The organism is Paenibacillus jiangxiensis (genome assembly GCF_046098255.1).
Taxonomy (GTDB): domain Bacteria; phylum Bacillota; class Bacilli; order Paenibacillales; family Paenibacillaceae; genus Paenibacillus; species Paenibacillus jiagnxiensis.
Genome location: NZ_JBJURI010000025.1, coordinates 1 through 115,343 on the forward strand (window position 1 = coordinate 1; position 115,343 = coordinate 115,343).

Annotated in this window: 110 protein-coding genes, 2 tRNA genes, 1 other RNA gene, 1 pseudogene and 1 other annotated feature (1 of these 115 running past the window's edge); of the genes and pseudogenes, 12 read left to right on the forward strand and 102 right to left on the reverse strand. The window is 52.1% G+C overall.

Annotation, left to right across the window (positions count from 1 at the left end; genetic code table 11):
- Window positions 1-290: 290 nt before the first annotated feature.
- Genes ACI1P2_RS21790 through ACI1P2_RS21800 form a run of 3 tightly spaced genes read right to left on the reverse strand, consistent with a single transcriptional unit; the run spans window position 291 to window position 3,280 of the window.
- A complete protein-coding gene (locus ACI1P2_RS21790; protein WP_355322585.1) occupies window positions 291-1,235 on the reverse strand; it encodes an ABC transporter substrate-binding protein in 945 nt (314 codons plus the stop codon).
- Between the two features lie 20 nt (window positions 1,236-1,255).
- On the reverse strand, window positions 1,256-2,275 hold the full coding sequence (locus ACI1P2_RS21795) for a FecCD family ABC transporter permease (protein WP_355322587.1): 1,020 nt from the start codon (window positions 2,273-2,275) through the stop codon (window positions 1,256-1,258).
- Window positions 2,276-3,280: a FecCD family ABC transporter permease gene (locus ACI1P2_RS21800; protein WP_355322589.1), complete on the reverse strand. Its 1,005-nt coding sequence runs from the start codon at window positions 3,278-3,280 to the stop codon at window positions 2,276-2,278.
- 209 nt (window positions 3,281-3,489) lie between these two features.
- On the opposite strand from ACI1P2_RS21800, the gene ACI1P2_RS21805 reads away from it, so the two are divergent.
- The gene (locus ACI1P2_RS21805; protein WP_355322591.1) at window positions 3,490-3,678 is read left to right on the forward strand and encodes a hypothetical protein; all 189 of its coding nucleotides are present in this window, start codon (window positions 3,490-3,492) and stop codon (window positions 3,676-3,678) included.
- Between the two features lie 576 nt (window positions 3,679-4,254).
- A complete protein-coding gene (locus ACI1P2_RS21810) occupies window positions 4,255-4,557 on the forward strand; it encodes a hypothetical protein (RefSeq protein ID WP_355322593.1) in 303 nt (100 codons plus the stop codon).
- Between the two features lie 74 nt (window positions 4,558-4,631).
- Here the strand turns inward: ACI1P2_RS21810 and ACI1P2_RS21815 are convergent, their stop codons facing one another.
- The 4 genes from ACI1P2_RS21815 to ACI1P2_RS21830 all read right to left on the reverse strand — a co-directional run bounded on the left by ACI1P2_RS21815 (window position 4,632) and on the right by ACI1P2_RS21830 (window position 7,943).
- Window positions 4,632-6,518 (reverse strand): Ig-like domain-containing protein, encoded by a 1,887-nt coding sequence (locus tag ACI1P2_RS21815; protein ID WP_355322595.1) that lies wholly within the window; start codon window positions 6,516-6,518, stop codon window positions 4,632-4,634.
- 139 nt (window positions 6,519-6,657) lie between these two features.
- Entirely contained in the window at window positions 6,658-7,068 is a 411-nt protein-coding gene (locus ACI1P2_RS21820; protein ID WP_355322597.1) for a hypothetical protein, read from the reverse strand.
- A 17-nt stretch (window positions 7,069-7,085) separates the two neighbouring features.
- Complete coding sequence (locus ACI1P2_RS21825) at window positions 7,086-7,754, reverse strand: uracil-DNA glycosylase (protein ID WP_355322599.1); 669 nt, start codon at window positions 7,752-7,754, stop codon at window positions 7,086-7,088.
- Between the two features lie 103 nt (window positions 7,755-7,857).
- Window positions 7,858-7,943 (reverse strand) — tRNA-Leu (locus ACI1P2_RS21830).
- Window positions 7,944-8,225: 282 nt separating this feature from the next.
- On the opposite strand from ACI1P2_RS21830, the gene ACI1P2_RS21835 reads away from it, so the two are divergent.
- Window positions 8,226-8,384, forward strand: coding sequence for an asparagine synthase (locus tag ACI1P2_RS21835; RefSeq protein ID WP_355322601.1), 159 nt, complete (start codon window positions 8,226-8,228; stop codon window positions 8,382-8,384).
- 135 nt (window positions 8,385-8,519) lie between these two features.
- Window positions 8,520-8,729: a hypothetical protein gene (locus tag ACI1P2_RS21840; RefSeq protein WP_355322603.1), complete on the forward strand. Its 210-nt coding sequence runs from the start codon at window positions 8,520-8,522 to the stop codon at window positions 8,727-8,729.
- Between the two features lie 217 nt (window positions 8,730-8,946).
- Here ACI1P2_RS21840 and ACI1P2_RS21845 read toward each other — a convergent pair whose 3' ends face one another.
- Together ACI1P2_RS21845 and ACI1P2_RS21850 are read right to left on the reverse strand one after the other, a co-directional pair.
- Window positions 8,947-9,099, reverse strand: coding sequence for a hypothetical protein (locus tag ACI1P2_RS21845; RefSeq protein ID WP_355322605.1), 153 nt, complete (start codon window positions 9,097-9,099; stop codon window positions 8,947-8,949).
- Between the two features lie 73 nt (window positions 9,100-9,172).
- Complete coding sequence (locus ACI1P2_RS21850) at window positions 9,173-9,496, reverse strand: YnfA family protein (protein WP_355322607.1); 324 nt, start codon at window positions 9,494-9,496, stop codon at window positions 9,173-9,175.
- A gap of 179 nt (window positions 9,497-9,675) precedes the next feature.
- Here ACI1P2_RS21850 and ACI1P2_RS21855 point away from each other — a divergent pair.
- A tRNA-Ile gene (locus ACI1P2_RS21855) sits at window positions 9,676-9,749 on the forward strand.
- A 194-nt stretch (window positions 9,750-9,943) separates the two neighbouring features.
- Here the strand turns inward: ACI1P2_RS21855 and ACI1P2_RS21860 are convergent.
- From ACI1P2_RS21860 to lspA, 10 genes are all read right to left on the reverse strand, one after another.
- On the reverse strand, window positions 9,944-10,108 hold the full coding sequence (locus tag ACI1P2_RS21860; RefSeq protein WP_408976300.1) for a hypothetical protein: 165 nt from the start codon (window positions 10,106-10,108) through the stop codon (window positions 9,944-9,946).
- 132 nt (window positions 10,109-10,240) lie between these two features.
- A complete protein-coding gene (gene pyrE / locus ACI1P2_RS21865) occupies window positions 10,241-10,885 on the reverse strand; it encodes an orotate phosphoribosyltransferase (protein WP_355322608.1) in 645 nt (214 codons plus the stop codon).
- Window positions 10,882-11,598, reverse strand: a complete 717-nt coding sequence (gene pyrF / locus ACI1P2_RS21870) for an orotidine-5'-phosphate decarboxylase (RefSeq protein WP_355322797.1) — start codon at window positions 11,596-11,598, stop codon at window positions 10,882-10,884. Before pyrF ends, pyrE begins: the two co-directional genes overlap by 4 nt.
- 112 nt (window positions 11,599-11,710) lie before the next feature.
- The gene (carB, locus tag ACI1P2_RS21875; protein WP_355322610.1) at window positions 11,711-14,929 is read right to left on the reverse strand and encodes a carbamoyl-phosphate synthase large subunit; all 3,219 of its coding nucleotides are present in this window, start codon (window positions 14,927-14,929) and stop codon (window positions 11,711-11,713) included.
- A 1-nt stretch (window position 14,930) separates the two neighbouring features.
- Window positions 14,931-16,067, reverse strand: coding sequence for a glutamine-hydrolyzing carbamoyl-phosphate synthase small subunit (gene carA, locus ACI1P2_RS21880; protein WP_355322612.1), 1,137 nt, complete (start codon window positions 16,065-16,067; stop codon window positions 14,931-14,933).
- Window positions 16,068-16,114: 47 nt separating this feature from the next.
- Complete coding sequence (locus ACI1P2_RS21885) at window positions 16,115-17,434, reverse strand: dihydroorotase (protein WP_355322614.1); 1,320 nt, start codon at window positions 17,432-17,434, stop codon at window positions 16,115-16,117.
- Between the two features lie 50 nt (window positions 17,435-17,484).
- A complete protein-coding gene (locus ACI1P2_RS21890; RefSeq protein ID WP_355322616.1) occupies window positions 17,485-18,402 on the reverse strand; it encodes an aspartate carbamoyltransferase catalytic subunit in 918 nt (305 codons plus the stop codon).
- A complete protein-coding gene (pyrR, locus tag ACI1P2_RS21895) occupies window positions 18,399-18,965 on the reverse strand; it encodes a bifunctional pyr operon transcriptional regulator/uracil phosphoribosyltransferase PyrR (protein ID WP_355322618.1) in 567 nt (188 codons plus the stop codon). Before pyrR ends, ACI1P2_RS21890 begins: the two co-directional genes overlap by 4 nt.
- Before the next feature lie 468 nt (window positions 18,966-19,433).
- The gene (locus tag ACI1P2_RS21900; RefSeq protein ID WP_355322620.1) at window positions 19,434-20,399 is read right to left on the reverse strand and encodes an RluA family pseudouridine synthase; all 966 of its coding nucleotides are present in this window, start codon (window positions 20,397-20,399) and stop codon (window positions 19,434-19,436) included.
- Window positions 20,392-20,886 carry a signal peptidase II gene (gene lspA, locus ACI1P2_RS21905; protein WP_355322622.1) on the reverse strand — a complete coding sequence of 165 codons (495 nt, stop codon included), beginning with the start codon at window positions 20,884-20,886 and terminating at the stop codon, window positions 20,392-20,394. The genes ACI1P2_RS21900 and lspA overlap by 8 nt, the downstream gene beginning before the upstream one ends.
- A gap of 195 nt (window positions 20,887-21,081) precedes the next feature.
- On the opposite strand from lspA, the gene ACI1P2_RS21910 reads away from it, so the two are divergent.
- A complete protein-coding gene (locus tag ACI1P2_RS21910) occupies window positions 21,082-21,813 on the forward strand; it encodes a TraR/DksA C4-type zinc finger protein (RefSeq protein WP_355322624.1) in 732 nt (243 codons plus the stop codon).
- An 8-nt stretch (window positions 21,814-21,821) separates the two neighbouring features.
- Here the strand turns inward: ACI1P2_RS21910 and ACI1P2_RS21915 are convergent, their stop codons facing one another.
- From ACI1P2_RS21915 to ACI1P2_RS22125, 43 genes and pseudogenes are all read right to left on the reverse strand, one after another.
- Window positions 21,822-22,208 (reverse strand): DUF5665 domain-containing protein, encoded by a 387-nt coding sequence (locus tag ACI1P2_RS21915; protein ID WP_355322626.1) that lies wholly within the window; start codon window positions 22,206-22,208, stop codon window positions 21,822-21,824.
- Between the two features lie 142 nt (window positions 22,209-22,350).
- Window positions 22,351-25,440 carry an isoleucine--tRNA ligase gene (gene ileS, locus ACI1P2_RS21920; protein ID WP_355322628.1) on the reverse strand — a complete coding sequence of 1,030 codons (3,090 nt, stop codon included), beginning with the start codon at window positions 25,438-25,440 and terminating at the stop codon, window positions 22,351-22,353.
- Between the two features lie 75 nt (window positions 25,441-25,515).
- Window positions 25,516-25,790: a binding site (T-box leader), on the reverse strand.
- An 85-nt stretch (window positions 25,791-25,875) separates the two neighbouring features.
- Window positions 25,876-26,385, reverse strand: a complete 510-nt coding sequence (locus tag ACI1P2_RS21925; protein WP_355322630.1) for a DivIVA domain-containing protein — start codon at window positions 26,383-26,385, stop codon at window positions 25,876-25,878.
- Between the two features lie 120 nt (window positions 26,386-26,505).
- Window positions 26,506-27,288 (reverse strand): YlmH family RNA-binding protein, encoded by a 783-nt coding sequence (locus tag ACI1P2_RS21930; RefSeq protein ID WP_355322632.1) that lies wholly within the window; start codon window positions 27,286-27,288, stop codon window positions 26,506-26,508.
- 9 nt (window positions 27,289-27,297) lie between these two features.
- Complete coding sequence (locus ACI1P2_RS21935) at window positions 27,298-27,561, reverse strand: YggT family protein (RefSeq protein ID WP_355322634.1); 264 nt, start codon at window positions 27,559-27,561, stop codon at window positions 27,298-27,300.
- 5 nt (window positions 27,562-27,566) lie between these two features.
- Window positions 27,567-28,028, reverse strand: coding sequence for a cell division protein SepF (locus ACI1P2_RS21940; RefSeq protein ID WP_355322636.1), 462 nt, complete (start codon window positions 28,026-28,028; stop codon window positions 27,567-27,569).
- A complete protein-coding gene (locus ACI1P2_RS21945) occupies window positions 28,019-28,720 on the reverse strand; it encodes a YggS family pyridoxal phosphate-dependent enzyme (RefSeq protein WP_355322799.1) in 702 nt (233 codons plus the stop codon). Before ACI1P2_RS21945 ends, ACI1P2_RS21940 begins: the two co-directional genes overlap by 10 nt.
- 8 nt (window positions 28,721-28,728) lie before the next feature.
- Complete coding sequence (gene pgeF / locus ACI1P2_RS21950; protein WP_408976303.1) at window positions 28,729-29,577, reverse strand: peptidoglycan editing factor PgeF; 849 nt, start codon at window positions 29,575-29,577, stop codon at window positions 28,729-28,731.
- Between the two features lie 65 nt (window positions 29,578-29,642).
- Complete coding sequence (locus ACI1P2_RS21955; protein WP_355322640.1) at window positions 29,643-29,990, reverse strand: YlmC/YmxH family sporulation protein; 348 nt, start codon at window positions 29,988-29,990, stop codon at window positions 29,643-29,645.
- A 125-nt stretch (window positions 29,991-30,115) separates the two neighbouring features.
- A complete protein-coding gene (gene sigG, locus ACI1P2_RS21960) occupies window positions 30,116-30,898 on the reverse strand; it encodes an RNA polymerase sporulation sigma factor SigG (protein ID WP_355322642.1) in 783 nt (260 codons plus the stop codon).
- Between the two features lie 102 nt (window positions 30,899-31,000).
- Window positions 31,001-31,723: an RNA polymerase sporulation sigma factor SigE gene (sigE, locus tag ACI1P2_RS21965; RefSeq protein WP_355322644.1), complete on the reverse strand. Its 723-nt coding sequence runs from the start codon at window positions 31,721-31,723 to the stop codon at window positions 31,001-31,003.
- Window positions 31,724-31,763: 40 nt separating this feature from the next.
- Complete coding sequence (gene spoIIGA / locus ACI1P2_RS21970; RefSeq protein ID WP_355322646.1) at window positions 31,764-32,699, reverse strand: sigma-E processing peptidase SpoIIGA; 936 nt, start codon at window positions 32,697-32,699, stop codon at window positions 31,764-31,766.
- 217 nt (window positions 32,700-32,916) lie between these two features.
- Complete coding sequence (locus tag ACI1P2_RS21975; protein WP_355322648.1) at window positions 32,917-33,237, reverse strand: PTS sugar transporter subunit IIB; 321 nt, start codon at window positions 33,235-33,237, stop codon at window positions 32,917-32,919.
- 35 nt (window positions 33,238-33,272) lie between these two features.
- The gene (locus tag ACI1P2_RS21980; protein WP_355322650.1) at window positions 33,273-34,709 is read right to left on the reverse strand and encodes a glycoside hydrolase family 1 protein; all 1,437 of its coding nucleotides are present in this window, start codon (window positions 34,707-34,709) and stop codon (window positions 33,273-33,275) included.
- A 35-nt stretch (window positions 34,710-34,744) separates the two neighbouring features.
- The gene (locus ACI1P2_RS21985; RefSeq protein WP_355322652.1) at window positions 34,745-36,040 is read right to left on the reverse strand and encodes a PTS sugar transporter subunit IIC; all 1,296 of its coding nucleotides are present in this window, start codon (window positions 36,038-36,040) and stop codon (window positions 34,745-34,747) included.
- Between the two features lie 15 nt (window positions 36,041-36,055).
- Complete coding sequence (locus tag ACI1P2_RS21990; protein ID WP_355322801.1) at window positions 36,056-36,382, reverse strand: PTS lactose/cellobiose transporter subunit IIA; 327 nt, start codon at window positions 36,380-36,382, stop codon at window positions 36,056-36,058.
- A 260-nt stretch (window positions 36,383-36,642) separates the two neighbouring features.
- Window positions 36,643-38,568 carry a BglG family transcription antiterminator gene (locus ACI1P2_RS21995; RefSeq protein WP_355322654.1) on the reverse strand — a complete coding sequence of 642 codons (1,926 nt, stop codon included), beginning with the start codon at window positions 38,566-38,568 and terminating at the stop codon, window positions 36,643-36,645.
- Between the two features lie 102 nt (window positions 38,569-38,670).
- On the reverse strand, window positions 38,671-39,783 hold the full coding sequence (ftsZ, locus tag ACI1P2_RS22000) for a cell division protein FtsZ (RefSeq protein WP_355322656.1): 1,113 nt from the start codon (window positions 39,781-39,783) through the stop codon (window positions 38,671-38,673).
- A gap of 68 nt (window positions 39,784-39,851) precedes the next feature.
- Window positions 39,852-41,117 carry a cell division protein FtsA gene (gene ftsA, locus ACI1P2_RS22005; protein WP_355322803.1) on the reverse strand — a complete coding sequence of 422 codons (1,266 nt, stop codon included), beginning with the start codon at window positions 41,115-41,117 and terminating at the stop codon, window positions 39,852-39,854.
- Between the two features lie 198 nt (window positions 41,118-41,315).
- Window positions 41,316-42,080 carry a cell division protein FtsQ/DivIB gene (locus ACI1P2_RS22010; RefSeq protein ID WP_355322658.1) on the reverse strand — a complete coding sequence of 255 codons (765 nt, stop codon included), beginning with the start codon at window positions 42,078-42,080 and terminating at the stop codon, window positions 41,316-41,318.
- Window positions 42,081-42,139: 59 nt separating this feature from the next.
- Window positions 42,140-43,450, reverse strand: a complete 1,311-nt coding sequence (gene murA, locus ACI1P2_RS22015; protein WP_355322660.1) for a UDP-N-acetylglucosamine 1-carboxyvinyltransferase — start codon at window positions 43,448-43,450, stop codon at window positions 42,140-42,142.
- Window positions 43,440-43,520, reverse strand: a complete 81-nt coding sequence (locus ACI1P2_RS22020) for a hypothetical protein (protein ID WP_408976304.1) — start codon at window positions 43,518-43,520, stop codon at window positions 43,440-43,442. Before ACI1P2_RS22020 ends, murA begins: the two co-directional genes overlap by 11 nt.
- A 35-nt stretch (window positions 43,521-43,555) precedes the next feature.
- Window positions 43,556-43,865: pseudogene (locus ACI1P2_RS22025) on the reverse strand (FAD-binding protein); the annotation flags it as partial.
- Window positions 43,866-44,101: 236 nt separating this feature from the next.
- Window positions 44,102-45,211, reverse strand: a complete 1,110-nt coding sequence (gene murG, locus ACI1P2_RS22030) for an undecaprenyldiphospho-muramoylpentapeptide beta-N-acetylglucosaminyltransferase (protein ID WP_355322662.1) — start codon at window positions 45,209-45,211, stop codon at window positions 44,102-44,104.
- A 4-nt stretch (window positions 45,212-45,215) separates the two neighbouring features.
- On the reverse strand, window positions 45,216-46,316 hold the full coding sequence (gene spoVE / locus ACI1P2_RS22035) for a stage V sporulation protein E (protein ID WP_355322664.1): 1,101 nt from the start codon (window positions 46,314-46,316) through the stop codon (window positions 45,216-45,218).
- A gap of 45 nt (window positions 46,317-46,361) precedes the next feature.
- Window positions 46,362-47,786, reverse strand: coding sequence for a UDP-N-acetylmuramoyl-L-alanine--D-glutamate ligase (gene murD, locus ACI1P2_RS22040; protein WP_355322666.1), 1,425 nt, complete (start codon window positions 47,784-47,786; stop codon window positions 46,362-46,364).
- Window positions 47,787-47,789: 3 nt separating this feature from the next.
- On the reverse strand, window positions 47,790-48,755 hold the full coding sequence (gene mraY / locus ACI1P2_RS22045; RefSeq protein WP_355322668.1) for a phospho-N-acetylmuramoyl-pentapeptide-transferase: 966 nt from the start codon (window positions 48,753-48,755) through the stop codon (window positions 47,790-47,792).
- A gap of 19 nt (window positions 48,756-48,774) precedes the next feature.
- Window positions 48,775-50,178 carry a UDP-N-acetylmuramoyl-tripeptide--D-alanyl-D-alanine ligase gene (locus ACI1P2_RS22050; RefSeq protein WP_355322805.1) on the reverse strand — a complete coding sequence of 468 codons (1,404 nt, stop codon included), beginning with the start codon at window positions 50,176-50,178 and terminating at the stop codon, window positions 48,775-48,777.
- Complete coding sequence (locus ACI1P2_RS22055) at window positions 50,178-51,665, reverse strand: UDP-N-acetylmuramoyl-L-alanyl-D-glutamate--2,6-diaminopimelate ligase (protein WP_355322670.1); 1,488 nt, start codon at window positions 51,663-51,665, stop codon at window positions 50,178-50,180. The genes ACI1P2_RS22050 and ACI1P2_RS22055 overlap by 1 nt, the downstream gene beginning before the upstream one ends.
- Window positions 51,666-51,991: 326 nt before the next feature.
- The gene (locus ACI1P2_RS22060; protein WP_355322672.1) at window positions 51,992-53,941 is read right to left on the reverse strand and encodes a stage V sporulation protein D; all 1,950 of its coding nucleotides are present in this window, start codon (window positions 53,939-53,941) and stop codon (window positions 51,992-51,994) included.
- Between the two features lie 85 nt (window positions 53,942-54,026).
- Window positions 54,027-56,336 carry a penicillin-binding protein gene (locus tag ACI1P2_RS22065; protein WP_355322674.1) on the reverse strand — a complete coding sequence of 770 codons (2,310 nt, stop codon included), beginning with the start codon at window positions 56,334-56,336 and terminating at the stop codon, window positions 54,027-54,029.
- 51 nt (window positions 56,337-56,387) lie between these two features.
- The gene (locus ACI1P2_RS22070; protein WP_355322676.1) at window positions 56,388-56,795 is read right to left on the reverse strand and encodes a hypothetical protein; all 408 of its coding nucleotides are present in this window, start codon (window positions 56,793-56,795) and stop codon (window positions 56,388-56,390) included.
- Window positions 56,796-56,860: 65 nt separating this feature from the next.
- Window positions 56,861-57,811: a 16S rRNA (cytosine(1402)-N(4))-methyltransferase RsmH gene (rsmH, locus tag ACI1P2_RS22075; RefSeq protein ID WP_355322678.1), complete on the reverse strand. Its 951-nt coding sequence runs from the start codon at window positions 57,809-57,811 to the stop codon at window positions 56,861-56,863.
- Between the two features lie 17 nt (window positions 57,812-57,828).
- Window positions 57,829-58,266 (reverse strand): division/cell wall cluster transcriptional repressor MraZ, encoded by a 438-nt coding sequence (gene mraZ, locus ACI1P2_RS22080; protein ID WP_355322807.1) that lies wholly within the window; start codon window positions 58,264-58,266, stop codon window positions 57,829-57,831.
- A gap of 216 nt (window positions 58,267-58,482) precedes the next feature.
- Window positions 58,483-59,748 carry an adenosylhomocysteinase gene (locus tag ACI1P2_RS22085; protein WP_355322680.1) on the reverse strand — a complete coding sequence of 422 codons (1,266 nt, stop codon included), beginning with the start codon at window positions 59,746-59,748 and terminating at the stop codon, window positions 58,483-58,485.
- 137 nt (window positions 59,749-59,885) lie between these two features.
- Complete coding sequence (gene bshC / locus ACI1P2_RS22090; protein WP_355322682.1) at window positions 59,886-61,517, reverse strand: bacillithiol biosynthesis cysteine-adding enzyme BshC; 1,632 nt, start codon at window positions 61,515-61,517, stop codon at window positions 59,886-59,888.
- A 162-nt stretch (window positions 61,518-61,679) separates the two neighbouring features.
- Complete coding sequence (locus ACI1P2_RS22095) at window positions 61,680-62,615, reverse strand: ABC transporter ATP-binding protein (protein ID WP_355322684.1); 936 nt, start codon at window positions 62,613-62,615, stop codon at window positions 61,680-61,682.
- A gap of 14 nt (window positions 62,616-62,629) precedes the next feature.
- Window positions 62,630-63,571, reverse strand: a complete 942-nt coding sequence (locus ACI1P2_RS22100) for an ABC transporter permease (RefSeq protein WP_355322686.1) — start codon at window positions 63,569-63,571, stop codon at window positions 62,630-62,632.
- A gap of 3 nt (window positions 63,572-63,574) precedes the next feature.
- Window positions 63,575-64,507: an ABC transporter permease gene (locus ACI1P2_RS22105; protein WP_355322689.1), complete on the reverse strand. Its 933-nt coding sequence runs from the start codon at window positions 64,505-64,507 to the stop codon at window positions 63,575-63,577.
- Window positions 64,508-64,705: 198 nt separating this feature from the next.
- The gene (locus tag ACI1P2_RS22110; RefSeq protein ID WP_355322691.1) at window positions 64,706-66,403 is read right to left on the reverse strand and encodes a peptide ABC transporter substrate-binding protein; all 1,698 of its coding nucleotides are present in this window, start codon (window positions 66,401-66,403) and stop codon (window positions 64,706-64,708) included.
- 151 nt (window positions 66,404-66,554) lie between these two features.
- Complete coding sequence (locus ACI1P2_RS22115) at window positions 66,555-66,944, reverse strand: DUF3397 domain-containing protein (RefSeq protein WP_355322693.1); 390 nt, start codon at window positions 66,942-66,944, stop codon at window positions 66,555-66,557.
- Complete coding sequence (locus ACI1P2_RS22120) at window positions 66,941-67,906, reverse strand: ketopantoate reductase family protein (protein ID WP_355322695.1); 966 nt, start codon at window positions 67,904-67,906, stop codon at window positions 66,941-66,943. Before ACI1P2_RS22120 ends, ACI1P2_RS22115 begins: the two co-directional genes overlap by 4 nt.
- Window positions 67,907-68,004: 98 nt before the next feature.
- Window positions 68,005-68,655: an RsfA family transcriptional regulator gene (locus tag ACI1P2_RS22125; protein ID WP_355322697.1), complete on the reverse strand. Its 651-nt coding sequence runs from the start codon at window positions 68,653-68,655 to the stop codon at window positions 68,005-68,007.
- A gap of 312 nt (window positions 68,656-68,967) precedes the next feature.
- Here ACI1P2_RS22125 and ACI1P2_RS22130 point away from each other — a divergent pair, with 312 nt between their 5' ends.
- The gene (locus ACI1P2_RS22130; protein WP_355322699.1) at window positions 68,968-70,047 is read left to right on the forward strand and encodes a coiled-coil domain-containing protein; all 1,080 of its coding nucleotides are present in this window, start codon (window positions 68,968-68,970) and stop codon (window positions 70,045-70,047) included.
- Window positions 70,048-70,131: 84 nt separating this feature from the next.
- Here the strand turns inward: ACI1P2_RS22130 and ACI1P2_RS22135 are convergent, their stop codons facing one another.
- From ACI1P2_RS22135 to ACI1P2_RS22145, 3 genes are all read right to left on the reverse strand, one after another.
- Complete coding sequence (locus ACI1P2_RS22135; protein ID WP_408976301.1) at window positions 70,132-70,914, reverse strand: SDR family NAD(P)-dependent oxidoreductase; 783 nt, start codon at window positions 70,912-70,914, stop codon at window positions 70,132-70,134.
- 27 nt (window positions 70,915-70,941) lie between these two features.
- Window positions 70,942-71,277 (reverse strand): ArsR/SmtB family transcription factor, encoded by a 336-nt coding sequence (locus tag ACI1P2_RS22140; protein ID WP_355322703.1) that lies wholly within the window; start codon window positions 71,275-71,277, stop codon window positions 70,942-70,944.
- A gap of 256 nt (window positions 71,278-71,533) precedes the next feature.
- Complete coding sequence (locus ACI1P2_RS22145) at window positions 71,534-72,865, reverse strand: PhoH family protein (RefSeq protein WP_355322705.1); 1,332 nt, start codon at window positions 72,863-72,865, stop codon at window positions 71,534-71,536.
- 223 nt (window positions 72,866-73,088) lie between these two features.
- On the opposite strand from ACI1P2_RS22145, the gene ACI1P2_RS22150 reads away from it, so the two are divergent.
- The gene (locus ACI1P2_RS22150; protein ID WP_355322707.1) at window positions 73,089-73,676 is read left to right on the forward strand and encodes a YhcN/YlaJ family sporulation lipoprotein; all 588 of its coding nucleotides are present in this window, start codon (window positions 73,089-73,091) and stop codon (window positions 73,674-73,676) included.
- Between the two features lie 7 nt (window positions 73,677-73,683).
- Here ACI1P2_RS22150 and ACI1P2_RS22155 read toward each other — a convergent pair whose 3' ends face one another.
- Window positions 73,684-73,836: a hypothetical protein gene (locus ACI1P2_RS22155; protein ID WP_355322709.1), complete on the reverse strand. Its 153-nt coding sequence runs from the start codon at window positions 73,834-73,836 to the stop codon at window positions 73,684-73,686.
- 81 nt (window positions 73,837-73,917) lie between these two features.
- Window positions 73,918-75,000, reverse strand: coding sequence for an LCP family protein (locus tag ACI1P2_RS22160; RefSeq protein WP_355322711.1), 1,083 nt, complete (start codon window positions 74,998-75,000; stop codon window positions 73,918-73,920).
- Between the two features lie 85 nt (window positions 75,001-75,085).
- Between ACI1P2_RS22160 and ACI1P2_RS22165 the strand changes: the two genes are divergently transcribed.
- Window positions 75,086-75,208: a hypothetical protein gene (locus ACI1P2_RS22165; protein WP_355322713.1), complete on the forward strand. Its 123-nt coding sequence runs from the start codon at window positions 75,086-75,088 to the stop codon at window positions 75,206-75,208.
- On the opposite strand, the gene typA is transcribed toward ACI1P2_RS22165, so the two are convergent.
- Together typA and ACI1P2_RS22175 are read right to left on the reverse strand one after the other, a co-directional pair.
- A complete protein-coding gene (gene typA, locus ACI1P2_RS22170; protein ID WP_355322715.1) occupies window positions 75,198-77,039 on the reverse strand; it encodes a translational GTPase TypA in 1,842 nt (613 codons plus the stop codon). The two genes, ACI1P2_RS22165 and typA, sit on opposite strands and share 11 nt — an antisense overlap.
- 158 nt (window positions 77,040-77,197) lie before the next feature.
- Window positions 77,198-77,863, reverse strand: a complete 666-nt coding sequence (locus ACI1P2_RS22175; protein ID WP_355322717.1) for a TerC family protein — start codon at window positions 77,861-77,863, stop codon at window positions 77,198-77,200.
- Between the two features lie 133 nt (window positions 77,864-77,996).
- Here ACI1P2_RS22175 and ACI1P2_RS22180 point away from each other — a divergent pair, with 133 nt between their 5' ends.
- Entirely contained in the window at window positions 77,997-78,698 is a 702-nt protein-coding gene (locus tag ACI1P2_RS22180) for a TerC family protein (RefSeq protein WP_408976302.1), read from the forward strand.
- A 267-nt stretch (window positions 78,699-78,965) separates the two neighbouring features.
- Here the strand turns inward: ACI1P2_RS22180 and thiI are convergent, their stop codons facing one another.
- The 6 genes from thiI to ACI1P2_RS22210 all read right to left on the reverse strand — a co-directional run bounded on the left by thiI (window position 78,966) and on the right by ACI1P2_RS22210 (window position 83,641).
- Window positions 78,966-80,192: a tRNA uracil 4-sulfurtransferase ThiI gene (thiI, locus tag ACI1P2_RS22185; RefSeq protein ID WP_355322721.1), complete on the reverse strand. Its 1,227-nt coding sequence runs from the start codon at window positions 80,190-80,192 to the stop codon at window positions 78,966-78,968.
- Entirely contained in the window at window positions 80,193-81,341 is a 1,149-nt protein-coding gene (locus ACI1P2_RS22190; protein ID WP_355322723.1) for a cysteine desulfurase family protein, read from the reverse strand.
- A 127-nt stretch (window positions 81,342-81,468) separates the two neighbouring features.
- Window positions 81,469-82,149 (reverse strand): lytic transglycosylase domain-containing protein, encoded by a 681-nt coding sequence (locus ACI1P2_RS22195; protein WP_355322725.1) that lies wholly within the window; start codon window positions 82,147-82,149, stop codon window positions 81,469-81,471.
- Window positions 82,150-82,331: 182 nt separating this feature from the next.
- Window positions 82,332-82,703 carry a hypothetical protein gene (locus ACI1P2_RS22200; RefSeq protein ID WP_355322727.1) on the reverse strand — a complete coding sequence of 124 codons (372 nt, stop codon included), beginning with the start codon at window positions 82,701-82,703 and terminating at the stop codon, window positions 82,332-82,334.
- Between the two features lie 50 nt (window positions 82,704-82,753).
- The gene (locus ACI1P2_RS22205; RefSeq protein ID WP_355322809.1) at window positions 82,754-82,984 is read right to left on the reverse strand and encodes a DUF1540 domain-containing protein; all 231 of its coding nucleotides are present in this window, start codon (window positions 82,982-82,984) and stop codon (window positions 82,754-82,756) included.
- A 150-nt stretch (window positions 82,985-83,134) separates the two neighbouring features.
- The gene (locus ACI1P2_RS22210) at window positions 83,135-83,641 is read right to left on the reverse strand and encodes a YpuI family protein (RefSeq protein ID WP_355322729.1); all 507 of its coding nucleotides are present in this window, start codon (window positions 83,639-83,641) and stop codon (window positions 83,135-83,137) included.
- Between the two features lie 183 nt (window positions 83,642-83,824).
- Here ACI1P2_RS22210 and ACI1P2_RS22215 point away from each other — a divergent pair, with 183 nt between their 5' ends.
- On the forward strand, window positions 83,825-85,729 hold the full coding sequence (locus tag ACI1P2_RS22215) for a S8 family peptidase (protein ID WP_355322731.1): 1,905 nt from the start codon (window positions 83,825-83,827) through the stop codon (window positions 85,727-85,729).
- A 48-nt stretch (window positions 85,730-85,777) separates the two neighbouring features.
- Here the strand turns inward: ACI1P2_RS22215 and pdxR are convergent, their stop codons facing one another.
- A complete protein-coding gene (gene pdxR / locus ACI1P2_RS22220; RefSeq protein ID WP_355322733.1) occupies window positions 85,778-87,247 on the reverse strand; it encodes a MocR-like pyridoxine biosynthesis transcription factor PdxR in 1,470 nt (489 codons plus the stop codon).
- 205 nt (window positions 87,248-87,452) lie between these two features.
- Here pdxR and ACI1P2_RS22225 point away from each other — a divergent pair, with 205 nt between their 5' ends.
- On the forward strand, window positions 87,453-88,661 hold the full coding sequence (locus ACI1P2_RS22225) for an aminotransferase-like domain-containing protein (protein WP_355322735.1): 1,209 nt from the start codon (window positions 87,453-87,455) through the stop codon (window positions 88,659-88,661).
- Window positions 88,662-88,766: 105 nt separating this feature from the next.
- On the opposite strand, the gene rnpB is transcribed toward ACI1P2_RS22225, so the two are convergent.
- The 26 genes from rnpB to ACI1P2_RS22355 all read right to left on the reverse strand — a co-directional run.
- Window positions 88,767-89,166: RNase P RNA component class A (gene rnpB / locus ACI1P2_RS22230), an RNA gene on the reverse strand.
- Window positions 89,167-89,255: 89 nt separating this feature from the next.
- A complete protein-coding gene (locus ACI1P2_RS22235) occupies window positions 89,256-90,371 on the reverse strand; it encodes a Nif3-like dinuclear metal center hexameric protein (RefSeq protein WP_355322737.1) in 1,116 nt (371 codons plus the stop codon).
- Complete coding sequence (locus ACI1P2_RS22240) at window positions 90,347-91,105, reverse strand: tRNA (adenine(22)-N(1))-methyltransferase (protein ID WP_355322739.1); 759 nt, start codon at window positions 91,103-91,105, stop codon at window positions 90,347-90,349. The genes ACI1P2_RS22235 and ACI1P2_RS22240 overlap by 25 nt, the downstream gene beginning before the upstream one ends.
- A 230-nt stretch (window positions 91,106-91,335) precedes the next feature.
- Complete coding sequence (rpoD, locus tag ACI1P2_RS22245; RefSeq protein WP_355322741.1) at window positions 91,336-92,472, reverse strand: RNA polymerase sigma factor RpoD; 1,137 nt, start codon at window positions 92,470-92,472, stop codon at window positions 91,336-91,338.
- 40 nt (window positions 92,473-92,512) lie between these two features.
- The gene (dnaG, locus tag ACI1P2_RS22250; RefSeq protein ID WP_355322743.1) at window positions 92,513-94,333 is read right to left on the reverse strand and encodes a DNA primase; all 1,821 of its coding nucleotides are present in this window, start codon (window positions 94,331-94,333) and stop codon (window positions 92,513-92,515) included.
- A gap of 39 nt (window positions 94,334-94,372) precedes the next feature.
- Window positions 94,373-94,843: a YaiI/YqxD family protein gene (locus ACI1P2_RS22255; RefSeq protein ID WP_355322745.1), complete on the reverse strand. Its 471-nt coding sequence runs from the start codon at window positions 94,841-94,843 to the stop codon at window positions 94,373-94,375.
- A gap of 166 nt (window positions 94,844-95,009) precedes the next feature.
- Entirely contained in the window at window positions 95,010-97,085 is a 2,076-nt protein-coding gene (gene glyS, locus ACI1P2_RS22260) for a glycine--tRNA ligase subunit beta (RefSeq protein ID WP_355322747.1), read from the reverse strand.
- Window positions 97,078-97,965, reverse strand: coding sequence for a glycine--tRNA ligase subunit alpha (gene glyQ, locus ACI1P2_RS22265; RefSeq protein WP_355322749.1), 888 nt, complete (start codon window positions 97,963-97,965; stop codon window positions 97,078-97,080). Before glyQ ends, glyS begins: the two co-directional genes overlap by 8 nt.
- A 352-nt stretch (window positions 97,966-98,317) precedes the next feature.
- Window positions 98,318-99,079, reverse strand: coding sequence for a DNA repair protein RecO (gene recO, locus ACI1P2_RS22270; RefSeq protein WP_355322751.1), 762 nt, complete (start codon window positions 99,077-99,079; stop codon window positions 98,318-98,320).
- Between the two features lie 55 nt (window positions 99,080-99,134).
- Window positions 99,135-99,272 carry a YqzL family protein gene (locus ACI1P2_RS22275; protein WP_355322753.1) on the reverse strand — a complete coding sequence of 46 codons (138 nt, stop codon included), beginning with the start codon at window positions 99,270-99,272 and terminating at the stop codon, window positions 99,135-99,137.
- A 95-nt stretch (window positions 99,273-99,367) separates the two neighbouring features.
- On the reverse strand, window positions 99,368-100,270 hold the full coding sequence (gene era, locus ACI1P2_RS22280) for a GTPase Era (RefSeq protein WP_355322755.1): 903 nt from the start codon (window positions 100,268-100,270) through the stop codon (window positions 99,368-99,370).
- 59 nt (window positions 100,271-100,329) lie between these two features.
- Window positions 100,330-100,743: a cytidine deaminase gene (locus tag ACI1P2_RS22285; RefSeq protein WP_355322757.1), complete on the reverse strand. Its 414-nt coding sequence runs from the start codon at window positions 100,741-100,743 to the stop codon at window positions 100,330-100,332.
- 50 nt (window positions 100,744-100,793) lie between these two features.
- On the reverse strand, window positions 100,794-101,174 hold the full coding sequence (locus ACI1P2_RS22290) for a diacylglycerol kinase family protein (protein ID WP_408976305.1): 381 nt from the start codon (window positions 101,172-101,174) through the stop codon (window positions 100,794-100,796).
- A complete protein-coding gene (ybeY, locus tag ACI1P2_RS22295; RefSeq protein WP_355322761.1) occupies window positions 101,171-101,668 on the reverse strand; it encodes an rRNA maturation RNase YbeY in 498 nt (165 codons plus the stop codon). The genes ACI1P2_RS22290 and ybeY overlap by 4 nt, the downstream gene beginning before the upstream one ends.
- Before the next feature lie 36 nt (window positions 101,669-101,704).
- A complete protein-coding gene (locus ACI1P2_RS22300) occupies window positions 101,705-103,948 on the reverse strand; it encodes an HD family phosphohydrolase (protein WP_355322763.1) in 2,244 nt (747 codons plus the stop codon).
- A gap of 15 nt (window positions 103,949-103,963) precedes the next feature.
- Window positions 103,964-104,935: a PhoH family protein gene (locus tag ACI1P2_RS22305; RefSeq protein ID WP_355322765.1), complete on the reverse strand. Its 972-nt coding sequence runs from the start codon at window positions 104,933-104,935 to the stop codon at window positions 103,964-103,966.
- A gap of 6 nt (window positions 104,936-104,941) precedes the next feature.
- Window positions 104,942-106,135, reverse strand: coding sequence for a sporulation protein YqfD (gene yqfD / locus ACI1P2_RS22310; RefSeq protein WP_355322767.1), 1,194 nt, complete (start codon window positions 106,133-106,135; stop codon window positions 104,942-104,944).
- Window positions 106,132-106,425, reverse strand: a complete 294-nt coding sequence (yqfC, locus tag ACI1P2_RS22315; RefSeq protein WP_355322769.1) for a sporulation protein YqfC — start codon at window positions 106,423-106,425, stop codon at window positions 106,132-106,134. Before yqfC ends, yqfD begins: the two co-directional genes overlap by 4 nt.
- A gap of 554 nt (window positions 106,426-106,979) precedes the next feature.
- A complete protein-coding gene (locus ACI1P2_RS22320) occupies window positions 106,980-107,525 on the reverse strand; it encodes a hypothetical protein (protein WP_355322771.1) in 546 nt (181 codons plus the stop codon).
- 33 nt (window positions 107,526-107,558) lie between these two features.
- The gene (gene floA / locus ACI1P2_RS22325) at window positions 107,559-108,563 is read right to left on the reverse strand and encodes a flotillin-like protein FloA (RefSeq protein WP_355322773.1); all 1,005 of its coding nucleotides are present in this window, start codon (window positions 108,561-108,563) and stop codon (window positions 107,559-107,561) included.
- 29 nt (window positions 108,564-108,592) lie between these two features.
- Window positions 108,593-109,951: an NfeD family protein gene (locus tag ACI1P2_RS22330; RefSeq protein WP_355322775.1), complete on the reverse strand. Its 1,359-nt coding sequence runs from the start codon at window positions 109,949-109,951 to the stop codon at window positions 108,593-108,595.
- A 204-nt stretch (window positions 109,952-110,155) separates the two neighbouring features.
- Window positions 110,156-110,599 (reverse strand): GatB/YqeY domain-containing protein, encoded by a 444-nt coding sequence (locus ACI1P2_RS22335; RefSeq protein ID WP_355322777.1) that lies wholly within the window; start codon window positions 110,597-110,599, stop codon window positions 110,156-110,158.
- Window positions 110,600-110,615: 16 nt separating this feature from the next.
- Window positions 110,616-110,789, reverse strand: a complete 174-nt coding sequence (gene rpsU, locus ACI1P2_RS22340; RefSeq protein WP_005547957.1) for a 30S ribosomal protein S21 — start codon at window positions 110,787-110,789, stop codon at window positions 110,616-110,618.
- A 109-nt stretch (window positions 110,790-110,898) separates the two neighbouring features.
- Window positions 110,899-111,264, reverse strand: a complete 366-nt coding sequence (locus tag ACI1P2_RS22345; RefSeq protein ID WP_355322789.1) for a histidine triad nucleotide-binding protein — start codon at window positions 111,262-111,264, stop codon at window positions 110,899-110,901.
- 114 nt (window positions 111,265-111,378) lie between these two features.
- Complete coding sequence (locus ACI1P2_RS22350) at window positions 111,379-111,897, reverse strand: hypothetical protein (RefSeq protein ID WP_355322791.1); 519 nt, start codon at window positions 111,895-111,897, stop codon at window positions 111,379-111,381.
- A 293-nt stretch (window positions 111,898-112,190) separates the two neighbouring features.
- Window positions 112,191-115,343, reverse strand: partial view of an SMC family ATPase gene (locus tag ACI1P2_RS22355; protein ID WP_355322793.1) — the 3' portion only. It continues 270 nt past the right edge of the window; only the last 3,153 of its 3,423 coding nucleotides appear in the window; its start codon lies beyond the right edge, outside the window; the stop codon is at window positions 112,191-112,193.

Below are 115,343 nucleotides of genomic sequence, written 5' to 3' on the forward strand. Positions count from 1 at the left end.
GGTCTCCGCTCATCTCTTCGCTTTTCAAGGCAGTAAAATCCTGCGAATGAGTGAGCATTCGTGAGAAAACACCTTAAATACGAGGGACGTTTGCCGGCGAGCCTATTTCCCGCTTTTCGGCGTTCAAGGAACAATTTCGACCAAATAAGCGCGCCAACAACCATTAAAAATGAAACCTTCACTTTTTCGCCCTAATAAGCTCGGTGATAACCGTTAACCTAGAAAATGTTCAGATCGATTAGTCATTCGAGGCCTACCCGTTAGTCAAACACCGATTTTTGGGTTGAGCCTTATTTCGTGAACAGCTTTTCGGCGTCATCCAGCGCCATGCGATGGCCGAGCGAGGAATAATCAAGCCATTTTTGTCCGTCCAGGATGTAGACATGATTATTTTTGACCGCCTTGAGCGTTTTCCACACCGGGTTTTTCTCAAGCTCTGCAAATTTTGTTTTCGCTTCTTCACCCTTGCTGATGATGACAAAAATGGCGTCAGCATCATAATCTGGCAGCACTTCCTGCGAAATTACCTGGTAAGGCTCGTCCGTGATTTGTTTTACTTGATCCGGAGGAGTCAATTTAAGATCGTCATACATAATAGGGCCTACCGGACGCTTCATACCCATGACGCGCAGTTCCTTCGGTGTCATCCGGATCGCCATCACCTTGGCGTTTGCCCCAAGCTCGCTGTGGATCAGCTGGCTTACCTCTTGCGCTTTCTTGTCATACTCCTCGATAAAAGCCTTCGCTTCCGCTTCCTTGCCCACAATCTTCGCAATCCGGTTCAGATGGTCGCGCCATGTGCCCGAGTCCATATCAATGCTGATGGTAGGAGCGATTTTTTCATAATCGGCCAGATCCTTGCCACCAAATTCTTTATCCACATAGATGACGTCAGGCTTAAGCGCCAGCACGGACTCCATATCAGGATCTGAAGCGACTCCCAGCTTGGCGGTGCCCTGCAGCATGTCCGCCACATGCGGCAAGAAATCCTTCACATCTCCGCCTACGACAGAGCCGGCTGGCTTAATGCCGAGCGCAAGCAGATTATTCGTAACATGGATGGAAAGAGAAGCAATAACGGCGTCTGCAGAATGGGTTTCCGTCTCCGTTCCGGCAGCGGCGCTTGAGCCTGCAGCATCACCATTGCTGGAATTTTGCAACTGTCCTGATTGGCCGCACGCGGACAGCAGCAGGATTAAAGTTAGACCGAGAAAGGTCAGCAGCATTTTTTTCATATCTTTGAGTTCCTCCGGTATTATGATTTGGTCTTAAGAAGTAAGTATAAGAAATAAGGTCCACCGATGGCGGCTACAACGACTCCGGCCGGAACGGCGTTTGGCGTGAAGATGGAACGACCCACCGTATCGGCGGTAACCAGAATAACAAGCCCTGTCAAGGCGGAAGCCGGAAGGAAATTGGCATGCCGCGGTCCGGCGAGCCGTCTGGCGATGTGGGGGGCGATCAGCCCAATAAAGCCGATGCTTCCCGTCATGGCCACGCTGGCGCAGGAAACGGCAACCGCCATCATCAGCAGCACGATACGGCTTCGATTGACACGGCTGCCTATTCCTGATGCCATTTCATCCCCCAGTGTGAACAGATCAAGCGTTCGCGACCGGGCATAACAGAGTGGCACCAGAATTGCGATCCAGGGAAGCAAGGCCAAGACATGAACCCAATCTCTCCCCCATACACTGCCAGCCAGCCAACGCGCAGTGAAAGAATAGGTATCCTCGTCCAGTCTTAACGACAGGAACAAGGTGAGGGCGCTGATACCAGCCTCGATGGCTATCCCTACAAGGAGCAAGCGTATCGGGACCAGGCCCTTGAACCGGTCGTAGGCCAGCAGCATGATCACCACGGCTGTAAGCATGCCGGTAGCAAAGGTGAAGATCGGAATGAGCAGGGCGACTGGGCCTTCCATCGTTCTGAAGAAGGAAACAAACACAATCAGGCCGAATGCAGCTCCCGCATTTAGACCCAGAATGCCCGGGTCTGCCAGAGAGTTGCGCGAGATCCCTTGCAGCACTGCTCCAGCCGTGCCCAGCCCGATCCCGGCCAGCATCGTAACGAGAATGCGCGGCAGCCTGTACTCGAACAGCACCAGCTGATCTGTCTCCGTCCCTCCGCCAAACAGCACATGAAACACTTCCATGGGGGCAATCCGGATCGTCCCTGTGTTCAAGCTGATGATGATGACAATCAAAGCGACCAGCAGGAGGATAAGGCACACAACCACCGCCCTAATGGTTCTTCTTTTTTCCACCCGCCTCATCTACAGCTCCCTCCTTTCCTGCCGGGCCAGATACAGGAAGAAAGGAACTCCGACAACGGCGACCATGGCGCCAATGGCAAATTCTCTAGGCGGATTGACCATTCGTGACGCAAAATCGGCCCAGATGAGCAGAATCGCCCCCCATAAGCCTGACATTGGCACCAGCAGCCGATAATCTACACCGACAAACCGGCGCACCATATGAGGCACGACAAGCCCAATGAAGCTGATAGAGCCTACGACAGATACAGAAGCCCCTGCCAGAACAATAACCGCCGCCAAGGCCATAAACCTCACCCTGCCGATTTTGACGCCTAAATTGGCAGCTGTCTCCTCGCCCAGCGACAAAAAGTTGACCTGCCTGCTGATCACACAGGAAAACAGCAGAGTTAGAGCAACTAGCGGAACAAGTATGCGGAGATGCTCCCATCTGACACCTGCGACTCCTCCTGCATACCAGAAGGCCAAATCCTGACTCAGATCAAAGTAGATCGCAATACCGGTACTCAAGGAATGCAGCATTGCGGCGACGACAGAGCCCGCAATCGTCAGCCTCAGAGACGTAAGCCCGCCCTTCGTTGATAAAGCGAGCAGCATAATCAACAGCGTGCTGAGCGCTGCTCCTACAAAGGATATACTCATCAGCATGGAGTAAGAGATACCCGGAACCAGCGCAAAGCTGAGCGCAACGGCACAGGCCGCGCCCGCATTTATGCCCAGTACCCCCGTGTCTGCCAGCGGATTCCGTGTCACTCCCTGCATCAGCGCACCGGCAGTGGCAAAAGCCGCGCCCGTGATTGCTGCCCCGAGGACGCGCGGGAGCCGCAGATCATGAATAACAGTATGAAGCGTTATCGACGGATCATAAAAAAACACAGCCGACCACACCGCAGCCAAATCCGCTTCCTTGGCTCCGAATGACACGGCGGCCAGTATGGTTATCGCCAATACTGCGCAGGAAAATAAAAACCATAAGAGGGTTATGTAAAATTTGCTCCGGATCATTGGTTATGCAAGCCAGCCCTCCTATTAATATTGATAATCATTATCATTTGACGATTATAAATATTACACTATATTAAACAACTTAACAATCATTTTTTTGCAAATTAATAAGGTAGGAGCAATTTTAAATTTTAATTTTTTAGGCATATACCTATAAACTATTAGGAGCAAGCCGACGAAAAATAGAATATAAGGAGGATTCAAATTTTATGAATGATGAAATAAAAAAAGCCTTGGAGAAACCGCAAGCTGTCATCGTCAAACTGCTTGACGGAAGCATCCTGCTGGGATGGCCCAAGCTTCTGCCGGACGCCTCAGCCTTCAATCTGTATGATGATAAAAGCGTGCATACCGTATCCGTAAGAGATGTCGAGAAAGTCACAAGAGTGATTGTCTAGAGGTGTTCCGGGAATGTCCGTTAATGCTGAAGCCACCAAATCAGCCCGATAAGGGCGCACCAAAGCACCAGGCTAATGCATATCCCCCAGAACAAACCTTTAAACAGCTTCATGTCACCAGGCAACCTTTCCTAAGCTTTCCGTTATTATAACATGCATCTTTCCCCAAAATGCCATTAGCCCATAACAATAAATAAAACAGCACATATCATTACGGAATGCTTGGCCAATTGTAAGCTTGATGCTTTTGGAACACAGAGCGGGCGGTATCGTTTCTCGCTCCCGCAGACTATTTTCATCATTATACCGCTCTGCTGAAGCTATTGTTGTATGCTGCGGGCATCCTGTTCAGGAATGCCCTTATCCAACCTTCCGCGCTTTGCAGCACCAAGATTTTTCACCTTTTCTATTCCCATCCCTTTTTACAGCGAAACAAGCAGAGATGCAAGGCTTAAGATCCGTCATACTTTCCAGCTGGAAATGAAAAACATCACAAAAATCAATTTTAGTGATGAAAAATTCTCGAAAACGATGTATAATTATTTACATAACAATTCGGCTGGAAGGTGAAGAATGATGACAAACATTATAAAAGTGCAGGAATTAAAATCTTTGCTTCCCTGTGAACATCAAAGCATTTCTCATTATGTCGAGCATGCGTTGGAATCCATTGATCAATTTGTTGAGCAGCACCGCCTGTTCGTAGCTTCCCAGGCACTGTACGGAGAAAAAATCAACGGCCAGGAAGAGGCACTGTTCCGCGAGACGATCAACGATATTAAAAAACAGCTTGTGTTGACATTGGAAAAAACAGTCGAAGATTTTATGCATAAAGGCGACAAGCACTGGAACAACCATTTCAAGGATGGTGTAGAATAATATAAAAGAAAAAGCCCTGGCCATATACGCCATGGGCTTTATTTTTTTACCTTAAAACAGTATGCTTATCATTTCTACTTGGCCGCACTGACTTTAACAGGAGCGGTTACATACTTCCCGCTGTAGGAAGCTTTTACCGTGGAGCTGCCCTTGGCAACCGCTTGAACATTACCGCCGCTTACCGTAGCGACGCCCGTTTTGCTTGAAGTCCAAGTGGCCGCATCGGTTACATTTTTGCTGCTCCCATTATCATACTTCGCCGTCACCGTCAGCCTCTGGCTTGCTCCAGGAGCAAGATTCACTTGTTTACTACTGATGACCAGCTTCTCCAGCTTGGTGGACACGGTCACCTGAATCTGCACACTCTTGTCCTGGTATGTCCCCGTCAGCGTGGCGGTACCGAAGCCGACAGCCTTGATCGTGGAGCCTTTTATAGTCGCTACCCCTGCGTTGGACGTCGTCCACTTCATGCTTTTGGTCAGATTGGCTGATGAGCCGTCTGTAAATACGCCGGTCACTTTAATTCCCTTGCTCTTCTTCAGATTCAGCTCCACATTGGCCGTACTGGACGAGAGGCTCTGAATGACAGGCTCCACTTTTACAGAAGCCTTCACGTATTTCCCCATATACATCGCCTTGACCGTTGCAGTCCCCTTGCTGACCGCTTTGATCTTGCCATTTTGAACGGTTACTTTTGCGTTGGAAGCGACCCACGATACTTCATCGCTGATATCCTTGGAGGACCCGTTGGCAAGCTGGGCCTTGACGGTCGGCAGAGAAGTTTCCTGCCCTGCAGTCAGCGTATATTTGGCCTGTGAAACCGTAAGCTTGGTCACTTTATACTGAACGGTCACCGGGATTTGCACCTGCTTCCCGCTGGCGAAGGCCGTCAGATTCGTTGTTCCCGGAGCAGCAGCGACCAGCTTGCCGTTCTCCAGCTTGGCCACAGCTGTGTTGCCGACTGACCAGGTAACGTCAGAAGTCACACTCCGTTTGGAGCCATCCACCAAATAAGCGGAGACACTTGGAAGGGTCGTTTTGCTGCCCATAATGATCGGCAAGCTCGTTTTGCTCGCTACAAGACGGTCAATGGTTGGCAGCACGGTTACCTTAACACTTTTGCTGTATCCATTGTAGGATACCTTTACCGTTGACTTACCGGCTGCCTTTGGGGTGATAACCCCTTCATCTACTGACAGTACAAGCGGGTCGGAGCTGCTCCATTCCGCCTTATTCGTTACATCCGTTTTCGCTCCGGTAAGGGAGACGTCCGTCGCTTTCAGTTTTTGCGAGGATCCGCCCAGGAACAGGGATAGGCTTCCCGTTTCACTTAATAAAAGCGCCTGTGATGACGAACGTACGTACACCGTAATCCGGGTGCTGAGCCCGTCTGCACGAGCTGCTATGTATGCCACACCTTTTGCAACAGGCTTGACCAGACCGTTCTCCACCGTTGCCACCGATGTATCGGATGAGCTCCAGCTTACTCCTGAAGGAGTCTCCGTCTTGCCTGATGCCAGCAAGCCTGTCACCTTCAATTGTTCCCCTTGACCCCCAGTCAGCAGATCAATTTTACTGGAAGGCTCCAATGTCAGCTTTGTATAGCGGGCTTTGACCTTAATGTTGAGCGCCAGCGTTTCGCTGTTCCAGTAAACGGTGATTCTGGCCGTTCCTTCGGAGAGTGGTGTAATCAGCCCATTCTCCACCTTGGCAACCCCGTTATTGCTGGACGTCCATTCAGCCTCGGCCGTAACATCCGTCTTGTTAGCCGAATTGTCGACAGCCGCAATTTTTAACTGGACCGCCTCTCCCCCTGCAATCCATTCATCCGGCACCTGACTGCTCCACTCCAATGCCGCCGAATCCGTTCCCGCCGCGCGGATAACCCCCGCCGGATAGACGGTCAGAAACAGCAGCAGTGCAGCGAGTAAATAGGCACATCGCCTGCCTGCAGCTTCCATGCACTTCTCTCCTTTTCATCTTTCACTGAATTAGGATAAAAATCCCAACATTTATTATCGGAAGGAAGCATGCTTTTTTGAAGACTTTTATAAAAATTAGGTTTAAATTACCATTAAAAATTCATAAATGAGCATATTTTCAACAACCGCGTAAAGAGCGGACTACAAATGTATAGTCTTTCTTGCTTAATTTTTGTCCGTCAGCGATTATGACAAAATCCCGGTCATGGCTCCGGACGCTCGAATGATAGGCAATGAGCCGTTCTCCCTGCCAGACCGTGACGGCGGATTGAAAATATACGGCATTGTCAAACTGCAGCATGTCTGACATGATGTAGCCTACGGAATGCAGCTTCGTGCGGGAACGGTTCCTGCTGTCTGTATGTAAAGGCTGAATGATACTGATCCTGTCGAAAGGAATCGTCTGCATTCCGGGGCCGAGGATCAGGCTTTTGTCCGTATAATTCATTCGTTCCACGGTTCCCCGCACCTGCATCATTCCATCATTCTCATAGTGCACAATGACCTGACGTCCAATCCATTGTCGCATGCCGTCACCTCCGGATGTCAGTGATTCGGTATGGCCCAATCAATCGGCTGCATACCATGTTCTGTCAAAAACGCATTCGTGCGTGAAAAAGGTCTGCTTCCAAAAAAGCCTCTGTGTGCGGCAAAAGGGCTGGGATGGCTCGATTCGATCACCAGATGCTTATTTTTGTCGATAAATGCGCCTTTCTTCTGCGCATGGCTTCCCCACAGTATAAAAACAGCAGGCTGAGACCGTTGGTTAAGCTCCTCAACGACCGTATCCGTAAACCGCTCCCATCCGATCCCCTGATGGGATTGCGGCTGGCCGCGCCGTACTGTCAGCACGTTATTCAGCATCAGCACCCCTTCTTCCGCCCAATGCACCAAATAACCGTGATTAGGAACAGACACTCCGAGATCACTGTGCAGCTCTTTATAAATATTTTGCAAAGACGGCGGCACTCTTACCCCCGGTCTGACGGAAAAGCTTAATCCGTGGGCTTGTCCAGGCCCGTGGTACGGGTCCTGCCCGAGAATGACGGCTTTCGTCCCGCTGTACGAAGTCAGCTTGAGCGCCGAGAACAGATCCTCCTTGGGTGGATAGACCTCGTACTGTTTATATTCCCTCGCAAGCTTGTATCTTAAATCATTAAAATAAGCTTTCTCCAGCTCCTCCTTGAGCGCTTCATCCCAGTCGTTGCCAAACACCCGTTTCCCCTCCCAGATGAAAAAATCTCCAACTTCTCCAAAGATGAAAATAGGCCGACTCCTTGATCCGGAGCCAGCCTATTTCTGTTAATTACTGTGTTAATGCCGAGGACCGGGCTCGAACCGGTACGGTAGTCACCTACCGCAGGATTTTAAGTCCTGTGCGTCTGCCAATTCCGCCACCCCGGCTTATCAACCGCTTTTTTCAGCGTTTTATTATTCGCAACATTCCGAGGATCTAAGCATTCGTTAGATCGAAATTCGCCTCGTGCGATGAAAAACCCGTTCGTTAGGGTCACTTGGATATATTACGCTTTTTTTCGCGATTTGTAAAGTATAATTTACAAAAAAAATTTAACCGAAAGAATTATGGCGCAGGCGCCAAAAAATTTATCTGTTTACCGGATGGAGCCCTTAAAGTATGCGTACACTAAAAACGTCTTTCAAACTATACCACAAGGGGTGTTACGAATGCGTGAAGGGTTGGTACCTGCCGTACTTGGAACTGTCGTTACAGCTTCAGGAGCAGCTTTGCTGGGAAGCAGATACAAACTGGCCGCCAGCGGCATCCTGGGATTCGGACTTGCCCATATGGTGCTCGGCACCATCGATTTGTTCGAACATCGGTAAACGTTTGAAAACATCCGGAGGATGACTCCGTCCTCCGGCACTAATGATTCATCATTCAGCGGATGGTTCAGAAAAAGAAGAGCCAGGTTTTACGCTCTTACATGTAAAACCCTTTATATAAATGAGGTGAACAGAATGACTGCGAACAAGCCGAAAGGAGCATCCCAATCCAAATATGATCTGGAGAAGACCGAGCCGGGCTTTGACTGTCTGCCGGACATGGATCCACAAAGACCCGCGGCTACCGATATGATTGATGAAGCGGTAGGTAAAGCTCTGGACAAGCTCAGAGACGATTTTACCGGCATAAACAGCGGCAAAGACGGAGAAGAACAGCAGCGCTGATTCCGCGAGCTCCGTTATGGACGTACTTTCAGAGGAAAACAGATTATGCTTAGAAAACAGATTGAACTTTTACGTTTAGAGGAAGTTTTACTTGCGATTAAGAAAATCTTCTTGCAATTAACGAAGAAGCTTATAATTCAAAAAAGCCGCTCAGCTTTTTAGCTCAGCGGCTCTTTCCCTGATGGATATTCAGTTTATGTATAGGCGGACTGACGGTTTATTTGAAAATGATCATAATCCAGCCGATAATCGAAATCCAGAGTATAATGCTAATGAGTGTTCCCCAAAGAATGCCGGTCGCAAATCTGCCCTCTCCTTGAGGGCGCGCCTCCTTCAGCTTTGCCAACAGCTTCAGTTCATTCCAGTTCATCAGAACCCCTCCTTATGATCTATGTCGACATTTAAGGGGTAATTATGTAGAGCCAAAGTCACATTTTGAAAAATTATGTTCTCGGGACAAGCATCACTGCAACTCCCACAAGGCATATCAAGGCTCCCCACAGATCATAAGAATCCGGGACTTTTTTATCAACAAGCCACGCCCAGCCTATAGATAGCACAATGAATACGCCGCCATATGCCGCATATACTCTTCCAAAGGAAGAAAACACCTGAAACGTGGCAACGATGCCATAGAGTACAAGAGCAATGCCTCCGGCCAGTCCCAAATACCATGCCCGGCCTTCGCGGAGCCATTTCCAAATCAGATAGCCTCCGCCAATTTCAGCAATTCCGGCCAGCAGAAATATAAATATGGCTTTTATCATATGTCCCCTCCTTTGAAGACAAGTGTACCGCAAAAAAGGGGGACATGTACACCGGCCCAAAAAACACGCTTTACGAATTTTACATTCCCAAAAAAAATCACTTGACGGAGTAATAGACAATATTGTATATTAATCAATGTCGCTGTTTACTTTATTCTGTAGTCGGTAAGTCATACTTGGGGCCCTTAGCTCAGTTGGTTAGAGCGGTCGGCTCATAACCGATTGGTCGGGGGTTCGAGTCCCTCAGGGCCCATATTTAGAGAAAAATCTTTGCATGTTATGCAGAGGTTTTTCTTTTTTTGCAAGAAAAACGTCCATCGATGTACTTTCACAGAAGACAGACCGCATTTAGTTGTTTTTCTTGCGATTTCAGGAAGGTTATGCCGGGAGGTTTTACCCGGAACCCCTGCAGCAGGGATTCCGGCTGCACATTGCACTTCTTAAACCCTATAAAATGAATTTTACACCATAACGCCCTTTTCTCGATTGATACACTTCAACAGCTCTTGGATCATGATAGCCGTAAATCCAGCCGTCTTCCTCAAGCCGTTTGGCGAGGCATCCCGCCTGAAATTTGGTTGTATACAATTTTCCGAAATACACCCACCTCATGGCTCTCCCTCTTTCCAAGTCAGTTTCGTGCTTTTAGTGTACCCTTTTCCTGCGCAATTAGTACATGGGTATCCCCAGGCAGTAGAAACAGCCCGGCGGCCGCCGGGCTGGAATAATGACCAGTATATTTTTTTATTGGCCAAAGGAAGCGGGATCCTGTCTCCAGGAACGGAGCAGTTCAAGCTCGCTTTCCTGGATGGCACCCTCGCGAAGGGCGACGTCCATAAGAGATGAATAATTGGACAGGCTCTCCAGCTTGACGCCAGCCTCGGCGAAGGCCTGGGTCGCCTTATCCAGCTGGTAGCTGAAAATGGCCAGCACGGCCAGCGGAGTTGCGCCTGCCTGCTCTACCGCTTTTGCCGCCTTGATAGAGCTGCCTCCTGTGGAGATCAAGTCCTCAATGACGATGACCTTCTGTCCTTCCCGGATCAGTCCTTCAATCTGGTTCTCTTTGCCGTGTCCCTTCGCTTTATCACGCACGTAAGCCATGGGAAGATTCAGCTTTTGCGCTACCCAGGCCGCATGCGGAATACCGGCTGTAGCCGTCCCGGCAATGACCTCTGCCTCCGGATAGCGCTCACGGATCACCGCAGCGAAAGCATCCGCAATAAGCTCACGCACCTCCGGGTAGCTCATTGTAAGCCGATTGTCGCAGTAAATCGGCGATTTGATGCCCGATGTCCAGGTAAAAGGCTGCTGCGGCCGCAAGGCCACCGCCTTGATGCGCAGCAGATGTGTTGCAATTTGCTCAGGGATTTGTGCCAATGATATTGTCATGCCTTCATCATCTCCTCAATAATTTGCTCGGCGGCCGTTCTCGGGTCCGCTGCTTCCGTAATCGGGCGTCCTACTACAATATAACTGCTGCCGCCTGCAATAGCTTGTCCTGGCGTCAAAATACGCGCCTGATCCCCGACAGAGCTGCCGGCCGGGCGAATACCCGGCGTGACTGTCCGGAAATCCGGTCCGCAGGCGGCCCCGATGGCCTGCACTTCAAGCGGAGAAGCGACGACACCGTGCAGCCCCGCTTCCTGTGCCAGCCGGGCATATCTTACAACCGTGTCCTCCACAGCACCCGCGATGCCAATTTCTTCATTCATCGTACGCTGATCCGTGCTTGTCAATTGGGTCACGGCAATGATCTGCGGCAGCAGCAAGGATGAACTTGCTTCCACGGCCTCTTGTGCTCCTTCTCTGGCCGCGCGCATCATGGCGGAACCTCCGGCTGCGTGAACGTTGAACATGTCAACACCTAGCCGCGTAATGCTGCCGGCTCCACCACGCACTGTATTTGGAATATCGTGCATTTTCAGGTCAAGGAAAACGGAATAGCCTTTATCCTTAAGCTCGCGTACAAAATCAGGACCCGCTGCGTAAAAAAGCTGCATGCCCACCTTCATATAGCAGGGAATGCCCTGCAGGCTTTTCACCAGCTTACGCGCCTTGTCCGCATCCGGAAAATCCAATGCAATCATCAGGCGCTCAGCCATACTCTGCGGTAATGTCGTCACTGCCTCACATCTCCCGTCCGTGATAAAGGACATCCTTCAGCCTTGAGCTGTCAGATGTCCTTTCCAAAATTTTTGATGATGCTGCCGAAGGTTAGCGGCTCAGTGCCGGCATGGCTTCGGAGGAGAAGTTCAGCGTCTCCAACATGCCCAGCAGCGCACGAACCGTATCCAGGGACGTCATGCACACCACTCCGTTCTCTACCGCTTCACGGCGGATACGGAAGCCGTCCCGCTCAGGGGTCTTGCCTTTGGTCAGTGTATTGAATACGAAGTTGGCTTCGCCTGTGCGAATCAGATCCAGAATGTTTGGCGTACCTTCGCTCAGCTTGTTCACAATCGTTACTGGAATGCCGGCCTGCTCAAGTGCCGTCGCAGTACCTCCAGTAGCAATGATTTTGTAACCCAGCTTGTAAAATCCGCGCAGCAGCTCTACCGCTTCCACTTTATCCTTGTCGGATACGGTGGCGATAATGGCTCCTGTAGACGGGATTTTCATACCTGCACCGACAAGGCCTTTATAGAGAGCCTTCGCATATTTCACATCACGGCCCATCACTTCGCCCGTAGATTTCATTTCAGGTCCCAGCGTCGGCTCCACACGACGCAGCTTCGCGAAGGAGAATACCGGCACCTTGACCGATACATGATCGCTTTCCGGCCAGAGTCCGTCTTCATATCCCATATCCTTCAGCTTCGCGCCAAGAATGGCCTGGGTGGCAATATTCGCCATCGGAATGTTGGTCACCTTACTCAGGAACGGCACCGTCCGGGAAGAGCGCGGATTCACTTCGATGACGTATACTTCGCCGTTATGGATAACAAACTGGATGTTCACCAGTCCGATCGTTTTCAGCTCTTTGGCGATGCTGATGGTGATATCCACGATCTTTTGCTTCAGGCTTTCGTCCAGATGCTGCGGAGGATAGACCGCGATCGAGTCGCCGGAGTGAACCCCTGCACGTTCGACATGCTCCATGATGCCAGGGACGAGAACCGTTTCCCCGTCGCAGATGGCGTCCACTTCGACCTCTTTGCCAAGCATGTAGCGGTCGATCAGCACCGGATGCTCCGGATTGATTTTAACGGCTTCCTTCATGTAGCTGAGCAGCTCGTCGTCCGAGTATACAATTTCCATCGCGCGTCCGCCGAGCACGTATGAAGGACGCACAAGCACCGGATAACCCAGTCCCTGCGCGGTTCCGACCGCTTCATCAACCGAAGTCACCGTGCTGCCCTGCGGCTGTGCGATGCGGAGACGGGACAGCAGCGCTTCGAACTTTTTGCGGTCTTCCGCTTCGTCAATGCTGGCCAGATCCGTACCAAGGATTTTTACCCCTGCGGCGCTCAGCGGTGCCGCCAGGTTGATCGCCGTTTGACCGCCGAACTGCACGATGACACCGATCGGCTTTTCCTGCTCGATGACGTTCATGACATCCTCGAAGAAGAGCGGCTCGAAGTAGAGACGGTCGGACGTATTGAAATCTGTGGACACTGTCTCAGGGTTATTGTTAATGATCACCGCTTCATAGCCGGCTTTCTGAATCGCCCATACCGCGTGCACCGTCGAGTAGTCGAACTCGATCCCCTGACCGATCCGGATTGGCCCGGAACCCAGTACGACAACCTTCTCTTTGCGGGTCTCGGAAACCTCGTTCTCTGTTTCGTAGGTCGAGTAATAATATGGCGTGGTCGCCTCGAATTCTGCAGCGCAGGTGTCCACCATTTTATAGACAGGACGCAAATTATAGCTCAGACGGAATTCACGGACTTCCACTTCCGTAGTACAGTGTCCGCCCAATTGGCCGGACGCGCGCACTTCCGCAATCGACCGGTCCGTAAAACCGAGACGCTTGGCTTGATACAGAGTCTCATAAGTCAGCTCCGGCTCTGCTGCCATACGGCTTTCGAAGCCGACGATGCCTTCAATTTTGTCCAGGAACCACCAGTCCACCTTCGTCAAATCCTGAATCTCCTGTTGGCTGTACCCACGGCGGAAGGCCTCGGCAATGAGGAATATGCGTTCATCATCCGCTTTAACAAGCCGGCTCTTCAGCACTTCATCAGAGAGATCTTCGGCGCCTTTCAGATAAATGCGGTGTACGCCGATTTCCAGTGATCTGACCGCCTTGTGGATGGATTCCTCAAAAGTCCGGCCGATCGCCATAACCTCGCCGGTAGCTTTCATTTGCGTGCCAAGCTTGCGGTTGGCTGACGTAAATTTGTCGAACGGCCAGCGCGGAATTTTGCTTACGATATAGTCAAGCGTCGGCTCAAAGCAGGCATACGTTTGCCCCGTAACCGGGTTGACGATTTCGTCCAGCGTATAACCAAGCGCGATTTTAGCGGCCATCTTGGCGATCGGATAACCGGTTGCCTTGGAAGCCAGCGCCGACGAACGGCTTACGCGCGGATTGACTTCAATAACATAGTATTGATAGCTGTATGGGTCCAGCGCGAACTGCACGTTGCAGCCGCCCTCAATGTTGAGCGCGCGGATAATTTTCAGCGATGCCGAGCGCAGCATCTGGTACTCACGGTCAGACAGCGTCTGGCTTGGTGCCACTACGATGCTGTCTCCGGTGTGAACGCCAACCGGGTCAAAGTTTTCCATGTTGCACACAACGATACAGTTGTCGTTGCCGTCGCGCATAACCTCGTATTCGACTTCCTTCATGCCGGCAATGCTTTTTTCGATCAGACATTGGCTGATCGGGCTGTAACGAAGGCCGGAGGCCACCGTTTCGCGCAGCTCTTCTTCCGTCGCACAGATACCGCCACCTGTACCACCAAGCGTATAAGCCGGGCGCACAATGATCGGGTAGCCGATTTCTCCTGCAAAATCCAGAGCTTCCTGCATGGTGGTCACGATCGTGCTTTCCGGTACAGGCTGCTCCAGCTCGCGCATAAGCTCACGGAACAGATCGCGGTCCTCCGCTTTTTCGATGGAGCTGAGCTGAGTGCCGAGCAGCTTCACGTTCTCGCTTTCCAGGACGCCCGCTCGCGCCAGCTCCACCGCCATGTTCAGGCCCGTTTGCCCTCCGAGGGTTGGCAGCAGGCCGTCCGGACGCTCCTGACGGATGATTTGTGTCACGAATTCCAGCGTAATCGGCTCGATGTATACCTTATCCGCCATATTGGTGTCCGTCATGATGGTTGCCGGGTTGCTGTTGATCAGGATGACTTCCACGCCTTCTTCCTTGAGCGCCTGGCATGCCTGGGTACCGGCATAATCGAATTCAGCCGCCTGGCCGATGACGATCGGTCCGGAACCGATCACCAGTATTTTCTTGAGGTCTTTATGCTTCGGCATATTAGCGGACTCCTTTCCCGGCAGCTGCGATAACGACCTGGCGCGGCTGCTTCGGATGGTTTTGTTTGTGCTCCCGGATCATCTCAAGGAAGCGGTCGAACAGATAGCTGTTGTCTTGCGGACCTGGCGCCGCTTCAGGATGGTATTGCACCGAGAACGCAGGATACTTCTTATGTTTGAGACCTTCAATGGTCTTATCGTTATTGTTGATATGGGTCACTTCCAGGTCCGTACCGTGCACGGACTCTTCGTTGACCGTGTAGCCATGGTTCTGCGAAGTGATGAAGCAGCGCCCGCTTTCCAGCTCCTTCACGGGATGGTTGCCTCCGCGATGGCCGAATTTCAGCTTCTCGGTGTCTGCGCCGGTGGCCAGTGCGAACAGCTGATGACCCAGGCAGATGCCGAACATCGGATATTCACCAAGCAGCTCGACGATGGTTTTCACCGCATGCGGAACGTCTTTCGGGTCGCCGGGACCGTTCGAAAGCTGAATTCCGTCCGGATTGAGCCTGCGGATTTCGTCCGCTGTCGTATCATGCGGTACGATCACCACGTCGCAATCACGCTTGTTGAGCTCACGCAAAATGCCGCTCTTGGCGCCGTAGTCAATCAGCACGATCCGTTCTTTGCTTCCCGGGCTGTTATATACGTGGCGCGTCGAGGTCATCGGCACCTGATTGCGCAGCTCGGCAATCGTTGTATCGTTCATCATTTCCATCAGTTCTTCCACCGGTTTGGAGGAGGTTGTAAGAATGCCCTTCATCGTACCATGATGACGGATCATGCGGGTGAGCATGCGGGTATCGATATCGCTGATGCCGACGATGCCGTATTCCTTCAGCAGATCATCCACGCTGTACTGTGCCCGCCAGTTGCTTGGTACCGGCTCGTAACGGCGAACCGCAAAGCCGTGCACGTAAGGACGCACGGATTCAAAGTCGTCACGTGTAATTCCGTAGTTGCCGATCAGCGGATACGTCATCGTGACAATCTGGCCGCAGTATGACGGATCTGTCAGCACCTCTTGATAGCCTGTAATCCCTGTATTAAATACGACTTCACCCGTTTTTTCACCATCCGCGCCGAATGCCTTGCCGGTGAACAGCGTACCGTCTTGAAGCAATAATCTTGCCTGCATCCCGTTCTCACTCCTCAATTATGTCTTTATAGATCAATGTCGTTTCGTTATTGTACGTTTGCGCTCCATACGAGCCGCCCGTCCACCCAGGTCTTCACCGGCCAGCCCTTCAGCTTCCAGCCTGTAAAAGGAGTGTTGCGGCCTTTGGATTCAAAGGTCAGAGGGTCAACCACCTGCTCGCTTTCGAGGTCGATCATGGTCAGATCAGCAGGCGTTCCCTCTTCCAGGACCCCGGCATCCAGACCGAATACTCTGGCCGGATCTGAAGTCATGCGTTTCACCAGAAAATCCAGTGTCCATACTCCGGTGGCCACGAACCGGGTATACAGCAGCGGGAAGGCTGTTTCAAAGCCTACGATGCCAAACGGCGCCAGCTGCATGCCTTTCGCCTTTTCCTCCTCACTGTGCGGTGCATGATCCGTGACAATGATGTCGATGGTTCCGTCCTGCAGCGCCTCAATGCAGGCCTGCACATCCCGTGTCGAACGGAGGGGAGGATTCATTTTCCAGTTGGCGTCAAGCCCCGGAATATCTTCCTCGGACAACAACAGATGGTGAGGGCACACCTCGGCGGTAACGTTGATTCCAATCTCTTTTGCCTGACGGATCAAGCGAATGGATTGCTCTGTGCTGACATGGCATACATGGTAATGCACACCTGTCGCTTCAGCCAGCAGGATGTCCCTGCCGACATGAATGGCCTCCGATTCGTTCGGAATGCCTTTCAGTCCGTGGCGTCTTGCAAATTCGCCTTCTGCCACCGGCGCTCCTTCAACCAGGGTGTTGTCTTCGCAATGCGCAATCACCGGCATTCCAAGAGCAGCCGCCTTGAACATGGCGTCCTTCATCATCTGTGCGCTCTGCACGCCGACACCATCATCCGTAAAGCCGACGGCTCCGACTGCTTTCAACGCTTCGAAATCCGTCAGCTCCCGTCCGAGCTCGCCTTTGGTGATGGCCGCATAAGGCAGGACTTTGGCCAGTCCCGCCTCGGCAGCTTTATTCAGCACCAGCTGTACCGTTTCCGGATTGTCGGTCACCGGACGCGTATTTGGCATGCAGGCAATCGTGGTAAACCCGCCTTTCACTGCTGATCTGCTGCCGGTTTCGATTGTCTCTTTATGTTCAAAGCCCGGCTCTCTGAGGTGAACGTGCATGTCAATCAATCCAGGAATGACCAGCTTGCCCTGGGCGTCAATCGTTTCAACCTTTCGTTCATCCATCGGTGTTCCGGCTTCAACCAGAATGCTTAAACCGGCATCCGCATCCACAATTGCCGAAATCTTGCCATCTATAATCAGGATGGATTTACGCTCAAGCTCCCCCTGCTCGTTCAGTACGCTTGCATTTGTAATCAACTGGGCCATTTTGTTTTTTCTCCTCCGCTTCAGGTAGTTTGCTTCCTCATCCGGCCTGCTTACAGCTTCATCGCACGTTCCATAACCGCCATGCGGATGGGAACGCCGTTAGCCATTTGCGGGAAGATCCGCGATTGCCCGCTCTCCACGACTGCATCATCAATCTCCACATTCCGGTTGATCGGTGCAGGATGCATGATAATCGTGCCCGGAGCCAATTTGGAGGCTCTCTCCTCTGTAAGCCCGTAGTGCTCACGGTAATTCTCCGCCGACTTCAGCATGCCTTCCGCGTGCCGCTCCAGCTGTACACGCAGCATCATGACGACATCCGCCTGCAGCGCTTCTTCCATGGTTACATACGGAGCGTGCTCCGCCAGTTCCGGTGCCTGCATATTCGGCGGGGCGCAGAAGCTCACCTGTGCTCCGAACTTTTGCAGGGCCCACAGATTAGAGCGCGCCACCCGGCTGTGAAGCACATCGCCGATGATGGATACGCGCAGCCCTTTCAGTTCTCCGAACGATTTGCGCATCGTGTACAGATCGAGCAGCGCCTGTGTCGGGTGCTCATTGTTGCCGTCCCCCGCGTTCACAAGCGGCACATTAACCTTTTCCGCAAGCTGCTCCAGCACTCCCGCCGGTTTGAGCCGGATGACCCCGGCATCAATGCCCATCGATTCGAGTGTTCTCACCGTATCGTAGATGGACTCTCCCTTTGCTACACTGGATGCCGCTGCGGCAAAGTTAAGCACCTGTGCCCCGAGACGCTTCTGCGCCATTTCGAAGGAGAATCGTGTGCGTGTGCTGTTTTCGAAAAACATATTGGCTGCGAAACGGGATTGCAGGACAGGCACGAGCTTCTGCGGCTGGGACTCCCAGTATGCCGCGCGATCGAGAATCGCTTCAATTTCGCTGCGGCTCAAATCTTTAAGCCCAAGCAGGCTGCGGTCCTTCAATTTACTGGCTGCTGCTGTTGTCATGCCTGCTCCCCCCGGTTCTGAATGATCGTCACTTCGTCCTTGCCGTCCGCTTCTTTCAAGGCGACCACGATTTCTTCCGTTTTCGAGGTGGGGATATTTTTACCTATATAGTCGGGGCGGATCGGAAGTTCCCGGTGCCCCCGGTCTGCTAGTACCGCTAGCTGAATCATCTGCGGCCGGCCGCAATCCATTAACGCATCCATTGCCGCACGGATCGTCCGTCCTGTGTATAGTACATCGTCGAACAAAATGACCTTTTTGTCATGCACCGATACATCCGTCGGGGTCATGACAAGCTGCTTGCTGCGATCCTCGCTTGCTGAAGCTCCGCGGTCATCGCGATAAGGGGTTACGTCAAGCTCGCCCCAAGGGATCGGGGTGCCTTCGATTTCTTCAATTTTGGCTGCCAGCCGCTTGGCCAGAAACACTCCGCGCGTGCGGATTCCCACCAGCACACAACCGTTGATGCCTTTGTTTTTCTCCAGTATTTCATGCGCTATCCGGGTCAAAGCGCGGCGGATCGCCAGCTCATCCATCAGTACATGCATTTCGTTGCTGCTCATGCTCCCAGCCTCCTCAGGTTATGTTCCCTTCAGATCTGGTCCCGTGACGGATACAAAAAAGACTCCTTGCCCAAGTTGGCAAGGAGTCCCGATCGACAATCTGCTGCTGTCGTCTGATCTCATTCGAACACACTGAGGGCATACCGCCGCAGCGGAAGCACTTCAGTGATCCATTCACGTTACCTTGCCAGCCTCACGGGACTGATTTAAAGGTGCTATTCAGATTTCCTTCATCATCACATTTCGTGTGATAAATTTCATCGCATCTACACGAAATTATGACAGAAAGAATTTTCACTGTCAACACCTTTGCCTGCCGGGGACCGGAAGCTTTTTAATAATTATACAATATATCTGCATATTTATCCATGCTTATTTTTATAGGCTGCTTACAAGCACAAAAAAACCGCCTTAACAGGCGGTCTTGTTCAACACTTACATAATATTAACATAAATATAAGCTGTATATTATCTGCTGCGCAGGGAGGCCAGCACGTCCTCCATATCCTGCGGGAGCGGTACGCTGAATTCGAGGTATTCACCTGTAGCCGGGTGAACAAAACCCAGTATTGCAGCATGCAACGCCTGTCCGTCCATGCGGATGCCTTTACTGCGGCCATACATCGGATCGCCGACGAGCGGGTGTCCGATAAATTTCATATGAACCCGAATCTGGTGTGTCCGTCCGGTCTCCAGCTTAAGCTCGAGCAGCGTGTAATCTCCGAACCTTTCGAGTACGTGAAAATGGGTAACGGCATGCTTGCTGTTGCGGTCCGTGACCGTAAACATTTTGCGGTCGCCCGGATCACGGCCAATCGGTGCATCCACCGTGCCCTGGTCATGGCTTAAATTGCCGTGTACGAGCGCGATATACCTGCGTGTTACGCTATGCTCCTTGAGCTGGGCGGCCAGCGAAGCATGAGCCTTGTCATTTTTGGCGGCCATCAGCAGCCCGGAAGTGTCCTTGTCAATACGGTGCACAATTCCCGGCCGCAGCTCGCCATTGATACCAGACAGGTCGCGACAATGGTACATCAGCGCATTCACCAGTGTGCCGGAAGCATGTCCGGGAGCGGGATGCACTACCAGTCCACGCGGTTTATTAACCACGATGACGTCCGAATCCTCGTATACCACATCGAGCGGTATATTCTCCGGAACAATTTCCACACCTTCCGGCTCAGGTATGCTCAGCTCAATACGGTCATTTTCCAGCAGCTTGTAGTTGGCCTTCACCGACGCTCCATTCACCAGCACCCGCCCGTCTCCAATCCACAGCTGAATCTGTGATCTGGACACATCGGTCATCCTGTCGGCCAAATATTTATCGATGCGGGTTTTGACCGCTGCCGCATCCACCGTCCATTCCAGCAGATCCCCGCCCTCGTTCTCGTCCGTATCTTCGGAAATGCTGTGATTGTACTCCTCATTCATTCGCGTCCGTTCCTTCCATGCTACGGCTTTCCTTTTGTCGTCTTGAATCCAGCAAAGTATCCAGTATGATAATCGCCACCCCGACCACAATTGCGGAGTCCGCTATATTAAAGATCGGAAAGGTGTAGCTGCCAAAGTTGAAGCGCGCGAAATCCACTACTTCACCGGCGATTGCCCGGTCCAGGAAATTGCCGATGGCCCCGCCCAGCACGAGGCTCAAACCGAACGGCAGCAGCTTCTGCCCGTTGCGGACTGTCTTTCGCAAATACCAGATGATCGCAATGACCACAACCACGGTAATGACAATGAAAAGCTCCCGCTGTCCCTGCAGAATGCCAAATGCCGCGCCCTGATTTCGGTGTGAAGTAATCTGAAAGAAGCTGCCGATGACCGGAATGGTTTCGCCCAGCTCCATCCTCGTTGCAATCAGGTATTTTGTCCCTTGATCCAGTAAAAATACGATTAATGCCACTACATAATAAATCACCGTTGTCACTCCGATCCCATAATTCCGTTACTATCTTCATTCAGACCCATTTATTGTAGCATAAGGGCCGGAACATCGTCCACGAAAGGCACTGTGCGCCAGCCTTGATAGAAATTCCCTCCTCTAAAAAGGAAGCCTGCGGCATACCCTATGTACAGCCGTGACCATTGTCCGATTTCTGAAAGGAGATGCCTTATGTCCCCACTTACCGAGCAGCAGCTGCATACGCTGCGCAACGAGCTGTTAAAGCGCAAGCAGGATATTGAACATCGTCTGCATGGCGGCGACGGACACCGAGGCCTGTCCGACAGTGAGCGTGTACAGACAGGCGAGCTGTCCCTGATCGATAACCACCCGGGTGATGTTGCTACGGAAACCTATGAACGAGGTAAGGATTTGGCGCTGGTCGAGCATGATGAGTTTATGCTGGAGCGTATAGACTCGGCCCTCAAAGCGATGGACGAAGGCACCTATGGCATTTGCGCCGCCAGCGGGAAGCCCATTCCTTATGAGCGCCTTTTGGCCGTTCCGTACACGAAATACCTCGCCGAATACAATCCGGAGCAGGAGGTTACGAATAACCGCCCTGTCGAGGAAGAGTTTCTCTATCCTCCGTTTGGCCGCTCCAGTCTGGATGAGCACGAATACAACGGCTTTGACGGAGAGGATGCATGGCAGATCGTTTCAAGCTGGGGCAATTCCAACTCACCCGCCATGTCCGAAAACCGCGAAGTTCATAACTATGATGAAGTGGAAATTGAAGACGGCGATGATAACCAGGGTTTTGTAGAATCATACGAAAGCTTCATTGCAACAGATATCACCGGTGACAACGTCACAGTCGTCCGCGGTCCCATGTACCAAAAATATATAAGTCAGGGTGAGGGTGAGGCGCTGCTTGAGCCGGATGATATCGCCGAAGAGTAAAAATGCGGCTAATAAGTAGACAGCTCAAGCTGATGCTGTACGATCCTTACAATATCGGCAATATAATCCCCGATGATGGGAAGATTCAACTTGCCAAGCACCTGCAACACGTAGATAATCGTCGCCGCAAAAAAAGTAAAGCCGATCGCAATGCCGACCCCACGGGACGTTCCTGCCAGCAAATTAAGCCAGATCAGCCGCCAGGGCCTGTTGAGCAGCATGGCATATTCGGCTACCCTGGAAATCTCCATATTGTCGGCCATCCATTGCGGGGTTCCGAATCGCCTTTTCTTCCCAGTTCGTATGAAGGAAGTTCCGGCCCCCCCATTGCCGCGGATATGATGATTCACTACCGAACGGCTTATTACGCCGCGACGACGCTTGCCTTCAGCCATCTTAAGCACTCCTCCCTGTTCATAGTAACCTGCAGGGAACAATAAACGAGCCGTGCGCAGAGGGACATCGTATCCGTCTCAAGCAGCACAGGCTCGTTTTACCAAGTTCACTCTATTCTATTATGCGCCTCGCAATGCAGCCTTATTCTGCGATATGAACCCCGATTGTTTTTCCACCGGCTTCCACACGCTCCATAGGCTCGGTACTGCCAAAGGCAAGCTCCGTTACCAGCACGTTGTCACGCAGCACGTTCTCAAACCGTTCAATGGCCACTTTAAGTTCATCGTCAACATCCAGTGTAAGAGCCACTCGTTTCTCGATCGGCAGATCCAGCTTTTTCCGGTAATCCTGAACGACACGCACCACTTCACGAACCCAGCCTTCCTGCTCCAGCTCTGGTGTGACATCCGTGTTGAGGGCAACCGTAAGGCCGTAGCCGGATGCGGAAGCAAAACCTTCCTTGGCCTTTTTCTCCACCAGCAGCTCCTCAGCCGTAACCTGTAGCTCCTCACCTTCCGGAGATACAACGTTCAGGACACCACCCTCCACGATAGCGCGCGTCTCATCCGCAGACATGCCTTTGAACAGATTTTGCAGGAAGCCGACATTTTTGCCATATTTCTTGCCCGCTACCTTCAAATTCAGCTTCAAGAGGAAGTCGACAAAACCGCTGTCATCCGTTTCCGTATGGATATGCTTTACATTGATCTCGTCCTTGATGATCTCCTCATAACCGGCCAGATCAAAATCACGGTCCATGGAAACGATCAGCTCGGAGAGCGGCTGTCTTGTTTTGATGGACGTTTCGTTGCGCACGTTGCGCGCGAGTTCCACCACCCGGCGGGCAGTTTCCATATCCTGCTCCAGCTTGGCATCGATCAGCGACTCATCGGCTGCCGGATAATCCTCAAGGTGCACGCTTTCCCCGCTGCTCAAGTTCTGATAGATATCCTCGGCCACCATCGGTGTGAACGGAGCCAGCAGCTTGGCGGTGGTCAGCAGCACATGGGTCAGCGTCCGGTAGGCGTCCAGCTTATCTTCCGTGAGGCCGCTGCCCCAGAAGCGGTCGCGCGAGCGGCGGATATACCAGTTGCTGAGCTCATCCACGAAGGCTTCGATCGCCTTGGAGGCATTCAGGAAATCGTTCACGGCCAAGCCTTTGTCAACCACCTTGATCAGACTGTTCAGACGGGACAGGACCCAGCGGTCAAGCTTGTGGCTCGAAGGCTTGAAAGGATGCTGCGCCGGATCAAAGCCGTCGATCGTGGCATACAGCGTCAGGAACGCATGTGTGTTGACCAGAGTGTCCACCAGCTTGGATTTTGCCTCTCCGACAATGCCCTTCGAGAAACGCTTGCTGTTCCATGGAGCACTGTCCGAAAGCAGCGCCCAGCGGAAGGCATCCGTGCCGTACTCGTTGATAATCTCCCATGGATCGATGACATTGCCCTTGGATTTGGACATTTTCTGGCCCTGCTCATCCAGCACGTGCCCTGTAGCCATAACCGCCTTGTATGGCGCCTTGCCTGTCAGCAATGTCGACACGGCGAGCAGGCTGTAGAACCAGCCGCGAGTTTGGTCAATGCCTTCGCAGATCATGTCAGCCGGAAACTGCTGGGCAAATGTCTCCTGATTTTCAAACGGATAATGATGCTGTGCAAACGGCATCGATCCGCTGTCAAACCATACGTCGATCACTTCCGGCGTACGGGTCATTTCATATTTGCCGCAGGCGCTGCGGACCTTGATTTGATCCACATACGGCTTATGCAGCTCAATATCCTCCGGCACGTCGCCGATGGCTCGTTCGCGAAGCTCGGCGATGCTGTGCGGCGCAAACTGCTCCCCGGTTTCCGCGCAAGTCCAGATATTCAGCGGTGTGCCCCAATAACGGTCACGGCTGATGTTCCAGTCCACGAGATCCTCCAGGAATTTGCCAAAGCGTCCTTCGCGCACATGCCCCGGATACCAGTCTACCTCGCTATTGTTAGCGATAAGCTGATCCTTGATCGCCGTCGTTTTGATAAACCAGCTGTCCATCGCATAATAGAGCAGCGGTGTATCGCAGCGCCAGCAGAATGGATAGCTGTGCTCATATTTTTCTTTGCCATAGAGCAGACCTTTGTCAGACAGCATTTTCACGATATCGACATCACATTCTTTTACAAAACGGCCCGCCAAATCCGTGATTTGATCCGTATAACGCCCCTGCAGATTCACCACATTGATAAAACCGACTCCGTTCTCACGGCACACTCTGTAGTCGTCCTCACCATGGGCAGGAGCCATATGGACAATCCCTGTACCGCTTGTGTCCGTTACAAAGCCTGCGCCGAGAATCGTATTGCCCTTCTCCACTTGGATGTAGTTGAACGGCGGCGTGTAGGTTTTGCCCACCAGTTCCGAGCCCCGAAGGGTACCAATGATCTCATGATCACCGTTCATGACCTTCTCCACCAGATTTTTGGCGACAATATATACGCCGTCCTCCTGCTTGACTCTCGCATACTCCATATCCGGATTCACCGCGAGCGACGTGTGGCCTGGCAACGTCCATGGTGTGGTCGTCCATGCCAATACGTATTCGCCGGTGTCATGCAGCTTGAATTTGGCAGTGGCGCTCAGGTCTTTGACATCCTTATACCCTTGAGCCACCTCGTGGGAGCTGAGTGTCGTCTGACAGCTAGGGCAATAGGGACTTACACGATGGCCGCGGTACAGCAGCCCCTTCTCGTGAACTGTCGCAAGAATATTCCATACGCTCTCGATATAGTTGTTCTCCAGGGTCACGTACGGATGATCAAGATCGGTCCAGTAGCCGATGGCCTCCGTCAAATCTCTCCACTGCTGCTCATATTCGAATACGCTCGCTTTACACTTCTTGATAAACTCCTCAACACCGTATTCTTCGATTTCGTGCTTATGAGAAATGCCAAGCTGCTTCTGCACACCAAGCTCAACCGGCAGGCCATGCGTGTCCCATCCCGCTTTGCGGACGACGCGGTAACCCTTCATCGTTTGATAGCGGCCAATGAAATCCTTGATGACACGGCCTAGCACATGGCCGATATGCGGTTTGCCGTTCGCTGTAGGCGGTCCCTCGTAAAACACGTAATTCGGTCTGCCTTCACGATGTATCATCGATTTGCGGAATGTGTCGTCTTCCTTCCACTTATTCAGAACCCGCAACTCGCGGGTCCGCGCTTTCTCCTTGACATCCACTCTTTGCATGTAAAATCCGTCCTTTCGTTTATGAACCTTGGCGCTTCAGCTGAAAACCGACAACAAAAAAAGCCCCGTCCCTGTATTAGGGACGAGGCTGTGCTCGCGTTACCACCCTTATTCCGCCTCTTGTGCATTCTCTCGTAAATACACAAGTGAGCGGCGCTCATATCCCCGCCTGCATGCTGCGGGGAGCCGATATAACGTTCGGCATACGGTGACCGCTTACTCACGCCGGGGCGCTTCAGCTCACTTCTCCGGGAAGATATTCAGTCATGCTCTGCACATTGGCTTGCACCGGAATGCCAACTCTCTGGGGAGCAAAATCATGACCTACTGGGTCCCATCATGGAATTTTTCGTTTAAACGTGACAAAAAGTTCTGCTATAGTGCAAAAATATAGCCGATTTATGATCAAAAGTCAATGGCCGCTCACTCGTGCCATCAGTAAATTTCTTTCATTTCCCGTTCACGGTCCAAAACCTCGCGCTCCCGGTTCTCCAGCGCTTCCCATCCATCCTGGCTAAGAAGATCCAGCTGCGCCTCCACCAGTGTGCGAAAGCGTGCCCGGTAGATGGAAGCCTGCTTCTTCAGCTCTTCCACTTCCAGCGCGATTTTGCGGGATTTCGCCAAGGCCTCGTTCACGATGCGGTCGGCGTTCTTCTCCGCTTCCTTCACGATCAGCTGCGCTTCCTTCTTGGCGTTGTTCTTCACCTCATCGGCAGCCTCCTGGGCTACGATGATTGTTTTGCTCAACGTCTCTTCGATGTTGGAGAAGTGATCCAGCTTCTCCTGAAGTGTCATCAGCTCGGCGCCGAGCTCTTTGTTCTCACGGATGACAGCCTCGTAATCCTTGATCACCTGATCCAGGAATTCGTTCACCTGATCTTCGTCGTAACCGCGAAGCCGGCGTGCAAACTCCTTATTATGTATATCCAATGGGGATAATGGCATGACGCGCACCTCCTGAAAGATTAGTGTTCTCCGCAGTTCTTCATATCCTGTAATCGTCCAAACGGGGATAGTTGTTAGCATAACCAATTCGACAAAAAGAAATGGATTCCTGCCTTATCATTATACAAATTTGCCGATTATTACACGTTGTCTTCCTTTTTTCGTCAAACCGCCGGTTTCTAATATCTTGAATCGCCCAAATCCCTGAAAAGAAATGACGTCCCCTTCTTTCAGCGGCGTGGCCGGGTTCTCCTCCGCCTTCCAGTTCACGCGGCAGCGGCCCGCCCTGATCGGGGCCAATACCTTGCTGCGGCTGAGCTTGTATACGTCGCTGACGATCGCGTCCAGCCGCAGAGAAGCTACCGTGAACTCTAGCGTTTCAAAGGCGCTTTCTTTCACCTGCAGCTTGTCCAGCGGCAGCAACTCGCTTCGCACCTGCACCCGGTGAACCTGCTGCAGATGCATCGACAGAAAAGGGCCGATATCCGCTGCGGCGACAATATGACACCCGTCATCCAGTACGTGAATATCCCCTATCTTTCCCCGTTTGATCCCGAGAGCCAACACAGCTCCCATATAATCACCGTGCTCCAGTTCCCCGATTTTTTTGTCATCAGAGGATATGGCCAGCACCTTCATGCCCATATCCTCGTCCTCCAGGTAACTGTAATCCGGCGCCACAAGGGCACGCTTGCGTTCCGCCGCTTCGTACCCGCCGTCGAGGCGGATCTGTACGTCATTGCGGCGGGCAGCCAGCGTGCCCAGTATGTAAGCCTGACGAGGGTCCAGAAAATCGGTCAGCTTATGTTCGTGAAATTGTCCTGCCCGCTCTACCCACTCCCAGGCCCGGTCAACAAAGTCCTTCTCGTCCGGGTGGAAATGGGAGTAAATTTCGGTCTGCATGTAAACCTCCTAGACAAAATAGCCGATCAGCGAGACCAGACCGTAAGAAGCCAGATTCAGCACAATCAAGGCCACGATCGGCGAAATGTCGATCATGCCAAAAATCGGCGGGATAAACCGGCGAAACGGAGCCAGATACGGTTCCACCAGCCTGCCCAGCATCTCTCCTATAAAGCTCTCCCGCGCGTTGGGAAGCCAGGAAAGGAGAACGTATACGATAATCATATACTGATAAATTCGCGCAATAAAGAATATGATTGACTCAACCGTCAAAAAGCTCACCTCATTCTGTCAAGTTCTGTTTCACTGTCAGCCAATATTTCCGTGATGGAGCCCTGAATCTCCACTGTATCCGGTGTGCAGAGAAAAATATTGTGGCCGACTTTGGAAATGCCCCCGTTAACGGCATACACCGTGCCGCTCAAAAAATCAATAATGCGGAGAGCCTGATCCTTGCGGATGCGCTGCAGGTTCACGACAACCGAACGATGGGAACGGACATGGTCGGCAATCTCCTGCGCCTCGTCATAAGAGCGGGGCTCATACAGCACGACCTTCACATTTTTCTGGGAATGGATGCTGACCACGTTGTTGACCACATTGTTTGTTCTAGTGTTTTTACGTCTGTCAAAGCTGGGGGTTTCAATTTCTTCTTCCTCTTCGGGCAACTTTTCCCGTTCTACGACTTCTTCCTCCTCCTGCAGACCGAGGAAGTTCATAAATTTATTCATTACACCCATCCTTCATCCTCCTCTTTTCCCACCAGAATGGAACCGAGCCGCAGCCAGGTTGCGCCTTCCTCCACAGCCACTTCAAAGTCATTGGACATGCCCATGGATAATTCCATAAGCGGTTCCGGAGTGAGGGCTTGTCCGTTCAGTTCATCCCGCAGCTCACGCAGACCCCGGAATACCGGACGTGTCAGCTCGGGATCGTCGACATAGGGGGCCATCGTCATCAGCCCGATCACCTGTACATGCTTCAGGCCGGAAATGTCCTTCAGAAATGCAGCAACCTGGCCCGGTTCCAGGCCGTGCTTGCTCTCTTCCCCTGAAATATTGACCTGCAAAAAGGCTTTAACCGTCAAATCGAGGCCCGCCGCCTTCTTCTCCAGTTCCTTGGCAAGAGTGAGGCGGTCCAGAGAGTGTATATACTGGAACTTACCGACAACGTCCTTGACTTTATTCGTCTGCAAATTCCCGATATAATGCCATATTCCGCGGTGTCCAAGCTGCTTCCACTTTTCTTCGGCATGCTGCCAGCGGTTCTCGCCGACATGCAGAAGACCGCTGTCCAATACGGCAGACATTGCGCTCACGGATACATATTTGGTGACAGCAATGATATTAACATCTTCACGAGCCCTTCCGCTGCGCTGACAGGCAGCCTCCACACGCTCATTCACCTTCCGAATCCGATCTCCCAGCGACACGGGAAGATTCACCTCTTTTCCAGTCCGATCCAGCTTGCCATTCTTCCCGTCAATCCTTTTTCCTTACGGTGTGAAAAAAACAAATCGTTATTGCAGCTGGTGCATAACGTTGTACATTCGATATGGGTCGGCAATATTCCTGCTTTCATCATAATCTGTCGGTTGCATTGTTTCAAGTCAAGCATCCATTTTCCCCCGCCAAGCGTGGTGTAAACACTGCCTTCCCACACTTCATTACCCGGCATGCCGGACTCCAAAGCCATGATTTTATCCATCACGGCACCGTCCACCTCGTAGCAGCAGCGTCCGATCGAAGGGCCGATGGCTGCCCGCAAATCCTCTCTCTTTGAGCCGTATTCTTCCACCATCGTCTCTACCATATGCGCACCGATTTCCGCGACAGTTCCCTTCCAGCCTGCATGGGCGAGCCCTACCACCCGCCGGACCGGATCAATGAAATAAAGTGGGACACAGTCCGCATAAAAGGAAGTCAGCAGGACGCCCGGAACGTCCGTCACCAATCCATCCGCATCCTGAATGGCCGATTCACGGTTCAGAAAGCCCCGGCCGCGGTCTTCTTCTCTCACGGCTACGACCCGGCTGCCATGCACCTGCTCTCCGCAGGTCCACGCTTCCGGTTCAAAGCCCAGCCTTCTCGCAATCAGCTCGCGGTTGGCGATTACTGTATCGGGATTTTCTCCCACATGCAGAGCGCAGTTCAGGCTGCTGTAAGGCTGCTTCCCAACACCGCCGCTGCGGCTTGTAAAACCGGCGGTCAAGCCCGGGAATTGCTTCCGCCATGCCTCTATAAACAACAGCCGGGGCACAGGATCCTCTGCGCCCGGCAGTACTTCCATATCCATTGGTTCCAAGACAAACGGTTCAGTCATTGTTCTCACCTCTACAAGCCAGTGTACCAAAATCAGCGCACCGTGTCTCTATCTGCCCATAACCCCCTGAATCTCCCCCCTGTTTTGTAGGCATGCTCCTCCATATGCCATTCCTCTATGTACTCATGCCTTACCAGTATGACGTCAGGTCCGATTTTGACAATGTTGTGCCAAGGAATAACCAGTTCTCTCTTTGGCCGGAAAAATCCGAGCAATCCGCCGGAACCGGGCATGACGATCGCTTCTATGCGGCCCAATCTTGGATCGATCTCCAGATCACATATTTGGCCCAGCCTGCGGCCGTCCAGGATATTAATGACATCCTTGCTCTGGAAATCGGATATTTTGATGCTATACACGCCTTCATCCGGAATATTCATATGATCACATCCTTTACTTACAGCATATGATTTACAAAGCGGAATTTTCCCTGCCGCCCCATCTTGACCAAAAATAAAACGACCCTGCCGGGTCGTTAAAAAGGATCAGTCCTGCGCCTGCGGTGCTAAGACTTTACATGCTTCTGCATTTGTTGAATCGCCGATTTCTCCAGCCTGGATACCTGCGCCTGCGAAATCCCGATTTCGTCAGCAACCTCCATTTGGGTTTTTCCTTCAAAAAACCGCATGGACAATATCATCTTCTCACGCTGCCCAAGCCGCTGCATCGCTTCACGCAGCGCAATTTCCTCGATCCAGGATACGTCCTTGTTCTTATCGTCGCTGATCTGATCCATAACATAGATCGGGTCCCCGCCGTCATGGTAAATGGGCTCAAAGAGAGAAACCGGATCCTGAATGGCGTCAAGCGCGAACACCACATCTTCTTTCGGCACATTAAGCGCTTCGGAAATTTCAAAAATCGTAGGCTCCCGCGAATTGACGGTGGTCAGATTATCTCTGACCTGGAGCGCCTTATACGCGATATCCCGCAGAGAGCGCGATACCCGTATCGGATTGTTATCTCGCAAATACCTGCGGATTTCACCGATGATCATGGGAACCGCATATGTGGAAAATTTTACATTTTGGGACAAGTCGAAATTGTCTATGGCCTTCATCAGTCCGATGCAGCCGACTTGAAACAGATCGTCAACATATTCCCCCCGATTATTGAAACGCTGGATCACGCTCAGTACAAGCCGCAGGTTGCCGTTCACCAGTTTTTCCCTGGCGGAACGTTCGTTGTTTTGCTGCAGAGATGTGAATAATTCCCGCATCTCCGCATTGGTCAAAACCGGCAGCTTGGCGGTATCCACACCGCAAATTTCGACTTTGTTACGGGTCATCGTGTCATAACCTCCCAAGGAGCAACATTAATGTTCATTATCTCCTGGGTCGGACATTTTATTCCTGTCCCCGAACCTCGCGATTGAGGTGCGCCGATGCCGTCAGACCATTTTATTGAATTCCTTCCGCAGCCGCTTGATGATTCTTTTTTCGAGCCGTGATATGTAGGATTGGGATATGCCGAGCAGGTCGGCGACATCCTTCTGCGTTTTTTCCTCCCCATCCTGCAGCCCGAAGCGCAGCTCCATAATGAGCCGTTCACGGTCCGTCAATTTATCCAGAGCTTTGTGAAGCAGCTTGCGGTCCACCTGCTCCTCGATATTGCGGTAGATCGTATCATTCTCTGTTCCGAGCACGTCGGAGAGCAGCAGCTCGTTTCCGTCCCAATCGATATTCAGCGGCTCGTCGAAGGACACCTCTGTCCTTGTTTTGTTATTGCGGCGCAAATACATAAGAATTTCATTTTCGATGCAGCGGGACGCATAGGTGGCAAGCTTGATTTTTTTCTCAGGGTCAAAGGTGTTCACCGCTTTAATCAAACCGATCGCACCAATGGAGACCAGATCCTCGATATTGATGCCTGTGTTTTCGAATTTTCTGGCGATATAGACGACCAGCCGCAGGTTGCGCTCGATCAGCATGGCCCGGATCGCGGCGTCACCTGAAGACAGCTTCTGCAGCAAATATTCCTCTTCTTCCCTGGTCAAGGGCGGAGGAAGGGCTTCGCTGCCTCCAATATAATAGATTTCCTCAGCTTTAAGACCCAACAGAAAAAGAAGCCGGTAATACTGCAGCTGCAATGCAAGTTTCCATTTTACGCGCATGATACTCCTCCTATTAAAAATTCGTTGTCAGGCAGCATTGTCAGGCCGACACATCCGCATTTTGCGACGCTGCCAGCTCAGGGTGGATAACAGCCTGATAACGCCCTTCGGAGGATAATCTCCCTCCGTCCAGACCGATCAGCACACGATGATGACTGAACGTCTGCTCATTCATCGTAACCTTGACCTCATCCGGCTTCACCGCCAGCATAAAGGCCGTGCTCTTGTTGATTCCCCTGTAAGGAACGAGGCGTACGCGATCCCGCCAGGCATACGACTCTTCCATATTCATGACCAGGTTGTCCGCCTCTCCATCCGCCAGATACCTGATCCAATCACGAGGCAAATATTCACTCCAGAGCGAAGCCTCCATCACCATGACCGGCATGCGTGTCAGCGGATCATTCAGCTGATTGCCCGTGTCCAGCAGGCCTGTACACTTGACGCACACTCCTTCGATCCTGACCTCCACTTCACCCGTAAAGCTTGATATCCGCTCAGTGCGCTGCCGGGAAGTCTGCACGGCATAAAAAACAAGCATCGTGACGCCAAATACGCAGAAGATGAACCAAAAGGCCATTTGTGTTTTAAATGACAACCCGCCGGTAGCGGTAAACCATATGCCATTAAACAGTTCTCCCCGCCTCTGCAGCAGATAATGAACACCCAATATCCCCCCTGCCGCCACAAAATTGACCACGTAAAAAGCGCCGGTCGTGCGCAGAAAGGACTGCAGGCCGCCAAATCCGAAGGCTGTCAGCAGCATACAGAGTGACAATGCGAATTTAATCAAAAACGTAAACATGAAGGACAGCTGCGGAACAAACATCATGACAACGTACATTGCGCCAAGGAAGGCGGACAGCAGCAGCCTCCACCATGCCGGGCGCAGCTTCCTCATCCAGGCCGTAACGAGCAGCAGTACCGCGTCAATAAGCAGGTTGGTCAGGAAAATCAAATCGATATAGACAACCATCTTTTTTTCACCCCGCCTAAGCTCCTGGAGGATATGACCAGTATAAAAGGGGGACAGAACAAAGTCTGTCTAACGCTGGAGGGCGCAGCCGGACTTTTTTTGTCGGATTAAGAGGGAGGGCAGCAAAAAAGGCTGCCTCCGCGGCACGAAGCTTGCCGGAGACAACCTGATTTAAAGCGGGTTATATTCGTTGAAGCAGCATCATAACCGCAGGCGGTTACTTGTCTGACATTGCCAGCGCCTGGTCCAAAACGGCCGGACCGTTCGCTCTGCCGTAAGCCATCGTGTCGATGACGTCAACGGGAATGTTGTACGGAGCCGCAATTTCAGTTACAGCATTTTTACGCATACGGACCTGGGGCCCGAGCAGGATCGCAATCACATCATCACTGACGCCTGATAGCTCATCCTTGATCGTGCTTTCGGGAATGGCGATAATGTCGAGTTCGAGAGATCTTGCTTCCGCTTCTTTTTTCATTTTGGATACTAGAATAGAGGTAGACATGCCGGCTGAACAGGCAAGTATAATTTTTTTCATGGTTAACGCCTCCTGGTTTGATTTTTCATGTTCTGTTACTTGTACTCTTCATCCAAATCAACGGTAAGGGAACGGTCGGCGATAACCGACTTGTACCAGTAACCGGATTTTTTCAAATGCCGGCTGCGGCCGTTCTCCAGATTGATTTCGACCAGTCCATAGCGGTTCTTGAACGCATTCATCGGGGACACATTATCCGTAAAGGCCCACAGCATGTACCCTTTGCAGTTGGAGCCATCTTCCACGGCTTTCAGCGTATAGTATAAATGCTCGCCGATGAAGGAGATACGATAATCATCCTGAATGATCTGCTCTTCATTTTTGAACACCGCTTCGTTCTCGATCCCCATTCCATTTTCGGAAATAAACCATTCGATATTGTTATATTCGTTTTTGATGCGCATACCCATATCATAAATGATTTTAGGGTAAATTTCCCATCCGCGCGATTTGTTCATTTTTTTGCCCGGAAGATCAAAATGCTCATAGTAATAAGACGGATGGAAAGGCACGTTTTCATTCCAGGCTTTGGTCTGAGCCTTTACCCGGTGCGGATAATACAGGTTAATGCCCGCGTAATCCACCGTGTTGTTTTTGATGATGGCCAGTTCTTCCGGCGTGTGCTCGAACGTGATGTCATGTTTCTCCATCAGCTGAAACAATTCCTCCGGATATTCACCTTTGATCATAGGGTCCATAAATACCCGGTTGTAAAATAGATCGTACACATGGGCTGCATACTGATCATGCGGCGCGCTTGAACGGGCATACGTTACCTCGGGATTGAGAATGATGCCGATTTTTGCTCCGTTTTCGCCATAACCTTTGTCCTTGAACAATTGCACGCATTTGGCGGTTGCCAGTGTTTTATTGTAATTCCACTGCATCCACTTGCGGGTGTTCTGCTCATAAGGGTAACGCAGGGCGTCCAGATAGACGCGGGTCTGCACGACAATCGGCTCATTAAAGGTAAACCAGTGCTTGACACGGTCGCCATAGCGCTCAAACACCTTTTCCGCATATTTCACGAACAGTTCAACCACATGCTTGGATGACCATCCATCATATTTATCCAGCAAATACGCCGGCAGCTCATAGTGCTCCAGGCAAATCATGGGCTCTACACCGATGGCTATCAACCCGTCAATGACCCGTCCCACGTAATCTGCGTAGGTTTCGTCCACTACCACATTTTCATAGTCTGTTAAAAAACGGGACCAGTTGATTGAGGTACGATAATGCGTCAGTCCAATCTCCTTCATCAGCGCGATATCTTCGCTGTAGCGATTATAGAAGTCGGTCGCTCCGGCCGGACCATAACCGTTATGCCAGACGTGCCGGTCATTGATATACCATTTGTCAAGATAAGAATCCTGCCCTTCCTTCTTGCCGCTCCATCCCTCCGTCTGCCAGGCGGATGAAGCAGCCCCTATGATAAAATCAGCCGGGATGTCCATTGTATGTTTAGCCACCGATGACTCCTCCTTCATTCTGCAATGATTTCTGCTTATCCTTCAGTCCGCCTGTTGGCAATTCTGACGAACGGCAAATAGATTAATATGGCAACAGCAATACATATAAGCTGGGTAACGACCGCCCCTATGCTTCCGCCTGTCGACAGATAAGCATTGATAATCGGCGGTGTGGTCCACGGCACCATGACGACCGCACGGCCCGCAAAACCAAGCAATGTCGAAAAGTAACCGATGGTGCCTGTAATGAGCGGCGTGATGATAAATGGAATAGCCATAATAGGGTTCAGCATGATCGGCAGTCCGAAAATAACCGGCTCATTAATGTTAAACAGCGACGGACCAAAGGACAGCTTGGTAATCTCTTTCATATCCTCGCGTTTGGAGGCGATCAGGATGCAGATTAGCAGCGCCAGCGTAATGCCGGAACCGCCGATGCTCATGTAGACATCCCAGAACGGCATCGTAATAATGTTGGGAATAGGCAGCCCTTGCTCATAAGCCGTCATGTTAACGGTAATGGCTCCAAGCAGCAGCGGCTCGCGAATCGGTTTTACCATCTGATTGCCGTGAATACCGATAACCCAGAAAATTTGCGCAACCAGCATCAAGGTCAGGATTCCCGGTAAGCCTTGCATAACCGTCTCCAGCGGTCTTTGTACTACATTGTAAACGGCATCATATAGGTACAAGCCTGTAAGCTTGTGGAAGAAAAATCCCAGGGCCGAGAAAACGGTTACGGTAATAATCGCAGGAATCAGCGCCGAGAAGGAAACAGCCACATTGGGTGGAACACTTTCCGGCATCTTGATTTTGAGCTTATCCGATTTGCCTAGCTTGCTGTACAGTTCAACAGACAGGATCGACACAAAAATACCGAGGAACAAGCTTTTCGTATCTGTAAACTGACGTGCAATCACATCCGTAACCTGCTGCATGTCGCCGTTCACCATCATTTGAATCGTTGTTGGCGTAACAGCCACGAAGCAGATGACGGCCAGCAGCCCAGGGAAAAAGTTTTTCTCCCCGTTAATTCGCCCCAGCTCCAGACCAATCATGAAAATAGCGAGCACTGTCAGAATGTTTAAGCTGGCATAGTTGATTGCTGTGAAAATCGGCTTGTAATCCGCCAAAAATGCGAACGGGCGAAAATGCGCAAGCCCATTCGTCGGGTCCATCACCATATTGGAGATAAGAACCGCGAAAGCGCCTACAATAATGACAGGCATGAGCGTGATGAAAGCGGATTTGATAGCCATGATATATTTAAAATTGTTAATGGCATTCGCTGCGGATGTGAGGCCATTGACAAGTTTATCCTTGATTCCCATCAGAAAGACCTCCTTCTACGATTTCGACCCCAATTGTTCAATTCGTTCATACAAATCCACAAACTCGGCAGCCATGTCGCGAATGGTAATGGCGTTCATCAAATGATCTTGCGCATGCACCATCATCACGGACATTGTCGTTTTCTCTCCCTCTGCTTCCTTCCGGATCAATCCGGTCTGGATTTTGTGGGAAGATACCAGCTCCGTCTTGGCAGCTGCCAGCGCCTCCCGTGCTTCGGCGAACTTGCCGGCTTTAGCCAGCTCAATGGCTTCCATCGCCGAGCTGCGGGCATTGCCTGCGAACAAAATGATCTGAAACACTATTTCAGTATCATCCAGCATCTCTTCACCAACGGAATTGTTTGTTTCTTTTTCACTCACTTTAATGTTTCCCCCTTCAGAGCAGCCCTGATTTAGCTGCAACCTTTGCTATAGATGTTGGCTGCAAATTTATTATAAATTGCAAACGGTTTCGACTTAACATATGTTTTTTCCGCTTAATAACGGAAATATATTATTGTCATCCATATACAAAAAAGAGGAACATCCCTCTTTAAAGAATCGGGATATTCCTCCAACCATTCTGATCACCGGATTACAGCTCACACATGCCCATGAAGCACTCGCACAAATTCCGAATAGGTTCTACATTTAATGAGCTGCTGAACCAAATTCTCGTTGTTCAAAATCGTAAGCAAAATATTGTACATGCCCTGCACATCCTCCGTTTTGCTGCGCTGCATGCACAACATGCATACAAACTGCACCGGCTTGCCGTCCCAATCTATGGGCTTTTGCAGCGTACAAACAGCCCAGAAGGTCGAATCCGCAAAAGGCTCCATGGGATGGGGGATGGCCACAAAATTGCCGAACGATGTGGAAGACATCGCTTCGCGCTCCAGCACAGACTCCAGGAACGGGCCTTTGACAAGCCCCGCTTCCAGAATCCTGTCCGCTATAAACGCCAGTACTTCCTCCTTGCTATCCATTTTCTGCTGCAGAAAAACGAGCTTCTTCCGCACATAATGGATAGCGGGCAGTCCCGTTTCCGAGATCGCCTGTTCAATCTTGTCGATGTCCCCGCCACCAAGAAATGTATTGACATGGATGATCGGCACCGGCAGCGTTTCGTCTGAAATGGGGATCGTGCTGATTACAAAATCCAGCGTATCCAAGGGCATCTGCTTGAGCTTGTAAAATTCGGTCGTACCAACAATGTCCAGCTTGGAGCCAAATTCCGATTGCAGCTTGTAATAGAGCAATTTGGCGCTTCCTCTACCCGATGCGCAAACGATCAGGCATCTTTTGGGGGTGTTCGTTATTTTTTTTCGCTCGATCGCCGCACCGATGTGAATAGCCAGGTAACCAATCTCGTTTTCTTCAATTTCCATGCCAAGCCGCTGCCTGATCGTTTCACCCGCCAAAACACCTGCCTCAAAGGCAAGCGGATAATTGGCTTTGATCTCATCCAGCATCGGATTGCGCAAATTCATGCCATACTTGAAACGGTTAATGACCGGTTTGAGGTGCAGGCAAAATGTAACAAACAGTTCCTTATCATGGCGTATGCCCAACTGCATCCGTTTTTCTATATTATCCAGTATTTCAACGGTCAGGTCGTATATTTCGCCATCGATCATGCCTTTAATTTCAGTATCGTCCATATTGGCGGCCGCAACGGTTCTTACACCAAGCAAATGCACTGCTATATAGGCAACTTCAGCGAAAGGAAAGGAATGATTCATCTTGCGCTCAAGGCTGGACACAATCTCAGCCGCCACACCAAACTCCCTTTGCCCCTCAATTTTCTTCATTTCTTGCGGATAAAAAGAGACATACCTTTTATCCCGTATCCGTTTGCACGCTATCGCGATATGAATGACGAGATTGTTGAGGGCAATATCTGACAATGTAATATCGTTGGCCTCAATGCGCTCAAGAATCACCTCTCTGATCAGGGCCATTTCCTCATCGGACAGAATGGACGGTGAATGCGTACTCTCGGCGGCATCATCCGCGCGGCTAAAAATATAATCAGACATGCAATACCGCAGCTGTGTCTCACTACCCTTGATTTTAATGCCGTAATGGGGGCGATTCTCCAACGTCAGGCCGTAATGCTTCAGTATTCGCCGCACTTCCCTGATGTCGTTTTGTATCGTCGAGCGGCTTACGAACAAAAGGTCGGCCAGGTCATCAAGCTTGAAATATTCCTCCGTCAGCAGCAGTTTTCGGATCAAAAAACGGTGCCTGCTCTCGGAGGATCCGCTGATCTGTTGCGGCGTGGCCATTTCACTTTCCTTCAACTGCTTCAGCAAGTGCCGGAAACGCTGCTCATCATGGATTTCAAGCTGGTAGCCCGCTCCTTTAAGCGACTTGATCGTAGCTCCGTGTGTGGACAATAATGCGGACAATTCCTTCAGATCCGTCCGAATGGTGCGTGATGACACATTCAACAGCTTGGCTAGGTACTCGCTGTTGACAATTTGTTCTGAAATCAATATGTGAAGAATATGGAAAACCCGCAAACACGAAACTCCTTTCCATGCTAGTCTCAGGCAATCTCCCAATTAAAAAAAGAAATGTCCTGCAAGTAGAATACTACTTGCGGACATTTCTGCTCATTCATGCTAGTCATTGTTGTTGCGGGAACGGTTGCGTAAAAATGTCGGTATATCGAGCTGATCACCGCTTGTCTGATTGCTGAAAGGCCGCAAATTCGGCGAACGTGTCTCGGAAGGCTCCGGATTGCTGACTGTCGGTTTGCGGGCAGGCGCTGGCGCAGCCGCTTTGCCTTCAAAGCCCGTGGCAATTACGGTTACCTTGATCTCCTCCTTCATCTCTTCATCGATGATGGCTCCAAAGATCATGTTCACTTCCGGATCGGAAGCCGATGTTACGATTTCGGCCGCCTCATTGACTTCATAGAGGGAAAGATTGGATCCGCCGGTAATGTTCATAATGACACCGCGGGCGCCTTCGATGGACGTCTCAAGCAGCGGGCTCATAATCGCCTTGCGCGCCGCTTCTGCCGCCCGGTTCTCGCCTGTCGCGTATCCGATGCCCATCAGCGCGGAACCGCGTTCCGTCATGATCGTTTTCACATCCGCAAAGTCGAGGTTAATCAGCCCCGGTACGGCGATCAGGTCGGAAATGCCCTGCACGGCCTGACGCAGCACGTTGTCCGCTTCACGGAACGCTTCGAGCATCGGTGTTTTCTTGTCCACAATTTCAAGCAAGCGGTCATTCGGGATGACAATAAGCGTGTCAACCTTTTCCTTCAGTCCTTCAATGCCCTGCTCGGCGTGGTTTGAGCGTTTGCGTCCTTCAAAGGTAAACGGCCGCGTAACGACACCTACCGTAAGAGCGCCGCATTCCTTGGCGATTTCAGCGATTACAGGAGCTGCTCCCGTACCTGTGCCTCCACCCATGCCGGCGGTTACAAACACCATGTCCGCCCCTTTAAGGGTATTCATGATCAATTCACGGGATTCCTCTGCGGCTTTCTTCCCCACATCCGGGTTTGCGCCCGCACCAAGACCTCTGGTCAATTTGTCGCCAATCTGGAGCTTGTGCTCCGATTTGGCAAGATGAAGAGCTTGGGCGTCCGTGTTGACCGTAATGAATTCAACCCCCTGAACGCCGTTTTCAATCATTCGGTTTACGGCGTTGCTTCCGCCGCCGCCTACCCCGATTACTTTAATTTGAGCCAAACTCTCCATTTCAAAATCAAATTCCAACATACTATTCCAACTCCCCCTCAATGTGCATGGATGGCCCGTCCATGATAGGCATAATTAGCTTTCAACCGTTATATAAACTCGCTGAACATATTCTTCAGGCGTTCGATCAATCCCGGTTTCTGCTCACTTTCCGGAGCGGGGCTGCTGCTTTTCGTGCGGTTGGCCGGCTTTTTCACATTGCTGCTGCTTCCGCTTGCGCTACGCAAACGGAAATTGCGGATAGCGTTATGCAAAATGCCCACGCCGCTGGTGTAGCCGGGATCCCTTACGCCAATAAAATCAGGCACGGCGATCCGGACCGATGCAGCAAGCTCGTGCTGAGCCACCTCGAGAACTCCAGGCATAGCAACGGTGCCTCCGGTAAGTATATAACCCCCGGGGAGCCCCGTGTAACCAAGACGCTTAACCTCAGCCTGAACAAGCTGAAATATTTCCTGCACTCTCGGCTCGATAATGGCAGCCAAGTCCTGCTGGTTGAACTCCTTGTCCACATTGCTGCCGATGCGTGTCACCTTAAATACAACATCGGCTGCCGCATCATTATACCATGCGCATCCGTATTTAAGCTTGACTTTTTCCGCTTGATCCGTCAGCGTTCTCAGGCCATAGGCAATGTCATTGGTTACAAACTCGCCGCCGATGGGCAGAGTTGAGGTGGCGACGATACTGCCTTCCTCAAACACCGCTATCGTCGTGGAACCCGCTCCGATATCCACAAGCACCGAACCCATCGTTTTCTCATCCTTGGATAAAGAAAGCTGTCCGGCACCGAGGGGAAGAAGCACCAGGTCCTTAATCCGCAGACCGCTTTTTTCCACACACCGGAGCAGGTTATGTATTGGCGTTTTGGCTCCGGTAACAATGGTTGCTTCCACCTCAAGCCGGACTCCGATCATTCCGCGCGGATCCTGAATTCCTTCCAGTCCGTCGACCACATATTGCTTGGCGACCACATCGATAATTTCTCTTTCCGGCGGTACTGCGATGACTTCGGCTGCCTTCAGCACACGTTCGATATCCTCTTCACCGATCTCGCGGTCCTCATTCGATACAGCCACAACTCCGTGGCTCGTCTGCAAGCCGATATGATTGCCGGTAATTCCGACATACACCTCGGATATTTGAATACCAACCATACGCTCGGCATGATCCACGGCGTTCCGGATCGATTGTACGGTCTGATCGATATCTACGATAGCACCTTTGCGAATACCTTCCGAGTCGGCAGTTCCAACCCCAATAATATTAAAGGTTCCATTATTCATTTCCCCGATAATGGCACGAACTTTGGACGTACCGATGTCCAAACTAACAATGATGTCATTGCCGCTCAATTCTGTGGCACCTCCCAACTCCAATATAATTTCGTTCATAAACACGCACTTCTAAAACTAATTCAACACGTTAATATTTATCCCTCTTTTTTCTACAAATTTTTTATGTTCCAACTTCTGGATTGCCAATAAAAATTTGAAGAAAAAAGAAGGAGCGCGATGCATTGTACATAAAATGTATTTTAGCATTTTTCCAGTTCACTGAGTAGTGTCATTTTCCGCTGAACCGCTCTCTTCTTCGGGCTTGAAGGCCACATAGGTGTCAGCCTCAAACATGCTGACCAGTCCCGGCTGCTCCGTTTCCAAAACCTGATTGAGGTAGCTGATTTTTTCAGACAGCAGCGAAACCGAGGTCAGCACCTGGAACTGGGATCGTGTATACATCTTGATCCGGTCCGGGAAGGATGGCGACGGATCAGGAATGATCTCTGAAATGTCGGCTGTCCACTCACCAGGGATATTCGACAAAATCTTACAAAGCTCGGCTTTATACGGATCATCGGGCTTCCAGTTCGTTAAAATGGGCTTCTCCACGGCAATGCCGCTGCTGGAAACTCCAACGCTTGTCCCGTTGGACAAAATGGCTATCAGATTGCCATCCGTACCTACCTCATAGGCAACTGTATCATATTCTTTAATATTAATGCTAATAATACCTGGAAACTGCTTGTCCACAGTGACTGATTCAATCGACTTGATTTCTTTCAGACGCTTCTCGACTTCCTCCTGGCTGGCTCCGAAAAATTGACCTCCGACGTGAAGGCCGCTTTGCTTCAGAAGCTCCTCCTGCGAAGTGAACAGGCTGCCCTTGAAGTCGATTTCCGTAATCCTGCTCAGGGAAGAGCGAAAGAATAATACGGCAAGCAGAACAATGAACAGGAGAACCAGAATCCATATAATTTTACGGCTTGTCTTCATTTTAGGTCTGGTTTCCCGAAGTACAGGAATTTTGGCTTGTGGCATCATTACTCTCCAATAAATGCCTCCCGTCCCCTCGAATGAGGAGGGGACGCTGCAGGCGTTTAATTTGCAAAATCAAGCTGTTCCGGTACAGGGGACTGCCGGTGCATCCGGGCGCCGAGGTGCTGAAAAAGGCGTTCGATCCGGTCGTAGCCCCTGTCGATATGATGAACCTGCTCCACCGTTGTCCGTCCTTTGGCTGCCAGTCCGGCTATAACCAGCGCGGCTCCCGCCCGCAGATCCGTGGCTTCAACCGACGCGCCGTACAGGCGGGGAACGCCCCGGATAAATGCCACATTCATATCTACGGAAATGTCGGCACCCATAACGTTCAGCTCATCGACATGCTTAAACCTGCTTTCAAAAACGGTCTCTTTCATAACGCTGAATCCATCCGCCAAAGACAGCAGCACCATGACCTGGGACTGCAAATCTGTTGGGAAGGACGGGTATGGCGACGTAATGATCCGGTCCACCGCCTTGGGGCGGGACATGCAGCTTACGTTCATTATATCATTGGAAGCGCTGATTTGAACACCGGCACGGCGGAGCACATGAATCAGTGATGACAAATGGGACGGGCAGCAGCGGGACAGCGTAACACTGCCGCGTGTAGCGGCGGCAGCAATCATTACCGTGCCTGCCACGATCCGGTCAGGGATAATTTCATAGCTGCAAGGGAATAGACGATTCACACCGGTGATGGTTATGGTATCGGTCCCCGCCCCTATGATGGACGCGCCCATCGCATTGAGAAAATTTTGCAAATCCTGAATTTCCGGCTCGCGTGCAGCGTTGATGATTGTGGTTCTGCCTTCAGCCAGCACGGCGGCCATCATAATATTTTCGGTGGCCCCCACGCTCGGAAAATCCAGATGGATATCCGTTCCGGTCAGCTTGCGGGCCCTGCACGTCATTTTTTCATATTGCTCCTCAATCTCGGCACCCAGCGCCTTCAATCCCTCCAGGTGCATATCAATCTTCCGTTCTCCGATGGCACAGCCGCCCGGCTGATAGACCGTCACCTCTCCACAGCGTCCGAGCAGCGGCCCCATCAGAAAAACGGATGACCGCATTTGTTTCATCAGATCTTCCGGTATATCCGTTGAAAGCAAATTCGACGAATCGACAGTCACGGTATCCTGCTCGTGCCGTGTGCTGCAGCCCAGCCCCTCCAGAATGCCGAGCATCACCTTGATGTCAAGCAGATGAGGCACGTTGCGAATCTGAACTTCCCCATTCGCGAGCAGGCTTGCCGCAAGTATGGGCAAGGCCGCGTTTTTCGCTCCATGGATCGGTATGGTGCCAGACAGGGGATTCCCGCCTTCAATCACCAATTTATCCAATGTATCACCTCCGAGTTTACCGCTCACCCACCACGAAAACCTCCGGAACGAGCTGAATGCCGGATTGAGATGATATAGTGCTCTGAATATGCTGCATCAGGGTAAGCACGTCCTCTGCTGTGGCTTGCCCGGTGTCTCCAGTACAACCTCAGCGGACTGGAATATTTTCGACACATCAGACCCATGTGCGCCGGCGTTCATGTATGCGGCTCCGCCCACCGTCCCTGGAATGCCTCCCGCGAATTCCAGACCGGACAGCCCCTGCTCGCCTGCCAGAACGCATAGTTTGACTAAGGACAGCCCGGCTCCCCCGATCGCGGTTTCGCCCTTGAACCGGACATAGTCATCCCCTTCGGCCCAGCTTCACAACAATCCCGCGGATACCCTTGCCTGCAACAAGCATATTGGATCCCCTGCCAAGCTGCATCCAGGGCACTTCATGCTCACGGATAAAGCGCATCAGCCGCTGCCTTACAGGAGGGCATAAACTATCAGTTCATATATCGTCACTGAAAGCGAATGCCATTAATAATACAGCATGCGGATACGAATAACACCGGATTTCTCCGCTAGGCGGTCGTTGTGCCTGAACAACCGGCTCCCCGAGTGATGGTCTAAAGATACGGTATCTTATGTCAGGATGACTCCGAAGGTGACAATCGCCCATGGGCTGACTCTTTATCTGCTGCCGGCCAATCTCCTGATTTCCCGAAGGAACACCTCCGCCGAATCAGGCTTGCCAAGCCGAGTCGAAGCAGCCGACATGCTTTCTCTTACTCCGGTATCTTTCATGATTTGCGAAATAGAATTAAAGAGGGTCTGTCCGCTCAGACTCTTCTCCAGAATCATAACGGCCGCCCCGGCCTGCTCCAGCGTTCTGGCATTGGCCTCCTGATGGTTATTGGTCACATTCGGTGACGGAATCAACACAGAAGGGATTCCGAGAGAATTAATCTCCGCCAGGAAAGACGCCCCAGCTCTGTTCACGATCAAGGAAGTGCATGCAAGCACTTCAGGCATATTGTGCACGTAAGGAAGCACATGAAGGCTGTCCGGCAGCGAGCCGACCTTTGCTCGAATCTCATCGACCGTGCTGTCGAAGTAGCCTTCCCCGGTAACATATACAAAATGGACGCCCGGCAGGGATGAAAGTTGCGGTGCCATTTCAATCATCGCCTGATTGATCGCTTTGGCCCCCCTGCTTCCGCCTACCACCAGGACGATGGTGCTATCCTTCGGAAGTCCCAGACTTGCAAACCCGCGGTTGCGGTCGGCCTTCCGTACTGTAGTCGCCCGGGGATTGCCTGTGTAGAGGACATTGCGCGCTTTGGGAAACGCGGCCTCAGCCCCCTCAAAGCTGACGGCAACCGTATCGGCGTAACGGCTCAGAAAGGAGTTCGTCAATCCGGGAATGGCATTTTGTTCATGAATAATGGTCGGGATTCCGAGCCTGGAAGCGGCATACACTACAGGACCGCAAACATATCCACCCGTTCCGACCACTACATCGGGTTTAAACTGCTTAAGCAGGGCCTTGGAGGTGCGCACACCCTGCAGAAAACGAATAACCGTCTTTACGTTTTCAAGAGATAAACTCCGCCGAAAACCAGTAATGTCAATGGATTCGAAGGGAAGGTTCTCCTGTGGAACCAGCTTGCTTTCCAATCCCCTCTTGCCTCCGATATATAAAAATGCGGCGTCCGGGTCTTCCGCCTCACACTGCCGGGCAACGGCGACGGCCGGATAGATATGTCCGCCTGTCCCGCCCCCGCTTAATACGACGCGCATAGGTTCACCTCGCAAAACGTGATAAATTCAATAAAATGCCGAGAGCTGTCAGCATCAGGGTGAGTGAAGAGCCCCCGTAGCTGATCAATGGCAGCGTAATGCCCGTCACAGGCATCAGGCCGATGACCACTCCGATATTAATGACAACCTGAACGGCTACCATGCCTACGATGCCGACGGCAAGCAGGCTTCCAAAGGTGTCCGGGATGGTAAGCGCCGTTCGCATCCCGCGCCAGACGAGAATAAAAAACAGCAGGATTACGGTAAGACCGCCGATAAATCCAAGCTCCTCGGCCAAGATGGAAAAAATGAAGTCGGTTTGCGGTTCGGGCACATAGCTGTATTTCTGCCGGCTCATGCCGAGCCCGAGGCCGGCCAGTCCGCCGGGACCGATGGCATATAAGGACTGAATAATCTGGTAACCTGCTCCCAGCGGATCCGACCAGGGATCCAGGAAAGCGGTAATGCGCTTCAGCCGGTACGGAGCCGCTGCCACCAGCGCTGCAAAGCCCGCTGCTCCGCCAAGGCCCAAAAATCCCAGATGCTTCAGGCTGGCACCGGCTGTAAAAATAATAATCATGGACGCACCCATCATCACGGTGCCTGTCCCGAGATCCGGCTGCAGCATAATGATGCCGAAGGCCAAACCGGCGAGCCCCAGCGGAGGCAGCAGCCCGTGCAGAAAGGATTTGATCGGATAGCCCGGACGGCTGAGCCAGCTCGCGAGAAAAAGGATCATGCCAAGCTTCATAAATTCAGACGGCTGTATGCCGAAGGAACCGATGCCCAGCCAGCTGCGGGCTCCGCCGCGGACAACGCCGATGCCCGGAATCAGCACCGCAGCCAGCAGCACAAAGCAAATTAGCAGCAGCGGCTTGGCATACTTCCGCCAAACCCGATAGTCTATCGAGGCTGTGAACCACAAGGCCACAAGCCCCAGACCGGCGAACAGCAGCTGTCTTTTTACAAAATAATAAGAATCCCCGTATTCGCGGAAAGCAAGCACGGCTCCGGCGCTGTACACCATCACGATGCCGATGGCCAGCAAGCCTATAATGCAGGCGAAAAGCCATAAATCCGGAGACGGAGGACGAGACTGTTTCATGGAGGAGGCCACCCCTTACACCGAAGTAGGGGCTTATCCACCCCCCTACTTCAATTTATGCACCGCCTCTTTAAAAATGCGTCCACGCTCTTCATAGGATTTGAACATGTCCCAGCTCGCGCAGGCCGGAGAGAGAAGCACAACATCTCCGGACTCGGCAAAGGCTGCAGACTTGTTCACTGCTGCGATCAGCGCGGCGGCGGCATCCTCACCATTATCGACGAGCTCGATCTGTTCTATGCCGGCCAGCCGTGCGGCCTCCGCCAGTTTTGCTTTCGTTTGGCCTAGCAAAACAACCGCTTTAACGCGGCCCTGCAGCGCCGGAACAAGCTCCAGATAGTCCGAGCCCCTGTCCAGTCCACCGGCAATCAGCACGACAGGCTGCTTAAAGGAGGACAGGGACATCTGGGTCGCCTTGGCATTGGTTGCTTTGGAATTGTTAAAGTAGGATACTCCTTCATGCTCGGTGACAAATTCCAGCCGGTGCTCCACTCCCCTGAATTGGGAGAGAGGTCCGGCCAGCGCCGAAAGCTGCGCTCCCGCCGTAATCGCAATGGCGCAGGCGGCAAGCGCATCATCCACATTAAACCGCCCCGGGATGCCCAGCTCCGCAACCGGCAGAATCGGATGAACCACCCCGCCGCCATCGCGGTAAACGATGTCGCGCCGGATATCATCCTCCACCTCCGGCACATAAGGAGGATCAACATACACACCCTCCTGCAGCCGCTCAGTCAGGGAAAAAGGCAGCACCTTGCCCTTCATGTAGGGAACCAGTTCGCGGCATACCGGATCGTCCCAGTTCAGGACTGCCGTGTCCTCCGGCCGCTGGTTTGCAAACAGCTTTGCTTTGGAGGATATGTAGTCTTCCATGTTGCCATGGTAATCCAGATGGGTCTCTGCGATATTGAGCAGACAGGCCACAGCCGGACGAAAGTCGCGGGTGCCCTTCAACTGAAAGCTGCTCAGCTCCACGACCATCCAGTTGTCCTGCTCCGCATCTGCTGCCGCCTCGCAGAGCGGTGTCCCGATATTGCCGGCCACAATCGGCTTCATGCCCGCAGCCTCCAGCATCCTGCCGACCCAGGTGGTCGTTGTCGTTTTTCCGTTAGAGCCGGTAATGCCGATGATCGGCGCTTCACAGATATGATAAGCGACCTCCACCTCCGTTACGACCTCAATGCCAAGCTCCAGCGCTCTTTGCACCGGAGGGGCCGTATAGGGAATCCCCGGGTTTTTGACCAGCAGCTTAACACCGGAATGGATCAGGTCGTCCGGATGCCCTCCGCATAAAACGGAAATTCCCAAAGCCTCCAGTTCGGAAGCTTCGGGACACTGTTCCCTCTCTTTTTGATCATTTGCCGTTACGACGGCGCCCGCTCTGTGCAGCACCTTCGCCACCTGGACTCCGCTTTTGGCCAGCCCGAGCACGACGACTTCAAGGCCCTTATAAGTATCCGGATGCTTCATTTTCTACAACCCCTTGCTCAGATAAAGTCCAAGTCCTGCGAGAAGCAGCCCTGCTGCCCAAAATGTGATGACAACCCGCCATTCCGACCAGCCCGACAGCTCAAAATGATGATGAATGGGGCTCATTTTGAACACACGCTTGCCGCGTGTCTTGAAGGACGTGACCTGAATGACGACCGAAAGCATTTCGATGACAAACACGCCGCCGATGATGAGAAACAGCAATTCACTCTTCGTTACGATGGCGATCGCGCCGATCGCCCCGCCGATACCAAGCGAGCCGGTGTCACCCATGAATACTTTGGCGGGATGGGCGTTGTACACGAGAAAGCCGAGCACCGCGCCAATCATGGCAGCGGCACAGACCGCCGCCGGCAATGACGCCTGAATGGCGATGATGGCATAAGCGCCGAAGGCAATGGCGCTCGTTCCGGACAGAAGCCCGTCCAGTCCGTCCGTGAAGTTTACCGCATTGCTGATCGCCAACATCATAATGACGATAAATGGATAATAAAACCAGCCGGTCCAATCGAATGACCAGGATGTCCCCGGAATACCGATAGCCGTACTATGGTCATTCTGTATAAGCAGCCAGCACATGATGCCTGCAAAGAAAAGCTGTCCGAACAGCTTCTGGCGCGGCGTCAGGCCAAGGGAGCGCTTGAACACGATTTTGATGTAATCGTCCAGAAAACCGATCAGCCCAAAGCCAAGTGTAGCCACAAGCAGGACGTAGAAATCCGTGTTTTTAATGGCTGAAAACTTCAAATACGTAAGCGTAAAAGCAAGCAGGATGACGACTCCGCCCATGGTAGGCGTGCCCGTTTTCTTCAAATGGCTCTGGGGTCCGTCGTCTCTGACCTGCTGGCCGAATTTCATCCGGCGCAGCAACGGAATCAACAAGGGAGCAGCGATCACCGCCAGTATGAATGATACCCCGATCGTAAGCAGCAGCAATTGAATATCCATGGTAATCCCCCTTTCCTCCTTATCCGTTCTGCAGCGGATAGTCCCGCAGCGCATCCACAACAGTTTCCAGTTTCATACCGCGTGAAGCCTTGAAGAGCACAATATCCTCTGGATGCAGCGCTTCGTGCAGCGCCGCGGTCAGTTCATCCTTGTCGGAATAAGCAAACACGCTGTCATGCGCCATGTTCTCCCGCGCCCCCTCCGCAATATGAGAGCCAAGCGGTCCGTAGGTGAATAGCAGCTCCACCCCGGCCGACGCGGCATACAAGCCGATCTCCCGGTGATACTGCTCCTCAAGCGGTCCCAGTTCCAGCATGTCTCCCAGCACAGCGACTTTACGATTTTTCTTGTTATAACCTGCAAGCGTATCAATCGCAGCCTTCATGGAAAGGGGACTGGCATTATACGTGTCATTAAGCAGGGTAAGCCCGCTCCCGCAGGAGATCACCTCGATGCGCATGCCGGTGAGCTTCAGCTCGGCCAGCCCCTGCCGCATCTGATCGATGCCGACACCGAAATGCCGCACCACGGCCATCGCCGCCAGGCAGTTCACTACGTTGTGACGGCCCAGCAGCGGCAGATTGAACGCCTCCTGGCCGCCCATTTTCGAAGTGAAAATGATGCCCCGGTCATGTGTCGTCATCCCGGTCAGGTAATCGTCGTTACCCTGCAGCAGCCCGAAGGTAAAAATGTTCATTTCCTCCGGCCGTTCCGTCTCAGGCTCGGCCAGCACAGCAGGCAGCAGCGGTTCGTCTCCGTTGCAGATCAGCAACCCTCCCCGCTTAAGCCCGCTGATGATTTCCAGCTTGGCACGGGCGATCTCCTCCCTGGAGCCGAGCTGCAGCAGATGAGCCTCGCCAATGTTGGTGATCACCGCCACATCCGGCTGTGCGATCCGGGACAGCAGGCGGATTTCCTCTCTTCCGCTCATGCCCATCTCCAGAATCGCGATCTGCGTATCCTCCGGCATGGACAGCACCGTCAGCGGAAGACCGATATGATTATTATAATTCCCCTGCGTTTTGTGCACTTTGAATGTCGTGGACAGGATTGCATTCACGATATCCTTTGTTGTGGTTTTGCCGTTGCTGCCTGTAATGCCGACAACGGAAGCCCGGGATTGCTTCAGGTAAGCTGCCGCGAGCTGCTGCAGCGCCTTCAGGGTGTCCTCCACCATAATAGCGGGCCCGGCAGGAGGTGCTCCATGATCCTGCTGCCAGAAAAATGCGGCGGCTCCTTCGGCAAGGCAGCTGCCCACAAAGGCATGGCCGTCAAAGCGTTCTCCGGCAATGGGAACGAACAGCCCTCCCTTAAGCGGGCTTCTTGAATCCGTAAAGACCCCTGTTATTTTTTTCTCAGCCTCGTCCGAGCCGGCCAGCGTTCCGCCGCTCATGGAGGCTATTTGCTCCAACGTTCTATTAATCACTTGTTCATGCCCCTTATCGCTTCTTTGGCAACGATGCGGTCATCAAATTCAAGCACCGTTTTTCCGACCAACTGGTAGGTCTCATGGCCTTTGCCCGCAATCAATACTACATCGTCAGGGCTTGCCATTTCAATAGCTTTGCCAATAGCCGCGCGCCGGTCCACGATCAGCTCGTACCGCTGCCGTTCCACCGCATCCTCAATCAGCCCTTTTTCGATATCCAGCAGAATTTGATCAGGGTCCTCGGTGCGGGGGTTGTCTGAAGTTACCAGGACCCGGTCGCTGTATTTGGCGGCGATTTTGCCCATCAGCGGACGCTTCGTCTTATCCCTGTCGCCGCCGCAGCCGAACACGCAAATGACCCTGCCCTGTGCAAATTCTTTGACCGTACGCAGCACGTTCTCAAGTCCGTCAGGCGTATGCGCATAATCTACAATCACCGCAAACGGCTGTCCGGCATCTACAGGCTCGACGCGCCCGCTCACTCCTGTAACGGATTCGAGGCTGCGCTTGACCGCTTCCAGCGGCACATCCTCAAGCAGAGCGGCCGCAATGGCCGCCAGGGCGTTGTACACGTTGAATTTCCCAACCATACGCAGCTTGATGTCTGCCGATCCCCTGAAGGTATCCACATGGAAGGAGGTTCCTCCCGCACTTATGGAGATATCCGTTGCGCGTACATCCGCATCCTCCCCCAACCCGTATGTAATCACCTCCGCCGCAGTCATTGACCTGAAATAGGCGGATGCCGGGTCGTCCGCATTCAGCACCGCATACTTGTGATCCTCCCTGCCTGCCCCGAAGCTGTTGCCCAGTCTGGAAAAGAGCAGGCCTTTAGCCGCCTGGTACTCATCCATCGTATCATGGTAATCAAGATGGTCCTGTGTCAGGTTCGTGAAAACAGCGGTCCGAAAGTCGGTTCCCTTCACTCTGCCCTGCTGCAGGGCATGTGACGAAACCTCCATCACGCAGCATTGTACGCCACGGTCAGTCATATCGCCGAGCGCTCTTTGCAGTTCGACCGCTTCCGGCGTTGTTCCGGATGTCGGGAAGGTCGTTCCGTCATAGCGCATCTGAATGGTTCCGATCAGTCCCGTCTTTGTTCCTGACTCATTCAGGATATGCTCGATCAGATAGGTGGTTGTCGTTTTTCCGTTCGTGCCTGTTACACCGATCATATTAAGCCGCCTGCTCGGCGCTCCGAAAAAGGCATCAGACAGCACGGCCATCGCATAACGGGCATCCTTGACGAGCAGCTGAGGAACGTCTGTATCCAGCTCGCGTTCCACGACAAGCGCCGCGGCCCCCGCATTTACCGCCTGCGCCGCATAATCATGACCGTCCACGGTAAAGCCGGGCAGGCACAGGAACAAGTCCCCTGCCCGGACTTTCCGGGAATCGGCCTGAATGCCCGTGCATTCAACGCTGCCGTCTCCGATCATTCGTGAAGTGATAAGCAGTGCTGCAAGTTGTTGAAGCTGCATAAAAATTCTCCCTTTCAAAACATGTCTGCTATAAATGCGTGTTCAAAAAGTCAGGTTTTCAGCACCGAAGCTTATGCTTCCGAAGTGCGTTTTTTCAAAACGCTTGAGTTGAATGAAGCTAGGGACTGAGGAGCGGAGGGTACTTAGGGTACGTGAGCACCTGAAATGTTTCCGGAGGAAACATGCTTCGTAAGCATCCACTTAGGCCCGGCTGAATTCAAGATTCGATGTCGAGTCCGCTTCCTGACTTCCTTCGTGATCAAAAGATGACTTTTTGAACTACCTCTATTAACATTATGAACCTTCTGTCCTGTTCCGAAACCAGATCAGCTGCCCGTTTCAGGCTTTTCTTCCTTCGGAGCGTCGCCCATATAAATTCTTATGGCCGAGCCGCGCTCCAGCCGGGCGCCCGGCTTGGGGGCCTGACTGATGACTGTGCTTCCGGAACCGGATTTGACCAGCGTAAAGTTCATATTCAGATCTTCATATAAATCCTGCACGGAAGCGCCGACCAAATCAGGTACGGTCTCTATCCGCGTTTCCCCGTATTTGTACTTCTTCGGCAGCTGATTGTCGCGCGGCGGCACCTTCATGGCGATCAAGGCATCCTGCAGAATGTTTTGCACAATGGGCGCAGCCACCACGCCGCCGAACTGAATTCCCTTTGGATTGTCAACTGCCGTATAAACAACGATCTGCGGATCATCTGCAGGCGCGAAGCCTATAAAAGACACGATATGCTCTGTAGAGGAGTAGCGGCCATTGACAACCTTCTGTGCCGTACCCGTCTTGCCGCCGACACGATATCCCTCGATAAAAGCGGGGCGCCCTGTGCCCTTGGCAACCACACTCTCCAGCGCTTCGCGGACCTGACGTGACGTTTCCTCGGAAATGACCCTTCGTACAAGCTGCGGCTCTTTCGTCTCCAGCACCTTCCCGGTTTCCGGCTGAATCCACGCCTTGGCGACGTAAGGCTTATATAAATATCCGCCGTTGATGGCGGCCGAGACGGCAGTCACCTGCTGAATGGGTGTAACCGACACCCCCTGCCCGAACGCCGTGGTTGCCAATTCAACCGGTCCGACCTGGGAAGGCTTGAACAGGATGCCATTTTCCTCCCCGCTCAAATCAATTCCCGTCTTGCTGCCAAAACCGAAATTGCGGATATACTCGAACAACTTATCCTTACCCAGGCGTTGGCCAAGCAGAACGAACCCCGGGTTGCAGGAGTTCTCCACGACCTCCAGAAATGTCTGGCTGCCGTGTCCGCCTTTTTTCCAGCATCGCAGTCTGGCTCCTCCCACCTCGACATATCCGGGATCAAAAAAACGTTCATTTTTCAGATCCACCTTCTTCTCTTCCATGGCAGCCGCCAGGGTAATGATTTTGAACGTGGACCCCGGCTCATAGGTCATCCAGATGGGCAGATTGCGGTTATAGATTTCGGACGCATATTGCTGGTACAGAGCCGGCTCGAAAGTGGGCCTGCTGGCCATGGCCAGAATTTCGCCGGTTTTGGGATTCATGGCAATGGCCAGGGCGGAATTGGCCTGAAACTTCGCCATCGCCTGATCCAGTTCCCTCTCCATAATGGACTGGACCGATTTATCGATGGTCAGCTGTAAATTCAGCCCGTCTTTCGGCTCAATATACTTTTCCGCAGACCCCGGCATCAGCCTTCCGCCGGCATCCGAGAGATAAGCGATGCTGCCGTCCATTCCTTTTAAAAGATCGTCATGTCTCTTTTCTACACCCGTAAGCCCCTGGTTGTCTATCCCTGTAAAGCCAAGTATATGCGCGGCCAGATCTCCAAAAGGATAGTAGCGGCGGTTATCTTCAGTAACAACGATACCCGGAAGCTCCAAATCACGAATTTGCTGTGCTTTCTCCATCGTAATTTTTCGGCCGCCGGGCTTGATTATTTGGCTTGATGTTCTTTTGGTGATCAGCTTATATAGTTCTTCTTCGCTCATTCCCAATATGGAGGCCAGCTTTTGCGCCGTCTTCTCGGGCTCCTTGATCTGAACAGGGATGGCTATAACGGTCGGTGTCGTTACATTATAAGTCAGGGCCACTCCCTGCCTGTCAAGAACTTCTCCCCTTTTGGCCGCAAACGTAATATTACGCCGCCAGGAATCCTCCGCCCGGGCGGAAAGCTCCGCTCCCTGCCCAAGCTGTACATAAGCCAACCTTACCACAAGTGCGGCGAAAAGCACGAACAGCCCTGCAAGCGCCCATAACAGCCGTTTGCGCAGCGTTACATTGGTAAGCTTCAACTTGCTCCCCTCCCTGCGTATCCGATAAGTCATGCATGTCTTTCTTTCATGACTATTCAGTTACAGCAGGGGATAGAACAAGCTCTCAGTTCGTAGGCTCTTCTTCAGGGGAAGGCGGTTCATCGGCGGTTTCTCCTGAAGAGGCCTGCTCTTCCTCCGTAGTCCCGTCCTTCTGCTCCGTGCCGTCTGTTTTATCGCCCGAATCGGCAGACGCTTCCGCGTCCTCTTCACCGGAGTCTGGGACGACGCCCGTCACCGTCTCCTTCGCAGGCTGCAACTGCAGATAGACGACCCGTTTGTCCCCTTCCTTCTGTACCTTCTGGCTGTAGACGTATCCCTCGCCTTCAAGCTTGACGCCAACCTTCAGCAGGTTGAGCAGCTCCAGACTGTCGCGCAGCGATAATCCCTTTAAATCAGGAATATTCATCGTGGCGGAGTCCTCGGTGATCAGATACATGCGCTGTCCTGGCATCATCGGTGAGTTGGCCGCCGGATACGTGCTCACGATCTTGGAGCCTTTTCCAATGGTAACATAGGCTGTGCCGCGCTCAAGCAATGCATTTTGCGCGTCTTTCTTGCTTTTGCCTATTAAATCAGGGGCGTTGGTTGTTTTGGACACCAGAGCGTTTTTTTTACCGTTGCCCGCAGTCTCTCCCGTCTTGGGTACTCCCAAGTATTGCAGGGATTGGGACATGATATCCTTGAACACCGGTCCCGCTACAGAACCGCCGCCGGCATTGGCTACTCTCGGCTCATCAATGACGACCAGCAAGGCAATTTTAGGATCGTTAACGGGGGCATAACCGATAAAGGATACGATATCTTTGTTTTTCGCATATTCCCCGTTGATAACCTTTCTGGCCGTACCTGTCTTGCCCGCAACACGGTAGCCGTCAATGTATGCATAACGTCCTGTTCCGATCTCCTGGTCAGCGACAACCTGCTCCAGGTAACCTCCGACATCCTTGGCCGATCCGGCGGAAATCACCTGACGGATCTCTTTCGGCTTGATGGTCTGTGTATCCCCTGTATCAGGATCAATGATCTCCTTCACCAAATGCGGCTCCATCAGCTTGCCGCCGTTCGCAATGGCCGAGATGGCGGTAATCTGCTGGATCGGCGTGACTTGTACAAGACCGTGGCCATAAGCGGCTGTCGCAATTTCCGAGGCGTATTTAAGCTCACGGATCGGTGAAGGCACCTCTGCCGGCAGATCGATCCCTGTCTTCGTGCCAAAGCCGAACTTGTCGATATAATAGCGGAGCTTCTCGCCGCCAAGCATACGATAGCCCAGGTTAACAAAAGCTATGTTACTCGAACGCTTGACACCCGTCAGATAACTAATGGAACCATAAGAGTGCCCGTTATCACTAATTGGGTATCCCCCGATATAGGTCGTTTTGGATTCAAAATAAGCATTCGGGTTGAACAGCTTCTCTTCCACCGCACCTGCTAGGGTGACGATCTTAAACGTCGAACCGGGTTCATAAATTGATTGAACAGCATGGTTAACAAAGCTGCTCGCTTCCGCTTTATTGTACGTATTCGGATCGAAATTCGGCATGCTCGCCATGCCGAGAATGTCCATCGTCTTTGGATCAGCGGCAATAACAGTCATGCTGACCGGATTGTACTTCTGAACCGCCTTCTTCATGGCGTCTTCGATATAATACTGAATAGTATCATCAATTGTCAGCTTGATATTTTTACCATTCTTGGCTGGCTTGTAGGTTTCCTCGCCTCCTGGCAGACTAACGCCCTTGCGGTCCCGCTGATACAAGAGCTGTCCATCCACGCCGGTCAGCTGTTTGTCGTAATAAGCTTCAAGCCCCTGAATGGCTTTTCCATCCTTATTCACATATCCGATTACGTGGGACGCCATCGTATTTTCCGGATAAAAACGCTTGGTCTCTTTTACCGTAAATACTGCATCGGTTACCCCGTGCTTTTCCTTTAGCTCGTCATCGAAGGCATCGATTTTTTTGGCAAGCTCAGGTTCAATCTTATAACCCTCGGGACGCAGCTCCCGGTACGCTCGGAATGCTCCTTCATATTTGCTTCTCATATTTTCACGAAGCTTGTCCTCTGACATACCGAGCAATTCATGCAGCCGGGCGACCATCTCATCCTCCAGCTTGTACTCCTGAATCATCTTCGGATTTATGACGACCGTATAAGCCGGAGCATCCTCGGCAAGCACATTGCCATTGCGGTCGATGATCGCGCCCCGTGCCGCAGGAAGAACCTGATTCTTCCGGATCAACCCATCAACATCTTCTTGCCAAGAGGCTCCGTTGACGACCTGAATCAGAAAAATCCGGAACAACAAAACAAGAAAAAAGAGGGTTATACATCCCCCTATGAGCAGAGTGCGCAATTTGATTTTTTTTACCATATTTCATACCTCTCCCAACCACAAGGCTCGGTATTATAATACCTGCGACAATCAGTTCCCCGATCCGCCAGCAGCCGCATTGCTGGAAGTCGTTCCTGTATAGACACGAATCGGCTCCTTGGTCGGTTCTTTGTAACCCTGTTCTTTGGCTGTAGTTACGATCTGATTTTCCAGACGTGCCTTCTGCACCCTCAGTTCCCCGATGGAGGTCTTCAGTTCGGAAATTGCGTTTTCTTTGCTGTGAATGGAGGCGCTCAGTTGATAGATCTGGGCATAACGCCCCGCCAGCATCACGAGAACGGCAATAAAAGCGACAACGGTCGCCAAATAGAGGAGTTTTTCCCGGGTTGGCAGTTCCTTGCGGCGGGTTACAACCTTGGTGGTTTCACGGTATCGCCGCTGCGGGGCCTTTTGCTGGGATTTTTCTTTTACTGCAAGGTTGCCGCGTGTGTAAGCCATATCCTCTCTCCTTCCCATTTCAAAATTTATAGAGGTTGCTCAAAAATCATCTTTTGATCACGCACTTATAGTTTCTCCGCCACCCGCAACTTGGCTGAACGGGAGCGGGGATTCTGAGCCAGTTCCTCTTCACTTGCCGTCACCGGCTTGCGGTTGACCAGTTTCAGCACTCCCTTGCCTCCGCAAACACACATCGGAAAGTCCGGCGGACATGTGCATTTCTCCAGGTAGGACGCAAAAATTTGCTTGCAAATCCGGTCCTCCAGTGAGTGAAAGGTAATCACCGATACCCGGCCTCCCGGTGCAAGACAGCGGACAGCCTGATGCAGCACATCTTCCAATGCTCCAAGCTCATCGTTAACGGCGATGCGCAAGGCCTGAAAGCTTCGCTTGGCAGGATGGCCGCCGGTCCTGCGCGCCGCTGCCGGAATTCCTTCCTTGATGATCTCAACCAGCTCGCCTGTCGTTCCGATAGGCTTGGCCTGCCGCCGTTCAACCATGATTTTGGCGATTCTGCGGGAAAACTTTTCCTCTCCGTATTGATAGAGAATGCGCGCAATCTCTGCTTCAGGCCACTCGTTGACGATATCCCTCGCTGTTAAAGGCCCGTCCTGATCCATGCGCATATCGAGCGGTGCGTCGTAGTTGTAGCTGAAGCCCCTTCCCCCTTCGTCAAACTGTGGGGAAGATACCCCAAGGTCGAACAGGATACCATCAACCTGCGGCACCCCGCTCTTCATAGGGATCTCCAGCTCTGACAGTCTGGCCTCCAGCTCGCGAAAATTGGATTTCACCAATGTAACTTTGCCGTCGTATTCGGACAGCCTGTCCTTCGCATTGTCCAGCGCCCAATCATCCTGGTCGAAGGCGATCAGCCTTCCCTGCGGCCCCAGCCGTGATGCGATGACAGAGCTGTGGCCGGCGCCGCCAAGCGTGCAGTCCACATACACCCCGTCCTGCCTGATGTTCAGTGCATCCGTAGCCTCTTCCTTGAGTACGGTGATATGGTGAAACAAGCTCAGCCCTCCAGACCTTACAAATCAAAATTGAAATCAACCAGTTTTTCGGCAATGTCGTTAAATGTTTCTTCCGATTGGTTAAAGTATTGTTCCCAGGTGTCCTTGCTCCAAATCTCCACTCTGCTGGATACGCCCAGCACTACACAGTCTTTATCCAGCTTGGCGTAGTCGCGCAGATTGGCCGGTAAATTTACCCTGCCCTGTTTATCCAATTCACATTCGGTCGCCCCTGAGAAAAAAAACCTCGAAAAAGCACGGGCGTCCGCTTTCATCATGGGCAATGCCTTGAGCTTCTGCTCCATCAGCGCCCACTCCTCCATAGGATAAACAAAGAGACACTGGTCGAGACCGCGGGTAACAACGAATGAGGCGCCAAGAGCTTCGCGGAACTTGGAAGGAATCGTAAGCCTTCCCTTATCGTCCATGCTATGTTGAAACTCGCCCATGAACATGTCCGCCCTCAACTCCTTGCCCCAATCTCCCACTTTGCCCCACTTTCCACCACCTAAGCATAATAGATTCGCCTAAAAAAATCAAAACCCTCTTTTTGTATACAGTTAAAATTTTAAATTTTAGATATACAAAAAAATAGGCAAAAAAAAGAGAGCCCCCAAAGCCATTTGGCCGGGAGCCCCACACTGGTTTAAGTTTATAGGAACAAGGAACTATCAAGCATTCCAGCTGTCCAGATATTTAACCTGCTCTTCAGTCAACGTATCAATGGCGATACCCAGGCTTTCCAGTTTGAAACGCGCCACCTGCTCGTCAATTTCATAGGGAACGTTCACCACGGATTTGGTCAGCTCGTTATAGCGTTCATTTACATAACGAAGCCCCAGCGCCTGCAGCGCAAAGGTGGTATCCATGATTTCCGCAGGATGACCGTCTGCTGCCGCAAGATTGACGAGACGCCCTTCAGCGATCAGGTACATTTTGCGGCCGTCCTTGAAACGGTATTCTTCGATATTGCGGCGAACGGTACGAACCGAGACGGAGCGCTCCGCCAGCGCCGGCTTGCTGACTTCGACATCGAAGTGGCCCGCATTACTGAGCACAGCTCCGTCTTTCATAACGTCAAAATGCTCGCCATGGATGACCGCTTTATTGCCGGTTACAGTGATGAAAAAGTCACCCAGCTTGGCTGCTTCCACCATCGGCATAACATGGAAGCCGTCCATATGAGCCTCCACCGCTTTGATGGCATCCACTTCGGTCACGATCACATTTGCGCCAAGGCCTTTGGCACGCATCGCCACCCCTTTGCCGCACCAGCCATAGCCCACGACTACCACTGTCTTGCCTGCAATGACAAGATTCGTCGTACGAATAATGCCGTCGAATGCCGACTGCCCGGTACCGTAACGGTTATCGAACAAATATTTGCAATAAGCGTCATTCACCGCCACCATCGGGAATTTCAGCTTTCCTTCTTTCTCAAGCGCTTTAAGCCGGATGATGCCCGTGGTCGTCTCTTCCGCTCCTCCGCGGATTGTGGCAGCCAGATCAGGACGCTCCGTTTGGAGCAAGGTTACCAGGTCGCCGCCATCATCAATAATGAGGTCTGGCTTCGTTTCAAGCGCCTTGATTTGCAGCTCCTTGAATTCTTCCGGGTCAGGATTGTATTTGGCAAAAACAGTAATGCCGTCCTCAACAAGGGCCGCACAGACATCGTCCTGTGTCGACAGCGGGTTGCTGCCTGTGATCGTCACTTCCGCGCCACCTGCCTGCACGACTTTCGCCAAATAAGCCGTTTTGGCTTCCAGGTGCAAACAGATCGTTACCTTGAGTCCGGCAAATGGACGCTCCGCCTCAAACTGTTCACGAATCCGGTTCAGCACCGGCATATGAGCTTCAACCCAATCAATTTTCAAGTGGCCTTCTTCGGCCAGTTTAATGTCTGTGATTAAACTTCTTTGCAATGCAACAGAGCCCATCCTGTAACCTCCCATGAATTATATCTTAAGATTTCAGAAAGTATAAACACCCTGGAATAAGCTTCCTGAAATCGCCAAGAAAAACTTCCGCTAAATGCGGTCTGGCTTCTGTGAATATACGTCGATAGACGTTTTTATTACAGGTAAATAGTCCTATGCAGATTCTCCCGGTCCAACGGAAGACTCATCATCTCATGCACAAGACCGTCCCCATAACGGGACGTATATTGATAGATGCTGTACACTCTCTCCTGCGGACGCCCCAGAGGCAGCAGGGAAATTCCGATCAGGTCCCACTGGCGCAGCACGGTTTCATGCTTGCGGGCCAGTGCATCACGGACCCTTTCTTCCATGAAGTCAATCTGCTCCGCGATCCTGTCGCGGTTCTTCTCACCGAGCCGGATAAGACCTTTTTCAATCTGCCCTGCCCGCTCCATTACAGGTTCATACAGACGGAACAGCTCCTGTCTGAAGGACGCAAATTCCTCCTCCATATGAAGGGAATCCTGGGCCTTCAGCCATTTGTCTTTCAGCGGCTGCAGCCCTTCCATTATATTCTGAAAGTTGAGCCCGAATGCTTCCATATGCTTGCGCACATTCGGTTCCACCAGCGTGAAGGACATTCTCGGCAGCAGAACGGGCATTTCCAGCCCCATCACCTCAAACGCTTTCCGCGTAATGGCCCAATAGGAAATTTCACCATGCCCCAATACGGTGGCCAGAACGGGAAGCAAACTATCCTGCATCAGGGGCCGGGTAAGCACATTGTTGCTGAACCGTTCGGGATGCCGCTTCAGCTCATCCAGCAGTTCTTCCTTGGTAAAGCGGACATGCCCCCTGCGGTCCCCGTACAGTCCATTTTGCTTATAGAGCAGCAGACGCTCGCCTTTGAATATGTAAAAAAGATTGGCGCCCCCTTCAGCGACCTCAGCCTGCAGCTGATATCCCGCTTCTTCGATCTGCTCTGCCGCGGCCTGATAAGCGGCCCCAAGCTCATCATTGCTCTCAATCATCCGGCGGAATACAGGCGCTTCCAGCTTGCGCAGTTCCGGATCGGCGGAGTCCAGCAGCACCAGGCCGTATCTGCCGAAAAACCGGCCGAGCATTTTGGCAAATGCGTCGCTTAAATGCTCGGAATCCATTAACGCCGTTCTGATCTGCTGCAAAACTTCAGCTTTGAATTCCGCGTCAGGCAGCAGCCGTTCCAGCTCCAGCAGCACTTCCTCCTTATGCACATGGTTTAAGGGGATATAGCTGACAGAGTTGCGGCGCTCCAGCTGATGGCGGAGTCTGATCTTCACCGCCTCCGGTTCCCCGGTCATGACGTAAGTATGATTCACCTCATCCCAGTCATGGTCCTCGCCGGCAATCCAGAATACCGGCACAACCGGCCGTCCCAGCCGCTGCTCCGCTTCCTGGGCGGCCTTGATAATCGTTGCCGCTTTATAAATGACCAGCAGTTGGCCGGTAAACAACCCGCTCTGCTGCCCCCCTGCAATAACCAGCGCGTCCGGTTGGGACAACCTGTTCAGGGATTCCATCACTTGAGCATGAGCATTATGCCCTTCGTTATATATACGGAGACATCGAACAACCGCCTGGCGGTCAATCCGCCGAGCCTCCATCTCATCAAGACGCTTCGCACGGGTCTTGTAATCTTCAGCTTGCCGGAAATGGTATCCATACAGTTCAAGCACCCTGCCGGTACCCTCTACATAATCTTCCGCCAAAGCCGAGCCAGCGCGAAGGGTCTCAGGAATAATATTCATGAGTAAGCCTCCTATTCTGTGCTTAAAACCTTATATGATTGTACCCAATCCGCCCTCATTTCGTCAAAGAAATCAATTTAAGAAAAAGTCTGTGCCTGCCTCGAAACGTAAAGATACCGCCGTACAATCCGGCGGTATCATCATATTCCTCAATTTTATATATTAAGCATAAGGTTTAGCAACAAAATGCCCCTTCGAAACCTCAACAAGCTCCGAATCTTCCAGATTAAAGGCACTCTTCTTATCGCCGTCTCCATTATTGGAGTGAATCGGTCCTGCCTGTTCATTCGGCATCACAATCCGCTTCTTGTTCGCTTCCACTTCCGGATCCGGAATGGGAATAGCTGACAGCAGCATTTGTGTGTAAGGATGGATCGGGTTGGCGTAAAGCTCCTCGCTCGCTGCCAGCTCGACCATTCTGCCCATATACATTACCGCTACGCGGTCACTGATATGCTTAACCATGGAAAGGTCATGCGCAATAAACAAGTAGGTCAGCCCAAGGCGTTCCTGCAGCTCTTTCAGCAGGTTGACCACCTGAGCCTGAATGGACACGTCAAGCGCTGAAATCGGTTCGTCACAGATGATGAATTTGGGATTTACAGCGAGGGCACGGGCAATACCGATCCGCTGACGCTGTCCGCCTGAAAATTCATGCGGATAACGTGTTGCATGATCCGGATTCAGACCTACCAGATCCAGCAGCTCTTCAATCCGCTTTTTGCGTTCGGCGCGGCTGCCGGCCATTCCGTGGATGTCCAGCGCCTCGCCGATAATGTCCGACACGGTAAAGCGAGGGTTCAAGGAAGCGTATGGATCCTGGAAGATCATCTGCATATCACGGCGCATTGCTTTCATCTTGCCGGGTGACAGCTTGTAAATATCCGTTCCGTTAAATTTCACGCTTCCGCCCGTAGGCTCGTACAGACGCAAAATGGTACGGCCGGCTGTAGATTTACCGCAACCGGATTCGCCTACCATGCCGAGCGTTTCGCCTTCACGGATGCCAAAGTTAAGGTTATCCACCGCCTTGAGAACACGGTTTTTGCCTACATTAAAATATTTCTTTAGTCCTTCAACTTCTATTAAGTTGCTCATGATGATCTCACCTCCTATTTCTTCAACTTCGGATCGAGGGCATCGCGCAGGCCGTCGCCGAACAGGTTGAACGCCAGCATGATCAGGGCAAGCAATCCTGCAGGGAACAGCATACGCCAAGGATACAGATTCCAGCCCGTCAAAGCGGATTCAATCATGGAACCCAACGATGCTTCCGGAGCAGGTACGCCAAGACCGAGGAAGCTCAGAAACGCCTCGGCAAAGATGGCGTTTGGCACGGACAGCGTCAAGGTAACGATAATAGGTCCAACCGCATTTGGCAGCAGGTGGCGGAAAATCAAACGCCCTGACCCTGCACCCATGGAGCGGGAAGCAAGCACGAACTCACGGTTTTTCAGCTGCATCATTTCCCCGCGCACGATCCAGGCCATATTAATCCAGCCTGTCACACACAGCGCGACGATGATCGTCAAAATGCTCGGTTCCATAACAACCAGCAGCAGGATCGTAACCAGCAGATAAGGAATGGAATAGAGTATTTCGGAGAACTTGTTCATAATTTCATCAACACGGCCCCCGAAATAACCCATAATCCCGCCGTAAATCATCCCGAACAGCAGGTCGATCAGCGCCGCAGCCAGACCGATAATAAGGGAGATACGCGCTCCCATCCAGGTGCGCACCCACATATCGCGGCCGAGGTCATCCGTTCCAAACCAATGCTCGGCTGAAGGCGCTTTGTTCGTGTTCATCAGGTTATTGCTATAAAAATCATACGGCAGCAAATGAGGGCCGATGATCGACATAAGAACGATCAGTGCCAGCACGAACAGACTTGTCATAGCCAGCTTGTTCTGCTGAAGCCGCAGCCAGGCATCACGCCAGGCGGACAAACTTTCACGCTGAATGACTTCAGACTGTTTCTGGTCTACTCCAACTTTCTGGAAATCTTCAGGCTTGAGCTGAAGATTCAGTTCGCTTCCTTTAACAGACAACGATTAGCCCTCCTTTCCGCCGGTCAGTTTAATACGGGGATCAATAAATACGTAAGCGACATCCGTAATAAAACGAGCCAACATCAATAATATGCCATAGAAAATCGTAACACCCATAATCATCGTATAATCACGGGTAGTAATACTTTCAACCAGTACCTTACCGATCCCGCCGATACCAAAAATACGTTCGATGACGATGGAGCCTGTCACGATGTTCGCCGTCATAGGCCCAACATAAGTAACGACAGGCAGGATGGCGTTGCGGATCACGTGTTTGAACATGATGGTAAAGGAGTTCAACCCTTTGGCCTTCGCTGTCTTGATATAATCGGCATGAAGCACTTCAAGCATGCTAGAGCGTGTCAGTCTTGCGATAAAAGCAATCGGCTGGGCAGAAAGCGCCGCAACAGGGAGTACATAGTCCATCGGACCGTTAAAGCCCATAACATGAAACCAGCCCAGCTTCAGTCCGAAGAAATATTGGATCAGCGAAGCGAGCACAAAGCTCGGTACGGCTATGCCCAATACGGCGAGCACCATCGCAACATTGTCGATCAGCTTTCTGTGGTACATCGCTGCCAGCATCCCCAGCAGTATCCCTAAAATAATGGATACGACAATCGCAACAATCCCAAGCTTCAGGGAAACCATAAACGTCTGGCTGATAATATCAGTGACATCTTGGTTCAGTTTTTTCATGGAAATACCAAAATCACCTGTCGCAATATCACCCAAGTAAATCAAATACTGTGTAAAGACAGGTTTATCAAGTCCATATTGTTCCATCAAACGGGCCTGAATCTCCGGCGATGTCGCTTTCTCACTCATGAAGGGGTTGCCAGGGATTGCTTTCATGAGGAAAAAGGTCGCCGAGATCAAAATAAATAATGAAATAAGCATAAATACAAACTTATTGATCAAATAACGCGCCATTACCCGTCTACACCCCCCATAACATTTTTTCGACATAATTCGATTTTATCGGAATTAGAATTGACTTGTCCATTCTAGTTATTTTCATCGTTAGAAGAAACTGTAACCTTCCGAAGTACACAAAAAAATCGGGATATATATGGATGGTCCACATATATATCCCGAGGGAACTATAAAACTTCAGAACAAAAGCAGCGGTTATTCAGTCTTGTAAGCTCTTGTAAAGTCAATGGCTCCGCTGAAATCAATTTGAATACCTTTCACGTTTGGTTTCGTCAAGGAAACGTTAGTGTAATAGTAGATTGGTGCGAATACCGCATCATCCTGAATAAGGATTTTTTCTGCTTTAGCGTAAATTTCATTACGAGCCTTAGCATCGGTTGTTGCTTTAGATTGCTTGATCAAAGCATCATATTCAGGGTTGGAATATCCGGAATCGTTATTGCCGCTGTTTGTTGTGAACAATTCCAGGAAGTTGATCGGATCGTTGAAGTCCGCAGTCCAGCCCGCACGAGCGATCTGGTAGTTCAGTTGTCTGCGGTTATCAAGGAATACGCCCCACTCCTGATTTTGCGTTTGTACATCAACGCCAAGGTTTTTCTTCCACATATCCGCTACAGCAAGAGCGATCTTCTGATGCGCTTCACTGGAGTTGTAGATCAGTGTGACCGGAGGAATGGATGTAACTCCTTCCTCAGCCATGCCTTCCTGAAGAAGCTTCTTCGCTTCAGTCAAATCTTCAGTAAAGTAGGAAGTATCCTTAATTTCGTTACGGAATTCATCATTCTCACCCTTGATGCCAGGCGGGACGAATCCATAAGCAGGGATCTGTCCACCCAGGGTAACGTTGTCAACCAGCGGTTGACGCTCGATTGCCATGGCAAAGGCCTTACGAACTTTCACGTTGTTGAATGGCTTCTCTTGTGTGTTAAACAAGTAATAATACGTGCTCGCAATACCTTTAACATGAAATTCGTTCGGCAGCTGCTGTTTAACAGCCGGAATTTGGTCTGTTGGAATCTCGCCTGTTGGATGACCAGCGAAATCCAGCTGTCCGCTTTGGTAGGAGCTCAGCTCAGTTGCGCCGCTATTTACAAGAGACATATGAATTTTGCTCAGCTTGATGCCGTCTTTGTCCCAGTAGTTTTCGTTTTTAGATACTTCGATGGTTTGGCCTTTGGTCCAATCTGTCAAAGTAAAAGGTCCGTTTGTGATCATCGTATCTTTGTTGACAGCCCATTTTTCATTGTCTTTCACAGAGCTGTGAACTGGATAATAAGTATAGAAAGAAGTCAGACCCAGGAAGTAAGGTGTTGGGTTCTCCAGCTTAACTTCCAGCGTGTGGTCGTCGACAGCTTTCACGCCTACATCTTTGAAGTCAGTAACCTTTGGACCTTTGTATTCCTTAGTGCCAGTCAGGTTGTATGCTTCAGCATTCTTGATGTTGTACAATTGGTAAGCATATGGAGGAGCAGGTGCGGTAGAAGGGTCAAGCACACGCTGCCATGCGAACACAAAGTCGTTAGCAGTTACAGGATCGCCGTTGCTCCATTTCGCGTTATCGCGAAGCTTGAATGTATAGGTAAGCCCGTCTTCGGAAATTTCCCAAGATTCTGCTACGCCTGGCTGTTCTTTGCCGTCTTCACCCATTCTTGTAAGGCCTTCATACATCGTCTTCAGCACGGTGTTGGTCTGGCTGTCTTGCGCTTGTGCCGGATCAAATGTCGGCGGTTCGGACATCAGGTTAATGTTCAGCACCTGATCTGCGGCTGCAGCCGGTTCATTTGTAGTAGTTCCTTCAGGGCTCTGTGCACTGTTGTTATTGCCGCAGGCTGCAAGCAGTGAGCCGAGCGCCAGCACAAGAGTCAAAAGGATCAAGGAGCTCTTCCTTTTCATCTAGCGTATCCCCCTAAATTAAATGTGGTATATATGTTTATAGATTATACAACCAGCGGTCAAAAAAATCTACATTACATTCTTTTAATTTCAGGATTTTTTTAAAAAAAATCATTGTTTTTATCCATTTTTTGTTGGATTGTGTGAGGTATTATGACATGTAGTTGAATATGTAGCTAAAAATACCGATAAAAGTAAATAACAAATATGCAATTGAGCTTCCAACAAATGTCATCCTCCATACGGCTCGGATCAGCCTTTTCCAGTTGACTCCTCCTTTCAGCCTATTTTGGGCCCCGCCAATTAATCCCATGGTGATCAGAAGCAGCAATATTATGAGATAAATCCCGAATTTCGTTCCAAAAACAACGTTGAAAAGCGCCGCTACAGAAAAAACAAGAAAGAGAGTCGTAACGTCAATGGCAGCCAGCAGCGATCTTTTTTTGTCCTTTGTAATCCATAGCCCCACTCCATAGACAATCAGGAATGGGAAAATGGGCAGTACGCTTAAAAAAACAAGTGTATTTTGAACCGCGCTCATCCGTTTCCCCCCTGTACAGATTGCATTCCGTCGACGATGTCCCTGATCGTCTTGTGAAGCGGCGCGTCCATGCCCGCCTCCTGAGCAAGCCTGACGAACTGGCCGTTTATCGCTTCGATCTCGGTCCGCCTGCCCGCAAGCACATCCGCAAGCATGGAAGAACGGTTGGGCGCCGTACTCCTGCAGACCTGCAACATCTCTTCCCACCATTCCGCCTGGCAGGCTATATCGCAAGCCTCATAGATACGGATGCTTTCATCATACAGCTGCCTCAGCAGACCCATTCGTTCGGGAGAGGATAGCAGTTCTCCGTTTGGCACCCTCCATATCGCTGTCAACGGATTGATGACGGCATTGACCAGAAGCTTGCGGTAAATGCTTTGATCGATACTTTCCGAGAGACGTGTCTCAAGCCCGGCCTGTGTGAGCTTGTCCGCAAGCAGCTTCTCCCTGCCGTCCGAAGAGAACGGCCGAACCGAACCGCTGCAAATCGCATTGCCAAGCTCAGTCAAGCCTTCTCCGGCATGAATTACGGCCACATCACCGCTTCGTCTGGCCCCTTCCGTAGTGACAGCCCGATAGATGCAAGCATAGGGGAGATACTTCGTGAGAGTATCAGTATGCCCAATTCCATTTTGAATACTCAGAATTTTCAAATTATGAGCCGGTCCCTTTGCCAAACATTCCGCCGCTTTACGAATCCCGTCCTGCTTCGTCATCAGGAACACCCAGTCGCCTGCCTGCTCCATCAGCGGCCAGTTCTCCATCAGATGAACCTCAAATTGAGGATATGTAATAGTTATACTCTTACCGCTCTGCTCTGTTATAGTAATCCCCTTCTGCCTGAGTATGTCCGCGTTTTCAGCCCTCCGTACCCACAAGCGGATTTCCATACCCGCGGCGGCCATTTTGCCGGCATAGAGGAGTCCGAGCGCACCGGCCCCGATGATATCGATCCGCATGATTGTTCCCCCAATGTTTTTACTACTATTATATAACATAGTCAAAAGACAAAAAGCCGTCAATCTGCAGTTGCAGTCTGACGGCTTTTGAACCCGTTTTATTCAATACGTTCAAGGTTTCCGTTGGCATCCATTTTAAATCTGGACTTCAGTTCCTCATCCTCTTCATTAAGGAAAGCCAAGCGGCGGGCCCGATCCATAATCTGGATCAGCGCCTTGTAATCATCGTTGACAACCCGATAATCGGTTTGCACCTCGTTTACTTCCTTGGACAACCGCTCATTCTCGAGGCGGAGCTCATTCAGTTCTTCTTCTTTTTCCCGCAGCTCTTTTTCAAGCATCTTCATCTGGCGGCGGGTTTCCTGGATCGTGCCCTTCCACTGGCGCAGAAAACGGATGACCGCATCGATGGACAAGGAATCCTCGCTTGCCGAATCTTCCTGGTACGCTCCTTCCTCTTGATCAAGTCCCGAAAATGCCGTAATCTGGGACATGCTTACAGGGGTTTGCTTACGGATATAACTCCGCTTCTGCCGCTGGGCTTTTGCGATACTAATCGCTTCCTCATATCTTTTACGAACACAGCTATTCCAGCGGAAGCCGCATGCCGCGGCAGTCCGGGAAATCTTTTGGCCTACTTCTTCAAAAGCTGCAAGCTGTGTCCCCCCTTCACGGATATGGCGGAGCGTGACTTCCGCCAAGATGAGGTCATCCTCCGCGCTCCATGCATCCTGTCTTACTGCTGTCATGCTAAAGCCCTCCTAACAACATCCTAAATTACCGTCTTCATGAACCGGAAAGCCGGTAGTGAATAAGGTATAAAAGCTGCTCATTTCAATCCTATGCCTCTCGTAGAGTTCATAGAATCTATTGATACTAAAATGTATTCCCTAATTTTCAGGGGCTCATACCTGAATTCCAGAGTTTTAAGTCTCCGGTTCCTGTTTTACAATAGAGGAAGCCTAGAAACATAGACGGCGGCATATACATGAATAAACACGAAACCCGCAGATAAGGTTGGTTTGTAAGAAACAATGAAGATGCAAAAGGAGTTTTTCGTATTGAGAAGAAAGCACATCACCATAAAACTGGCTGCGATCTTCCTGTGCCTGTCCTTATGGATAAGCCTTCCCGCGAAGGCGGCTGCTATAGATGAACAAACCAGAAGAATTTTGGAGGACAGCCTTTCCATCGTGGAAATTGATCAGGAAATTGAGCGGATCGGGCGGCAGCAGACAGAAACGCAGCATAAACAGCAAAAGCTGCAGACGCAGCTCGGCATTCAGCGGGAACAGATTCAATTGCATCAGGAGCGGGCAGGCGTCGTTGTGCGTTCATATTATATGGGGGATAGGGATCAACTGCTCAGCATCTTGCTTGGAGCGAAAAATCTTGGACAAGCCCTGACACTGATCGATTATTATCAGATCATTATTAACCGTGACAAGGATATATTGACGGCATACCAGCAAAGATACACCTCTATTAGCGAGCTTGAGCAGCAGACCGCGATAGCAGCGGCGGAACTGCAGGATATGAAAAGCAGACTGATTTCCCAGCGGACCCGCGTCGCAGCGCTCCAGGAACGGGTGGACAAGCAGGTTAACGGGAGCAGCGATTCCGAAACGCTGAAGCGGCTGATCGAGGAAATGACATCCTATTGGGAAAATATCGGATTGTATGAGGTCAAGCGGCATTTTAAAGCACTGGCCGCAGCGATGGAAGGACTGCCACAATTTATTCAGGGGCAGAAAGGCGCTATTGTGACCAACGGAAAAACATATACCATTACGATCCAGCAAGAAGAATTTAACCGCTTCCTGCAGTCGAGAGACGAGATGTTCAAGCAATTCGGCTTCACCTTTGAGCAGGACGGTATTACCGTGCAGGGGAAAAGCGGGACGATGGAGCTATTGATCAAGGGCCATTATACACTAGAGAATATTCCGAAAAATGCCATCGTCTTTCATGTGGACAGACTTGTATTCAACGGACTGGAGCTGCCCGATACGACCCGCAGCAATCTGGAGCAGCAGTTTGATCTCGGCTTTTATCCGCAAATGCTGCTGCCGTACGTCAAAGCTACTGGTGTTGAAACGCTACCTCAGCTGCTTAAGGTTCAATTGGAGCTGAACCTGTAGGTTTCCTTTCAAATTTCGCATAAAAGCAGGCAACCCCACAATAGATGGAGTTGCCTGTGGTCTTTGACCGATACCTGATCATGTTTAGCTGGCACTCTTGCCAAACAAACAATAAATAAGGCTAACTACAGCTTTACGTGGGAGGAACCGGTAAACTTGTGATCTCCAGTAGTTTCCTTTCCCATCCACAACTGTCATCTTCCCTTTTTCCAATGCACGCAATCCGGTTCTAACAACGTTAATAGGTAATGTTTTCTTTCCTAGTCCACCGCCGTCGTTCCCCATAACCTCAAATATGTTGGTATCGGTCCGTCCAGGAGATAATGTGACAACCGAAATTCCTTTATCCCTTGTTTCTGCCCATAGTGCCTCACTCCAAGACACGACAAAAGACTTTGTTGCGCTATATACTGCCATATACGGCATCGGTTGAAAACCGCTGGTTGATGCTACATTAATAATAGCTCCTTTTTTACGCTTAAGCATGTCCTGCAAAAATAAATGCGTGAGGCTTACGACCGTCAATACGTTTAATTTGATTTCATTTTGCTGCCTTTTTAAGTCCAGTTCTTCAAAAAGGCCATATGATGCCACTCCCGCATTATTAACTAATAGATCCACATTTAGATGTAGTTCTTTAACACAGTTATATACGACTTGAGCAGCATGTTCTTCGGTAAGATCAGCAATTACCGCATCCACCCGAACTTTATACTTAGTTGTTAATGTATTAGCAAGTTTTTGCAGCTTGTCTTCGGAACGCGCTACGACAATCAGATTCATTCCTTTGGCAGCCAGTTCGTGAGCGAAGGAAGCTCCAATGCCAGAAGAGGCTCCGGTAATTAACGCCGTTTTCCCTTTATACATATGCAACCCACGACCCTTCATTTGATTTTACTCACAGTGCGCAAGAAGTTCATCAAGTTGCAAAATTAAATCCTTAAGTTGCCTTAACTTGCTCTTGGCACTCAAATGGTAGAAATTCATCGTTCCTTGTTTGCGAACGTTAATGATTTGCGCCTCTTTTAATATTTTTAAATGATGTGATACTGCGGGCCGGGATAATTTGGTCTGCTCTGTAATTTCCCCAACTCTCATGCCTGGCATTTGCGAACCCGTCATTAATGTTATTAGGATAGCTTGGCGGGTTTCATCACCAATTGCATACAATACCTTCTGGTTCTTTTTAAACGCACTCAGCAAACTGCCCCCACTAGTTGAATCAATCATTCCCTGCCCCCTTTCGTTGATTGGTTTAATTCATTCAACGATTCAAGAATAGCATGTATTAAGCTTTATAGCTACATTGGGAAAGAAAATCGAGACAGATGATGGGCTAGCCCACACCTTCAACCGACTGGAGATATGTAAGAAGATAGAGGCAACCGAACTTGCAAGGAGGTTGCCTCATGACGACAAAAGAACAAGCTTCGACAGCTCTTTTCCTATTATTTCTTGGGCAATAATCAACCTGCAGCCGGTCCTGCTATAGCAAATCCGCCGCCAGCTGCGCCAGCATGGAACGCTCCCCTTTTTCAAGGGTAATATGGCCGCTGATGTTTTCCTTCTTGAACTTCTCCACCACATAGCTTAATCCGTTGCTTGCGGCATCCAGATACGGGTGATCGATTTGCTCCGGATCCCCCAGCAATACAATCTTGCTGCCTTCCCCTACGCGGGAGACGATGGTTTTCACCTCGTGGCGCGACAGGTTCTGCGCTTCATCGATAATGATAAACTGGCCAGGGATGGATCTGCCGCGGATGTAGGTTAGCGCCTCCACTTGTATACTTCCAAGCCCCATTAAAATTTTATCGATGTCCCCGGATTTTTTTACATCAAATAAATATTCCAGGTTGTCATAGATGGGCTGCATCCATGGCCGCAGCTTCTCTTCTTTCTCGCCGGGAAGATAACCGATGTCCTTGCCCATTGGCACCACGGGTCTGGCAATCAGCAGCTTCTTGTACTTCCGTTCATCCTCAACCTTCATTAATCCCGCGGCAAGCGTGAGCAAGGTCTTACCCGTTCCTGCCTTGCCGGTAATCGTTACGAGCGGTATATCGTCATTCAGCAGCAGTTCAAGCGCCATTCTTTGCTGGGCGTTGCGGGCGCTGATCCCCCACACGGCATCATTGCTCATGTAGAGCGGTTCCAGCCTGCTGCCTTCCTTATTTGCCTTCAGTAGTGCTGATTTATTGGTCCCCATCTCATCTTTCAGAATGACAAATTCATTCGGGTACAGCTCATAAGGCAGATGAAGGGGCTTCACAGCCAAATAGCGGAAGGAATAGAATTCATCGATCACGGACGGGTGAACCTTTAGTGTGGAACAACCGTGATACAGCTCATCCGGCTCTGCAGTGCGGTCAGATAAAAAATCCTCCGTCATCAGGCCAAGCACATCCGCCTTGATCCGCACAAGCACATCCTTGCTGACCAAAACGACTGTGGCCGGTTCCTCCTTGTCCTGCTCCTCCAGCTGATAATTCAATGCTACAGCAAGAATCCGGTTATCGTTCGTGATTTCCCCGAACATCTCCTGCAGCTTAAGAAAACTTCGATGGTTCAGCTCAACTGTAAGCCTCCCCCCATGAGGAAGGGGAACACCACTGTGCAAATGTCCGTGTTCACGCAGGCCGTCCAGCAAGCGCGACACATTGCGGGCATTACGGCCGATCTCGTCCGCATTTCTTTTTTTCGAATCGATTTCCTCCAAAACGACAGCCGGGATTACGACATCATGTTCCTGGAAGGCATATATCGATCTCGGATCATGCAGCAGCACATTGGTATCCAGAACAAATATCTTCTTCATTCCAATCCCCTCCAAAACGGCATCATCGATGTGCGATCATTGCGTCTTCCACCGCATTTAACATGCTGCGGCCGGAAATGGGATGCGGCTTTTACTGCGTTTATGCTGATTTCTTTGCAGTCCACATAATACGAACCGTGCAGGACACAATAAGCTTAAAGCACCTGCAATGGTTCACTACAGTTTTTACGCAGGCATATTCCTCCCGAAAGGATGATTTGAGATGAATAAATGGATTGCGGCATCAGCCGTTTCCATACTTCTGCTGAGCGGATGTGGTGTTTCTGGTGACCGGAGTGCAAAAAACGCTACTACCGGCCAACCAACCGCCAAGCAGGCCGCCAATCAAACCGCCCGCAAGCTGAACGGTCAGCAGAATGCTGCTGCGCCGAAGACAAATGTAACGGTGCAAGCGGATCATCTGGCTGATTTGGCCCGTCGTGTGCAAGGCGTAAAGGACGCCAACTGCGTCGTACTCGGGAATACAGCGATTGTCGGCATTAACGTCGACGGCAAGCTGGACCGCTCGCGAGTCGGCACCATCAAATATTCAGTAGCCGAAGCTTTGGGCAAGGACCCGCACGGCCTGCGAACCCTCGTCACAGCCGACGCGGACATCAATAACCGGCTTGCCGAAATGGCTCACGATATCCGTGGCGGTTACCCCGTACAGGGATTCGGCAATGAATTGGCTGACATTATAGGCCGTATTATTCCGCAAATGTCAACAGGCAAAAAAGCTTCCCAGGCACCAGCCCCCTCCGGACACAACACCAAGCAGAGTGTACAAACAAAACAAAAAGCCCAGTGATTATTCACTAGGCTTTTTTTATGGCAGCATAAATCTGGCTGTCCAGTTTCGCTACAGCTCGCAGGCACAGAAGTCCGGCACATTGCGGAAGTGAAAGCAGCTCCATTCGTGAGAACTGATGAAACGGCGACCCGGTTACATGTCTTACGGATTCGGACATACATCTGCCTCCTTCAACACCCTAGAGTCTTGCTTGATGGTTCTACTGAATTATATCATATGCAGACAGCACCTACCAAGATTACGGATTTTCGGTTTGCTCAGCCGATGTCGTGCCGCTCTCCGTGGAAGGAGCCGAGACGCCGGCTTCTTCATCCTTCAAAGTCTGTCTCGCCTCATCCAATTCTTCTTCATTTATATAAACATACGGGCTGCGCCAAGTTCCTCCTACTGGCCGGTATTTCACATCATCCTTGGAAATATTCCAGTAGGTCGTCAGCAAATTTTTCATCTGCTGGGATTCAATATCTGTCGTCAAATTGTTATCCACCGCTTTGATCACATTGCCGAGCTTCGCAATGCCGCCAAACGATTGCATTTGGTCGATCAGAGAACGCAGCACCTGATTTTGTCTTTTGTTGCGGTCAAAATCATCAGAAGCCGCGGTTTTGGGCTTGCAGTTGGATTTGCGGTAGCGCACAAAATCCAGCGCCTCATCCCCGCTCAGATGCTTGTCCCCTGCCGTCAGATTAATATCGGTGCCGTCCGCACTGTCTCTGTAGCACATGTTCTTGTCGACAGTAACGTTCACTCCCCCCAGTTCGTCCACAATATCGCGGAATCCCTGGAAGTTAATTGCGGTTACATAATCGATATCGACATTCATATATTTGCTGATCAGGGTCTTCATCTCATCCTCAGCCGAAACCCCGCCTTCCTTCTCCTTGGATTTGAAAATTGGATAATACTCGTTCAGCTTGCGGGAATGATAGCCGTCAAGCTCAATCTTCGTATCCCGGGGCAAAGAAACCAGCGTGGCCGATTTGGTGTTCGGGTTTAAGGTTGCGACCATAACCACGTCAGACAGATAGGTCTGGTGTTTGGGACGATAATCCGTACCCAGCAGCAGCACGGTCAACGGCTTGGCCTGAGCCAGCTCCGTTTTTGGAACTTCCTTGTCGATCCCTGTATCGAGCACGGCTTCAACCTGTCTGCTGATGTAATAAGCGTAAACTCCTCCTGCAACCACACCGACAATCAGCAAAATCAGTACAAACAACATAAATGATTTCAGAAAGCTATTCTTCTTTTTCGCTTTTTGCTTTTTAACGGGCTTTTTCCCGGAGGATCTCCGCGGAGGCAGCCCGCTTTGGGGATTGCTCATGGTTCCACACCTTTTTCACATAAAATTTAGTAGACAGTCCGGTTGTCAAAAGCAGGGCGGGTCAATAAGTCAGTTCAAGAATGCATTGTCTGTCACGAAAATCAGCAGGGCGGCGCAGCCCCCGGAAGGACCCGCCGCCCTTAACATCAAGCTGTGGAATCTATCGCTCAACGCCAGGCATTCCGGTGTTTCGACGATTACGAATTAGCCTGAGCCATTTTGCGATGCTTCTCCGCACGTTCGCGTTCGCTCTTGTTCAAAATTTTCTTGCGCAGGCGAATCGATTTCGGCGTAATTTCACAGTATTCATCATCATTCAAGTATTCCAGCGCCTGCTCCATTGAGAAGATCACCGGTGTTTTCAGCTTAACCGTTTCATCCTTGGTAGCAGAACGAACGTTGGTCAGCTGCTTTTCTCTACAAATATTGACGACAATATCGTTATCGCGGGTATGCTCCCCAACGATCATGCCTTCATAGATTTCAGTTCCCGGCTCAACGAACAACGTGCCGCGGTCTTCTACACCCAGCATTCCATAGAAGGTGGAAGTTCCCGTTTCAGTCGAAATCAGCACTCCCTGGTGACGGCCGCCCACCTGCCCGCCAACCACAGGACCGTAGCTGTCAAACGCGTGGTTCATCACCCCGTAACCGCGCGTCAAGGTCAGGAAGTGTGTGCTGTAGCCGATCAGCCCGCGGGCAGGAATCAGGAACTCCAGACGGACCTGTCCTGTTCCGCTATTGATCATGTTGACCATTTCCGCTTTACGGCTGCCCAGGCTTTCCATAACAGCACCCATGCTCTCTTCAGGCACGTCGATCAGCAGGCGCTCAATCGGCTCCATGCGCTGGCCGTCGATTTCCTTCACGATAACTTCAGGCTTGGACACCTGCAGCTCGTATCCTTCGCGGCGCATGTTCTCAATCAGAATGCCGAGATGCAGCTCTCCACGTCCCGAGACGATAAAGGCGTCAGGGCTGTCTGTATCCTCCACCCGGAGGCTGACATCCGTTTCCAGCTCTTTAAGCAGACGCTCACGCAGCTTGCGGGAGGTGACCCACTTGCCTTCACGGCCTGCAAATGGGCTGTTGTTCACCAGGAATGTCATTTGCAGCGTAGGCTCGTCAATTTTAAGAACCGGCAGGGCTTCCGGTTTGTTCGGATCGGCAATCGTTTCACCGATATTGATATCCTTGATCCCGGCAATGGCAACAATATCACCCGCGCCGGCTTCCTCTGTCTCAATCCGCTTGAGCCCCTGGAAGCCGAAAAGCTTCTCGACACGGGCCGTTTTGGTGGAACCGTCACGCATCATGACCACAACCGGCTGGCCTTGACGGACAACGCCGCGGTTCACGCGTCCGACTGCTATTCTGCCAAGATACTCGTTATAATCCATCAGAGTAACCAGGAACTGCAGCGGCTCATTGACATTCTCGGTAGGTGCGGGAATGTGCTCCACAATCGTGTTGTACAATGCTTCCATGTTGCTATCCTGCTTGTCGGAATCCATGCTGGATGTGCCGTTCAAAGCGGAAGCATAGACAACCGGGAAGTCAAGCTGGTCATCATTTGCGCCAAGCTCGATGAACAGATCCAGCACTTCATCGATGACCTCGGCCGGACGGGCCGCAGGGCGGTCAATTTTGTTGACCACAACGATCGGTGTAAGATTCTGCTCTAGCGCTTTGCGCAGCACGAATTTGGTCTGCGGCATACAGCCTTCATAGGCGTCAACGACGAGCAGCACCCCGTCAACCATTTTCATAATCCGTTCCACTTCACCGCCAAAGTCGGCGTGTCCCGGTGTATCCACGATATTAATCAGATAGTCCTTGTACGTAATAGCCGTATTTTTGGCCAAAATGGTAATTCCGCGTTCACGCTCCAGATCGTTGGAATCCATTGCGCGTTCCTGAACCGCTTCATGCTCGCGGAATGTTCCGGATTGCTGAAGCAGCTTGTCAACCAGGGTCGTTTTGCCGTGGTCAACGTGGGCAATAATCGCAATATTGCGAATGTTCTCTCTTGCATGCATGGTTTGCTCTTATCCTTTCCGTATGTCAAATGGTGTTCTCTCTTTAATTTAAAGCAGGCTCACAAAATAAGCGTCGGGAAACACTCCGACGCTGTACCATATCCATTATATTATAGTTTATATATCATAGAAATCAAGAGCCCAAAGCGAAAAGTACACTATTCCCTGCCTGAACGAAGGCGGCTCATATGCCATGTACCTGCCGCGATTACTCCTCCGCACAGAACGGCCGGCAGCAGAGGGTGCATTTTATAGGAAAAGCCATCCAGAATTCCGCGCAAAAGCGGATCATTCATCATCATTTCACCGGCCGTAAAGGCCAGAATGGCGGAGCCTGCCAATACAAGAAAAGGAAAGCGCTGCAGCAGCGCCGAGATCAATGTGCTTCCCCATACGACGATCGGGATGCTGAGCGTGATACCGATGACGATGATGGCCAAATCTCCATCCGCCAGGGCAGCGATGGCCAGCACATTATCGAGGCTCATGACAAAATCCGCCGCAAGTATGATTTGCACCGCCTTGCCTACCGTGGCGGCCTCCTTGACCCCGTTTTCCCCTCCATTGTCAAAAAGGAGCTTAAAAGCAATCCACAGCAGCAGCAGCCCTCCCGCCCCTTGTATAAAAGGTATTCCGAGCAGCAGAACGGCACCGAACGTTAACGCACAGCGCAGCAGAACGGCACCCAATGAGCCCCACCAAATGGCCTGGCGCCGCTGTTTTATGGGCAAATTTTTGCTGGCCAGGGCTATTACGACTGCATTATCACCGCTCAGTACAAGATTGACCATCAAAATCTGCATCAGCAGCCAAATATGCTCCATATGTACAAACACCTCCACCCTAGCTGTATGCTTGAACAAGCCGGGGTATGCTTGACTCTCCGAGTTTTGGGGCACTATAATGAACTGATTTGTTCATATGTCTTGGTTGACAGTAAAAGGAGTGACAAACATCGTGGATTATTTTAGCCTTGAGTTTTTCCTGCTGCTGGTAAACGTAATATTTATCGACCTCATGCTGGCAGGAGATAATGCGATTGTCATCGGGCTGGCCGCGCGGAGGCTGCCGCCGCAAACACAAAAGAAAGCCATCCTGTACGGTACCGGTGGAGCTGTGCTGGTCCGGATTGCGGCGACCATTGTTGTGCTGTGGCTGCTCAAGATTCCGTGGCTGCTGCTGGCCGGGGGGCTGATGCTGATCTGGATCGCCTATAAGCTGCTGGTGGATCAGGAGGAGGAGCACACAGAGATTTCCGCAGGAGCCACACTCGGACAGGCTGTGCGCACGATTGTCGTGGCCGACGCCGCCATGGGCCTGGATAATGTGATTGCCGTGGCAGGTGCCGCCCAGCAGCATCTCGTTCTCGTGGTCATCGGGCTGCTGATCAGCGTGCCGATCGTGGTATGGGGAAGCACCCTGTTTATCAAGCTGATCAACCGCTTCCCGTGGATCATATACGTAGGGGCCGCCGTCCTCGGATATACCGCCTCCCATATGATTACGGAAGAAGCGAGAATCGAGCCCTATTTTACAGAACATCCCGCTCTGCGCATCCTGTTTATGGCAGCGGTTGTCGCCGGGATTCTCCTCGCCGGATATCTGGCCAACCGCAGAGCCGCGCAAAAGAAGGGCAGTCAGAAACGCTCTTATTCTTAAAATGTCATGCACGCACAGAGCAAAAAAAGCTTTCGGCCATATACGCCGAAAGCTTTTTTAAACTCTAAACCCAGTCTTTCAAGGACACGGGTTTCTCTTTTTTGCATGATGGATAAGCACGAAGCAGCGGAGAGAACGAAACAATTCCGGAAAAGCGGAGCGCTCGCCTTTGGCCCGAAGGGTCAACAGCGATTGTAGGAATGTTTCGTTCTCGGAGCGTCTTCGGAGCGTCTTACAGCAGCTTGCAAAAGGAGGAGTCCCGGGTCATTAAAACCATTCCTCACGAACCGCATTCTCCTTGCGTCCCCATACCTTGCCGTTAGCCTCCAGGACAAGCGTTTCCGTCGCCTCAACCGCCTGATCAATCATAGCTGGAAGCTCCTGCAGGGATGCCTCCACCCTTTCCACAACCCCCAAATTCGGATTGGTCGTCGGTGACTTGGGCACGAACAGGGTACAACAATCCTCATAAGGCAAAATGGACAGCTCATAGGTCCCGATTTTTTGCGCGATATCAATAATTTCGTTCTTATCCATCATGACCAGCGGGCGCAGCAGCGGAAGGTCTGTAGCCCGTCCGATAACATTCATGCTTGACAGGGTCTGGCTCGCTACCTGGCCCAGGCTGTCACCCGTCACGATCGCAAGCGCGCCTTCTCGCTCTGCCAGCTTCGTCGCAATCCGCAGCATGGATCTGCGCATGAGCGTGATGATCATATTGTCCTGGCCCGTACGGGTAAACGAAGTCTGAATCTCCGTAAAAGGCACCAGATGAAGCTTAACCCGCCCTGCATATCCGGCAAGCACTTTAGCCAAATCAATGACCTTTTCCTTGGCCAGCTCGCTAGTGTAGGGATAACTGTAAAAATGGACGCATTCAACCTCCAGGCCCCTGCGCATGGATGACCACGCCGCAACCGGACTGTCGATGCCCCCCGACAGCAGCAGCATCGCCTTGCCATTCGTGCCGTACGGAAATCCGCCCGCTGCCGGAATCACTTCACTGAACACGTAGACTCCCTGCTGACGCACCTCCACCCGCAGCTCCAGCTCAGGGTTCCTAACATCAACCTTGAGCGCAGGAAAGGCCTGCAGCACAGGCGAGCCGATCAGGTGATTCATTTCCTGTGAGGAATGGGGGAAATCCTTCCATACACGGCGCGCATGCACTTTGAAGGTCGTTCCTTCAGCGGGCGCAAGTTCCTTAATGAGCGCGGTCGCCGTGGCAGCGATCTCTTCGATATCCAGCGGCGCAACCTTTACGGGACTGATGGAAGTGATGCCAAACACCCTCTGCAGTGTGACAATCATCTGCTCATACGGCTCACCGTTTAGTACAACATATAATCGTCCGAACTCATGGTTCAGCTTTACTTTCGGATAGCTCTGAAGCAGCGCCCTTACCTGGGACACCGCCGCTCTTTCAAATCGCCCGCGGTTTCTCCCCTTAAGAGTAAACTCTCCGAAGCGCAGCAGCAGCATATCATAATTCAATTATCTTTCCCACCTTTCTACTGTTTTCAGCCGTGCCGTCATTTCCTGTATGGCCAGGGCTAGCTGCTGCACCTCTGCTGCCGTATGGCTGTCTCCAAAGCTGATGCGGATGCCGCCTGAAGCGGCATTCCCGCTTCTGCCCATGGCGAGCAGCACGCGGCTCGGCTCAGCGAGTCTGGAGGAGCAGGCCGACTTGGTCGATACGGCCGCGCCAAGCAGCTCCATTGTATGCAGCATGACCTCCGCCTTCATTCCCGGATGGGAGAAATTCACGATATGCGGAGCTTCAGCTCCGCTGTTCAGCACAAGTACCGGGTTTTGGCGTATTGCCTCCATAATGATGTCACGCCATCCGGATGCAGCGGCCGCAAACCGCGCTTGCCTTTCCGCGGCCATTCGTACCGCCTTGGCCAAGCCTACAATGAGCGGGATGTTCTCCGTGCCTGCCCGCAGGTCAAACTCCTGTCCTCCCCCTGTCAACAACGGGGAGAGCTTTATCCCTTCCCTTACATAAAGCAGCCCCGTGCCCTTCGGTCCACGGATTTTATGGCCGGAGAGACTGAACAGGTCAACGCCCCAATCTTTAAGCTTGACCGGCAGCTTGCCGAAGCTCTGTACCCCGTCTACATGAAAAAGAACTTTGGGGAACTCTGCCTTCAAACGAGGTCCAATTTCATGAATCGGCTGAATGCGCCCGGTTTCATTGTTGACATGCATAATGCTGACAAGCACTGTGTCTTTACGAATAGCGGCTGCAACCTGCTCGGCACTGACATGCCCTTCTTCATCCACAGGCAGCACAGTGAGTTCGTACCCCATTTGCTCCAGCTGTCTGCAGCTCTCATATACCGAGGGATGCTCGGTGGCCGCTGTCACAAGATGACGGCCTCTCGATGCGAATTGCAGCGCTGCCCCCTTCACAGCCAGATTGTTGCTTTCTGTCGCCCCTGACGTAAAAATGATTTCCCCTGGTTTGACCTTCAGGGCGGCCGCACATACTTCACGGGCCCTCTTGAGCAATTGCCCGGCTTCTTCGCCGTATTTATGCAGGGAAGACGGATTCCCGTAGTGCCTTCTCATCAGTTCCGCGACGGTTTCAACGACCTCCTCATACGGAGGGGTCGTTGCCGCGTGATCAAAGTATAACAACTTCATGCCCCCTTTTCTTGCGACCAAAACAAAAAGACCAATAGAGGAGCGCTCGTCCAAGCCGGCTTCCCCGTATTGATCCTTTGGCGGACCTCATCCCGGTTCAGAAATATTCGTTCATCACCTTCTAGCCAGAAAATTTAGCACGGGCGTTTTGAATTTTGGCCACATAATTCTGTGTCTCAACCGGCAGCAGATTCAGCACGGACATCAGCTCCGCGTCACTGGATATCCCAAGACGCTCTACCTTGGACGGACCTGCATTATAAGCTGCAAGCGCCATATTCTCCTGTCCGCCGAAGCGCTTCAGCTGATAGGACAAATAGCGGACACCTGCGTCGATATTCTCCGCGGGATCAAACGGATCGCTCACTCCAAGCCCCTGAGCCGTAGCATCCATCAGCTGCATCAGCCCTTTTGCTCCTGCCGAAGAGACGGCATTCGGGTTAAAAGAGGACTCTGTATCGATAACAGCCTTGATCAGGGATTCAGGCACTCCGTATTTTGTGCTGGCCGCCGAGATCAGCGAATCGAATGATGTAGGCAGGCTGAATGTTTCCCCTGAGGACACTGTATTGTCCAGCGGGGACGTGTAAGAAGATGATCCTGCGGCCGAGCCAAGCTGCAGCCATAGCAGACCGTTCTCTCTTGTCACTGCACCTTGAAGTGCAGCCTCTTCCGGCTGCTGTTCAACCTGGGCGATCAAATTGGCAAAGTCGGAACCGCTGTTCCGGGCTTCGCTTGAACTTGCGCTATTCGCCAACTGCATATCGACGGCCTGCTTCGACACGCGCGGATCTATTTGCATGTATAATTCCCAACTTTCTTTACATATAGTATAAGCTGCTGGTATTAAATCATTTATCTGAGCATACGGCATCATTGCTTATGATACAACTTTTTGTTAGTGTCTGCCAGAGGTTTTGTCGAAAAAAAGAGCCCCGTCCCTTTAGGGAGGAGCTGATCCGTTTTGGTACATATGAACTCCGGCTATCGAACGAACGGAATAAATACGAAATAACTGATCGTCGCCACCAGCCCCAGGCCGATCGCCCATCCGCCCAAGGTTCTCTTGCCATTGAAGAAGGAATAGATGCCAAGAATCGCTGCGATTGGGCCTAGTACGATAGACCACATGAACAACGCCAGAATCCCCAGCGCAATGCCTGCATAGCCTGCAGTGTTACCCATTGTGCCTGTTTCCCGTACTTCTCTTCTGTCTTCAACCGGTTTGACGGGAGCCACTTCGGCAGCATATTCCTCCTGATGATCCCGGCGCGGATAATCCACACGGTCACGCACTACAAGAGCTTTGGATGAGCGCTTGTCCGAAATTTTACTTTTACCGTTATTTTCTTCCATAAGTTTGCGCACCTCCGCATTTTGTGTAAGGGGTAACAGAGCGGTCTGGACTACTTTGATTTTTTCGGTGTAAAGGTATGACAGCAGGTGGCCGCGGAGTTATCCGCGTACTCTCGTTCAGTGGTGCTAAACGTTTCCCCTGCGTATTCCTCCTGCAGCTTTCTGCCTGCATGGCGGTCAATGTCAATCATGATGACGTCCGCCTTGCAGATGTTGTTCTGTCCCCAATAATGACAGTTTGATACACTGCACCGGACTGCGGGATTGTCCTGTTGGCTCATATTCATCACCTCAAGGCTCATTATGTCCCCTCCAGCCTGCCCGTATGCCGCATACAACATGGGAGTTGATAACAAACATGCACAAAAAAAGCCGCTAACGGTTTACCAGAACTAACCTGGTCTAACCATTAACAGCTTTTACATTTGTTATTATGCGTGACTGCGACGGCTCTGCATCCGGCGCTGAGTCAGATAGTCGCTTTCATAATAGGTAAGATCGTCGCGAAGCTCTTCGTACGTTCTGGTGATGTCCATAATTACCGCCCGCACTTCAGGAAGAACGGTCTTGCGGAAGCGTATGGCATCCTGTCCTGTATAAGCATAACGGCCATCTTCAACATAGGATTCGTTCTTGGGATAGAAGAAGCTGTTCACACAGTCATGGTACACATTATACAGAGCCTTTTCGGCGAAATCGACATCAAAATTGGCACGCCGCAAAGCGACACCCAGCTTTTCGTAAGAAACTTCGGAGAAAACAAGCAGGTGCCGGAGATCCGACAGAAATCCCCTGTAATACTGCACCGTCTCTTCATCCTGTTCCGCGCTCAGCTGCGGCATGGCATGCTCATTAAGAAACGATTCAACCCGCCCGATGGCAAATGTTAGCTTCTCCCGTGTGGACTCACATAATTTTTGTACATTTACTGCTGACATAGATGCAGCTCTCCCCCTCTGATCAATTCCTTCAATAATCGGTTTACCCGGTTTCATCCCGTTTAAACAGCAAGCCTTAATTTCAGTAATTATCCTACCATAATTGACGGACAAACGGTATAAAAAACTGCGAAGCTTCCCACGCTAAGCGTACCCAAATTTCGATTTACAGGAGGACCTGATATGTCCCGTCATAGATGGATTAAAGCAACTTTAGGAATTGCCGCCTGTTTGCTGGTTGTTGGCATACTTCTTCCCTGGAACGACAACAGACAGAAGCAGCCTCAAGCTCCCCGGTCTCTTTCCGTGCGTACACCGGATAGACAGGGTACGGAAATGGAAATGAAAAAGACGTTATTATCAGGCGATATTAACGCGACCAGAAAATTGCTCAGACATGATGCAAAAGGCCATCTTCATGCCATGCTGGACGCACTGAACAGCAGCAGTGACGGCAGCATTTCCGCTTACGGTGCTGACATGAAAAAAAGCCACCGCCAGCTGCACGCGCTGATTTGGGTGGACAGACACAACGGCCGCTCGCGACAGATCGCCGGAGCCAATCTCAATCGCGATGCGGCGGGAAAAGCCAAGGCTGTCCGCTCGGGCATTCAAACCGCCAAAGAAGCGGTGAAACGCGGCAAATCGTATGAATCCCCGTCGCTTCTGGCCGGAAAGGACCGTTACTTCATCCTTGCGGAGCCTTCGGCAGACGGCAAACATGCTGTGATTGGCCTGTTTAACGAGCAAGTGCTAAACGCTGTCGAGGAGCACCAGCGGCGCAATCTGCGCATGATTCCCTATCCGCGCGAAGGGCGTTTCAAGGTTGAGTCCGTTTATCCGAACACACTGCAGGATATCACCGTCAAAACGGGCCATGACAACGAAAATGCCAGCCATTTTTACGAAAATGAAATCGTCGTCCGCTTCCGAAACCAGCCGGGAACGGAGCGGCTGGAACAAATTCGCCGCGATCTGCAGTGCAAAGAGGAAGGACGAAAGCTTGGGGACACCTACATCTTTCGCTCTAACAGCATGAATTACCAGCAATTGAAGCAGTATTTCAATAAAAAATGGAATCCGCTTTACACCGAGCCTCATTACATGTATTTGACCAATGACGAAACGGCAAAGGATGCCAAAGCCGTATCCGTTCCCAATGACATCCTTTTCTTGCGGTACCAATGGAATTTGCCGGCTGTTGAAGCAAACCGCAGCTGGAATTTGTCCAGAGGCAGCAAGGACGTCAAGGTAGCTGTTGTGGATACCGGCGCGGATTTGGATCATCCGGATCTGAAGGGACAGTTCGTTCAAGGCTACAATATCATTGATCCCGCCAAAAAGCCCTATGACGATGTCGGTCACGGCACACATGTAGCAGGCATCATTTCCGCGCTTGTCAACAACAATGAAGGCGTGGCAGGCATCACATGGTACAACAAAATAATGCCTGTAAAGGTGTTGGACAAATCCGGCTCAGGCACGACTTATTCCGTTGCGCAAGGGATCATATGGGCTGCGGATCACGGCGCCAAGGTCATTAATCTGAGCCTGGGCAACTATGCCGATTCGCAATTTCTGCATGATGCGATCAAATACGCTTATAACAAGGATGTCGTGCTTATTTCGGCAGCAGGCAACGATAATACGGAGCGGCCGGGCTATCCGGCGGCTTACCCTGAAGTATTGGCCGTTGCCGCTACGGATTCATCCATGAAGCGGGCCTCCTATTCCAACTACGGAGATTATATCGACGTGGCCGCGCCCGGAACAAACATCGCCAGCACCTTTCCGGGCAGCCAATACGCCGCCCTGTCCGGAACTTCCATGGCCAGCCCTCACGTCGCCGCCGTAGCTGCGCTGATCCGCTCGCAGAATCCGGAGCTTCAGAACACCGAGGTTATGGATATTTTACGCAATAACGTGATTGATTTGGGCGGGGCGGGACATGACAAATATTTTGGATACGGATTAATCGATTCGTACAAGGCACTCAGCGCAGCGCAAGGCGAAGGCGCTCCGCTTCAATTGTGGCCGCAGCATCTGCGCAGCAGGCTGGAATCCATTCTGCGCAGATTCAATCAGTAACCGCCAAAAGGCGGATCCGAAGCATTCGGGTCTGCCTTTTTCTCTGCTTTACAGTACGGGTTTACGTTCCGGAGAAGCCGTGCGACTTTCGGCAATGAGGCCGCACAGCAGCTTCAATCCTTCCTGAAGCTTGTCTTCCGCCGGATAGGTGAAGGAAACGCGGATATGGCGGCTGTCCGCTTCTCCAGCGTAGCAGACACCGCCTGGCAGGAAGGAAACCCCTGCCTGCTCAGCGCGCCTTTCAAGCGATACCGGGTCTGCGTACGCCGGCAGCTTAAGCCATAGATTCAACCCGCCCTCCGGCACATTCCAGCTCAGATCTGCCGGGGCATGCTTCCGCAGCACCGTTAAAGCCAGCTGCAGTCTGCGCCGCAAAACGGTTCTCAGCTGCTCTAAATGCTGCTCCAGTCTGGCTTCAATGAACGGTTGCAGCGCTTTTTGCGTCATCAATGGGCTGCCGAGATCTGTCGTTGATTTGGCGGCAATCAGCCGGGAAAGCACGCTTCCGTGCGCAGCCATGCAGGCAATTCTGCAGCCAGGGGCAAGCGTCTTGCTATAACTTCTGATATAAATGACATGACCCGCCTGGTCATGACACTTGATCGGATGCGGAGGCGGTTCGTTGTAATACAGGCTGGAGAACGGGTCGTCCTCCACGATCAGGCAGTGATAGCTCTGCGCCAAATCCACAAGCTGACGGCGTCTTCTCATGCTCATCGTCACGCCTGTGGGATTATGAAAGGTCGGGATGCAGTAGATGAGCTTAGGGGGATTCAGATCACACAGCTTGGTCAGCATGTCCACCTTCATCCCCTCTTCATCCATAGGAACCATGATGATCTTGGCGCCTCTGCTGGCAAACACATCAATCGCCCCGGTATAGCTCGGCGCCTCCATATAGACGACGTCTCCCGGGCCCACGAAGGTGCGGGCCACCAGATCGATCCCCTGCTGTGCTCCGCTTGTAATCAGCAGATTTTCGGCCGTTACGGTCATGCCGCTCTCATTAAATACAGAAGCAAGCGCCTTCCGCAGCCCAAAATCGCCGGAAAAAGAGCCGTAATTAGCCATCAGGGCCGGGTCATCCGAAAGCATTTTATAGACATTGGCCACAACTTCACGGGTCGGAAGCAGTTCCTCCTGAATAGCGGCTTTATGAAATTGATAACGTGCGGGCAGAACATGGTTGAAATTATGCCACAGCTGTGCTCTGGGCAAATAATCCATCAGCGACAGCTGCCAGGAAAGATCTGCTTCATCCCCTGTCGTAGCCTCCCCGGCCCCGGCGGATACATAACAACCCTTCCCCTGTGAGCAGGTAATCAGGCCTTCCGCCTCCAGCTCGGCATAAGCTTTGCTGACCGTTACCTGACTTACGGACAGCTGAGCGGACAAATTCCTGACGGAAAGCAGCTTCGTGCCCGGGGCCATGAGTCCTGACCGTATCCGGTCTCCGAGCGTGACGGCAATTTGCGAATACAGCTTGGTGCTGCTGTGCCGGCTTAATTCGATATGCAAACCTTCCACCTCCAGCTATTGGCTGTTATACTGGCAGCTTTACTGTTATACACCATACCATGTATACTACTAAAAATTTAAAGATTTAAGTTTAGAAACTTACGTCTATGGCTGCTGGTTTTCGTTATCTCATACCTTATACTATAACGGAAATTCAGTACAGTACATAACACTTGTTTCGTAACCCGTTGAGGAGATGATGATGTTGACACACCGTTTTTCAACCATGACAAATCACTTGGGTTCATCCGCTGTAAGAGACATTCTGAAAGTGACTCAGGGCAAAGACATCCTGTCACTGGCCGGCGGCCTCCCGGCTGAGGCCTTTTTCCCTGTTGAGGCCGTACGCGAGGCGTACGAGCGGGCGCTTAGCAGTGGCGGCACGGCGCTGCAGTACGGCCTGACCGAAGGCTTTCTTCCGCTGCGCGAGCGTCTCTGCGAACAAATGGCCGCTGACGGCTGCCGGGTACAACCCGATGAAATTCTTATGACAACAGGCTCACAGCAATCCATTGATCTGATTGCGCGTATTTTTCTGGACCCGGAAGATGTGGTTCTTGTCGAGGCGCCTACGTACCTGTCCGCCCTGCAGGTATTTCAGTCGTACCAGGCTGTCCCCGTCGCCGTAGAAACGGATGAACACGGTATGCTGCCTGACGATTTGGAAGCCAAACTGCTCCGGCACCATCCGAAGTTTGTCTATGTCATCCCTACCTTCTCCAATCCGGGAGGCAATGTATGGAGTCTGGAACGCCGCAAGGCCGTGGTCGAACTGTGCCGCAAGCACGGAGTGCTCATTTTTGAGGACGATCCTTACGGGAAGGTGAAGTTCAATCCAGACATTAATTTTCCGTCCCTATTCTCTATCGATCAGCAGTACGGAGACACTGGCAATGTAATCTACACCAGCACATTTTCAAAAACCGTAGCTCCTGGTGTCCGTACCGGGTGGGTGATGGCCGACGCGTCGATTATCCGCATTGCTGCCAAAGCGAAGCAGGCATCGGACCTGCACTCCAGTCTTATCGATCAGCGTGCGCTTTATGAGCTGCTTGGCTTCTTTGATCTACAGGGCCATATCCGCACGGTATCCGCAGAATACCATGCACGGATGCTTAAAATGACCTCTTTAATGAGAGACCGCAAGTGGGAAGATACCTCTTGGATAGAACCGCAGGGGGGCATGTTCATGTGGGTGCAGATGCCTGATCATGTTAAAGCCGACGTTCTGCTGCAGCATGCTGTTCGTGAAGGAGTGGCTTTTGTGCCGGGTCAGGTGTTTTATAGCGATGGTTCGGGTTATAACCGGATGCGGGTTAACTTCACGCATACGGACCCGGATTTGCTGCCTGAGGCCATCGCACGCCTGGACCGCGCTTTCCACAGCTATGCCACCGCTTCCGTATCTGTTTAAATCCATGTACACCAAAAACAAGGCCGCGCCAACCGGAATTCGGGAGGCACGGCCTTGTTTGGATATAGGTTGTTCATAAGTCAGAAAGGTATAAAATGTTGCAGTTTGGAAAGTTTTCCGTAAGCCGGGTTCTGTACTCTTCGTGGTCCAAACGGGAACTACCCTCCCACCTCAAGTGACAATCATCTATCTAGGCCGAACATTGCTGCACGGCTCCAGCGACCAACCCGGACACGCCTCGGGCTAAGGCTGCTTCTCGAAGAAGCTGTGTCCCATTAGGTCTTGCTCCAGATGGGGTTTACCAGGAACGAAGTCACCAGCGTTCCTCGGGGTCTCTTACACCTCGGTTCCATCCTTGCCTGTGCCGCATAGCGGCCATCGGCGGTCCATTTCTGTGGCACTATCCTTCAACTCGCGCTGACTGGACGTTATCCAGCATCCTGCCCTGTGGAGCCCGGACTTTCCTCTCGCGGCTTGCGCCGCCAGCGATTGTCTGTCAAACTTTCGCACAACATTGTATAGTATACAGGTTTTGGGCAAGCCGCACAAGATCATTTTAACTGGAAGTCTGCCCTCTGCCTGCCAATAAGCTGATTACATAAAACGGAACGGCTCCGTATCCACTGCCGAGGCATGCACCTTGGTTTGGCAGCGGCTTTCCTCCAGCTTGGCGCGAAGCCAGCCTGCGGTTTGCTCCTTCATGATCTTCTCGGCATTATGTCCGGGGTCAATGATTGCAATCCCAGCCATAAGCGCGTCATGCGCCGTATGATAGTCAATATCCCCGGTTACGATGACATCGGCGCCTTTAAACAGCGCTTTGTTCACATAACGGCTACCGGAGCCGCCGAGAACAGCTGCTTTTTTAACCTCCCGGTCAAGATCGCCCACAACACGAACATGGGGTACTTTCAGCCCTTTTTTGACCACGTCTACAAATTCGCGCAGCGTGCAGGATTGTTTCAATTTGCCAACACGTCCCAGCCCGAAGGTTCGGCCTTTCAGATCCATCGGGTACAGGTCATAGGCCACCTCTTCATACGGATGGGCTTTCAGCATCGCCTGGATGACCTTGCTTCGTATACCTGCAGGAACTACCGTTTCCAGCCGGATTTCCTCAGCCTGCTCCATTTTGCCCTTCTGTCCCACAAACGGATTGGTGCCTTCCTGGGGTACAAAAGTGCCGATACCCTCTATATTGAAGCTACAGTGGCTGTAATTGCCGATATGGCCTGCCCCGGCTCCAAGAACGGCGTCCAGGACCTGCTGATGATGGGCTTTGGGCACAAATACTACCAGCTTGAACAATTGGTCTGTATGCACATCTTCCAGCGTGCCGGAGCTTTCAATCCCGAGAGCCTCGGCCATCCAGTCGTTCATGCCTCCCTCGGCCGTATCCAGATTTGTATGGCTGATATAAACTGCGATATCGTTTTTAATCAGCTTCTCGTACAGCTTGCCTGTCGGCTGGTCGGTGTTCAACGTTTTCAAGGGCCGGAAAATAATCGCATGGTGAGCGATGATCAAATCAGCCCCAAGGCCAATCGCCTCTTCCACCACTTCATCATTCACATCCAGGGCAATCAGCACCTGCCTGATCTCCTTCTGCAGGCTGCCGAGCTGAAGCCCGATTCTGTCATCCGGCACGGCCAGATGCTTGGGAGCCAGCTGTTCCATATATTGAATTACAGTCTGTCCTTGTGCAAACATGCAAGCACCTCCTCCAATTGTTCGATCTGCCGCCGCAGCTCTTCTCTTTTCTCGCGCGCGGACTCCAGCTCCGAACGTTCCACCTGCTTCAGCACAGATTGAAGCTTGGCAATTTCCCCCTGCCATTTTTTAAAGAAAACCTCGTTTGGCGCTTTTACCAAATGAGGGCCCATACGGAGAAGCATACCGGAATCCAGCGTACAGCCCCCTGCAAGCTGAACCGGCGCATACAGGTCTTCCTGCGACAGCGGGCTTTGGGATTCAGGAAGCGCGGTCAGAACCTCATAAATCTTCCCGTCTTCCTCCAGAATATGTTCCCCTGTAACCACCCAGCCGGAGTGAAGCAGCCAGTTTCGCAGCATATCCTCTCCCACATTCGGCTGAAGCACGAGCTGGCGTACACCCGGCAGTTTGCCCGTTCCTTCATCCAGAATGGTTGCGATCAGCGCGCCACCCATGCCCGCTATCGTGATGACATCAGCTTCTCCGGCCTTCACTACCTGCAGACCGTCACCGTGCCTCACATCGATCTTGTCCGCAAGACCTGCATCCGCCACCTGCTTCCTGGCTGCACGCAGCGGTCCGGCATTGACCTCGCCCGCAACCGCCTTGGATGCTCTTCCGCTTAATACAGCCGCTACCGGCAGAAGTGCATGATCCGACCCGATATCGGCCAGCACGCTGCCGGGCGGGATTTGTTCCAATATATACTGCAAACGCTGTGATAATTTCATGAAGCCACCCACACAATCCATTTTTTTCTATTCTATAAAAACATAGCATTCCCCGGCAGGCAGAACGTCAGACATGATTTGCATTACGGATAGAAAAGAGCTAAAATAAGACCCAATAAAACAAATCAAGGAAAATATGACAAAAGAAAGCAAAATCCTCCTTTGTCCGGCCTGCGAATAAATGCAAAAAGACCCTCTGCACTCAAGCCGCAGAAGGTCCGCTGATAACGCTATTCGAGAAAATCCTTGAGACGTTTGCTCCGGCTTGGATGACGAAGCTTGCGCAGTGCCTTGGCTTCAATCTGCCGAATCCGTTCGCGCGTAACGCCGAATACTTTGCCGACTTCCTCCAGTGTTCTGGTACGGCCGTCATCAAGACCGAAACGAAGGCGAAGCACGTTCTCTTCCCGTTCAGTTAGCGTATCCAGCACATCTTCAAGCTGCTCCTTGAGCAATTCATAGGCGGCAGCATCCGCAGGCGCCAGCGCCTCCTGATCCTCAATGAAGTCTCCAAGATGCGAGTCGTCCTCTTCCCCGATCGGTGTTTCAAGTGAAACAGGCTCCTGGGCGATCTTCATGATTTCCCGCACTTTTTCCACACTAAGCTCCATCTCAGCCGCCACTTCTTCAGGCGATGGCTCACGTCCGAGCTCCTGCAGCAGCTGGCGCGACACGCGAATCAGCTTATTGATCGTTTCCACCATATGAACAGGTATCCGGATCGTTCTGGCCTGGTCAGCAATGGCGCGCGTAATGGCCTGACGAATCCACCAGGTCGCATAGGTACTGAATTTGTAACCTTTGCTGTGGTCAAACTTCTCGACAGCCTTGATCAAGCCCATGTTGCCTTCCTGAATCAAATCCAGGAACAGCATGCCTCTGCCCACATAACGCTTGGCGATGCTGACCACGAGACGCAGGTTCGCTTCCGCCAGCCGGCGCTTCGCTTCTTCGTCGCCTTTTTCAATCCGCTTTGCCAGCTCCACTTCATCATCCGCAGACAGGAGCGGAACACGGCCGATCTCCTTCAGATACATGCGGACAGGGTCATTGATTTTGATGCCCGGCGGCAAGCTCAGATCATCGTCAAAATTGAAATCGTCGCTGTCATTACTGTTATCAGGATCATCGCTTTGGCGTATGGTTGCAAGATCCTCATCGCTGTCGTTGACAACCTCAATCCCCAAGTCGCCAAGCTGCTCGTAAAACTCATCCATTTGTTCGGGATCTTGGTCAAATGGCGACAGTTTTTCCATGATGTCTTTGTAATTTAGAGAAGATCTCTTTCTACCCGCTTCAATTAACTGATCCTTCACCTGATCCAGCGTTAATTCCGTTTCTAGTTCAGTATGCTGATCATTCGCCATATTTCGACTCCCTCCTCCCTAGAAACATCCGACCTACCTTTTATTGTCTCTCTAGGGCTATAATCTCACTTGCAATTTTGGCTGCCTCCAGAAAATCACCGGAACGTTCGGCCGCAACCATTTCTTCCCTCTTCCGATCCAGCATCTGCTGCATAGGATATTTCTTCACTTCCCGGATACAGTCATCCAAAATTTCCGGCGACCATGTTCCCGGTGTGTCCATCATGACGATGGAGCTGACCGTTTTTTCAAGACGGTCATCATGGAGGGAAGCGATAAACCGGCTGGAGTCCGGCGGTTTGCCTTGTGCATAATATGCATATAGATATGCGGCAATTGCCGCATAATCCTCAATATTAAAGGCATCCCCCAGGTGGTCCTCAACGTATCGGGCGGCTTCGGCATCCTGAAGCATCCAGGACAGCAGCCTCCGTTCAGCCGCATGGTAGGCGGGGAGCAAATTCGGTGTCGGTATGTGGCCCTTTTTATGCCTACCATTATTCCACCTTTTCTCGTTATTATCCCCTGCCTGCTGTTTTTTTTGCAGCGACTGCCTGAGCAAATTACACTCCTGCTTCAGCGTTTCATAATCCACCTTGACTTCCAAGGATACCTCGCGGAGGTAAACCTCACGCTCTGTCGGAGAAGATAAGGGTGCGATAATCTTTAAAGCTTCGCGGGAATATGCGATCCTTCCTTCTTCTTCTAGCAGTATATGGTTTTTCCTCAGATATATAAGCTTAAATTTAACCGTTGAAACGGCGCCGTCAATGATTTGCCGCTTGAAGCGGTCGCTCCCATGCTGGCGGATGAAATCATCCGGATCCATCCCTTCATTTAGCAGTCCGACCTTCACGTGCAGCCCCGCATTCTCCAGTATAGGAAAGTTTTTCAATGTGGCGGCTTGTCCGGCAGAGTCGCCATCGTAACAGATGATAACCTCATCGCACAACCCTTTCAGCATCGTGGCCTGATGCTCGGTCAGCGCCGTGCCCATTCCCGCCGTCGCATTCTGAACCCCTGCTTCCCAGGCTGCGATCACATCGCCATATCCTTCAAAAAGAACAGCCTGTCCCAGCTTGCGAATAGCCGGCTTGGCCTGATGAAGGTTGTACAGCGTGCGGCTTTTGTTAAACAAGCGGGTCTCCGGTGAATTAAGGTATTTCGGCTGCCCTTCTCCAATGATCCGGCCCGCGAAGGCTATCACCTTGCCGTTCCGGTTCCAGATCGGGAACATGACACGATCACGGAAGCGGTCTACATAACCGTCCTGTTCATGACGGGCCGACAGCAGTCCGCCCTTCTCCATTTCCGCAAGATCAAAGGAGCGTTTTTCCAAAAATTGAACAAGCGTATCCCAACGGTTGGGAGCATAACCGATCTGAAACTGGTCGATCATCTTGTCTGTAAATCCCCGTGACCGAAGGTATTCCATTGCGGCTTTGCCATGCTCCGTATTTTTAAGCAGAAAATGATACAGCTTTGCAGCTACCTCGTATGCCTGCAGCAGCCGCTCCACCTCGGGATGCTGGTGGGCCGACTCGCGGCTCTGCCAATCCCCGAGCGGGATATGACTCTCTTCCGCCATCGATCTGACAGCCTCGGGAAAGGTTAGTCCTTCGATTTCCATCATAAATTTGATGGCATTTCCACCCTTGCCGCAGCCGTAGCAGTAAAAGATCTGACGCTCGGGCGTCACCGTGAAAGAAGGGGTTTTCTCAGAATGAAAAGGGCAGAGGCCTTTCATATACTTCCCCTGCTTGGTCAAATGCACGTACTTGCTTACCGTGTCCACGATATCATGCTGCTGCAGCACCGATTCAATGATATTCTCCGGTATGTTACCATGTCCGGCACTCATTCCAACCACCTTCATCTCTTTAGCACGTAAATATATTCGCTATTCCAACCCATTCTCCTGCAAACTTGTTAAAAGTTTTGTCAATTTATGTTGAAATATTATTCGATCCTCTTCCGTAAGGGCTTTAGGTCCTTTGGCATAACGCCCGCGCCGTCTCTCCTTGGCGGAAATATGACGCCGATCAAGCATAAAATCAATTGAATCGTCACTGTACAGCGCCCCCCGGAAGGAAATCGCGCTGCAGCCTTTCGCCAGCGCCAGCGCAGCCAGCCCGTAATCATTGGTAGCCACAATATCTCCCTGGCGAACATGATTGGCAATATACAGATCCGCGCTCTGATCGCTGCGGTCGACGGTTACAACCGTTATACCTGTGCCGCCTTTTAAAAGATGATCAAAGGAAGATACCAGTATAACCTCCATCTGAAACCTGGCTGCGGCTGCCGCGATTTCAGCTTTGACCGGACAGGCATCCCCGTCCACGACAATACGCCTGCTGCTCAGATTCACCGCTTCTCACCGCCGCTTTCTCTGAAAAAACGTCTAACGGGTGCTTTATTTTGCTAAAATTTATAATTCTAAAACCATAAATACGGAACGATGCGTCAGCAGCATCGTTCCGTATTTTATTTATCCCTCTATCTTCCTACTCTGGAGGCACGACTACGTCTTGCTTCTACCAGACAAGCTTTGAGAAATCCGCAAATTGCTTAAGATCCCCATGGATGGCGGCCAGCAGCGCCAGCCGGTTATTGCGCACACCTTCATCTTCGGCCATCACCATGACGGAATCAAAAAATGAAGTTACGGCTTCCGTCAGCTGGCCGGCAAGAGCCAGAGCTTCTGCAGCCTGGCGCCGGCTGAGCGCATCGAGGTAAGGTTGATGCACGTCCTGCCAGGCGGCATACAGGTTCTTCTCTCCGGCATCCGCAAACACTTCCGGATTAACGGACGCATGCACGGCTTTGGCTGCCAGATTGCCCACCCGGTTGAAGGATTCCACCGTGTTCTTGAAGGCCTCTCCCGTCTGCACCGCATCCATTAACGCAGAGCCGCGCGCCACAACGGAAGCGACATCATCATAACCCGCGCTGAGCACCGCGTCGACTACGTCATAGCGCAGCGTTTCAGACAGCAATTTTTTCACTCTGAGCCCGAAGAATTCATGCAAGTCTTTACGCACTTCCTCGGCCGAACGTTTCATACTGCCGTAATTCTGATGAATGTCCAGTGCGATTCCGAACAGCTCGGACAACCCGACGGACAGCTCGCGCTCCAGCACAATCTGCACAATACCGGCGGCTTGGCGGCGCAATGCGTACGGATCCTGGGAACCGGTCGGAATGATGCCGATAGAGAAGCAGCCTGTGATGGTATCCAGCTTATCCGCAATGCTGACAATGGCACCGGCCAGCGTCGAAGGAACGTCATCACCAGCAAACCGCGGTTGGTAATGCTCGAATACCGCCTTGGCCACTTCTTCCTTTTCTCCGGCCTTGCGGGCATAATCCTCTCCCATAACCCCTTGCAGCTCGGGAAATTCATAGACCATCTGGGTTACAAGGTCGAATTTGCAAATATCGGCGGCACGGCTAACGGATTCCACCGTATCAGCAGGTGCGCCCAGCTTCTGGGCAAGCATATCGGCAATGCGGCGCACTCGGCGCACCTTATCGCCGACCGTACCCAGTTCTTCATGGAACACAATGCTCTCCAACTTGGAGACCGCATCCTTGATTTCCAGCTTCTGATCTTCCTCATAGAAGAACTTCGCGTCCGACAAGCGTGCGCGAAGCACCTTCTCGTTCCCTTTCGCAATGACATCCAGCGAGTCCTTGCCGCCGTTGCGGACGGTCACGAAATAAGGAAGCAGCTCACCTTTGTCATCCAGCACAGGGAAGTAACGCTGATGCTCGCGCATGGACGTGATCAGCACTTCCTGTGGAATACTCAAGAAGGAAGGATCGAACGTGCCGAACAGCACCGTCGGCGTTTCAACCAGGAAGAGCACTTCCTCCAGCAGATCGTCCTTTACAGCGATTTTCCACTTTTTCTCCGCTGCAAGAGCTTCAATCTGCTCCAGGATCATGCGCTGACGCTCTTCGATATCCACGATGACATGCTGTCCGCGCAATGTCTCCACATAAGCGGCGGGCTCGGCGATTTCCGCATCCTGCCCAAGAAAACGATGACCACGTGTAACGTTGCCCGCCTTGACGCTGGCAATGTCCAGGCCGATGACATCGGTTCCGTACATGGCCACAAGCCAGCGGATCGGTCTTACAAATTTAAAATCATAAGAAGCCCAGCGCATAAATTTCGGGAAAGTCATGGCATGCAGAATGCCCGTCAATCCTTCCGCCAGTACCTCTGACGTCGGAACGCCGATGCTGCTTTTGGTTGCGTAAATATATTCTACTTCGCCCAGCTCTTTAAAGGTGAACTGCTCTGGATCAACGCCCTGGCTGCGGGCAAAGCCGAGCGCAGCCTTGCTCCAGTTCCCATGCTCATCCTGTGCGATCTTGCGCGAAGGTCCTTTAACTTCCTCCTGTACGTCCTCCTGCTTCTCCGCCACATCGCGGACCAGCACAGCCAGTCTGCGCGGCGTTGCGTAGCCCTCTACAGCGCCGTGGGCGATCCGCGAGCTGTCCAGCCACTGGGTCATTCTTTCTTTCAATTGGGCAATGGCAGCAGGGATAAAGCGGGCCGGTACTTCTTCAAGGCCGATCTCAAACAGCAAATCTTTAGACATGCTCCGCACCTCTCTTCTTCATCAGCGGGAAGCCGAGCTTCTCGCGCTCCTCCAGATACGTTGCCGCCACTTGGCGGGCCAGGTTGCGCACGCGCATAATATAACCGGTACGCTCGGTAACGCTGATCGCCCCGCGTGCATCAAGAAGGTTGAAGGTGTGGGAGCATTTCAGCACATAATCGTATGCAGGGAACACCAGATGCTGGGCCATCGCCTTATTCGCCTCTTCCTCATACATATTGAAGAGTGTGAACAGCATTTTCACGTCCGACACCTCGAAGGTATACTTGGAATGCTCGTATTCAGGCTGATGGAATACGTCACCGTAGGTTACCCCGTTAACCCACTCCAGATCGAATACGTTCTCTTTCTCCTGAATATAGGATGCCAGCCGCTCCATACCATAAGTGATCTCAACCGCCACCGGGCTGGCGTCAATACCGCCGACCTGCTGAAAATACGTAAACTGGGTGATTTCCATACCGTCCAGCCATACTTCCCAGCCAAGTCCCCATGCGCCGAGCGTCGGAGCTTCCCAGTTGTCTTCCACGAAGCGGATGTCATGCTCAAGCGGATTGATGCCGAGACGCTGCAGGCTTTCGAGATACAGCTCCTGGATATTGTCCGGCGAAGGCTTCAAAATCACCTGAAACTGATGATGCTGGTACAGCCTGTTCGGGTTCTCGCCATAACGGCCGTCAGCCGGACGGCGGGAAGGCTCCACATAAGCGACATTCCACGGCTCAGGTCCGATGGAACGAAGGTAGGTCATCGGATTCATAGTACCGGCGCCTTTTTCCGTGTCATAAGGCTGCACGATGATGCAGTTTTGTTCAGCCCAGAACTGCTGAAGCGTCAGAATCATCTGCTGAAAATTCATGAATACATGCCTCTTTTCCAATAAAATAGTTGCGGAGCATGTACAGGGCACGGGCAGGCACATGAAAAAGCCCCCGTCCCTCTACGCCTGTACAGACGTAGGGACGAGAGCTGGCTCCCGCGGTTCCACCCTACTTGACTGCTGCTCCCGTAAAGGAGCTTGCAATCCGCTTTCCGTGTCATTCATGCTCCCGGGTGCCCTTTCACTGTTGGTTCCCGTCAGGCTTCCACCATCCCTGACTCGCTTGAAGGAAGATCAAGCAGCTACTTTCCCGATCTTTGCATGTCTCATTTAAGAGATAATTACAATACATATTACACAACAATAACATATTAGTCAAACACAAAAATTATTACTGAATATCATACTTGTCCAGCTGATCGAGAAAATTGCGGGATTTGAGCTGCATACCGAGCTGTGCATCCATAAATTTGCGCATAATCCCTTTAATCTCATTCCGCGTCGCCTCGCTGACATTCACATTGCCCAGCCTGGTCAAATCCAGGCGGGCAAACAGACGCAGCAGCTTCATCGCGCGGGGAGTAACAAGAACGGCAGCGGGATCAAAATGCTTGCAGGCTCTGCAAAGCACGCCCCCCAGACCCGGGCTGATCCATTCCTCCGTCTCTTGCTGGCCGCATTCTCTTCCGCAGGAAATGCAGTTATCCAATTGCGGGGCATAACCTGCAGCCTGCAGAATCTTGAGTTCATATATGCTAATGATGACCTGCGGGTCCTTGCCGCTTTCCAGCGCTTCGAGGCAGGCCTTGATCTGCCTGAACCAGAAGGCCCCCGTATCCTCGTCCTGCAGCACCCTGTTCAGCAGCTCGCAGGCGTAGGATGCGTAGGCTGCCTTGAAGATGTCCTCCCTGAGTCCATGATGGGAATCGATCAACTCCCCGGCGTTGAGCGTCCCCAGCCCCGTATTGCGAAAAAAAACATACTGCCCGTATGTAAACGGCTGGGCCAGCGCGCCATGGCGGCTCTTCGGCTTTTTCGCGCCGCGTATGAGCACTCCGACCTTGCCGCCGTGTTCGGTGCACAGCGTTATGATTTTATTCCCCTCGCCGTAGTCCATACTGCGGATGACGATGCCTTCCAATTTGTAAAGCATTTCCCCATCCCCCATGCGCTTTTGCATATTGCAAAAGCCTTCTTACCGGCCAAGCCTATTCTGCGGCTTCCTCCTGTTCGTCCGGTTCCGTAACAGCCGCCATCTGCTCTCCCAGTGCGGCAGCTTCTTTGTAAAACAAATACGCATCGACATCTCCAGTCATCATAAAATACTTCCACGAAAAATCTCGCATTCGTATTCATCCTTTCATTCGGAAATGACGTCTGCATTTACGAAGATAGGATGCTCGTTGACCGGGAAACTATGCCATGCAATAAATGGCTATGATCAGGCATCGCGATGGAATCCGAGGTCGCGCAGCACACGCTCCTGATTGCGCCAATCCTTCTTCACCTTGACCCACAGCTCAAGGAAAATTTTCGACCCCAACAGCTTCTGAATATCCTGACGCGCCTGCTTGCCTACCTCTTTAAGCATGGCGCCTTGCTTGCCGATAATAATGCCTTTCTGCGAATCCCGTTCCACATAGATGACAGCCGAGATATGAACAACACCGTTGCTCTCCGCCCGCATGTCCTCGATCATGACAGCTATGGAATGGGGGACCTCTTCCCGGGTCATATGCAAAATTTTCTCCCTGACCAGTTCGGCAATAACAAACTGCTCGGGATGATCCGTTACCTGGTCCTCCGGATAATACTGCGGACCTTCCGGCAAATATTTCTCGATCTGCTCCAGCAGTCGGTTCACATTGTTGCCCATTTTGGCCGAGATCGGCACGATTTCCGCGAAATCATACAGCTTCCGGTATTCTTCAATCAGCGGCAGCAGCGCTTCCGGCTCAATCTTGTCGATTTTGTTCATCACGAGAATGATGGGCGTGGACACCTTGTTCAGCTGTTCGGCAATGAAACGGTCGCCTCCGCCCATACCCTCCGACGCGTCCACCAGAAACAGAGCAGCTTCGACTTCGCCGAGGGTGTTAAGGGCCGTCTGATTCATAAAATCGCCAAGCTTGGACTGCCGCTTATGAATGCCGGGCGTATCCAGAAACACGATCTGTATGTCCGGCGTTGTGTATACTCCATGTATTTTGTTGCGGGTCGTTTGCGGCTTATCCGACATGATCGCGATTTTCTGGCCGATCACATGATTCATCAAGGTGGATTTGCCGACATTTGGCCTGCCGACGATCGCGACAAAGCCTGATCTGAATTTTGTTTTACTCATATTCATTCCTCCGACGCCCTGCGTCCGTGTGTTCTTCTTTTCTTTAATATTACCCTAGTTTACGGCCGCTCTTTGCCAAGATCGGATGGGCCAAAAGCTCCCGGCAGCAGCTCAGCAAGAGTGGTTTCGCGCATATCCCCTTTTAGATTACCCAAATAAACCGGCATGTCAGGGGGACAGAGCTCCACTATAACCTGCCTGCATACACCACATGGAGCGATCGGCCCCTCTGTATCTCCGACCACAGCCAGCGCTTTGAAGCTCCCAGGCTTTTGACCCTGAGCCACCGCGCTGAACAATGCCGTGCGTTCGGCACAGTTGCTCGGCCCGTAAGCGGCATTTTCAATATTGCATCCATGGTGGACCTTACCTTCGGCATCCAGCAGCGCGGCACCCACACTAAACCCTGAATAAGGCACATAAGCCTTCACACGCGCCTTGACAGCTTCCTGCATTAACAACATTGGATCCATTCCGACCGACTCCCAACCGTTTAAATTATATATTTTCACTGTGAAGCAATTTACAGCAAATGCCTCAGCAAGGCCAATACAGGTTTATAAAACACAATAACCCCTGTAATGACAGCAAAAACCGCAGCCAGCAGCACAGCTCCGGCGGCGGTGTCTTTAGCGGCCTTGGCCAGCGGATGAGCATCGGGACTGACAAGGTCCACGACAGCTTCGACAGCGGTATTGAACAGCTCCGCTGCCATCACTAAAGCGCAGCACGCCAGAATAAACAGCCATTCCATCCGGGAGATACGGAACACGATACCCGCCGTGATAACACCCAGAGATATGACAACATGCACCCTCATATTCATCTGTGTGCGAAGGGCGTACCCGATCCCTTCCAAGGCATAACGAAATGTCGCTCTCCACGAATGGGGCGGCCTCATCAGCGCGTTAACCCCACTTCCGCGAGCACAGCCTCCTGCTTGGACATCATCTCCGCTTCGCTGGCTTCATCCTGATGGTCATAGCCGAGAAGATGCAGAAAACCGTGAACAAACAGAAAACCGAGCTCCCTTTCCAACGAATGGCCATATTCTTCACTTTGCCTTTTCGCCGTCTCCACAGAAATAATAATATCGCCAAGCACCTCAGGGAGATCCGGCTCAGCGTCTTCTTCCCCGATCTCATAGACGATCTCCGGCTCATCCTCAAGCCCTTCATTCATAGCAAAGGAAAGCACATCCGTCGGGCGGTCGATGCCGCGATACTGCTTGTTCAGCTCATGAATGTGCTCATCCGTAACAAAGGTTAGCGCCACTTCGCCATCATTCACTCCTTCGGCTTCCCCCGCTTTGCGCAGGACGGTCTCCAGGGTGGAAATAAATGATTCATTGATATTCAAAACTTCCTGTTCATTGCTCCATGCCAATTGAAGGCTCATGCTTTACGCTCCTTTTTTGCGTGACAATCTTTCCTGTTACTGCAGTTTTTCTTCCTTCGGTTTTTCCTCCGGATATTCGATCCGGGAATGGAAGATGCCCATAACGGTTTCTTTCAGCGTTTGCGAGATGATGTCCAGTTCGCGCATCGTCAGATCGCATTCGTTGAACTGTTGATCATCCAGTTTGCTTTTAATAATTTTTCCGATCATCGTTTCGATCTGCTCCACCGTCGGCTTCCGCAGCGACCTTACCGCAGCCTCAACGCTGTCAGAGATGCCTACCACAGCCGCTTCTTTGGATTGGGCTTTGGGCCCAGGATAGCGGAAGTCATCCTCTGTGAAATCCGGTTCAACGCCCCGCTCCTCCGCCTGCCTTAAAGCCTTGTGATAGAAAAAGTGGAGGAAGGAGGTCCCATGATGCTGTTCAGCAATATCCCTGATCGGCTTTGGCAGCTTGTATTCCTTCTGCATTTCCACACCGTCCCGGGCATGGGCAATGATGATCGACTTGCTGAGCTTGGGATCGATCGAATCATGCGGATTGTCCATCCCGTTCTGATTTTCAATAAAATACGAAGGGCGTTTCGTTTTCCCTACATCATGATAGTATGAGCCGACACGGCACAATAATCCGTTGGCTCCGATCGCTTCCGCGGCTGCCTCGGACAGGTTGCCGACCATGACGCTGTGATGGTAGGTGCCGGGGGTTTCCGTCAGCAGCTTCCGCAGCAGCGGATGATTCGGATTGGACAGCTCCACCAGCTTGAGAGCCGATAAAATACCAAACGTGGACTCGAAAAAAGGCATTAGCCCGATGACCAGTATGGCAGTAAGCATCCCGCCGGCAATGGCTCCCACGATCGAATAGAGCGTGCTCAACTGGTTCCAGCTTCCCTGGTCAATCAACACAAGGGAGAGCACGGATAAGGCCCCGAAAATGCATACCATAATCGATCCCTTGAACAGGGTGGAACGCTGACTGGCGCGGTGAACGGTGAAAATGGCGGTAAGGGACACCACAAACGTAAAAAAGCCGTAATTAAAATCAAAAATTTGTCCCTGCCGTGCATTGAGAATAATGCTGGACAGTATACTGATGATGACCGTGCATATAAACGCCAGCGATCTGTCCAGCAGCAGCGTAACCAGCATCGCTCCAATCGCCACCGGGGCAAAATACCCTATGTAAGACCGTTCACTTGTCTGCAACGTATGTGCCAGGAGCAGAACGACGATGGTGATGATGAAAATGAGTACAAGCATAAGAAGCTGCGCATTATTATATTTAAACTGACGGGAATCCGACTGCCGAATGAATACAAGCAGCCCGAGCGCCAGCAGACAGGAAAGCATAAGCAATCCAAACTGCGGCCAATAGTTAATCTCGTCCTTGAGCAAATTGTTCTCATCAAGCAGCGTATAAATATCCTGGGTGATGATCTCGCCTATGTGGACAAGGATCTCCCCTTGGTCTATATATACGGTGGGCGTATTTTCACGAGCCTCGACCTTGGCTGCCTTCGTCGCTTCATCATCATAGAACTTGTTCGCCGTGACGGCAAGCCTTGCCAGCTCCTGCACGACTTCACGGGAGGTACGGTCGCTCAGCGAGCTAGTGCTCACCAATTCGGCCACCTTGGCTCTCGCCGTCGCTGCATCCGAAATCTGATCATTCATGAGCCTGGCGACGATCTCGCGGGCAACCGGCTTCATTTCCGTAATATTGTCCGAAGACAGACGCGGAATTTTGATAAAGGTTTCCTCTGGAATTTTGTAGGTTTGTTCTTTCGTCTTTTCAAGCACCCCATCCAGAAGTTTGTCCGGATAAGCATCCGCTTTTTTGCTATTGTTGACGAAGTTATTTACGAAATCCGCTGCCCGCTGCGGGATTTCCTCTTTATAAATTGCAGCTTTATCCGCATGCGAAACCTGGTCATCCTGATTCAGGCGGTCGACCCGGTCCAATATGGATGTCACCAGATTGTCGTTGCGCATCGGCACAATGGTATAAATATCCTGTACTCTTTCGGCAGCCTGCTCCTGCGCCTGCAGCGTTGCCTTGTTGTTCGGCAGCTGCATCGGGGCAACGATGTCCTTCTCGCTTGGTGTATTTACCCGGATATCATAACGTTCGGGAAGAAGACCCGGAGCAAGACTGACATAGAAAAGAATCACCAAAAACAAAAACAGAAGATAGCGTGTAGCCACGCTATACTTCCATCCGTTCATTCTATACTGGGTCATTTTACTGGTGCCTTTCGACAGTTCTTTCGGAGCCATAGAGACAATCCCTCTCTATACTTGATTTTCGGCAGCACGGTCATAGGCTACAATGATTTTTTGAACCAGGGAATGGCGCACGACGTCTTCATCCGCAAACTGCACGAACCCGATCTCCTCAATGGAATTCAAAATGGTTTTCGCTTCAATCAATCCCGATCTCTTGCCGCGCGGCAGGTCAATCTGGGTGACATCCCCCGTAATAACCATTTTGGAGCCGAAGCCAAGGCGCGTCAAAAACATTTTCATCTGCTCTGGCGTCGTATTCTGGGCCTCGTCCAAAATAATGAACGCATCATCCAGCGTACGCCCCCTCATATAGGCGAGAGGAGCAATTTCAATCAATCCTCGCTCCAGGGCCTTGGCCGTCTGGTCCGGCCCCATGACATCATAGAGTGCGTCGTAGAGCGGACGCAAATAGGGGTCGACTTTCTCCTGCAGATCGCCTGGCAGGAAGCCCAGATTCTCGCCCGCTTCCACGGCAGGCCGGGTAAGAATAATCCGCTTGACGGAGCCCTCTTTAAGCGCGGCAACGGCAAGCACGACGGCCAGATATGTTTTGCCGGTCCCCGCCGGCCCAATGCCGAAGACGACATCCCGTTTTTTGATCGTTGTCACATAATGCTTCTGGCCAATCGTTTTCACCCGGATCGGCTTGCCGCGGAAGGTGGTGGCAATCTCGCCCTTGAACAGGTCAAGCAGCTGATCCGCTCTCAGATCCTTCGCCAGATCTATCGCATAATGAATATCCCGTTCGCTAAGAACAAACCCGTTGCGGATCAGCTGCAGCAGTACGTCAAACAACTGTTCCAGAATTTCAACCTCGCGCGGTTCGCCGTAGATGGCGATTTCCTCCGCCCGGGAATCGATCTTGGCCGGAATCTCCGTTTCAATTATTTTTAAGAAAGAATCCCGCGGGCCGAAAAGAGCCTGTCCCTCTCCCGCATTGTGCAATGCAATTCGTATGCTGTGTTGTTGTTCAGCCAAATAGCCTCAATCTCCTCGGTTATAAACTAGCGGAAGCTCTTCCGCAATATCTTGCTCTACCTCGAACAGCACTTTCATATAAACTTTACCATTCTCTTTGTTCTCATGCAAAATTTTTTGCCCTAAAATTTTCGTTCCCTTCCCGTATTTCGCCAAAATATGGGCCTTTGCCCTTTCCAATCCCATCTCCTTGGCGGCTTGTTCAGACACCTCATGCCGCTGTTCGCGGGTCTCCATCACCCTTTCGGTCATCCAGCCGACAGGGAGCTTCAAAGAGCGCCAGGTCAAAGGATCATATTCGGTCACTGTATCCGATGTCGAATATGGTTCTTGACCGTAACCCCAGAACTGAATGGCCCGCCGCCCCAGCACAAGGTACAGCTTTTCCTTGCTCTCGCCGGTGTAGGCCGAGCTCTTCTGGAGCAGCGGGGTGGAAATTTCATATTCATGCCAAACGAGTCCCCGCACCTCACCTTTAGCCACAACCTGCTCCTGGTTTTGTTCATCCCCGAGCGTGCCGGAAATAAGAATATCGCCTCTTTTGACTCTTGTATTTTTTTGCACGACAGGTCTTCCCTGCTCGGCATAAATTTCGGTAATGACAGCATCCGCATTGCTGATCAGATGGCGCGGATTAAGCAGCGGCTTGGGTGCCGCCCTTGATGCTTCAACCACCTGAATCGTAATAACGGTCCCCTGCTTTTCCACTCCGATCCACGAAGCGTCCGGCAGCCTGCGCATCAGATTTTTAGCCAGCTTGTCCTGTCCGGGCAGCCGGAAGCTCCATTGAAAAGGATGGATCCCTTCCTCGCGGGCGGCCTGCAGCACTTCCTCCGTTGTCAGGCTCTCGTTGCCCTTTACCTGCACCGTCCATACCAGTGAGGACATCATATAGACCCCTATAAAAAATAGCAGGACACCTGCGGCAAAAAACTTCCGCCGTCCAAGACGCGCAAGCGTAAAGGGAAAACCCTCCCTGCGGGTGACATGCATCCGGCAGCCTGTCCGCCGCAGCAGCGGACGCAAGGAGAATACATCCGGAAGCAGGAGCTTCATTTCCGCCCGGCTCCCGCCCAGCGGTCTGACATCCCACACCGGAATGTTTCGCTCTGACAGCAGATTCACAAAGCTTTCCACTTGACCGCCTGTCACTTCTATAACGACCGTACCGCGCAGGCGGGATAAAGCCGGTTGTCTCAAAGCTCCTCCCCCGTTCTTTCAATGTGGACTGACGTAATCTCGCCCTCCACGCTGATTTCTTCAGGCAATATGCTCCTGATCACAAGACCGCTGCCTCCTATCCGAAGTCTCCCGCTGGAGAGGGCAAGCAGCAGCTCTTCCGGAGTAAAATTCAGGACACCCCGATGATTTTCGATATATAACTGTCTGCTGCCGATCAAAGTCAAGCGCGGCATATCAAATAGAATATCCTGGGGCAGGTCCAGCGCTTCACTGGTCCATTTGCGCAGCTTGCGGCTGATCCGGGTCATTCGGGTGAGTCCCCCTTCCTGTACTAAACAACTTATGCGTGATCCGTGTTAAATATGAAGCTGTATCCTGCATCATGACAGACAAAAAAAGATGGTGGTGTATCAAATGGCGCTTTCCCGGAATCCACCTTTTTCATCTTCTGAGACGCTCCGAGAACGAAGCATTCCTACAATCGCTGTTGACCCTTCGGGCCAAAGGCGAACGCTTCGCTTTTCCGGAATTGCTTCGTCCTCTCCGCTGCTCCGTGCATGGACCCACTTTATACGAATAGCAAATAGGCCAACCAGAAGTTCTGGCTGACCTATCCATATGAAAATGACCATAAGAAACAGTCTTATTCGATTTTGGTAATAAAACAGAAAACAGGTACTCCCCGTGTACTTGGCTTTTTACCCTTATGCCCCGATACATGAAAAGAAGAAATAGCGAGTATTGGTAGAAATCCGGCCACCTCTACTCGCTCTTTTAAATAAAAACGATTCTTTTGTAACTCGGGGTTGCTTTCTGTCGTCTAAAGCGCTTATAGGGCAACCCAGTCTTCCTGACAATATTGCTAGACGCCTTTTCTCCGGCGTCTCGCCTTGGGTGGGGACAAGATTTCAGACCAGATGATCCCGTTGCGGACATCGGCCGTCCGGAAGCGGGAACGCCCCTCGGTTCCCTGGTCATCCTCCCCGTATACAGCCATATCACCGCCGGAAATGCGGTCCAGTCTTTGCAATACCCGCTGCCGTTCCTCTTCCATGGTTCGGATTCTTCCTTCAAGCGTCGAGTCCGCGCCGGTATATTCCATGGACAATCCTTCTTCAAGATCATTCCCGGCCGCGTTCCTCACCGTTTCAGGAGCCGGCGCACTCTCAGCATATCCCCGCTCGCCGAAGTCCTTGTCCGGAACCGTATATTGCGGCTGCGGTTTGTCCCCGTCGTCCCGCTTTCTGCCTCTGCTCGGAAAACCTTCAGCAGGCCCCCCAAACGTCGGCATTCTGCCGCCGCCCCGTCTTTTATTTTCTTTGCCCGGACTTGTTTTTCCCAAAAACGACAAGAGGGCAAAAACGATGACGGCTACCAGATACAGGTGTTGCACTATCCATTCGATCATTCTGCATCACCGCTTTCCTACGGATTCCGCTCGTTAACCGCGCTCATTCGGATGGTTCTGTCCGGAGCTGTCATTCGGCTTGCCGAGCGACTCCCTCATCCGTGTATCGGCCTCAATGTTCTGCATATTGATATAGTCCATGACACCCAGATTGCCGCTGCGCAGCGCCTCCGCCATGGCAAGCGGCACCTGGGATTCGGATTCAACCACACGCGCGCGCATTTCAACCACACGCGCCTTCATTTCCTGCTCCTGCGCTACTGCCATGGCGCGGCGCTCTTCAGCCTTCGCCTGCGCAATCCGCTTATCCGCTTCCGCCTGCTCGGTCTGCAGGAAGGCGCCGATATTTTTGCCCACATCGACATCGGCGATATCAATGGATAAAATTTCAAACGCCGTTCCGGCATCAAGCCCCTTGGATAGCACAGTCTTGGAAATCGAATCGGGATTTTCAAGCACATCCTTATGCGAGTTACTGGAACCAACCGTGGTAACGATACCTTCGCCTACACGGGCGATAATCGTTTCTTCACCAGCTCCCCCGACCAGCCGGTCGATGTTCGCACGTACGGTAACACGCGCTTTAACCTTGACTTCAATACCGTCCTTGGCCACCGCGGCTACGGTTGGCGTCTCAATGACACGCGGGTTGACGCTCATCTGCACCGCCTGCAGCACATCACGTCCCGCCAGGTCGATAGCAGCGGCCCGTTCAAATTCCAGTGGGATGTTGGCTCGCTGGGCCGCAATCAGGGCATTCACGACCCGGTCGACATTACCACCGGCCAGAAAGTGACTTTCCAGTTGGTTTATCGTCAGACCAAGCCCTGCCTTGGTCGCTTTAATCAGCGGATTTACGATTCTGCTCGGCGTTACCCGGCGCAGGCGCATCGCAACAAGGGTGATGATTCCGATCCGCACCCCCGAGGCAAGCGCGGAAATCCACAGCATAACCGGGAAAAAGCTGAAAAATACGCTAAGCACAATGACTACGATGACGGCAATCAGCAAAACACCAACCAAACCTGAATTCATCAAGCTAATCAGCCTCCAATTTGTTTATTTCTCTAGGCGAGCTCTTTAACTACAACACGTCCGCCTTCCACCTTGATTACGGTGACAGGCTTGTTGCTCTCTATAAATCCTCCTTCTGTTACGACATCAACTCTTTCGCCTTCAATCAGAGCCGTGCCGGCCGGGCGAAGGGGGGTGAGGCTTATGCCCTGCATCCCCAGCAGCCGCTCCTTGTTCGACACCGAAGAATAACCCTTGTCTGCCGTCAGATTCTCTTTCAAAACAAACTTGTTCCAGACGCCCCGTTCCTTGAACGCAACGGCGACAATCGCGACCACGATGGCGGCAGCGGCAAAAGCGATGCCGAGCGACAGCAGGGCATTGGCCGTATCATAAGCGGCCCGGACCACACCGGCAACAAGGCTTACCGAGCCGAGCAGCCCGAGAATGCCAAAGCTCGGTACAAAGAGCTCCAGCGCAAGCAGCACCAGCCCGACAATAAACAGCACCCATGTCTCGTATCCGGCAAAACCTGCCACATAGTTTCCGAAGAAGTACAGCCCAAAGGCCAATATTCCAAGAATGCCCGGCACGCCGAAACCCGGTACGAGCAATTCAATAACGATGCCTGCAATACCGATAAACAGCAGCAGCACCTGCATCCAAGGGTGAGTCAAAAATTCGGCAAACTGTTCGGCCGGCGATTTGTCGACCTGAAACATGTCATGATTGGCGAATCCCATCCAGCTCGCCACTTCCTGTGGAGATGATGCAATACGGTCGGCATAACCTGTTTTCAGCGCCTCTTCGCTCGTAAGTGAAATAATTTGGCCTTTTTCCTTGACCTTACCGATTTCCGGCATGTTAACTTCCAAATTGACATCCACCATGCCTTCGGCAATGGAGGCGTTTCTTCCGCCTGCCTGAGCGGCTGAGGCCATAATGCTTTTCCAGGCCGCAACGCTTTTGGGATCGTCCACCGGCGTGCCCAATCTGTCAACCAGCGCCGCGGCTCCGATCATACTGCCTGGCGCCATGGCGATTTGGTCGGCATTCAGTGCAATGTACGCTCCTGCAGAAGCGGCGTTTCCGTTTATGTAAGCTACTGTAGGAATGCTGCTGCTTTTGATCAGCTCTCCGATTCTTTCCGCCGTGTCCACCCGTCCCCCTGGTGTGTTGATTTCCAGGATAATGAGGCCCGCCTTTGACTGCGCTGCTTCTCTGAAGCCGCGTTCCAGAATATTCTCCAGCCCGCGCTCTATTTCCTGATTGACCGGAATTACGAATACCGGCCCGATCCCTTCCGCTGCAGCCGCACTTGCCGTCCGGATTCCCCCGGGCAGCAGAACCAGTAAGAACAGCAGGAAAGCAAACAAAGCCTTCAAGCCTAACGCCGGTTTTTTTACATTCATCGTTCTCCCCCCTTCCGGCTATTATGTACATCTTACCAGAATTTAACTTGACCATTGGCCCTTGTTTTAAAAAAACAGCAGGCCAGCAATAATTTACATACGTCATAAACCTTACACAGGTTTCAAAACCTGACAATAACGGTCTAAATGCCCTGATACAAGAAAAAACACCCCCTGTTGACAGGGAGTGTCTGCTCTTTTTGTTTATTGCAGAAATTGCTGAACCGCTTGGTTCACGAGTTTTCCGTCCGCACGACCCTTTACCTTGGGCATCAAGGCCGCCATCACTTTCCCCATATCGGCTTTCGAAGAAGCACCGGTTTCCTGGATGGTCTGCTGTACAATAACTTTAATTTCTTCTTCGGTAAGCTGTGCGGGAAGGTACTGACTGAGAATCTCGATTTCCGCTCTGTTGCTTTCCGCAAGTTCATCGCGGCCTGCTTTTTCAAATTCTTGGAGGGCATCCTTGCGTTGTTTGATCTCACGACTCAGAATATCAAGCAATTCGTTGTCATCCAAATCCCGTTTCAATTCTATTTCAAGGTTTTTTATCGTAGAACGAACCATTCGAATGGTGGAGAGCTTGAACTTGTCCTTACTCTTCATCGCCTGCTTCATATCTTCGTTCAATCGTTCGCTCAAATTCATGATAGCTCAGATCCTCCTAGAACTTTCTCTTACGAGCAGCCTCGGACTTTTTCTTGCGCTTTACGCTTGGCTTTTCATAATGCTTGCGTTTCTTCACCTCAGCCAATACGCCATCCTTAGCGATGGAACGCTTAAAGCGACGAAGTGCAGCATCAATTGTCTCGTTTTTGCGAACTTTAGTTTCAGACACCAGTTTTCCCTCCCTCCGACCAGACCGTCCAAGAGCAACAACACGGTTCATCAACTTTCATTATAGGTGAAAGCTGAAGCGGGTGTCAACCTATGGGAAGAAAAGGGCTTCAGCGTGCCGCGTGGGAATCGGAAATCCCCGTCAAAGCACCCAGCTTGGCGCCGCCAAGCAGGTGGTAATGCAGGTGGTGAACCGCCTGGCCGCTGTCCGGACCGCAGTTATTGATGAGCCGGTAACCCGATTCGGACACGCCGAGCTGCTGCGCCGCCTTTTGCGCAGTACGATGGATTTCGGCGATCAGCGGGAGGTCCTCCTCTGTCACATCGTTCATGGATGCGATATGCTTTTTCGGGATAATCAGCACATGAACGGGTGCCGCGGGCTGAATATCATGAAATACGAGCATATCCTCCGTCTCCAGCACCTTCTTCGACGGGATGGAACCTTCTACAATTTTGCAAAACAGACAGTCCATTATGTATCCTCCTTCTTGAATCAACCATTATGTACTTTATCATACCGAAAAAGAGGATAAAATGACAGCAGGCCCGCCCCGTTCCGGGGTGCGGGCTGCTGATGAGGTCGATGCTCAATAATAAGGAAGCAAACCAATAGCCGTCAGCGCAGCAAGCGGCAGGATGAGCCTGTTGAAACGGCGTCTGCCATAAAAAGGGTAACCGAATCCATAGCCGTATCCGTAGCCTGGAAACGCGCCTGGGTAGCCAAAGAAAGGATAACCGAAGGCTCGCGTTTCTCCGCAACCGCAGTCAGGGTAAGGCAGATTGGCTTCCGGCCGAACATGGGTTGGATGGGGCATATTCGCATGATACTGCACATTGGCGGTATGCGGCATATTTGCCTGATATTGCGCATTGGCGGTATGCGGCATATTTGCTTGATACTGCACATTGGCGTGGTGCGGCATATTGGCGTTCGCTTCGCCGATCGGAACAGCCATATAAATATTTTCATCGTCCACATGCTCGACAATGCCGTCATACGTCGATCCGTCCTTTGTCCATACGCACACATAACGGTGCATATGCTTCATACAGACCTCCTTCGTTTCCTTTGCTTCCTTCTTTTCGTTTGGGGCAATAGTTTCCATCTTCCGTACCTCCTTAGACTTGCAGGAAAGTTCACATCCCACTTTGCAATATCCTATTCAGATCTGGGCGTTTTGCCACTATGCCCACAAATCTCCCGGAAAACAAAAAAAGGCCATCCCCGCGTCGCTCAATCCGAGCTCCGCGCGCGGCAGCGGCGCCGGGCACGACTCCCGGCCCCGCTGCCACAGCAGGGATGACTGTCAATAATATGTCGGCTTGGCTGTATTATAACAGCGTGATGAAACTGTATCTGTGATACAGATCACCTGCTCCCGCTGCTTCCATTCTCCAGTTACAGCGTTTCGAGCACGACCCGCGAGCCGCCTCCCGCCTGCTCGGCGGGCAGCACGACCAGCTTGCGCGGCAATCTGGCCCGCAGCTCCGGCACGTGGCTGATGACGCCGACCGACAGCTGATCATGATGAAGCTTCTCCAGGGAGGTGATCACCGTATCCAGCAGCTCGGGATCCAGCGTGCCGAAGCCTTCGTCCAGGAAAAAGAACTGGAGCGGATATTGGCCGCGCAGCTGAATCTGCGCAGACAGGGCCAAGGCCAGCGACAGGGAGGTAAGGAAGGTTTCGCCGCCGGACAGAGTGGATACCGGCCGCTTGATGCCTCCGTTGGCATCGTCGCTGATGACAAAGCCGCCGCCAGAATCCACTTCGAGGGCATAGCGCTGCTTCGTCAGGAAGCGCAGCCTGCGCGAAGCCGACTGGCTGACCTGAATAAGCTGCTCCTCCGCGACATACTCGACAAAAGCGTTGCCCCGCAGGCAGGACTGCAGCTTGGACAGCTTCTCCGCTTCACGCTGCAGATGCCCGCGCCGCTGCTCGATCTCCATCCAGCGGACATGGCGCTGCTGCAAATCCTCCATGTCGCGCTCCGCCTTGGCCTTGTTCCTGAGCGCCTCCTCATCCTGTTCACGGCTTTCCCGCAAACGGATCAGGCAGGCATTCCACTCCTCGGAGGACCAGCTGGTTCCCGCAAGCCGTTCCTCCAGATGGCGTAAATGAGCAGCAACCTCTTTCTCACGTTCGCGATGGCCGTTAACCTCCGCTTCCAGCCGGGCTGCCTGCTCCGGCGGGATGCTGCTCTCCAGCACTTCAGCTTCATTGCCAAATGGCGAAGCATCAAGCTGGGAAAGCCAGCGCGCTTCGGCAGCCACCTTGCGCTCCGCCGCGGAATCCGCAGCCTGGCGGGCCATGACGGAGGTCTTGACGGTTTCATGCTTGCGCTCCTCGGCTTCCTTGCGCAGCCGGCTGCAGGCGTCCGCCTGCGACTTCAGCTGCGCAAGCCTGCTTCTCGCTTCGCCCAGCAGCTGCTGGGCACTGCCTGCGCCGATCCAGGCGTGCAGCCGCTCCGTTTTCTCGCGCAGCAGCGCGTCCTTGCCCTCCAGCTCGGCTCGGCGTGCAATGATAAGCTTGTCCGCTTCGACGACGGCCTGTTCGCTGAGTTGCACGCTGCGTGCCTTCTCCTCCAGGAAGGTCACGCTGGTCTCCAGCCGCGCCCGGATCTCGTCGGCGCGCATATCGCGCTCCTGCATGGCGCGATACCGCTCCTCCGCGCTGTCCGGCTCCACGCCGGGCAGCTCGCGCTCCCAGCCGCTGCGCAGCTCCTGCGTGCGCGCAGCGGTGCTCTTGCGCTTGCGCTGTGCCTGCGCAAGCGATGCGGCGGCGGCCTCGTGCTCCGCGGCCGCCCGGATGCGCCGCTGCTGCAGCCCGGCCTCCGCCTCCCGCAGGGCGGAGGCTTGCTCGCGCAGCGGCCCGGCGGCCGCGGCCAGCTTCGCCGCCGCGCGTTCGAGCGCGCCGCAGCGGGCGGCCCAGGCCGCGAGGTCGCTCGCCGCGTGCGCAGCGGCCGGCGGCTCCTGCACGGCCGCCTCCGCGCCCGCGGCGCTTTCGGCCTGCGGCAGGGCGGCTTCGCCGCCGGCAGGCTGCAGCTGCGCCACGAGGCTGCGCCGCTCGTGCAGCTGCTGGCGCAGCTCCAGCCGCAGATCCTGCAGGCCGGCACGCAGCCGCTGCAGGCCCTCGGCGGCGGTGTGGCCGCCGCCGCCCGCGGCCGCTTCCGCCGGCGCAGGGTGATGCAGCGAGCCGCAGACCGGACAGGGTTCGCCGTCATGCAGCTCAGCGGCCAGATCCTGCGCCAGCCGGCGCAGCTCACCGGCCCGGATATCGCTGCGCAGCGTCTCCTCCGCCGCAGCAAGCGCCATCAGCTCGCGGGCGCAGTCCGCCTCCAAGCGCACCAGTTCGCCAGCCTGCTGTATCGCCGCCTGGAACACACCGGCACGGGTGGCTTCCGCCTGCCGGACTTCCGCTTCCGTCCGCGCCTGCTCTTCCGCCGCACCGCGCACGCGCAGCTCCTGGGCGGCAGCCTCTTCCTCGGCTTCCCCCAGCTGCTCCGCCGCCACCTTCAGCTGCTGCAGCCGCTGCATCGCTTCCTGCAGCAAACGCCGCTCCTCGGCCTTCACCTCGGACTGCTTGAGCTGCTCCTGCAGCTCCTTCTGCCGGTTCAGCCCGCGGCTGTGCAGCTCCCGTTCCTTCTGCAGCTCCTGCTCATGACGCTTGCGGTCCGTCTCGGCTTCGGCAAGCCGAGCGGCAAGCTGATCGCGGCCTGTCTGCAGCGCATCCGTCTCCTTCTGCAGCTCCAGCGCCTGCTCAAGCTGGTCGATCCGCAGCAGCAGACGCGGCTCCTCGGCGGCCAGCTCCCGGCCTGCCTGCTCGTCCGCCAGCACGGCCTGCTCCGCCTTCTCTTCCGCCTCGCGGGCCAGCACAGCCGCGGCGGCGGCAGAGGATTCACGTGCGGCCGCTTCCGCGGAAGCCTGTTTCCAGTCCTCCAACACAGGCTGCAGAGCCCAGGCTGCGGCAGACTGCTTCAGCTTCTTCTCAAGCGCAGCCATTTCATGCTCGCGGACGGCCAGCTCCCGCAGCTCCTCCGTTCTGCGCTGCCGCTCCAGCTCGAGGTCGCGGACCTTCGACAAGGCCTCCGCCTCACGCGATACCGCCTCCAGCTGAACTCGTGAGGATTGCGCATGCTCCACCGCCAGCCGCAGCCGCAGCTCCGCCTCCTTCAGGGCATCTTCACTTGCGTTGCCCAGCCCCTGCTGCTCCGCCTCCAGCGATTTTAAGGACGCATCATTGTCCTTGACTCTGCGGCTTAGCTTCTGCGCCAGCTGGTCGCCGTACTTTTCCAGATGGAACAGCCGCTGCAGCATCTGCCGACGCTCGCTTCCCTTCAAGGACAGGAACTCGGCGAATTTCCCCTGGGGCAGCACTACAGCCCTCGTGAAATCATCCATTTTCAGGCCGATGATGTCCTCGACACAGCGTGTCACGTCTGCCAGCTTGTCCGCCATCACCTGTTCGCCCTCATCCGTAATCACCACAAAACGGCTGAGCGAATTGCTGACTGACACGCCCGAGGTCCGTTTGAATCTGCGTTCCACCCGGTA

Excerpts from the sequence above, each read along its gene's own strand:
- pyrE (WP_355322608.1), bottom strand. The coding sequence starts at position 10,885 with ATGACAATATCATTGGCACAAATCCCTGAGCAAATTGCAACACATCTG.
- typA (WP_355322715.1), bottom strand. The coding sequence starts at position 77,039 with ATGCATGCAAGAGAGAACATTCGCAATATTGCGATTATTGCCCACGTT.
- ACI1P2_RS22020 (WP_408976304.1), bottom strand. The coding sequence starts at position 43,520 with ATGCAGCATATTCAGAGCACTATATCATCTCAATCCGGCATTCAGCTC.
- ACI1P2_RS22205 (WP_355322809.1), bottom strand. The coding sequence starts at position 82,984 with ATGAGCCAACAGGACAATCCCGCAGTCCGGTGCAGTGTATCAAACTGT.
- ybeY (WP_355322761.1), bottom strand. The coding sequence starts at position 101,668 with ATGAGCCTTCAATTGGCATGGAGCAATGAACAGGAAGTTTTGAATATC.
- ACI1P2_RS22175 (WP_355322717.1), bottom strand. The coding sequence starts at position 77,863 with ATGGAGCATATTTGGCTGCTGATGCAGATTTTGATGGTCAATCTTGTA.
- mraZ (WP_355322807.1), bottom strand. The coding sequence starts at position 58,266 with ATGTTCATGGGCGAGTTTCAACATAGCATGGACGATAAGGGAAGGCTT.
- spoIIGA (WP_355322646.1), bottom strand. The coding sequence starts at position 32,699 with ATGGTTGTCTATATCGATTTGATTTTCCTGACCAACCTGCTTATTGAC.
- ACI1P2_RS21845 (WP_355322605.1), bottom strand. The coding sequence starts at position 9,099 with ATGAACTGGAATGAACTGAAGCTGTTGGCAAAGCTGAAGGAGGCGCGC.
- ACI1P2_RS22285 (WP_355322757.1), bottom strand. The coding sequence starts at position 100,743 with ATGGATCCAATGTTGTTAATGCAGGAAGCTGTCAAGGCGCGTGTGAAG.
- ACI1P2_RS22200 (WP_355322727.1), bottom strand. The coding sequence starts at position 82,703 with ATGGAAGAAAATAACGGTAAAAGTAAAATTTCGGACAAGCGCTCATCC.
- murD (WP_355322666.1), bottom strand. The coding sequence starts at position 47,786 with ATGAAGCATCCGGATACTTATAAGGGCCTTGAAGTCGTCGTGCTCGGG.
- ACI1P2_RS22055 (WP_355322670.1), bottom strand. The coding sequence starts at position 51,665 with ATGCAGCTTCAACAACTTGCAGCACTGCTTATCACTTCACGAATGATC.
- ACI1P2_RS22070 (WP_355322676.1), bottom strand. The coding sequence starts at position 56,795 with ATGGCTTACACACGCGGCAACCTTGCAGTAAAAGAAAAATCCCAGCAA.
- ACI1P2_RS21795 (WP_355322587.1), bottom strand. The coding sequence starts at position 2,275 with ATGAGGCGGGTGGAAAAAAGAAGAACCATTAGGGCGGTGGTTGTGTGC.
- recO (WP_355322751.1), bottom strand. The coding sequence starts at position 99,079 with ATGCTTTACAAATTGGAAGGCATCGTCATCCGCAGTATGGACTACGGC.
- ACI1P2_RS22345 (WP_355322789.1), bottom strand. The coding sequence starts at position 111,264 with ATGGACTGTCTGTTTTGCAAAATTGTAGAAGGTTCCATCCCGTCGAAG.
- ACI1P2_RS21800 (WP_355322589.1), bottom strand. The coding sequence starts at position 3,280 with ATGATCCGGAGCAAATTTTACATAACCCTCTTATGGTTTTTATTTTCC.
- yqfC (WP_355322769.1), bottom strand. The coding sequence starts at position 106,425 with ATGACCCGGATCAGCCGCAAGCTGCGCAAATGGACCAGTGAAGCGCTG.
- ACI1P2_RS22210 (WP_355322729.1), bottom strand. The coding sequence starts at position 83,641 with ATGTCAGCAGTAAATGTACAAAAATTATGTGAGTCCACACGGGAGAAG.
- carB (WP_355322610.1), bottom strand. The coding sequence starts at position 14,929 with ATGCCGAAGCATAAAGACCTCAAGAAAATACTGGTGATCGGTTCCGGA.
- ACI1P2_RS22320 (WP_355322771.1), bottom strand. The coding sequence starts at position 107,525 with ATGATCGAATGGATAGTGCAACACCTGTATCTGGTAGCCGTCATCGTT.
- ACI1P2_RS22105 (WP_355322689.1), bottom strand. The coding sequence starts at position 64,507 with ATGGCGCGTTATTTGATCAATAAGTTTGTATTTATGCTTATTTCATTA.
- ACI1P2_RS22160 (WP_355322711.1), bottom strand. The coding sequence starts at position 75,000 with ATGAGCAATCCCCAAAGCGGGCTGCCTCCGCGGAGATCCTCCGGGAAA.
- mraY (WP_355322668.1), bottom strand. The coding sequence starts at position 48,755 with ATGGATATTCAATTGCTGCTGCTTACGATCGGGGTATCATTCATACTG.
- sigE (WP_355322644.1), bottom strand. The coding sequence starts at position 31,723 with ATGCGCGTAAAATGGAAACTTGCATTGCAGCTGCAGTATTACCGGCTT.
- ACI1P2_RS22135 (WP_408976301.1), bottom strand. The coding sequence starts at position 70,914 with ATGTATAAAGGGAAAACGGCGTTAATTACCGGAGCCTCTTCTGGCATT.
- ACI1P2_RS22330 (WP_355322775.1), bottom strand. The coding sequence starts at position 109,951 with ATGAATGTAAAAAAACCGGCGTTAGGCTTGAAGGCTTTGTTTGCTTTC.
- glyQ (WP_355322749.1), bottom strand. The coding sequence starts at position 97,965 with ATGAATTTTCAGCAGATGATTCTGACGCTTCAGCAGTTCTGGGCTGAA.
- ACI1P2_RS22350 (WP_355322791.1), bottom strand. The coding sequence starts at position 111,897 with ATGGAAACTATTGCCCCAAACGAAAAGAAGGAAGCAAAGGAAACGAAG.
- ACI1P2_RS22300 (WP_355322763.1), bottom strand. The coding sequence starts at position 103,948 with ATGGCTCCGAAAGAACTGTCGAAAGGCACCAGTAAAATGACCCAGTAT.
- pyrF (WP_355322797.1), bottom strand. The coding sequence starts at position 11,598 with ATGGCTGAGCGCCTGATGATTGCATTGGATTTTCCGGATGCGGACAAG.
- carA (WP_355322612.1), bottom strand. The coding sequence starts at position 16,067 with ATGCAGGCAAGATTATTGCTTCAAGACGGTACGCTGTTCACCGGCAAG.
- ACI1P2_RS21790 (WP_355322585.1), bottom strand. The coding sequence starts at position 1,235 with ATGAAAAAAATGCTGCTGACCTTTCTCGGTCTAACTTTAATCCTGCTG.
- pyrR (WP_355322618.1), bottom strand. The coding sequence starts at position 18,965 with ATGAGCAGCAACGAAATGCATGTACTGATGGATGAGCTGGCGATCCGC.
- ACI1P2_RS22095 (WP_355322684.1), bottom strand. The coding sequence starts at position 62,615 with ATGAGCAACTTAATAGAAGTTGAAGGACTAAAGAAATATTTTAATGTA.
- ACI1P2_RS21910 (WP_355322624.1), top strand. The coding sequence starts at position 21,082 with ATGTCCCCACTTACCGAGCAGCAGCTGCATACGCTGCGCAACGAGCTG.
- ACI1P2_RS21850 (WP_355322607.1), bottom strand. The coding sequence starts at position 9,496 with ATGATAAAAGCCATATTTATATTTCTGCTGGCCGGAATTGCTGAAATT.
- ACI1P2_RS21985 (WP_355322652.1), bottom strand. The coding sequence starts at position 36,040 with ATGGGAATCAAGGATAAACTTGTCAATGGCCTCACATCCGCAGCGAAT.
- ACI1P2_RS21835 (WP_355322601.1), top strand. The coding sequence starts at position 8,226 with ATGCGTGAAGGGTTGGTACCTGCCGTACTTGGAACTGTCGTTACAGCT.
- ACI1P2_RS21805 (WP_355322591.1), top strand. The coding sequence starts at position 3,490 with ATGAATGATGAAATAAAAAAAGCCTTGGAGAAACCGCAAGCTGTCATC.
- ACI1P2_RS21925 (WP_355322630.1), bottom strand. The coding sequence starts at position 26,385 with ATGCCATTATCCCCATTGGATATACATAATAAGGAGTTTGCACGCCGG.
- ACI1P2_RS22235 (WP_355322737.1), bottom strand. The coding sequence starts at position 90,371 with ATGTTTGCACAAGGACAGACTGTAATTCAATATATGGAACAGCTGGCT.
- ACI1P2_RS21815 (WP_355322595.1), bottom strand. The coding sequence starts at position 6,518 with ATGGAAGCTGCAGGCAGGCGATGTGCCTATTTACTCGCTGCACTGCTG.
- ACI1P2_RS21900 (WP_355322620.1), bottom strand. The coding sequence starts at position 20,399 with ATGAATGAGGAGTACAATCACAGCATTTCCGAAGATACGGACGAGAAC.
- spoVE (WP_355322664.1), bottom strand. The coding sequence starts at position 46,316 with ATGAAACAGTCTCGTCCTCCGTCTCCGGATTTATGGCTTTTCGCCTGC.
- ACI1P2_RS21810 (WP_355322593.1), top strand. The coding sequence starts at position 4,255 with ATGACAAACATTATAAAAGTGCAGGAATTAAAATCTTTGCTTCCCTGT.
- ileS (WP_355322628.1), bottom strand. The coding sequence starts at position 25,440 with ATGCAAAGAGTGGATGTCAAGGAGAAAGCGCGGACCCGCGAGTTGCGG.
- ACI1P2_RS22010 (WP_355322658.1), bottom strand. The coding sequence starts at position 42,080 with ATGCCACAAGCCAAAATTCCTGTACTTCGGGAAACCAGACCTAAAATG.
- ACI1P2_RS21930 (WP_355322632.1), bottom strand. The coding sequence starts at position 27,288 with ATGCAGACCGAAATTTACTCCCATTTCCACCCGGACGAGAAGGACTTT.
- ACI1P2_RS21940 (WP_355322636.1), bottom strand. The coding sequence starts at position 28,028 with ATGGGTGTAATGAATAAATTTATGAACTTCCTCGGTCTGCAGGAGGAG.
- ftsZ (WP_355322656.1), bottom strand. The coding sequence starts at position 39,783 with ATGTTGGAATTTGATTTTGAAATGGAGAGTTTGGCTCAAATTAAAGTA.
- dnaG (WP_355322743.1), bottom strand. The coding sequence starts at position 94,333 with ATGAGTGCCGGACATGGTAACATACCGGAGAATATCATTGAATCGGTG.
- bshC (WP_355322682.1), bottom strand. The coding sequence starts at position 61,517 with ATGAATATTATTCCTGAGACCCTTCGCGCTGGCTCGGCTTTGGCGGAA.
- ACI1P2_RS22120 (WP_355322695.1), bottom strand. The coding sequence starts at position 67,906 with ATGCGGATCGATATCATCGGGGCCGGTGCGCTCGGACTCCTCTATGCC.
- ACI1P2_RS22195 (WP_355322725.1), bottom strand. The coding sequence starts at position 82,149 with ATGCAAATAGATCCGCGCGTGTCGAAGCAGGCCGTCGATATGCAGTTG.
- ACI1P2_RS21860 (WP_408976300.1), bottom strand. The coding sequence starts at position 10,108 with ATGAGGTGGGTGTATTTCGGAAAATTGTATACAACCAAATTTCAGGCG.
- ACI1P2_RS22065 (WP_355322674.1), bottom strand. The coding sequence starts at position 56,336 with ATGGTAAAAAAAATCAAATTGCGCACTCTGCTCATAGGGGGATGTATA.
- ACI1P2_RS21885 (WP_355322614.1), bottom strand. The coding sequence starts at position 17,434 with ATGGCCCAGTTGATTACAAATGCAAGCGTACTGAACGAGCAGGGGGAG.
- ACI1P2_RS22145 (WP_355322705.1), bottom strand. The coding sequence starts at position 72,865 with ATGAAGAAGATATTTGTTCTGGATACCAATGTGCTGCTGCATGATCCG.
- ACI1P2_RS22110 (WP_355322691.1), bottom strand. The coding sequence starts at position 66,403 with ATGAAAAGGAAGAGCTCCTTGATCCTTTTGACTCTTGTGCTGGCGCTC.
- rpoD (WP_355322741.1), bottom strand. The coding sequence starts at position 92,472 with ATGGCGAATGATCAGCATACTGAACTAGAAACGGAATTAACGCTGGAT.
- murG (WP_355322662.1), bottom strand. The coding sequence starts at position 45,211 with ATGCGCGTCGTATTAAGCGGGGGCGGGACAGGCGGACATATCTATCCG.
- ACI1P2_RS21890 (WP_355322616.1), bottom strand. The coding sequence starts at position 18,402 with ATGACAACAGCAGCAGCCAGTAAATTGAAGGACCGCAGCCTGCTTGGG.
- ACI1P2_RS21820 (WP_355322597.1), bottom strand. The coding sequence starts at position 7,068 with ATGCGACAATGGATTGGACGTCAGGTCATTGTGCACTATGAGAATGAT.
- ACI1P2_RS22085 (WP_355322680.1), bottom strand. The coding sequence starts at position 59,748 with ATGGGCTCTGTTGCATTGCAAAGAAGTTTAATCACAGACATTAAACTG.
- ACI1P2_RS22240 (WP_355322739.1), bottom strand. The coding sequence starts at position 91,105 with ATGAAATTATCACAGCGTTTGCAGTATATATTGGAACAAATCCCGCCC.
- glyS (WP_355322747.1), bottom strand. The coding sequence starts at position 97,085 with ATGTCTAAAGATTTGCTGTTTGAGATCGGCCTTGAAGAAGTACCGGCC.
- ACI1P2_RS22140 (WP_355322703.1), bottom strand. The coding sequence starts at position 71,277 with ATGATTGATTCAACTAGTGGGGGCAGTTTGCTGAGTGCGTTTAAAAAG.
- ACI1P2_RS21915 (WP_355322626.1), bottom strand. The coding sequence starts at position 22,208 with ATGGCTGAAGGCAAGCGTCGTCGCGGCGTAATAAGCCGTTCGGTAGTG.
- ACI1P2_RS22155 (WP_355322709.1), bottom strand. The coding sequence starts at position 73,836 with ATGTCCGAATCCGTAAGACATGTAACCGGGTCGCCGTTTCATCAGTTC.
- ACI1P2_RS22275 (WP_355322753.1), bottom strand. The coding sequence starts at position 99,272 with ATGCGAGATTTTTCGTGGAAGTATTTTATGATGACTGGAGATGTCGAT.
- ACI1P2_RS22215 (WP_355322731.1), top strand. The coding sequence starts at position 83,825 with ATGTCCCGTCATAGATGGATTAAAGCAACTTTAGGAATTGCCGCCTGT.
- sigG (WP_355322642.1), bottom strand. The coding sequence starts at position 30,898 with ATGACCCGTAACAAAGTCGAAATTTGCGGTGTGGATACCGCCAAGCTG.
- ACI1P2_RS21955 (WP_355322640.1), bottom strand. The coding sequence starts at position 29,990 with ATGAATATTCCGGATGAAGGCGTGTATAGCATCAAAATATCCGATTTC.
- ACI1P2_RS22115 (WP_355322693.1), bottom strand. The coding sequence starts at position 66,944 with ATGAGCGCGGTTCAAAATACACTTGTTTTTTTAAGCGTACTGCCCATT.
- ACI1P2_RS21990 (WP_355322801.1), bottom strand. The coding sequence starts at position 36,382 with ATGCTGGATGATACTGAAATAGTGTTTCAGATCATTTTGTTCGCAGGC.
- ACI1P2_RS21840 (WP_355322603.1), top strand. The coding sequence starts at position 8,520 with ATGACTGCGAACAAGCCGAAAGGAGCATCCCAATCCAAATATGATCTG.
- era (WP_355322755.1), bottom strand. The coding sequence starts at position 100,270 with ATGAGTAAAACAAAATTCAGATCAGGCTTTGTCGCGATCGTCGGCAGG.
- ACI1P2_RS22150 (WP_355322707.1), top strand. The coding sequence starts at position 73,089 with ATGAATAAATGGATTGCGGCATCAGCCGTTTCCATACTTCTGCTGAGC.
- ACI1P2_RS22335 (WP_355322777.1), bottom strand. The coding sequence starts at position 110,599 with ATGAATTTGAGCGAACGATTGAACGAAGATATGAAGCAGGCGATGAAG.
- pgeF (WP_408976303.1), bottom strand. The coding sequence starts at position 29,577 with ATGGAAGTACTGCCGGGCGCAGAGGATCCTGTGCCCCGGCTGTTGTTT.
- ACI1P2_RS22125 (WP_355322697.1), bottom strand. The coding sequence starts at position 68,655 with ATGACAGCAGTAAGACAGGATGCATGGAGCGCGGAGGATGACCTCATC.
- ACI1P2_RS21975 (WP_355322648.1), bottom strand. The coding sequence starts at position 33,237 with ATGAAAAAAATTATACTTGCCTGTTCAGCCGGCATGTCTACCTCTATT.